This window comes from Paenarthrobacter sp. NPDC089988, from assembly GCF_044748465.1.
Taxonomy (GTDB): domain Bacteria; phylum Actinomycetota; class Actinomycetes; order Actinomycetales; family Micrococcaceae; genus Arthrobacter.
Map to the genome: position 1 here is coordinate 583,035 of NZ_JBIVGD010000001.1, position 90,931 is coordinate 673,965.

Below are 90,931 nucleotides of genomic sequence, written 5' to 3' on the forward strand. Positions count from 1 at the left end.
ACCCGTTCGCGCCGTTCCTGGCAGGTCTCCTTCGAGGCCTCCATCGAATTTTTCGGCTTGGAACAGGACGACCGTACACTCGCTCCCGGGCCGCTGTCGGCATCCCTGAACCTCTACGCATTGTCCGAGTGCCTTTACGCGGGAGCCTCGTTCCATACCCTGGACACCTTCGATGTTGGCGACGCCCACGCGGCCATCAGCCACGACGGCATCACCAGGCTCGTGTTGGCCCCCACCATGCTCCGCCTCCTCAGCGAACGCGGCCTGGCCGGCGATGTGGACGCCTCGGGGATCCGCAGCATCGTCTCCGCCGGTTCCAAGCTCGATGCCCGCACGTTGGAGGCGGCCCGCCGCTGGGCTCCGAACGCGGTGATTTTCGAGTACTACGGTGCATCTGAACTGAGCTTTGTGTCCGGCACCCGGCTGGCCGCGGGGGAGCCGTTGGACATTGGCGGGACCGGCATTGGGCGCCCGTTCCCTGGTGTGGACGTCCGGATCCTTGATGACGCCGGGAACGAGCTCGAGCCCGGACAGCATGGAAACATCAGCGTCCGCAGCGGCATGGTCAGCAACGGCTACCTGTGGGGCGATGACGGCCAGGCCCTTCGCTGCCTCGACGGTTGGTACACGGTGGGGGACCAAGGCTACGTGGATCATGGCACGTTGCACATCCTCGGCCGGCGGGCGGACATGATCATCACCGCAGGCAAGAACGTGTACCCGCACGAGGTGGAGCTCGCCCTCGCTTCAGTGCCGGGCATTGAATCCGCCGTTGCGGCCGGGGCTCCGGATGACATCAGGGGCCAGCGGGTGGTTGCGGGAATCGTGCCCGCGTATGGTGCTGTCACAGCTACACAGCTCCGCACGGGCCTGGATGGACTATTGCCACGGGACAAATGGCCGCTGCAGTACTTCGTCATGACCGAGCTGCCCATGACGGACCGGGGCAAGGTGAGCCGCAAGGTGCTTCTGGATTGGATCAAGAACCACGATCCTCGGGTCCAGCCCCTTGGCTAAGGCAGACAGCCGGGGCATGTCCGATCCGTCCCGGCAGGCCGTCATCATTGCGGCGTTGCGGACGCCCGTGTGCCGAGCCAACGGCCGGCTCCAACACCTGCGGGCCGGGGATCTGCTGGCTCCGGTGCTGGCGGCCCTGGTGGAGGACGCCCGCCTGGACCCGGCTGTGGTGGACGACGTCATCATTGGCAACGCAGTGGGGGGTGGCGGCAACGTGGCCCGGTTCGCTGCGCTCCAGGCAGGTTTCCCCGTCAGCGTTCCCGGCATGACCATCGACCGGCAATGTGGTTCGGGCCTTGATGCGATATCAGTGGCGGCTCGACTGGTTGCCGCCGGGGACAGCCCGCTCTTCATCGCAGGCGGAGTGGAAAGCGTCAGTACGGCGCCCGCACGCGCCAACCGGAACGACGACGGCGGCCTGGACTTCTACTCCAGGGCCAGCTTTGTGCCAAGCGAATTTGGCGACCCCGATATGGGGGTGGCCGCCGAGAATGTGGCCAGTCACTTCGGCATCGATCGGGAACGGCAGGATGCCTACGCGCTGGAAAGCCACCGCCGTGCCGTCGCATCTTCCGCGGCCGGCCGCTTCGAGGGCGAAATAGTGCCCCTGGCCAGCGCTGGAACGACTGTCGCCCAGGACGACGGACCCAGGAAGTCGCTCAACTCGTCCCTGATGGCGCGGTTCCCGGCGGCGTTCGTCCCTGGCGGAACGGTTACCGCGGCGAACTCGTGCTTTGACGCTGACGCGGCCTCCGCCGTCGTTGTTACTTCGCTTGACCGGGCACGGTCGATGGGGGCGCAGGACGCCCTGCTGGTCCTGGACTGCGATACCGCAGGGGTGGATCCGGAGTTACTGGGCATTGGCGCCGCCCATGCTGCCGAACGGCTCCTGGCCCGCGCGGACCTTTCGGCCGGGGACGTGGACCTCGTGGAATTCAACGAGGCGTTTGCCTCCCAGACCATCGCCTGCCTGGACCAGCTGGGGATCGACCCGGCGGCAGCCAACCTGGAGGGGGGAGCGCTGGCTCTGGGACATGCTTACGGCGCGTCCGGTGCCGTGCTGGTCACGCGGTTGATGGCCCAGGCCAGGGCTCGCTACCACTCCGACGGTGTTGAGTCCCTGGGGCTGGCGATGATCAGCATTGCCGGGGGTATGGGGACCTCAGCCCTGCTGCGATACGCGAGGTTCTAGCGGCGTTCTGGTTCCTCGTCAGGTTCGCCAAGACCCCTGGCAGCAAGTGCGTCTCCAGTTTGGCGGGCATAGGCCACAGTGGTGATGAAGACGGGAAGCACCAATGCGCGCGGGCTGCGCTCAAGTCCGCGGGCCCTCGCGGCGTCCCGGACATCGGCGAACGCGCCGGCAATGAAGGGGATGCTTCGGAGCATGATGGCGATGGTCAGCGCGAAGCGCTCGGGATCCGCGCCCCAGCGTTGGAAGGGCCGGGCCAGCGAAACCACACCGTCGAGCAACTTCTGTACCGGTGTTGTGGCCGTCAGAACAGAGGCAGCGACGACGCACACCAGGACATTCAGCACAATCCTGGCAGCAGTGGGGCCGCCAAGCTGCCACCATTGGAACAATCCGATGACTGCCACTATCGGCGTGACCATCCAGATCACGCGCACAAGGCGGCGGAGGCCGGCACCGCTTAGCAGGAACAGGGCGCACATGGCCCCGAAGACCGCCAGCGAAACAGCCCAGTCGACAATGAGGAAGGACGCGGCCCCGCAGGCCGCCACCACCAGGAACTTCAACCACAAGGGAGTCCTGTGGATCAGCGAGTCCCCTTGGACGTAGTTCGCGATGAGGAAGCCGTGGCCCCTCACGGCATGGTCCCGTTGATGCTGGCCGCACAAAGCTCCCGGTAATGGGCAATGGCCGCGGCGGGGACGCCGTCGAAGACGATCCGGCCCGACTCGACCACCAGGACACGGTCCATGTCCTGGGCGAGTTCCAGGTCATGGGTGGACATGACGACCTGCTGTTCGAGCCCGGCAATGGTGCGCCGAAGCAGCTCACGGTTCCGCAGGTCCAGCAAGGTTGACGGTTCGTCGAGGACCAACACTTTGGGATTGACTGCAAGGACGGCTGCCAGGGCCAACAATTGCCGCTCGCCGCCGGAGAGTTCATAGATGCTTTGGTCTGCCAAGTGCAGGATGCCGAACCGGTCCAGGACCGCCTCCGCCCGAAGGGCACGTTCGCGTCCGTTCTTCACCGAACGGCGCAAGGACAATTCCACGTCTTCGCGTCCGGTGGGCATCACCAACTGCGACAACGGATCGGTGAACACGAAGCCCACGTTGGCCCGGACCCGCCGCACGGCAGCCACGGTGTCCTCCCCATGGACCGTTACCGACCCGGCAGTCGGCTCCACCAGGCCGTTGACCAGGCGCAGCAAAGTGGACTTGCCGGAACCGTTGGCACCGATGACACCGATGCGCCGTTCGGGCAGGCCGAGGGACACATCCTGCAGCAGGGTCTTGTCCGTCGCCGCGCCGTCCACGGCAACGCGGACGGAGACCCCGCTGAAGTTGATGGAATTCATTAGCCTGCCTGTTTGACCCGGCGTACCAGCACGTCCGGAAATGCCTTATGGAGAGCCACCGCGATGAGGACCGCGAGGACGTTCTTCAGGATATCGCCCGGATAGTAGGGGAGGTCCGCGATGAATGCCTTGGTGAAGTCGAGCTTGCCGTTGACCATCATGCCCAGGACGCCGAGCCCGTGGATGATGACCACACTGCTGACCATGGAGGCGACGAACAACAGGAGCGCACGGAAGCGCACCGTCTTCCGGATGATCACGGCAGCCAGGGCGCCTGTCGCAGCGGCGGCCAGGGGAAAAGCGATGATGTAGCCCGCGGAGGGAGTTGCCAGGATGCCCAGTCCGCTGCGTCCGCCGCTGAAGATCGGCAGTCCTGCCAGCCCCAACAGGACATAAAGCCCGACGGCGGCAAAACCGCGCCCGGCGCCCAGCACCAGACCGCTGAGCATGACAGTCAGGGTCACCAGGGTGATCGGCACGCCCAGGGCGCCCACGGGGATGCCCGGGACAATCGATGAAGCGGCCACGAGGGCCGCGAAGACGGCGATGAGGCCGAGGTCCGTTGCTGTCCACCGCTTGCGGGCGACAGTGCGCGCAGGGGGAGCCGGATTGGTTTGAGTCATGGGGGTTCCTTGGTAGCTGCAGTGATGGTGGGTTGGGGCCCACCCTTCGAGAATACGGAGGCGTGGGAGCACCTATTTTGGAGTCTCTCCACAAAGGCACCCGGGCATTCTTTGGTGGGTGGCACAGTTTCTCCCGATGTCCGGTCCTGGCCGGCCTGCCGGTAGACTTGGACAGGCCCTTCTCATGGCCGTCCCCGCCGCAACCACCGGCCCACCGGCCCCGCAGGCGTTCCCCGTTGAAAGGCATCACCCGAATTGATTACCGTCCAGGAACTCGAACTCCGCGCCGGCGCACGCCTGCTGATGGACCAGGTCAACTTCAGGGTGGACAAAGGGGACAAGATCGGGCTTGTTGGCCGTAACGGAGCCGGCAAGACCACCCTGACCCGTGTCCTGGCGGGGGAGGGCCTTCCCGCAGGCGGCAAGGTGACGCGGAGCGGCGAGATTGGGTACCTTCCGCAGGATCCCCGTACCCCGGACATGGAGCAGTTGGCACGGGACCGCATCCTCTCTGCCCGTGGCCTGGATGTGGTCCTTGGCAAGCTGAAGAAGGCCCAGACGGAGATGTCCAGCGAGGACGCAGCTGTCCAGCGCAAGGCCATGAACCGCTACGACCGCCTGGAGGCCGAATTCCTTGCAGGCGGAGGGTACGCAGCAGAAGCGGAAGCGGCTGCTATTTCTTCCAACCTCGCCCTGCCCGAGCGCATCCTCAACCAGCCCCTGAAAACGCTGTCCGGCGGCCAGCGTCGTCGCGTGGAGCTGGCGAGGATCCTTTACTCGTCCGCAGAAACACTGCTGCTGGATGAACCCACCAACCACCTGGATGCTGATTCCATCACGTGGTTGCGCGACTTCCTGAAGAACCACCAGGGCGGACTGATCGTCATCAGCCACGATGTGGAGCTGCTCGAAGCAACGGTGAACAAGGTCTACCACCTTGATGCCAACCGTGCCCAGATCGACTACTACAACATGGGCTGGAAGCGGTACCTCCAGCAGCGGGAAACCGACGAGCGCGCGCGCCGCCGTGAACGCGCCAACGCCGAGAAGAAAGCCCAGGTCCTCCTGGACCAGGCAAACAAGATGCGGGCCAAGGCCACCAAGGCCGTGGCCGCGCAGAACATGGCCAAGCGTGCCGAGCGGCTCCTCAGCGGTCTCGAGGCTGTCCGTGAGCAGGACCGGGTGGCAGCGCTGCGCTTCCCGGAGCCGTCGCCCTGCGGCAAGACGCCGTTGACGGCGGAGGGCCTCAGCAAGTCCTACGGTTCCCTGGAGATCTTCACCGACGTCGACCTCGCGATCGATCGCGGCTCCAAGGTGGTCATCCTGGGCCTCAACGGTGCGGGCAAGACCACGCTCCTGCGGATGCTCGCAGGAGTGGACGCGCCGGATACCGGCGACATCATCCCGGGACATGGCCTCAAAGTCGGTTACTACGCCCAGGAACATGAAACCCTGGACCACGACCGCACAGTACTGGAGAACATGCGTTCCTCGGCGCCGGACATGAAGGATGCCGAGGTCCGCGGCATCCTGGGTTCGTTCCTGTTCTCCGGCGATGACGTGGATAAGCCCGCCGGTGTGCTTTCCGGTGGTGAAAAGACCCGCCTGGCCCTGGCAACCATCGTGGCTTCCAGTGCCAATGTGCTGCTCCTCGATGAACCCACCAACAACCTGGACCCCGCCAGCCGTGCGGAAATCCTTGGAGCCCTGAAGAACTACAGCGGTGCCGTGGTGATGGTGAGCCACGACGAGGGCGCAGTCGCCGCGCTGAACCCCGAGCGCGTAGTGCTGCTGCCCGACGGCGTCGAGGACCACTGGAACGAGGATTACCTGGACCTGATCACGCTGGCGTAAGGCCGGCCCTAACGGTTTGGGCGGGATCGTGAAAAATCTCAGTAGCCTTGGGCATCCAGGATCGCGTCTTCCTCTTCTTCGGACGTTCGGCGCTTGTTCTTCCGAGGCGCAGGTGCGGGACGCCTGCGGGGAGCGGCGGCGGACATCATTTCCTCGTCGTCCTCGTCTTCGGCATCAATCGCTGCGTTGCGCGCCTGCTGCCGGGCGGCGTAGCCAAACCCGATGAACATCAGGACGCCGAAGGCAAACCACTGCAGCGAGTAGGACAGATGGGTGCCCTCTTCCGTTGCCGGCTTCGGGAACGGCGTTGGCATGGGCTGCACGGCCGGTGTTTCACTCGCCAATTGGCCGTAGGCGCCTGTTTCGATCGCGTACGGCAACTCACCTGCGAACCCGGGCAAATCGATGGACGCCAGTTGCCCCTCCACGGCCCCGCGGTCCAGCTTCGGTTCCGATGGCTTGAGGCGGGCCACCACGGTGACCTCACCTGTGGGAGGCGACGGTACGACGTCGGGCCTTCCCGGGGTGTTGTTGCCGATCGGCAACCAGCCCCGGTCGATCACTACGGCTTCACCGGTGGTCAGGCGGAAAGGAACCACGACGTCGTAGCCCGGCTGGCCGTTCAACGGCCGGTTCCGGACCACTCGCTGCCCGTCGAGATCATAGGTTCCGCGCAGTTCCACCTGGGTCCACTCGCGCTCGGGATCGAGTTGGCGGAACTCGTCCTTGATGGTGGCGAAAGGTACCGGCGTGGCCGAATAGTTGCTGACCACGCGGTTGATTTCGGCGAGCGTTTCCGCGCGCCGGTCCATTTGCCACCGTCCGAGGAACACGCAAGCCGTAGCGAAGATGACGGCCAGGACAAAATAGCCCAGCCACTTGCTGGAGAACAGGAAGCGGTACATTCAGCGGGCCTCGCCTACGGGCGCCTCGTCCGACCCGAACGGCACGGTGTCCTTCCACAGTCCGCGCGTTTGCAAGTAGTCCTCGAGCCACGCCCGGTGTTCGCCACACGACAGCCACACTTTCCTGCGATCCGGGGTGTGGATGCGTGGGTTGTTCCACAAGAGTTGCCAATCCGCGCCCTCACGGCAGCCTTTGCGGGAGCACAGCGCCTTTTCCGGTACCGCTTCCTGGTCGCCTTGACCAAGGCCGCCGAGGGTGAAGATGTTCATGAAGCCGCCCGTTCGTCGCCGGCGTTCCCGGCCTTCGTAGATGGTGTGTGGTCGGTGGTGCCTTGGGGTGGAGTGCTGTCCTGGTCCGGATCCTCATCCACCAGCTCCCCTTGGAGGACGGTGACCGTCTCTTCGGGTTCTTCGTCGGCTGGTTGCTGCGACCCCTCGATTTCGGGCGTGGCAACATAGTCCAGCAAGGACTCACTGTGGTCCTCTGCCATGTCGCTGCCATTGGCGATGATCACCGCGATCCACGGCAGGAAGACTGCGCCGGCCACCGCGACGATCTTGAACCAGCCATCAACAACGAAGATCAGGATGATGCAGACCATGCGGATGCCCATGGCCAGCGAGTACTTGATCATCCTTTGACGCATGTCCTCGGAGTGTGCGGTGGCGGCGTCCGTGATGCTGTGCACTTCGGGGTCGCTGGAAACAGGGTCCGGATCCCCGGGCACCTGCTGCAGGGGACTGTTCTCTCGTGTCACAGCTGAATCATCACGCTCCAAAGGCTCCTATCAATTCTCTCACCATCGTGGTACTGACCCAAACCGCTGGCAGGGCCGGTTACCCGCGCGTTGCCAGGTGCGGCGGCTAAGATCGAGGCAGGAAAAACCCCTCTTCACCGTGGCAAACTCCTGCCGCAGAACCTGGAGCGAATGAATGTCTGAAGCAGTATCCACCGGCCGCAGCGTCCTGATCACGGGTGGCAACCGCGGGATCGGGCTCGCGATCGCCGAGTCCTTCCTGGCCAATGGCGACAAGGTTGCGGTGACCTACCGTAGCGAATCAGAACTCCCTGAAGGCATTCTGGGAGTGAAGGCCGACGTCACCGACGAAGCGTCGATCGACGCCGCGTTCAAGGCGGTCGAGGAAGCCCACGGCCCCGTTGAGGTGCTGGTTGCGAATGCAGGGATCACCAAGGACACTTTGTTGCTCCGGATGAGCGAAGACGACTTCACCTCGGTCCTGGACACGAACCTCACGGGTGCGTTCCGCGTCATCAAGCGGGCTTCCAAAGGCATGATCCGTCTCCGGAAGGGCCGCGTCGTCCTGATCTCTTCAGTGTCCGGCCTTTACGGCGCACCGGGGCAGATCAACTACTCAGCCTCGAAGGCGGGCATGGTTGGCATCGCGCGGTCGCTCACCCGTGAACTCGGCAGCCGGGGCATCACCGCGAATGTGGTGGCGCCGGGATTCATCAACACAGACATGACAGCCGAGCTCCCCGAGGAAACGCAAAAGTCCTACCTTGCAAATGTCCCGGCCGGCCGCTTTGCCGAGGCGTCCGAGGTAGCCAACGTGGTGCGGTGGGTTGCCAGCGACGAAGCCGCCTACATCTCCGGTGCCGTCATCCCTGTCGACGGCGGACTGGGCATGGGCCACTAGCAGTTGCCGAACTAGACGATCAGGCAGTTTTTGTTGGCGCTCCACAAGCATCTTTCCGGCATGCGCTGGCAAGATGGAATCCGAGCCCACAGTTTTTGGATGAAGTGAACAAAAGGAGCACGTATGGGAACGCTGGATAACAAGACTGCCATCGTCACGGGATCATCCCGCGGCATCGGAGCCGAAGTTGCCAAGATCCTCGCGGGCGAGGGTGCCGCCGTCGTCGTCAACTACCGCCAGAAGGCCCCACGGGCCAACAAGGTGGTGGCCGGGATCCAGGCCGCCGGTGGACGCGCAGCCGCCGTCGGCGCGGACCTCACCACGGATGAAGGCGTACACGCGCTGGCCAGTGCCGCCATGGAGGAGTTCGGGTCGCTCGACGTGCTGGTGCTGAACGCTTCCGGTGGAATGGAATCGGGCATGGAGGAGGGTTACGCGCTGAAGCTCAACCGCGATGCCCAGATCAATATGCTGAACGCGGCCGTACCGCTGATGCCGGAAGGTTCGCGGGTTGTCTTTGTCACCAGCCACCAGGCCCACTTTGTGGAGACAGTACCCACCATGCCTGAGTACGAGCCCGTCGCCAAGAGCAAGAGGGCCGGTGAGGATGCGCTCCGCGCCCTGTTGCCCGATCTTGCCAACAAGGGCATTTCATTGGTGGTCGTTTCCGGCGACATGATCGAAGGCACGGTCACTGCCACCTTGCTTGACCGTTCCAACCCTGGAGCCATCGAGGCACGCCGTGCAGAGGCCGGAAAGCTGTACTCCGTGGAAGAGTTTGCCGCCGAGGTGGCCAAGATGGTCACGGCCGACGTCGAATCGGGCCACACCGAATACGTTGGTGGCGCCGATTACTTCGGTAAGAGCGAGCAGTAGCGACACGCGCGAAAGAGGCCCGGGACGGCGTCCCGGGCCTCTTTCGCGTTAACCGGACCAACGTCCGCCGCTCATCACTCAATGACAATTTTATAAATTATTGCCATTCTTTCGTCACGAATTTCATTAACTTGTTTCGTGATTCTAATTTTGCATTAAAGTTCGGCATCTGATTGACTCTGCAATGCGCCTGCGTCCGTGGTTGCGTGCAGTATTGTGCCCTGGGCAGTGCGCATCAACGGGCTTTTCCTGCCAGTCCCTCCGCGATTCTGCGAACAAGGAGCTTTTTTGGACCTGCTATTGCACGCCGACGATATCCGTGCGTCCTATGACCAGCGGCGCATCCTCAAAGGCGTCAGCTTTTCATTGCACCGGGGCGAAATCCTGGGGTTGATCGGAACCAACGGCGCCGGCAAAACCACACTCATGGGCGTACTTGCCGGAGCTCACAAACATGACGGTGGCCGTATGAACCTCGCCGGCGAAAAGTTCGCACCCGATTCCCTGGATGAGGCCCAAGCCTGCGGCGTTGGACTCATTCCGCAAAACTTTCGGGTGGATCCCGAATTGACGGTTGCTGAGGCGATATTCCGCGGGACGTTCCAAGCTGGGAAAGCGCACGGGGAATTAAGGGAACAGGCGGCAAAATTGATTCTGGACGCCGGGATTGACCTTAATCCGGACATGAAAGTCGGAGCCTTGATCCGTGCCGAGCAAACCCTGGTGGAGGTTCTTCGGATGGTTGCCGAAGAAGCCCAGCTTGTCATCATGGACGAAGTCGCGGCCTCTTTGCCGGACCACGACGTTGCCGTCCTGCACAAAGTCCTGCGAATGCTGAACCATCAGGGCAGGGCGATCATCTATATCACCCACCGGCTCGACGAAGTGCGGTCCATAGCCCACCGCATCGCAATTCTGCGTGATGGGCGTGTCCATCGCGTGGTGGACGCGAATCAGACAGACATCGCCGAACTCGCTTTCCTGCTGTTGCAGCAGAAACTGGAGCCCAACGCCCGGCCCGTGGAACTGGCTACCGGTGAAGAGGCACTGCGCGTGGTGAACCTGGGTGTGGGTGATCTGGTCCGCGACGTCACATTCAATGTGGCCAAGGGCGAGATCTTTGGCCTCGTGGGGACGCACCGCTCCGGGATCTACCCCTTGATTGGCGCCCTGGTAGGGACCACCCCGAGCACCTCAGGCGGGATCTTCATGCACGGCAACCAAGTGGAGATCAGGGAACAGCAGGATGCCAAGCGCCTGAAGATCGGGTTCCTGTCCGAGACCGACGACAACTTCGAAGCAAGTGCCACTGTTGCCGACGGGCTTCAGCAGGTGGCAGAGGACCACGAGATAAGCCTCCATGACGAGGTGATGCAGCTCCGGGGTGTCATTGAACTTGTGAGACGCATGCGGATCAACACGACGAACATCCACGGAACCATTGCGACGTTGTCCGGTGGTGACCGGCAGAAGGTGCAGCTTGCCAAATGGATGACCACCGATTGCGACATCCTGATCCTCAGCCACCCCAGCCGGGGCATCGACATCGGCGCCAAGGAAATCGTCTACAAGATGCTCCACGAACTCAGCCAAACGGGAGTGGCCATCATCCTGCTGTCTTCGGACTTGTCCGAACTAGTTGGCTGGTGCCACAGGATCGGAGTGATGCGGGATGGCGAAATGGTTTCCATAGAAGCGAACGCGAATACCAACGAGGATGTCTTGGTCCACCACATGTTGGGCGAGAAGTTCGAGGCAGCGTCTCGCGAGCCCCGGCGTCAAAAGAGTTAGTTCGTTGTGAGATGAAGAAGGGGTGGTCCCAGGCGGGACCACCCCTTTTTCATTGGCGAACGCTAGATGGTGATGCCCTTGGCCAGGTTCTTGAGCTTGTGTCGGGCCAAGGCAAGGTTCGCGTAGGTGCGGTCCAATACAAGGTAGACAAACAAGCCCTTGGAGCCGGCCGAATTCAGCACGTTGATCAAGTGGTACTGGCTATCCAGCGTTATGAGAACGTCTTCGATATCGCTCTCCAGGTTGAGATCGGACATGGTGCGCAGTTTTGCGCTGACCACGTTCGAATTGCCCGCCGCCGCGACGCCGAGATCGAAGCCGGGGCTTCCGCCCTGCGCCAAGGCCATACCGCTGGTGTAGTCAACCACGGCGGCGCCGGTGGCACCTTCGATGGACAGTAGTTGCTTTACGGCTTCGTCGAGTGAACTCATATTCCGATTTTCCTGTTCTGTTACCTTGGAGGAGGGTTGCGGGAAGTAACCGGTGGTGGATTCGCGGAACGGGAACTCCAGGAAACCCGGCTCCCCAACCACCGCCTTCCCATGAGGCGTGCCCGTGCCAGGGTCTACTTCCTGGAGGACCTCGTCCAGGAAGGAGGCAGAACCTGTTGTTGAGTCAGGGGACCCGTCGGCCGGTGGACCTTCAGTGAGGCGTCTCCACCATTTCCAGGTGCGCTGCGAACCTTCCACTTACCGTCCCGTCGTCCATGTGGTCCTGACGGGCACATGGGGCGTTGCGGTCGTGAAGATATGGTTCATGATGCTCCTGGGTTATCGATGGGACGCCAGGCAGCGCCTCATCGAAGGAACCTCTGTCAACGAGCCGCCGGACCATGGCGGCCGGACACAACAGTTAAGTGTCGGGAACCGCAGTTCGTGACGACGATTCATCCACGGAGAATCGGGACACGGGCATTGCTGTATCCTCGCAATCGTTTTCCTCGACCACAGCGGCGAGGAAGTCCGGCTCAGACGTTGGCGATATGCCTTACCGCGTCGAGGTACGGCATATTGATGGCCGCGTCCGCCACGGCGCGTACAGCCGGTTTCGCGTTGAAGGCTACGCCGATCCCCGCGGCCCCCAGCATGTCGAGATCGTTGGCGCCGTCGCCCACGGCGATGGTGTGCTCGATGTCGATGCCTTCGGCTGCAGCCCATTCACGCAGGTACTTCTCCTTTGCGGCGCGATCAATGACAGCGCCCAGCACCTTGCCTGTCAGCGCGCCGTCGACGATTTCAAGCTCGTTGGCAATCCAGTAATCGAGGCCGAGATCCCCGGCAAGCGGACCCAGAATCTGGTTGAAGCCGCCGGAAACAACAGCCACCACATGGCCGGCCGCCTTGAACGCGGCCACGAGCTCTGCCGCGCCCAGGCTGAGGCGCACCTCCGCACGCACGGAATTTACGACGTCGACCGGCAAGCCTGCCAGTACTGCGACACGGGCGTGGAGGCTTTGGGCAAAGTCCAGTTCGCCGCGCATCGCCGCTTCGGTGACGGCTGCGACTTCCTCCCGCTTGCCGGCGTAGGCAGCGAGCAGTTCGATGACTTCCTGTTGGATGAGCGTGGAGTCGACGTCCATGATGAGCAGTTTCCGCGACGCCTTCCTGAGGCTTGCGGGCACCAGTGCCGTGTCCACACCTGGAGCATCCACCGCGGCAACGGTGCGGCGCAACGCGGCCACGTCTTCTGCCCTGACTGAGGCGACGTTGAGTTCGGCGGTATGCACTGCGTAGCGCTCGTCACCGGACTGTGATTCTGCTGACACTGTGACGCCGGCGCCCGTGAGTGCCTTCCGCACGTCATCAAGGGATTCGGGGGACAATGTCGTGCCATAGCTGACCGCAGCCAAGTTGGAAGTCATGGCCTCAATCCTAGCGAGGCGGCTATATGTACCCGAATTGGTTTCACTTGGTAACGGGCTCCAGTGCCGGTTATCAGTCATGTTCAATTTTGTCCTAGTGTCTACTGCTATGAGTGATGTTCTGGAATTGGCTTCCGTCAGCGTTGTCCGAGGCAAAAAGACCCTGCTGGACAAAGTGGACTGGCAGGTCAACGAGGGCGAACGCTGGGTCATCCTGGGACCCAACGGCGCGGGGAAGACCACGCTTTTGCAGATTGCTGCCGCACGGCTTCATCCCAGCAGTGGCAAGGCCGGCATCCTCGACGAAACCCTGGGCCGCGTGGACGTCTTCGAACTCCGCCCCAGGATCGGCCTCTCTTCGGCTGCCCTCGCCACCCAGATCCCCGAGCACGAGAACGTCCTCAACGTCGTTGTCACCGCGGCCTACGGTGTCACGGGCCGCTGGCGCGAAGGGTACGAGCGCGACGACGAACGCCGCGCCTTTGGTCTCTTGAACGACTGGGGGATGGGTCCGCTCCTTAACAGGACCTTCGCCACGCTGTCCGAGGGAGAGCGCAAGCGCGTCCAGATCGCCCGGGCACTCATGACCGACCCCGAACTCCTGCTCCTCGACGAGCCCGCGGCCGGGCTGGACCTTGGCGGACGCGAGGAACTGGTCCACAAGCTGGGCGAACTTGCCCGGGACGAAGCCTCCCCGGCAATGGTCCTCGTGACACACCACCTTGAGGAAGTGCCGCCGGGCTTTACCCATGCCATGTTGCTGCGCGAAGGCGAAGTTGTGGCCGCGGGGCCGATCAACGACGTCCTGACCAATGAACACCTCAGCAGCACCTTCGGCCTTGAGTTGGACGTCACCGAAAACGCTGGCCGCTACACGGCCACTGCCCGCCGCTAGGCCGGAAACGCACATTCACCATGGAAATTCTTAGCAGCATCCTGGTCTTTTTCGCTGGCCTCTGGGCGGGCACCATCAACGCCGTCGTTGGATCCGGCACCCTGGTCACCTTCCCGGTACTTATTGCACTCGGTGTGGTTCCCGTGGTCGCCTCCATGAGCAATGCCATGGGCCTCGTCGCAGGCACCGCAGCCGGAGCCTGGGGCTACCGGCGCGAACTGAAGGGCCGCGGCAGGCAACTGATGAAGTTGATGCCGGCCTCCCTCCTCGGCGGCATTACCGGCGCCTGGCTCCTCCTTCATTTACCGGAGAAAGTCTTTGGCTATGTCGCACCGGTGCTGCTGGTGGCGGCCTTGCTGATGGTGCTGTTCCAGCCGAAGCTGCAGGCGTGGATAAAAAACCGCGAGCAGAACCCGGAGCACGCCCTCAAGGACAAGAGCCACGGCATCCTCCTGGTGGTCCTCATCTACCTCGCCGGCGTTTACGGCGGCTACTTCGTGGCAGCCCAGGGAATCCTCCTGGTAGGCATCCTTGGCGTGTTCATGTCCGGTACCATGCAAAACGCCAATGCCATGAAGAATATCCTGACGCTGACGGTCAACATGGTGGCGGCCATCTCTTACCTGATCTTCGCCTTCGACCGGATCGACTGGTTGGTGGTCCTCCTCATTGCCGTGAGCTCCACCATTGGCGGCCTGGTTGGCTCGAAGGTGGGCCGCAAACTCTCCCCGAAAGTCCTCCGCAGCGTCATTTTCACCCTTGGCATCGTGGCCCTCGGTTTCATGATCGCCAATCTCTTTAAGTAAGACCGCCGTGACCTTCCATTACCTCGAATCCGCCAGTGACCCCCGTGTTTCCGACTACACCACGCTGACGGATGTCCACCTGCGCAAGCTGCGTGAGCCGGAAGAGGGAATGTATATCGCAGAGTCGTCCCGTGTGCTTCGCCGTGCACTGGCCGCCGGGCACCAACCACGGTCCTTCTTCCTCGCGGAGAAGTGGCTTGAGGATCTGACGGACGTCTTTGAGGCCTACCCCGACGTTCCGGTCTTCATTGGCAAGGCCGCCCTGCTCGAAGAGATCACCGGCTTCCACCTGCACCGCGGCGCCATGGCTGCCATGCACCGGCCTGCCCCGGTACCACTGCCGGAACTGCTGGCCAACGCCCAACGCGTGGCAGTGCTCGAGGACATCGTTGACCACACCAACGTCGGCGCCATCTTCCGTTCCGCAGCGGCCCTCGGCGTGGATGCAGTCCTTGTTTCGCCGCGCTGCGGTGACCCGCTGTACCGGCGCAGCGTCCGTGTCAGCATGGGGACCGTTTTCCAGGTCCCGTGGGCACGGTTGGAAAGCTGGCCCGGGGACCTGGCACTGCTGCAGGAGCAAGGGTTCACTGTCGCGGCGATGGAACTCACGGACGACGCCCTGGACCTTGACGAACTGGCCGCCCGGGAGATCCCCAAGCTTGCGCTGGTGCTCGGCACCGAAGGCGCGGGCATGAGCGCCGGGACGCTTGCCGCCGTCGACCTTGCGGTGAAGATTCCCATGCGCGCCGGCGTCGACTCCCTCAACGTCGCCGCTGCTTCGGCCGTGGCGTTCTGGGAGCTCCGCCCACACGGCTGAGGCGGGTTCGCTGCCTGGTTCGTGCAGGCGGCAACCATCAGGTAGGATTGTTTGTTGGTCCGGACGTTGAAATGAGTTATGGCATCTACGGACCACCACCATTCATACCTGGCAGCTGGCAAAATCCAGCTGCGCGAACAAAGGTCCAATTATGAAGTCTGATATCCACCCGAAGTACGAAGCTGTTGTCTTCAACGACCTGGCTTCCGGCGTCAAGTTCCTGACCAAGTCCACCGTGTCTTCCTCGAAGACCATCGAGTGGGAAGACGGCAACACCTACCCGGTCATCGACGTCGAAATCTCCTCGGAGTCCCACCCGTTCTACACGGGCAAGCAGCGCATCATGGACTCCGCTGGCCGCGTCGAGCGCTTCAACGCTCGCTTCAAGGGCTTCGGCGGCAAGAAGTAACCCACTTCACCCCAAGTCTTCTCGTAGGCCCGCATCACCGGTTTCCGGCGATGCGGGCCTTTGCGTTTTCCGGCAAGATGGAAACCATGACTTCCCTCCCCGCACAGGAAATGAACGACGACGGCACGCACCTTCACGGGGAGTACAAAGTTCCCGGCGGGAAGCTGGTGGTGGTCGATCTGGACGTCGCCGAGGGCCGGTTCGCGAATGTCTCCGTGAGCGGAGACTTCTTCCTTGAACCCGACGAAGCACTCCTGGAGATCAACTCGGCTCTCACCGGGCTCCCCGCTGAATCTTCGGCGGCGGAGATCGCGTCAGCCGTCAAGGCACGGCTTCCCGAAGGTGCGGTGTTGTTTGGCTTCTCGGTCGACGCCGTTGCGGTCACCGTCCGAAGGGCCTTGTCCAAGGCCACGGGATGGGCGGACCATCAATGGGACGTTATCCCTCCGTCAGTCCTCCCGACGCCCGTGAACGTGGCCCTCGATGAAGTCCTGACGGAGGAGGTGGGCGCCGGACGCCGGAACCCCACCTTGCGTTTTTGGGACTGGGCGGAACCCTCGGTGGTGATCGGGAGCTTCCAGTCCGTCCGCAATGAGGTGGATCCGGAGGGTGTCGCGAGGCACGGGGTGACAGTGGTCCGCCGCATCAGCGGGGGAGGGGCCATGTTCATGGAGGCGGGCAACTGCATCACCTACTCCCTCTACCTGCCGCAGACCCTGGTTGACGGGATCAGCTTCGCCGACTCCTACGCCTTCCTTGACTCCTGGGTCATGGCCGCCCTGGAGAAGCTCGGCATCAGTGCTTTCTATGTGCCGCTCAACGACATTGCCACGGACCAAGGCAAGATTGGTGGCGCGGCCCAGAAGCGGCTGGCGAACGGCGGCATGCTCCACCACGTGACCATGAGCTATGACATCGATGCGGACAAGATGGTGGACGTCCTGCGGATCGGCAAGGAGAAGCTCTCCGACAAGGGAACCCGCAGTGCGAAGAAACGCGTGGACCCTTTGAGGAGGCAAACAGGCCTTGCCCGGGCGGCGATTATCGACGCCATGCAGGAGGTCTTTACCGAGCGCTACGGTGCCGTCGTGTCGCGCCTGACGGAAGACGAGTTGGCCGAGGCCAGGAAACGGGTGGACACCAAGTTCGGCACCGCCGAATGGCTCAACCGCGTTCCCTGACCCCGGCTGCCTCCTCTGCAAGGGTGGATGTCAGCCCGCTGCCTGCGCTGTCAGGGCGCGCAGCAGGTGGCTGCGCTGCTCGATGACGATCCGACGCAGGGCGCGGGGCGCGTCTGCGTGCTCATGCAACCACTGGTCGGTCCGTTGCACTACGGGATGCGCTGCGGGAGCGGTTCCCTCGGGGAGATCTTGGGAAGCGGGGAACAGGCCCCGGACAATCCGGCCGGCGATCTCGATGGAACGTTCCGCCCACACTGTCTCAAGAGCCTCGAAGTACGGTTCGATATAGGGGTCGAGCAACGCGGCAGGCGCCACCATGAAGCCGTTGATGGTGGCCGACAAAATCTCGTTGGAGAGTTCCGAGCCAAGAACGGCGGCTTTCCAGGCGGCGGCCTTGACGGCGGCGTCCGGCCGGGCTGCCATGGCCAGCGCGTGCCCTTCATGGCCCGAAGCCGTTCGGTCACCGGCCAGCTCAGCGTCCAATTGCTCCTGGGAAGCCTGCCCATGCGCCGAAAGCGCCTGCCAGAGGCTCCAGCGAAGCTCGGCGTCCACCGTCAGGCCATCGATCACCACCCTGCCCTCCAGCATGCCCTTCACCAGCGGGAGTTCCTGGTCTGAGTGCCGTGACACATCCGCCAGGGTGCGAGCCCACGCCAGTTGCTGGTCCGATCCAGGCAGAGCGGCGCGAAGTTGGCGCGCTGCCACGGACAGGAACCCGGACCTGACCTTGTCCCGCCGGGGAGCCGGAACGTATCGCCCGGCGGCAAAGGACGCGTTGGCCAGCACGTTGAGGAGTACGCCGATGCCGTTCTCCGCAGGAGCGAACTGTTCCACGGCCGAAACGTATTGCGCCGACGGCGTCACGCCGTCCCGTGCAGCGTCCCACAGGGCGGTCCAGCACAAGGCCCGCGCCATAGGGTCCTGGATGCGGTGCAGGGACGTATGGACGGTCTGCTCTGAAACGCTGTCCAGCCTGACCTTGGCATAGCTGAGGTCGTCATCATTGACCAGGAGCAGGGCCGGGCGGGGTTTACCGGACAGCTCGCCCACCAGTGTCCGCGGGCCGGCTACATCCACCTCGATACTGTCCGTACGGACCAAGGCGCCGTCCTTGTCCGGGTTGTACAGCCCGATCCGCATCCGGTGGGGACGCAACTCCTGGTCTCCGGTCAGCGGGTCCACCGCATCCTGTGTCAGCGTAACGGCCCCCAGGATCCCGTTGTCCTCGACGATCTCGGCGCCGACCGTGGAGATACCGGATGTCTGGAGCCATTGGCGGGCCCACACGGCAAGGTCCCGCCCGGATGCGTCGCTGAGCGCGCGCAGGAGGTCCTGAAGGGAGGTGTTGCCATATTCGTGATCGCGGAAGTACTGCCTGGAACCGGCAATGAAGGCGTCGAATCCAACGTAGGCAACCAATTGCTTGAGCACGGATGCGCCCTTGGCATAGGTGATGCCGTCGAAATTCTGTTTGGCCGCCTCAAGGTCGGGGATGTCGGCAACGATGGGGTGCGTACTGGGAAGTTGGTCCTGGACATAGGCCCACGCTTTGCGCTTGCTGGCGAAGTTCACCCAGGCGGTGTCCCAGTCCGTGGCCTTGTCCACGCCCAAGGTGCCCATGTAGTCGGCGAAGGACTCCTTCAACCACAAATCGTCCCACCAGGTCATGGTCACGAGGTCGCCAAACCACATGTGGGCCATCTCGTGCATGAGCGTGTTGGCACGTGCCTGGTACTGGGCATCCGTTGCCCGTGAGGCGTAGACGTACTTTTCGGTGAACGTCACCAGACCGGGGTTCTCCATGGCTCCAAGGTTGTACTCGGGCACGAAGGCTTGGTCGTACTTCCCCCACGGGTAGGGGTAATCGAAGAGTTCATTGAAGAACGCGAGGCCGTTCTTGGTGAGCTTGAAGAGCTCACCGGCATCGAAGGACCCAGCCAAAGACGCGCGGCAGTAAAGGGCCAGTGGAACATCAAGGCGGGTTCCGCCGTCGAGCGTTGCTCCCCAGTGGTCCGTCGCTTTGAAGTAGGGGCCAGCCAATACGGTGGTGATGTAGGTGGACATCCGGGCCGTTGTGGCGAAGTCCCAAAGGGACGCCGACGGATCGTCGCTGAGCGGCGTATGCGCCACCTCAACTCCGTTGGAGGCGACTTCCCATCCGGTGGGGGCGATCACGTGGAAGGTGAATTCGGCCTTCAGGTCAGGCTGTTCAAAGTTGGCGAAGACGCGCCTGCTGTCCGCCGGTTCATACTGCGTGTAGAGGTAGCACTTGACGTCCGCGGGATCCACGAAGCGGTGCATGCCCTCGCCGGAACGGCTGTAGAGGGCCGTCGCGGAGACCGTAACCACGTTCTCTGCCGCAAGGCTTTCAAGGATGATCCGGTCCTGGTCTACTGCCAGTGCGACGTCCAATGCCTGGCCGTTGAGGACGACGGACTCCACGGGGCCGCCAACGAAATCAAGGAAAGTGGCCGAGCCGGGTTCGGCCGAAAAGGCGATGGTGCTGGTGCTCGGGTATCCGTTTACTGCGGGATCTGCCGCGTTGCGGACATCGAGGGTGACGTCGTAGGAATGGGTAGTGATCAGGGCTGAGCGGGTAGCGGCTTCTTCGCGCGACAAATTGTGATTCGACACACAGCCATCTAATCATGCGTCACGTGGCGGCCCGACGCGGGAGGCCCGCGAAACCGCGACACAATCAGCGCGAAATGCGCTCGACCCAAAAAGGTGATTGTCTATTTCCCATGTCTGACCTCTTCCAGGATTACTCAAAGGCCGCCGCGCGCAGCGGTGCCTATGACGAAATGTTTGCCAACGGCCACGTCGCCAGAAAATCCTACGGTCAGGTTGCCGGCGCACTGCAGGAGCTCTCCTTGGCGGATGTCACCGCCCGGGCCGACTCCATGGCCCGCAGCTTCCTCGACCGTGGTGTCACTTTTGACTATGCGGGCGAGGAGCGGCCGTTCCCGCTGGACATTGTTCCCAGGGTCATCCCGGCTGACGAATGGGATGTGCTGGAGCGCGGGGTCGCGCAGCGGGTCAAGGCCCTCGAAGCCTTTCTCAACGACGTCTACGGGCGCATGGCGGTGGTGGTGGACGGCGTCATTCCGCGCCAACTGGTGACCACAAGTGCGCACTTCCACCGTGCCGTGCATGGCTTCGAACCGTCCGGCGGTGTCCGCGTCCATGTTTCGGGCATCGATGTGGTCCGGGATGCGGCGGGCACGTTCCGCGTCCTCGAGGACAACGTCCGCGTCCCCTCGGGCGTCAGCTATGTCCTGGAGAACCGCCAGGCGATGGCCAAGGGCCTTCCCGAGGCGTTTGGTCAGCAGCACATCCGTCCCGTGGAGGAGTACCCCCGCAGGCTTCTCTCGGCACTTCGCAAGACAGCTCCGGCGGGCGTGGACGACCCCACGGTGGTTGTCCTGACGCCCGGGGTCTTCAACAGCGCCTACTTCGAGCACACGCTCCTCGCCGGCCTGATGGGTGTGGAACTGGTGGAGGGCCGCGACCTGATCTGCCGCGGCAACCGCGTCTATATGCGGACCACCGCCGGTGAGCAGCGCGTGGACGTCATCTACAAGCGGATCGACGACGACTTCCTTGATCCGCTGCAGTTCCGTTCCGACTCCATGCTGGGTTGCCCCGGACTGGTCAATGCAGCGCGGGCCGGTGGCGTGACGATCGCCAACGCCGTGGGCAACGGCGTCGCAGACGACAAGCTCGTGTACAGTTACGTCCCTGACCTGATCCGCTACTACCTTCACGAAGAGCCGATCATCGCCAACGTCGACACTTTCCGGCTTGAGGAAAAGGAAGCCAGGGAGCATGTTTTGGACCGACTCGAGGAGTTGGTGGTCAAGCCCGTGGACGGGTCCGGCGGAAAGGGCCTGGTCATTGGCCCGGACGCTTCCAAGGACGAACTCGATGCTTTGCGCAAGCGCGTGATCGCGGATCCCCGCGGCTGGATCGCACAGCCCGTGCTGCAGCTGTCCACGGTTCCTACGTTGTCCGGGGACAAGTTCGGCCCCCGGCATGTGGACTTGCGTCCGTTCGCAGTGAACGACGGCGACGACGTCTGGGTCCTGCCCGGCGGACTCACCCGTGTGGCGCTCAAGGAGGGGTCGCTGATTGTGAACTCCAGCCAGGGTGGCGGTTCCAAGGACACCTGGGTACTGGCCAATTCGCCGCAGATGCCGTCCGAATTCATTCCACGGCAATCAGTGACCGTTCGCGAACAGGTTTCCGTGTGGCCCGTGGAAAGCAACTGGCGGGACCGGCAGACGGAACAACAGCAGTGAGCGCCGTTCCGTTCTTCCCATACCTTGAACTTCGACAAGCACCACGCGAAGGAGGCACAGCCGCATGCTGAGCCGTATTGCCGAGTCACTCTTCTGGATTGGCCGCTACGTTGAGCGCGCCGATGGCACCGCCCGCATCCTTGACGTCCACTTGGAACGACTGAACCACTTGCCCCTCGAGGAACAGCGCACTGTGGCCAGGGACCTGTTGGCCGTGATGGGAGCCAAGCCGCAGAACGAGGACTTCGGCCTGCCCGAATTGCTGCACGCCCTGGCGTACGACAAGCAAAGTGCGTCCTCGATTGCCGGTTCCCTGGGGGCTGCGCGTGAAAACGCCCGCCGTGCCCGCGAGACCGTCTCCCAATCCCTGTGGGAAAGCCTCAACACCACCTACTACGGCCTTAACCAGCACCGCAAGGACGTGGTGGGCACCTACCGGTTCTGCAACTGGGTCCTGGAACGGACCGCCATGGTCCGCGGCTTAGCAGACACTACGGTTAGCCACGACGAAAGCTGGCTGTTCATGGTGCTTGGCCGCTCGCTGGAACGGGCCGACATGACCGCACGCATGCTCTCTACCCGCGACGTCCAGTCGGCAGGCATGTCCTGGGTCAACATGCTTCGCTGCGCCGGTGCATACGAGTCGTTCATCCGGACCCGCAGGGCCGCCTTCGGCGACCAGCACGCTGCGGAGTTCCTGCTCCTGGACCGGCTCTTCCCACGGTCCATCGTCTACGCGCTGCGCGATGCCGACGACTCCTTGGCCAAACTGGATCCCTCGGCCCAACGCGTTGGCTTCATCAACGACGCCCGCAGGATTGTGGGCCAAGCCCGCACCTTCCTTGAATTCCACCGGACCGATGACCTGATGTCCGAGCTTCCCGAGCACATGGAACGTGTGCAGAAGGCAGTGACGCAGGCCTCGGACGCAATTTCCCGTAAGTACTTCAATCAGGCTGATGAACACGCCTGGGTGGGAGAAGTTTCATGACCCGGTTGAGCATCGTCCACAAGACTGCCTACAAATACAACCGCCGTGTCACCCTCAGCTACAACGAGGCGCGGATGACTCCGTTGACTGACGGACAGCAAGTGGTCCTTGAGTCCTCGCTGAAGGTGAGCCCCAGCCAGGCCTCGGTGAGTACCTACCGCGATTATTGGGGTACACGCGTTACCGCCTTCGACATGCAGATGCCGCATGAGAACCTCGAGGTCCTGGCGACTGCCACAGTGGAGGTGCACCGCACTGAACGGGTGGCAAACGACGACGATATTGTTGGCTGGGACGTCATCCGTTCCGCGAAGATCCAGGACGAGTTCAGCGACTGGCTGCCGCAGTCACGGCTTAGCGGTCCGGGCGAAGAAGTCCTCAGCCTGGTTCCCGGAGTCGTCGACGGCAAGAACCCGCATGAGGCGGCCCTGGCAGTCTTCTCCTGGATGGCCGGTGAGATGACGTACATGAAGGGCACCACAGGTGTCACCACCAACGCCGAACAGGCCTGGACCCAGCGCCAAGGTGTTTGCCAGGACCTCGCGCACCTGGCCATCGGCTCGCTGCGCAGCTGCGGCATCCCGGCCCGGTACGTCTCCGGCTACATCCACCCGAGGTCCTCGGCGGACATTGGCGAAACCGTGGCGGGCCAGTCCCACGCATGGTTGGAGTGGTGGGACGGCGAATGGCGCAGCTGGGACCCCACCAACCACAAGCCGGCGGGGGACTACCACGTGACAGTTGCCAAGGGCCGCGACTACCGGGATGTGCCGCCGCTGAAGGGCATCCTTTCCGGCGGTGGCGGCTCCGGCCTGTCGGTGTCTGTGGAGATCACCCGCCTGGCGTAGTGCTTACCAGGGCGAGGGCTTGTAATCCTTGAGGAAGACGCCGTATTGGTCCTCGCCCTGTTCGCCCATCACGATCGGATCGTAAACGCGGGCGGCGCCGTCCACCAGGTCCAGTGGCGCGTGGAAACCTTCCTCCATGAGCCGGATCTTGGTGTAGTGCGGCCGTTCGTCCGTGATCCATCCGGTATCGACGGCGGTCATGAGGATGCCGTCGGAGTCCAGCATTTCCTGGGCGCTGGTCCGGGTCATCATGTTCAAGGCGGCCTTGGCCATGTTGGTGTGCGGATGGCCCGGCCCCTTGTAGGCGCGGGAGAACTGCCCTTCCATGGCGGATACATTCACGATGTACTTCCGCCGTGCCGTGGAGCGCTTCATGGCGCCGCGAAGACGGCTGACCAGGAGGAACGGTGCCGTGACGTTGCACAGCTGCACCTCGAGCATCTCGAGTGGGTCCACCTCATCCACCACCTGCGTCCAGCTATTGATCGTGGCGAGGTCCGGGACCAGGCCACCGGCATCGATCGCGGTTCCGGATTCGATCCGTTCCAGGGATGCCGAGCCTGTGGAGAGTGCCAACGAGGTGATGGCGTCGCCGGCGAGGACCGGGTGCTCGGTCACGCTGCTCGCCAGGGCCAGCGGGTGCTTGTCGTGGGCATGGCCGAACGTGACCAGCTCAGGCCCGCCGTTGGCAGTTTCGAGGGCGGCGGGCAAGGGTTCGTCCTCCGCGTCCACCAATGGCTTGTAAGCATTGCCCGATCGACGCACCGTCTGTGCCGCGTTGTTGATGATGATGTCCAGGGGCCCGGCCTCGTTCAGCGAGTCGGTCAGGGCCATGACCTGTGCCGGGTCGCGGAGGTCGATTCCCACGATCTTCAGCCGGTGCAGCCAGTCGGAACTGTCCTCCATGGCCGCGAAGCGGCGTGCAGCATCCTTGGGGAAGCGCGTTGTGATGGTGGTGTGGGCGCCGTCACGGAGCAGTCGAAGAGCAATATACATGCCGATCTTGGCTCGTCCGCCGGTCAGCAGCGCCCTGCGCCCGGTGAGGTCCGTGCGGGCATCCCGCTTGCTGTGGCTGAACGCTGCGCACTCCGGGCACAACTGGTGGTAGAAGGCGTCCACCTGTGTGTAGTGCTGTTTGCAGATGTAGCAGGGCCGGGACCGGATGAGGTGACCGGCCACCTCGCCTGTTGTCGAAGGGGCCAGCTTGTTGCCCCGGGTTTCGTCGTCAATCCGGTCGGGGGCCGCCGTCGCGGTAAGTGCGATCACCGCGCGGTCCGCCTCGGCGATCAGGTCACGCTTGGTCACCCTCCGGTGGCGCTTGACTGCCTTGAACATCTTGCCCGTTGCACGGCGGACGGCAATGTAGTCCGGATGCTCTTCGTCGTAGGCATGGATGGTGGTTAAAACCTTGAGGCAGGCCTGGATCTCCTCAGGCGTCAGGTCCGTGGAACTCATTGACCTGATTTTACAGCCTTGGGACCCCGGGACCTGCCTCGGGTTTGGAGGTGCGGACTCCGTTAGTGCGCGGCGCCTTGGGAAGCGGCGTCCACCACGCGCGCCTGGATTCCGGCGGCTACCTTCTCGGCAGAGTCGCGCATGGCGGGGTCGTCCTGGGTTGCTGCCTTGAGCGCTTCAGGAAGGCTGCGGCGGTACTCGGCGGAAAGTGCCAGCTCCTCTTCACCGGGTTCAGGGACCACTTGGCCCTTGGCCAGCACCGTGATGCCGGATTCGGTGACCTTGTACCCCCTGGCCTTGTCCAAGGCCGCATCCACGCCAATGGCAGCACCGGCAGGCACTTTGACGTTCTTGTCCAGGATGGCCCGTTTGATCACGGCCCCCTCTCCAACACGAACCTTGTCCATGAGTACGGAATCCTGGACCCGGCTGCCGGCTTCGACGAAGACATCGTTGGCCAGGACCGAACCCTCAACAATGCCACCGGAGATCACTACGCCACTGGCAACGATCGAATCCAGTGCGGTTCCAACCGTGCTGTTTTCGCCGCGGACGAACTTGGCCGGCGGGGAAATGCTCTGCCGGGTGTAGATCGGCCATTCGGAGTTGTACAGGTTGAAGACCGGGACGGGGGAGATCAGGTCCATGTGTGCGTCGTAGAAGGAATCGATGGTCCCTACGTCGCGCCAGTACGTGCGGTCCCGCTCCGTGGCGCCCGGGATGTCATTGAGCGTGAAGTCATAGACCCCTGCCTCACCTTTGTCCACGAAATACGGGATGATGTCGCCACCCATGTCGTGCTTGGTGTCCAGTCGTTCGGCGTCTACGTGCAAAGCCTCCACCAGGGCGTCGGCGTTGAAGACGTAGTTGCCCATGGAAGCCAGGAACTGGCTGGGGTCGGCTGCGAGTCCAGGCGTGCTGGCGGGCTTCTCGACGAAGGCTGCGATCTTCTGGGGATCGTTCTGGTCTACCTCGATGACGCCGAACTGGTTGGCCATGTTCAGGGGCTGGCGCACGGCTGCAACGGTGGCCTTTGCGCCGCTGGCAATGTGCTGCTCGACCATTTGCGAGAAGTCCATGCGATAGACGTGGTCAGCGCCGACAACAACCACGATGTCCGGAGCGTCGTCGTGGATCAGGTTCAAGGATTGGTAAATGGCGTTGGCGCTGCCCAGGAACCAGCTCTTGCCCACCCGCTGCTGTGCCGGAACGGAAGCGACGTAGCGCCCCAGCTGGGTGGACATGCGCCAGGTCTCGGAGATATGGCGGTCCAGGCTGTGCGATTTGTATTGGGTCAACACAACAATTCGCAAATATCCCGAATTGACCAGATTCGATAGTGCAAAGTCAATAAGCCGGTAACCGCCGGCAAACGGTACAGCTGGCTTGGCACGGTCTGCTGTCAGCGGCATCAGGCGGTTGCCCTCTCCACCGGCCAACACGATTGCCAAAACTTTCTTCAACGCCATGGTCACAGCTCCCCGTACGTCTTCGTAGCCCCCAAAAGTCCGATTTTCCGGACTCTTTCACACTAGAACACATACGGCTGAACGACTACGTTGGTTAGCGTGCGAATAGACATTGTGACTAAAGAATTCCCTCCGGAAATTTATGGCGGTGCCGGGGTCCACGTTGCCGAGCTCAGCCGGGTGCTGGCGAAGCACGTTGACCTCCATGTGCGCGCCTTCGGCGCGGCACGCGAAGCCGACTACCACGGCGCAACGGTTGACTCCTATGCGACACCCGGGGATCTGGACGGAGCCAACGCTGCCGTGCAGACCCTCGGCGTCGATCTGAGGATCGTTCCGGACGTCGCGGGAGCGGACCTCGTCCACTCGCACACCTGGTACGCGAACATGGCAGGCCACTTGGCGTCGCTGCTGCACGGTATTCCCCACGTGCTCAGTGCCCACAGCCTTGAACCGTTGCGGCCATGGAAAGCCGAGCAACTTGGTGGCGGCTACGCGCTCTCGTCGTGGGTGGAAAAGACCGCCTACGAGGCCGCTGCCGCGATCATCGCAGTGTCGGAGGGGATGCGCCAGGATATCCTCCGCAGCTATCCCAACGTAGATCCGGCCAAGGTTCGCGTGGTCCACAACGGGATCGACGTGTCCTTGTGGGAGCGTGACGAGGAAGAAGACGCAGTCCGTGCACTCGGCATCGATCCGGCCAAGCCCAGCGTGGTCTTCGTGGGCCGCAATACGCGCCAGAAGGGTGTTCCCTACCTGCTGCGCGCTGCCTCGAGCCTTCCTGAGGACGTGCAGCTGGTCCTTTGCCTTGGCGCTGCCGACACTCCGGAGCTTGCCGCCGAAACAGCAAGGCTCATCGAGGAACTGCAAAGCAAGCGCGAAGGCGTCGTCCTGATCGAGCGGATGCTTCCCCGGCGCGAGCTCATCCAGGTCCTGAGCCATGCCACCGCGTTCGCCTGTCCCTCGATTTACGAGCCCCTTGGCATCGTGAACCTTGAGGCCATGGCCTGCGGGGCAGCGGTGGTGGCCAGTGCCACCGGCGGCATCCCGGAGGTGGTGGACCACGGGAACACCGGGCTCCTGGTGGAGTTGGAACAGGTCACCGACGGGACGGGTACGCCGCTTGACCCGGAGAAGTTCGTCCGTGACTTCGCCGCTGCGCTCAACGAGGTGGTGACCGATCCGGACCGTGCACGCGCCATGGGTGTGGCAGGACGGCGACGGGCCGAGGAACATTTCTCGTGGGAATCCATCACAGAGACCACCCTTGAGGTCTACCGCTCGGTGCTCGCCTAAGCGTCGCTGAAGCAGCCGAAACCACGACGGCGCCGCCCCCTCACGTGGGGACGGCGCCGTCGTGGTTTCCAAGCTTCCGCAAGTGTTCACCAAGTGGCCAGCCCGGACTGCTAGCCCCTGAAGATCACTGCTGCCTGCCCGCTTTCAGCGCCAGAAGCGACTTTTCGTCCGCAGGGGCGCGGCCGCTGGCCCGCTGGTGCCGGAAGTAGGTGCGGGCCTCATCCTGGCGCGTGGCCTCGGCGCCCGTGGCTACCGCAGCCCGCAAGTGCTCCGGGCCGTAACCGAAGGCATCCACAAGGTCCAGGGCATGCGGGCGGATCTTCACCAGCAGCCGGTTGATGTAGGTGCCTACCGTGCGGCCACGCTGCATGGAGAGCCGGCCGTTCATGAGGTACCAGGAGAGGTGCTTCTCAATCAGGGAGAGTCCAAAGAGATCGCGCAGCCAGGTCAGCACCTGCTTGGTTCCGGCATCGGATACTGATTCCAGGGCTTCGGTGAAAGCCTCCCACTGCAGGAGTTCCGCGTGGGCCTGTGCAGCCTCGATGAGCTCATGCTGGTGCTGGTTGAACAGTGCTGCCGCCTGGTGCTGGGGAAGCTTGTTGGCGCCCTTCAACGCGGCCCCGACCTCCGCCACCATTGACTGGACCCTGTCCGTCAGCAGGGTGCGCTGGCCTGCCTCGTCCCGCAGTGCCAGTGCGGCTTTCTGGACGGATCCGGAATCGGCCACGAATTGCGCCACTTGGCGCAGGCCGGTCCGGTGGAACGCCACATCCGCCGCCTGGTCCACGACGTAGCGGGCCAGCACTCCGAAGTCGGCACTGCGGAATTCCTTGGCGTAATCGGCAAGCAGCCGCTTGGCCACCAACTGCAGGAGGACCGTATTGTCGCCTTCGAAGGTCACGTACACATCGAGGTCGGCCCGCAGCGAGGCGAATCGGTTCTCGATGAGGAATCCCGCACCACCACAGGCTTCACGGCACTCCTGCAACGTGTCCAGGGCGTGCCAGGTGCTGAGCGGCTTCAAGGCCGCGGCGAGGGTTTCCAGATCCTGGCGGTCGGCGTCGGTGTCGTGGGCTCCGGAGAAGACGTCGTCGAACTTCGTGAGCAACTGTTCGTGCGCGAAGCTTGCCGCGTAGGTGGTGGCCAACCGCGTGAACAGGCGGCGCTGGTGGCGCTGGTAATCCAGCAACACTTCCTCGTCCGTGGGCGATGACGCGTTGAACTGGCGGCGCTCTGCCGCGTAGTGGATGGCGGCCTTCAGCGCCACCTTGCTGGCCGCCACTGCGGCGCCGTCAAGGGAAACCCGACCCTGGACCAAGGTGCCCAGCATGGTGAAGAACCGGCGGCCGGGGCTTTCAATGGTGGAGGTGTAGGTGCCGTCGGCGGCGACGTCACCATAGCGGTTCAGCAGGTTGGTTCGCGGAACCCTGACGTCGGTGAAGTGCAGGCGTCCGTTATCGATGCCGTTAAGCCCACCCTTGATGCCATCGTCCTCGCCCCCGACGCCCGGAAGGAATTCCTTGGTGTCCGGATCGCGCAACTCAACGTAGAACGCATGGACGCCGTGGTTGACGTTGCGTGTGACGAGTTGGGCGAAGACCACCGCCGCCAGGCCGTCGTTGGCGGCGTTGCCGATGTAATCCTTCCAAGCCGCCCGGAACGGAGTGTTGATGACGAATTCCTGGCTGGCGGCGTCATAAGTGGCTGTGGTGGCGATGCTTGCCACATCGGAGCCGTGACCGGTTTCCGTCATGGCAAAGCACCCGGGGATGTCCAGGCTCATGATCCCTGGAAGCCATTTGTCGTGATGTTCCTGGGTGCCCAGGTGCATCACTGCGGAGCCGAAGAGACCCCACTGCACGCCGGCCTTGATCTGAAGCGAGGGGTCCGCAGTGACCAGTTCCTCGAAGCCGGCAATATTTCCGCCGTGATCGTCCGATCCGCCCAGGCGGACGGGAAAAGCACGGTGGACGGCGTTGTTGTCCACGAGGTACTTCAGTTGGTCGAAGACGCGGTGGCGGTGGTCTGTATGCGTGAGGCCCTCGATCTTCCGGACCTCGGGGCGGCCGGCGAGTTCGCGGGCCTGGCGCCGGACGTCCGCCCACGTGCCGAGGAGTTGCCCGCCCAATGCCGCTACGTCCACGGCGGGCTCGGCTTGTCCGCCCGTTGCAGGGTTGCCCGCGGTCGCCTGCCGGGCTGATGATTCGCGATCCACTACGTCGGTCATGCTTCTTCTTTCTCTGGTTCCGGACAACTGCTGCGTCTTTGCTGGTGTCAGGTGGTCTTGAGCTGTGGGGCGATGCCCAGGCACAGCCAGTCGGTGATGTTCGCGGCCATGGTGGCCTGGTCCGGCTTGGCGGCCGCGGCACTTCCGAGCCACATTTCGCCTGCGTTCCGGACGAGGCCGATCGCAGCCGTAGGCCAATATTCGATGAGGGCCTCGTTGTCCGGGCCCAGGTATTGGCGCATGGGAGTAGCGATCATGCCGGTGATCTGCTCGAAAAAGTGACCGAGGGCGCCGGACGCGGCGATGGCATCCTGCGCTGAGGCCTCGCCCGGTGTCAGCCTGGTGATGAAGGCATAGACATTCGGGCTGGATTCGGCCATCTGGAGGTAGGCGGAAACCATGGCGTAGAGCCCCTCCCGCGGAGTCTGCGCAGACTGGGCCGCATCCTTCATGCGGCGTTGCATTTGCCCCAGAACCACTTCACCCATGGCCTGTTGCAGTCCTGCTTTGTCTCCGAAGTACCGGTAGAAGACCGACTTGGAGGTTCCGGCCGCGCCCGCAATGTCCTCCATGGACGCGTCGCTGCCCAGCGCGTGGACGGCTTTCCTCGCTGTCTTTATCAGTGCCCGCCGCCTCTCCTCGCGGTGGGATTGCCAGCGGGCCGCGCGGCCGTCCACGGCTCCTTCGGGACCAACGACGGCGGCAGGGGGGTACTCGACGTCGGTTCGGCCGGGGCCCAGGGGGGCTGGAGAGAAATCTGCGGGACCACTGTTCACGATACCCAGCGTATCAGGTACGCTGGGTATCAGTAACCGGCAACTTTTCCGAAGGAGACACACATGGCTTCAGCAGGTGCAACCACGGGCGCAGCCCAGGAATCCCGGCAGGTCCGGTCAGCGGTGATCGTGGGCGGAAACCGGATTCCGTTTGCGCGTACGGGCGGTGCATACGTGAAGTCGTCCAACCAGGACATGCTCACCGCAGCACTCGATGGCTTGATCGCACGCTTCGGGTTGCAGGACGAACGGATCGGAGAAGTCGCGGCAGGAGCCGTGCTGAAGCATTCCCGGGATTTCAACCTCACACGTGAGGCGGTGCTGGGCTCGGCGTTGTCTCCGGAGACTCCGGCGTACGACCTTCAGCAGGCGTGCGCCACCGGCCTTGAAACGGTCCTTGGCCTGGCCAACAAAATCAAGCTGGGCCAGATTGATTCCGCCATCGCCGGCGGCGTGGACTCCGCATCGGATGCTCCCATTGCCGTCAGTGAGGGATTGCGCGAGATCCTCCTGGACCTGAACCGCGCCAAGACTCCGGTCCAGAAACTACGCATCCTGGGAAAGATCAGGCCCAAGGACCTCGCCCCGGATGCACCCAACACCGGCGAACCGCGTACCGGACTCTCCATGGGAGAACACCAGGCCCTGACAACGGCACAGTGGAAGATTACCCGCGAAGCCCAGGACGAAATCGCCGTCAACAGCCACCACAATCTCGCCTCCGCCTACGACCACGGCTTCTTCGATGACCTCATCACCCCCTACCGTGGCCTCAACCGCGACTCGAACCTTCGTCCGGATACATCCTTGGAGAAGCTCGCCGCGCTCAAGCCGGTGTTCGGCAAGAACCTTGGATCCCAGGCAACCATGACCGCAGGCAACTCGACGCCGCTCACGGACGGTGCTTCAACAGTGCTTCTCGCCAGCGCGGAGTGGGCGGAAAGCCGCGGCCTGCCCAAGCTGGCCACCGTTGTGGACGGTGAGGCTGCCGCCGTCGATTTTGTCCATGGCAAAGACGGGCTGCTCATGGCTCCGGTATTTGCCGTCCCGCGGCTTCTGGCCCGTCAAGGACTCACCTTGGAGGACATCGACTACTTCGAAATCCACGAGGCGTTCGCCGGGACCGTGCTCAGCACCCTGGCGGCATGGGAGGACGAAGACTTTGGCCGTACCCGCCTGGGCCTGGACGGTGCCCTGGGCAAGGTGGACCGTGCCAAGCTCAACGTGAACGGATCGTCCCTCGCAGCAGGCCATCCCTTCGCGGCCACCGGGGGCAGGATTGTTGCTTCGCTGGCCAAAATGCTGCATGGGAAGGGCACGGTGGACGGTCGTCCTGCCCGCGGCCTCATCTCCGTTTGCGCCGCCGGTGGGCAGGGCGTCGTGGCCATCCTGGAAGCTGCATAGGGGGCCCGATGACGGACAAATACACCCAAATCGTCAGCCGCGGACTGGGGCGGGACGTGGCCAGGAAGCTTGGCCTGCCCCAGCCCGTCCTGTTGCGTCGCTACCAGCCGGGTGACCCGTTGATTTCCGGTCCGGTGTTGGTCAACGGGGACAGCGTGGGCGCCGACGATCTCGCCACCACCTTGCTGGGGTGGGGCCTGGACGTCCGCCGGAATGCTTTGCCCAAGGAAAAGTTGGGCGCCATCATTCTGGTCCTCGATTCAGTGCAGCACCCTGAGGACCTGGGAAAGCCTGTCCTCACCGTGGGTGCTTCCCTCCGGGACCTTGCACCCAACGGCCGGGTCATCACGGTGTCCCGGGCGCCCCAGGGAACCTCGTCCCCGGCAACCGCCGCCGCCCGCCAAGGCATCGACGGCCTGCTGCGTTCCCTGGCGAAGGAGCTCCGATCCGGGGCGACGGCCAACGGTGTCCTGCTTGCGGAGGACCTGGCCACCACCAGCCCCTCTGCCCTCGGGGCAGTCCGGTTCTTCCTGTCCGGTCGCTCTGCCTACGTGGACGGACAATTCCTTTCGGTGACCTCGGCGGCCGGTAGGCTGCCGGCCGTTGCGGACAAGCCCCTTGCAGGCAAAGTTGCCGTGGTCACCGGAGCTGCGCGGGGGATCGGTGCCGCGATCGCCCGCACTCTGCACCGGGATGGCGCGAAAGTGGTGTTGGTGGACATCCCTGCGGCCGGAGACCACCTGGCCGAGGTGGCCAACCAGGTGCACGGGACGGCGTTGCAGCTGGACATCAGCCGCAGCGATGCGGGGCAGCGGATCATTGAGCACGCCGTGGAGCGCCATGGCAGGCTGGACATTGTTGTGCATAATGCCGGCATCACCCGGGACCGCCTCCTCGCCAACATGGACCAGGGCCGGTGGCAGTCGGTGATTGCCGTGAACATCGCCGCGCAACTGAGGATCAATGAAGCACTCCTGGCGTCCGGGCATTTCAAGGATGCCCCGCGCATTGTCTCGGTGGCTTCTACCAGCGGCATCGCCGGCAACCGGGGCCAGACGAACTACGGTGCCTCCAAGGGCGGCGTGATCGGCATGGTGCGTTCAACCGCGCCGTTGATGGCATCCTTTGGCGGGACCATCAACGCGGTTGCCCCGGGCTTCATCGAAACGGAGATGACCGCCCGGATGCCCCTGGCCATCAGGGAGGCGGCCCGCCGGCTGAACTCCCTCAAGCAGGGCGGCCAGCCGACGGACGTGGCCGAAGCCATTGCCTTCCTCGCGGGCGACTCCGCCGGGGGCATTTCCGGGGAGGTCCTTCGCGTCTGCGGACAGCAACTGGTGGGCGCATGATCCAGGCCCAGCCCGTCATCCTTGGGGAGTTGCCGTCGCTGTCCAAGCTGTACGTCAATGCCGCTGCCAGCGCCGCCAGGAGGCGTGTCCTGGGGACCCCGCCGCGCAGGAAACTTCCGGCCGTGAGCCATGAGGTCCGGGACGTGACGCCGGACGTGGAAAACCTCACGTCCTATCAGCACCTCCTCGGAGAAACGGCAAGTGACATCCTTCCTGCCGGGTTCGTCCACGCGTTGGCTTTCCCGGTGACCATGAGCGTCATGAACCGTGACGACTTTCCGTTGCCGCTGCTGGGGATGATCCATCTCAGGAACCATGTGGAGCAGTACAGCCCCATTCAGTTCACCCATGCGCTGGATATCAGGGCATGGGCGGAAAACCTCACCGGTCATCGCGCCGGTACCCAAGTGGACGTGGTGGCCGAGGTCCGTTCCCACGCATCGGGAGTGTTGCTGTGGCGTGGGGTTTCCACCTACCTGGCCAAAGGTGTCTTCCTGCCCGGAATCGACAAGGCAGGAACGTCCAACAGTGCTGCAAAGCCGGACTTCAAGCCGCCCTTTCCTACCGCTGTCTGGCAACTCGGGGTGGATACTGGACGCAGCTATGCGGTGGTGTCCGGTGACTTCAACCCGATCCATTTGAGCGGTCTTTCCGCCAAGGCCCTGGGGCTGCGCGGATCGATTGCCCACGGCATGTACCTGGCGTCCAGGGCGTTGGCCGATGTGGGCGCTGTCAAGGCCGAGGCGTTCACCTGGGACGTAGCCTTCGAGGCCCCCGTGTTCCTGCCGGCGCGGGTGGCCTTGGATATCTCCACTACCCAGGCCGCATCCGGGGCTTGGGAGAGATCGGAGTACGTTGCCTGGAATCCGCGCAGCGGACGCCGGCATTTCATCGGCAGCGTTGCGGCGCTGGGCTAGGCTCCAGAACACGACGACGGCGGCAGTCAGCTATGGTGACTGCCGCCGTCGTCGTTAATATGGCAATGCGGGATTTCGGCACATGACGCCGGCGGCAATAAATGTGAGCAAGCTCGCAAGCGGGTAGTTTTGCGACCGTCGGATTAAACAATCAAGGCCCGGAATTCGAAAATTCCAGGCCTTGAGTTGGTGCGCGGAGGGGGACTTGAACCCCCACCCCCTTTCGAGGACTAGCACCTCAAGCTAGCGCGTCTGCCATTCCGCCACCCGCGCAGGTGGTGTCCGAAGTATCTGTTTGTGCCGTGCGGCACTTCACTTTGCTCCGAAGCAGCGAGAAAAACTCTAACACGCTTTGGGGGAACACAAAAATCGGGTAGCCGGTGCGGCGTGGTCCGGCAATGCGCGCTCCGGTGGGTGGTTCGAATGTCTGCACCCTGGCCCATCCGGTGAGTAGGCTGAAGGGACACGGGACGGCACAGCAGCGGAATCCGCGCTGCGCGTCACCGGAACCTGCAGCCCAGCCACGCAAGGAGAACTTCCATGTCTGTCATCCGTCCCGAGGACGAAGTAGTCCGGATCTGCCAGGAGCTCATTCGCATAGACTCGTCCAACTTCGGCGATGGCACCGGACCGGGGGAGCGTGCTGCCGCAGAATACACCGCAGGCCTCATCAGCGAAGTCGGCCTCGATGTCGAGATCTTCGAGTCCGAGCCCGGCCGGGCAAGCGTGGTTACCCGCATGACCGGCGAGAATCCATCGGCGGACGCGCTGGTGGTCCATGGCCACCTGGACGTGGTTCCGGCGCTGAAGGACCAGTGGAGCGTGGATCCTTTCAGCGGTGAACTGAAGGACGGCCTGATCTGGGGCCGTGGAGCAGTGGACATGAAGGACATGGACGCCATGATCCTGTCCGTGTTGCGTGATTTCGCCAGGACCGGCCGCAAGCCCAAGAGGGACATCATTTTCGCCTTTTTCGCCGACGAGGAAGCCGGCGGAACGTACGGAGCACGCTATGCCGTGGAGCACCGCCGCGAATTGTTCGACGGTGCAACAGAGGCCATCTCCGAAGTGGGCGGCTTTTCGGCAACCATCGGTGGCCAGCGGACCTACCTCCTGCAAACGGCCGAGAAGGGTATCTCCTGGCTGCGGCTGGTAGCCCACGGGCGTGCCGGCCATGGCTCCCAGATCAACACGGACAACGCAGTGACCCGTCTCGCGGCCGCCGTCACCAGGATCGGCGAGTACAAGTGGCCCATCGAGCTGACTCCCACCACACGGCAGTTCCTGGACGGAGTCACCGAACTCACCGGAGTGGAGTTCGACGCCGACAACCCGGACATCCTCCTCAAGGAGCTGGGGACCGTGGCGCGGTTCGTTGGTGCGACCCTGCAGAACACTTCCAACCCCACGTACTTGCGCTCGGGCTACAAGCACAATGTCATCCCGGAGTCCGCCGAAGCTTTCGTCGATTGCCGCACGCTGCCAGGGCAGCAGGAGTTGGTGTTCCAGACCATCAAGGAGCTCGCCGGTGAAGGCATCGACATCAGCTACGTGAACAAGGATGTGTCCTTGGAAGTCCCGTTTGCGGGGAACCTGGTGGATTCCATGATCGATGCCCTCCACTCGGAGGACCCCGGAGCGAAAGTGCTGCCCTATACGCTTTCCGGTGGAACGGACAACAAGTCCTTGAGCAAGATCGGCATCACCGGTTACGGCTTTGCCCCGCTCATGCTGCCGGACGAGCTTGATTTCACCGGTATGTTCCATGGCGTCGATGAGAGGGTTCCTGCCGAATCGTTGAAGTTCGGAGCCCGTGTCCTGAACAGGCTGCTCACCAACTACTAGGAAGGCTGAGGCAATGGTTCCCGAGGATTTCCTGCCCGACGAACTGCTGGAGCGGCTCCGGGGGCGGGCTGCAGGCTACGACCGGGACAATGCGTTCTTCCACGAAGACCTCGCGGACCTTGCCGGCGCAGGTTACCTCAAGGCTTTTGTTCCGGCGTCCGACGGCGGCCTGGGCCTTGGCCTCGAAGCGGTAGCTGCGCTTCAGCGCAGGCTCGCCACGGCCGCGCCGGCCACAGCGTTGGGCGTCAACATGCACCTGGTCTGGACCGGCGTCGCGCATGTCATGAACGCACGGGGAGACGATTCCCTGTCCTTTGTCCTCAAAGAGGCCGGAGAAGGGGAGGTCTTCGCGTTCGGAATTTCCGAAGCAGGCAATGATTCCATGCTCTTCGATTCCGGAACAGTGGCCGAACCGTTGCCGGACGGCGCCTACCGGTTCACCGGCCGCAAGGTCTTCACCAGCCTGTCCCGCGGATGGACGCGGCTGGGTACCTTCGGCAAGGACTCCGATGCCCGCAATGGCGAGGCCGAACTGGTATTCGGATTCCTGCGCCGCGAGGATCCCGGCCACCGGACCCTTGACGATTGGAACACCTTGGGCATGCGAGCCAGTGCGTCCAACAGCACTTTGCTGGAGGGTGCCGTGGTGCCGCCGGAACGGATCTTCCGGAAGCTTCCGGTAGGCCCTAACCGGGATCTGCTGATTTTCGCGATTTTCGCCTGTTTCGAAACGTTGCTGGCCGCCGTCTACACCGGGCTGGCGGAGCGTGCCTTCGTCCTGGGCGTGGAAGCCGTGAAACGGCGTGTCTCCTCGAAGTACGGGGGACGCAGTTTTGCCCAGGATCCGGACATCCGCTGGAAGATCGCCGACGCCGCCATGGCCCTGGACGGCATCTACCCACAGTTGGCCAGCACGGCCCGGGACGTGGACGGACTGGTGGACCACGGTCCGCAATGGTTCCCGAAGCTGGTGGGCCTTAAATCACGCGCAACAGAAAATGCCCGCTACGTGGTTGATTTGGCCATCAGGGTTTCCGGGGGAGGGAGCTATTTCCGTGGCTCGGAGCTTGAGCGGCTGTACCGCGACGTGCTGGCCGGCATCTTCCACCCATCCAACGACGAATCGGCGCACAATACAGTGGCCAGCGCCTGGTTGGGGCCTTTGGAAAATTAGCCGGGAGACTACACCGTTCGTTGGACGGAGTACACCTTTCGGCGAAGCCAGAAACGGCGTCCGCCGCCCATGTACAGCCGGCTGCGCTCCAGCTCCCACTTGCCGTACTCGGAATGCTCGGCCAGCCGACGGCGGGCCTCCGGCAGTGAATCCTCAGGTCCAACCGTCAGGACGAGGTACTCGTACTGACGTGCATAGTCTCGTTGGCGCTCAACCGAGCCGCCTTGAAATTGTTCCTTCATCCCTCTCCATTTTGGTCCTTTTCCGGCTAACGTGAAGGCATGAGCATCGATCCGCGTGTCGCGCTTCAGTCATTGACTGCTGCCTTCGAAGAGCATCTGGCCGCTGCCTCCGCCCGGCGCGGGGAGGGTGATCCCACGGTGGAGGCGGCCTTCTTCGCCGTCGCCGATGCGTTCGAGGTTTACGAAGACGCACTTTACGAGGCCTATTCCGAGGTTACTCCCCTTCAAGTGTTCGACGAGGATGACGAGGACGGTGACGAGGTCCTCGACGAGGACCTCGAAAGCCTGGAGGACTGACCAACTGTTGACCCGGCCACCCCTGGGGGTGGCCGGTTTTTTTGTGTCGTTTTCCCCCTGTTTTGTGCTGCATCGGCTGCGGATTCACGGGGATTTCAGCGATGCATCAGGGTGCCCGGGCACGTAGTGCCAAGAAGCCGGGCTAGGTACTCGCGAGTATGCGCAAGGGGTAAACCTGCGCAAAGTTGAGTACCGACTACTGGTGCGCCCCCATTTCCCCCCGGCTTCACTGGGTTGTAGGCAATGGCAGGTCTGCAAAAGAAGGCTGACATGGTACGAGTTCCGCTCTTGCGCCAAGGCAAGGCAACAGCACCCAAGCGTGCAAACCACACCGTGACGGCATTCCCCCTGCAACCGGCCGTTGCCACCGTCAATCCGCCGGTGTCTCCCTGGATTGACAAGTCCGTTGCTGCACAACGGACTGAAAAGGCGGGACTGGCGGCACTGGGGGCAGATGTCACCCTGGACCTCATGCCGCCAGTCACCCGCCGGGCCGCCCACGCAGTGCTGCCGCGGCCCGACCGTACCACGTGGATCCGGTTCCTGAGGAATGCCCTCCGCCTTTCCGACAGTGTCTTGGTGGCGGTCGCGGTCTTTGCCGGCTACCTGTTGAATACCGATGGCATCGTTACGGCCCCCATGGGAAGCGGACACACAAGGCAAGCCATCCTCGGTCTGGTCATCGGGCTGGCGTGGATCGGCGCGCTGGAGGTCTACCGCACGCGGGATTCGAAGGTCCTTGGCGTCGGCCCCGAGGAGTATAAGCGCGTCCTCTCGGCCAGCCTGCGTGTCTTCGGCTTCATGGGTGTTGCCGCGGTGGTGTTCAGGATCGAGTCCGTCAGCACCTTCGTCCTTGTGTCACTGCCCCTCGGCGTGGCTGCCCTTGCCATCAACCGGTGGGGTTTCCGACGCTGGCTGGGCCGGCAAAAGGCGCACGGCCTCTGCCTTTCCCGGGCCATCGTGGTGGGTGAACCGGAAGACGTCAGGTACGTCATCAAGCAGATCAACAGGAAGTCCGGAGCCCCGTACGACATTGTGGGAGCCTGCCTTCCGGGCGCGCGCCGGGGAACCACCCTCGTGGTCGACGAACGCCGTGTCCCTGTCCTCTCCTCGATCTACGGGGTTGCCCGTACCGTCCGGCAGACCGGAGCCAACGCAGTAATCGTGGCAGGCCCTGTTCCGGGCGGCAACCAGTTCATCCGCGAGCTGGGGTGGCGGCTTGAGGAAGACGCAGCCGAACTGGTGCTTGCGGCAACACTGACCAACGTCGCCGGTCCCCGCATCCATTGGCGCCCAGTCGAGGGTCTCCCGCTGATGCACGTCGACATTCCGCACTATTCCGGCGGAAAGCACACCCTCAAGCGGGTCATGGACATCGCCGTCGCGGGCGCAGCGCTCCTGGTCCTGGCGCCCGTGCTTCTGGCACTTGCCCTCATCGTGCGCGCCGACAGCCCCGGTCCTGTCCTGTTCAAGCAGGAGCGGATCGGAAAGCGCGGAACCACCTTCCAGATGCTCAAGTTCCGGTCCATGGTGGTGGACGCCGAGGCCAGGCTGGCAGAACTCAGCACCAAGGACGAAGGAGCCGGTGTGCTGTTCAAGATCAAGGGAGATCCCAGGATCACCAAGTGCGGACGCTGGATGCGGAAGTATTCCCTGGATGAACTGCCGCAGTTCTGGAACGTCCTGATGGGCACCATGAGCCTGGTGGGCCCCCGGCCGCCCCTGCTCCGCGAAGTGAACGGCTACGAGCAGCACACCCACCGCAGGCTCCTGATCAAGCCGGGCATCACCGGCCTCTGGCAAGTCAATGGACGCTCCGACCTCCCGTGGGACGAAGCGGTCCGCCTGGACCTGTACTACGTCGAAAACTGGTCCATCGCGGGGGACCTCATGATCATGTGGCGGACCTTCCGGGCCATGACCCGGCCCGCCGGAGCCTACTAGACCGTTTCAACCCAGTCACCCTCACAGAATCCGAGTGGAAAATGAGCATAGGAACCATTCCATCAGGCCAACTGAACGGCCACGGGCTGCGCCCCAAACTGCGGATCGCCGTTGTGGGCGCGGGCTACTGGGGACCCAACCTGGCGAGGAACCTCAAAGCGAGCCCGGACTGGGAACTCGTGGCGATCTGCGACCTTGACGTCGAACGGGGACTGCGCCTGGCGGAAACGGTAGGTGGGGTGGCCGTCGTCGAATCCCTCGACGAACTGTTGGACACCTACAACCTTGACGCCGTAGCCGTGGCGACGCCGGCCCACACGCACCACGGCGTGGTGATGACCGCCCTGCGGGCAGGCAAGCATGTCCTGGTGGAGAAACCACTGGCGGACAGCAGGGCCAAAGGCCTGGAGATGGTCGAGGAGGCCAAAGCCCGCGGCCTGGTCCTCATGGCCGACCACACCTACTGCTTTACCCCGGCGGTCCTGAAAATCCAGGAACTGGTCAGCAGCGGCGCCTTGGGCGACATCCTTTACGTCGATTCCGTACGCATCAACCTTGGCCTGGTCCAGCCCGATGTGAACGTGTTCTGGGACCTCGCCCCGCACGATCTGTCCATCCTGGATTTCATCCTCCCCGGCGGACTGCACCCGACGGAGATCTCCGCGCACGGGGCCGATCCACTCGGGACCGGGCGCGACTGCGTAGGCCATCTCACCTTCGGGTTGCCCAACGACGCCATGGTCCACATCCATGTGAACTGGCTGAGTCCCACCAAGATCAGGCAAATGATCATCGGTGGCTCCAAGAGGACGCTGGTCTGGGATGACCTGAATCCCCAGCAGCGGCTGAGCGTCTACGACCGCGGTGTCAGCCTGGAACACCAGCCCCGCTCCGCCGCGGACAAGAAAGCGATCGCGATTTCCTACCGCCTGGGAGACACATGGTCCCCGGCACTCCAGGAACGTGAGCCCTTGACCCAGGTGGTGGCCGAGCTGGCCGCGTCCATCCGCAACCACTCGATTCCACGGACCAGCGGCGAGTCCGGACTGCGTGTCCTGTCAGTCCTGGAAGCCGTCACCCAGAGCCTCGGTACCGACGGACACGCAGCCGTTGTGGCGGGGAACGAAGTTTCCCTCCAGGTTGCCCAGTGAACGCCCTCCTCGGCGCCACTGCCCTGGTCACGGGCGGGGCGGGAACCATCGGATCCACCCTGGTGGACCAACTGCTCGACGCCGGAGTGGCCCACGTGGACATCCTGGACAACCTGGTACGCGGCCGCAAAGCCAACCTCGACGATGCCATGGCCTCAGGACGTGTCCGTTTGGTCGAGGGGGACATCCGCGAGCGCGACCTGGTCCACGATATGACGATCGGCAAGGACCTGGTGTTTCACCAAGCGGCCATCCGCATCACCCAATGCGCGGAGGAACCACGGCTTGCGTTGGAAGTACTGGTGGACGGGACGTTCACTGTCCTTGAAGCGGCCGTCGAGCACAAAGTAGGAAAGCTCATCGCAGCTTCCAGTGCGTCGGTCTACGGCATGGCAGAGGAATTTCCCACGACGGAACGTCACCACCATCACAACAACGACACCTTCTACGGCGCCGCCAAGTCGTTCAACGAAGGCATGGCCAGGAGTTTCCGGGCCATGTCCGGCCTGGACTACGTGCTGCTGCGCTACTTCAACGTTTATGGGCCGCGCATGGACGTCCACGGACTCTATACCGAGGTGCTGGTCCGCTGGATGGAGAGGATCGTTGATGGACTTCCTCCATTGATCTTCGGAAACGGCGAGCAGACCATGGACTTCGTGCACACGGCAGACGTGGCGCGGGCCAATGTCCTTGCAGCTGCGAGCAGTGTGAATGAGGGCGTGTACAACGTGGCCAGCGGTACGGAGACCAGCCTTGCCGACCTCGCCCGTACCCTGCTGCACGTCATGGGGTCGCCTTTGCACTTGAAGCATGGGCCGGAACGGGCAGTGAACGGAGTGGTCCGCCGGCTGGCTGATACCACCCTTGCCCGGCGTGACCTGGGCTTTGAGGCCGCGGTGGGCCTGGAGGACGGATTGCGTTCCCTGGTTGACTGGTGGAGGCCCCTCCGGGAGGAAATCGCCGCAGCCAGGCTCGCCACCCGCCCGGCAGTGCCGGCAGCAGGTGCACGATGACCATGTCCGGGACCTCGCTGGCGCGTATCGACGTCATGAAGCCGTGGCTTGGAGCCGAAGAGGCCCAGGCCGTGGCGGAGGTCATAGCATCGGGCTGGGTTGCCCAGGGACCAAAGGTACGCCAGTTCGAGGAAGCCTTCGCTGTGGAACAGCAGGCGGTTCATGCCGTTGCGGTCTCGAGTTGCACCTCCGCCTTGCACTTGGCATTGGCCGTCGCCGGTGTTGGTCCCGGCGATGACGTGGTTGTGCCGTCCCTTTCCTTCATTGCCACTGCGAACGCGCCCACGTACGTGGGCGCACGGCCGGTGTTCGCCGACGTCGATCGCGTCACCGGCTGCGTGACGGCCGAAACCGTGGCCGCCGCGCTCACTCCCGGGACCCGGGCCGTCATCGCCGTGGACCAGGGCGGTGTTCCGGTGGACCTGGATCCCCTCCGCGCACTTTGCGATCCCCTGGGCATCGTGGTTGTGGAAGATGCTGCGTGCGCCATCGGGTCGCGGTACCGCGGGCGGCCTGTGGGTGCAGGCGCGGAAGTGGCTGCGTGGTCCTTCCACCCCCGCAAGATCCTGACCACAGGGGAGGGTGGCATGCTCTCGACCTCCCGGAACGACTTTGGCGCCCGTGCCCGCAGGCTCCGCGAACACGCCATGAGCGTTTCCGCGGCCGACCGTCATGCGAGCATTCTGGCCCCGGCCGAGGAGTACCTCGAAGTTGGCTTCAATTACCGCATGACAGACCTTCAAGCCGCCGTCGGACTCGTGCAGCTGGGCCGGTTGGCCCAAGCCGTGCGCCGGCGTCGTGAACTGGCCGCCAACTACGCTGACGCCTTTGCCGGTGTGGAAGGCCTGCGGCTTGTGGACGATCCCGTGTACGGGGCGGGCAATTACCAGTCGTGCTGGCTGGAAATCGGTGAGGCCTTTCCGCTGGGACGCGACCAGCTGATGGTGCGCCTGGCGGAAGACGGAATCTCTGCCCGGCGCGGCATCATGGCCGCGCACCGCCAGCCCGCCTATTCCGGCAGGGACACCGGCAGCGCAGCCCTCGACGCCACGGAATGGCTGACGGACCACACGTTGATCCTGCCCCTGTACCATCAGCTCACGCTCGCCGACCAGGTCCGCGTCATTGATTCCGTGCTTCGGGCGGCAGGGCGGGGACGATGAGCGAACTGCTCCTGATCGCTGCAAGCGGCCTGGCCCGGGAAGTCCTGGCCATGGTCCGCAGCAGCGGGCCGTTCGACGTCATCGGCATACTGGACGACGACGAGGACAAGCTCGGGCGCGTTGTGGATGGAGCCCACGTACTTGGTCCCATCCGCGACGCCCTGAAATTCCCGCATGCGATGCTGCTGGTCTGCATCGGATCGGGCAGCGGCAGGGAAAGCGTCGTCATGCGGCTGCGGGCGCTCGGACTGTCCGAGGACCGTTACGCGACCGCCGTCGATCCCTCCGCCCATGTTCCGGAAGGGTGCCGCATTGGCCCCGGCAGCATCATCCTGGCGCACGTGACCATGACTGCTTCGGTGACCCTCGGCAGCCACGTCGTGGCCATGCCTGGAGTGACGTTCACGCACGATGATGTGGTCAGCGACTTCGCGACCTTCGCCGCAGGGGTGTCCCTGGGCGGGAACGTCCACATCGGCAGGTCCGCGTATATCGGGATGAACGCCAGCGTCCGCGAGCGCCGCACGGTTGGCGCAGGTGCCACCATCGGCATGGGTGCCGCCGTTTTGAGCGATGTTCCCGAGGATGAGACGTGGGCGGGTGTCCCTGCCCGGATCATCCGGCGCGGCAACTACCCCGCGTTGGAGGGCATTCTGTGACTCTCCAGAAGCACGTGGCGACCCAACGCCGGCCAACGCCCTCAAAGGCCTTTGCGCTGAGCGTCATCAATGCGTTCGTCACGCGCCTGGGGACCATTGGGATTGGCATAGCCCTTGCCCGTTTGCTGGGACCGGAGGAGTTCGGTACGTATGCGGTGGCGTTCGTCGCCCTGATCGCCGTGTTGAGCTTCAACGAGTTGGGGGTGAGCCTGGCCATTGTCCGTTGGCCGGGGGACCCGAAGCATATCGCTGCTACGGTTACCACGATTTCCACTGTGTGCAGTGTTGTTCTCTTCGCTGGTTCCTATGTGGTTGCCCCGTATTTTGCTGCTGCGATGGGCAACGAGGCCGCCACGGATGTTGTGCGGCTCCTTGCCACGTGCATCGTCTTCAACGGCCTCGTGGCCACCCCTGCTGCCCTCCTCCAAAGGAACTTCCGTCAAGGGCAGCGGATGGCCATAGACCAGGTGAACGTGTGGCTCGGGGCGGGTGTTTCGCTGGTCCTGGTCATAGCCGGCATGGGGGCCATGAGCCTTGCCGTCGGCCGGGTGGCAGCAAGCATTGTGTCTGCCGTGCTCTTCGTGGCTTTTTCTCCGTTGCCTTACCGCTTCGGTTTTTCCCGGAAGGCGGCCCGCGAGCTGTTGTCGTTCGGGCTGCCGCTGGCCGGGGCGAGCCTGGTGGTGTTCAGCGTCGGCTATGTGGACCAGTTGGTGGCAGGCAAGATGCTGGGACCCGTGACGTTGGGACTCTACGTGATGGCGTTCAACATGGCCGGTTGGCCCGCGGCGCTGTTGTCGCAGCCCCTCAGGAGTGTCGCCCCGGCCATGTTTGCCCGGCTGCAGGACAATCCGGAAGACATGCGGGCTGCGCTGCTTTCCTTGCTGGGTGCATTGTCCGCGGTGCTCCTGCCGGTCTGCGCGGTGATGATGGGCTGCGCTGTTGCGTTGGTGACCCTGGTCTACGGGGATGCCTGGTCCTTGGCGGGCCTGGCCCTGGTGTGGTTGGCGCCGCTGACGGCACTGCGCATCCTGCACGAACTGCTCTACGACTACCTGGTGGTGGTTGGCCTGTCCATGTCGATTTTCAGTGTCCAACTGGTGGCGTTGGTGGCGTTGGTTCCAGGGCTGATTGCCGGGGCCGCGCTTGGCGGGATGCCAGGCCTGGCCATGGCTCCGGCAGCGGTGGCCCTGCTGGTGACAACTCCCATGTATCTCAGGACCCTGCGCCGGGCGAACGTCGCCATGCGGGACCTGGCGGCGCGCGTGGCTGTTCCGCTCGCCCTGGCCGCCGTCACCGGCTACGCATCATGGCTGGTTTCGCATGCCCTGCACTCACCCCTGCCGGCTGTCCTTGCCTCCACCGGCATTGGGCTCGTGGCCATGGGTGCCGCCCTCGCCCTGAAGCGCTCCGACGTCGCCGAAATCCGGCGCTGGGGCCGTGGCCGCGAGGAGGTGGCCGCATGAGGATAGTTGTCTACCCCCACGACCTTGGCCTCGGCGGAAGCCAACTGAACGCGATCGAACTGGGCGCCGCCGTCCAGGCCCTGGGACACGAGGTGATCCTGTTCGGACAGCCCGGCCCCTTGGTTCGCAGGGCCAAGGAACTGGGCCTTGACTACGTCCAGGCTCCCGTACCGGGGAAACGTCCCTCGCCGGCTGTGATCCGGGCACTGGGACGCCTGGCCCGCGAGCGCGGCGTGGACATCATCCACGGCTACGAATGGCCCCCCGTCTTGGAATGCCTCGCCGCCAGCAAAATCGCGGGCAGCACCGCCGTCGCCACGGTCATGTCCATGGCGGTGGCACCTTTCATTCCCTATTCCATGCCCCTGATGGTGGGCACCGAGCAGATCCGCCGGTATGAAGAGAAAGCCGGCCGGGGAACGGTCCGCCTGATGGAACCGCCTGTGGATACCGCGGCCAACAGTCCGGACGCAGATCCTGCCACACGCGCTTTCCGCGAACGATGGGGCCTGGCGGATGCAGCCATGCACGTTGTCTGTGTTTCGCGGCTTGCCCATGAATTGAAGCTGGAGGGAATTCTCGCGGCCATGGACGCCGTGATGGACCTTTCCCGCGCAGGGGAGGTGCGCCTGGTGGTTGTGGGATCCGGTCCGGCCGAGGCAACCGTCCGCGACCGGGCCAAGCAGATCAATGCCGAGGCCGGACGAACTGTGGTTGTCCTGACAGGGGAAATCGCGGACCCACGTCCCGCCTACGAGGTGGCCGATGTGGTGTTGGGAATGGGCGGCTCCGCGCTACGCGGAATGGCGTTTGCCAAGCCCCTGGTGGTCCAAGGCGAAGAGGGTTTCTGGGAGCTCCTCACGCCGGAATCCCTGCCAACCTTCCTTTGGCAGGGCTGGTACGGCACAGGGCCCGGGAGCTCCGGGCGGGGAAGCCGGGCGCTCGCCGCCATCCTGGCCCGCCTGCTCGACGACCAGGGTCTGCGCAACGCCCTGGGAAGCTACGGGCGGCGCCTGGTCGTGGAACGTTTCTCCCTGCAACACTCCGCCCAACGGCAACTGGACCTCTATAAGGAAGTGTCCGGGGCACCGAAACGGCAGGTGGCGCTCGCACAAGCCGAGGCAACGGCCCTGGCACGGTATGCCGCCTACGTTGCCCGACGGCGTTGGCTTCGGCTCCGCGGCAAAGCCGCCCTGGATGATTTCAACTCCCGCCCCCTGGCGTCATCGCCGGTTCCGGCCTGGAACCCCGCTGAGGTCCGGCCATGACGCAGACCATCATGTACATTTCCGGAGGTCGCTGGGACGGCATCCCCGGCACGGACCGGCTCCTCACCGAAGCGCTCGCAGCACACGGTGACGTGTTGTGGGTGGACCAACCCGTCTCCGTCCACCGGTACGCCGACGTCCGGCGCCACGCCTTCCGCAGCCTCACGGGCAATCCCGAAGAGGTGACGCCGTCGATCAGCCGGCTCCGCCTCCCAGCACTTCCCGGCTTCAGTCGCCCCGTGGTCCGGCGAAGCACCGAAGCACTGGCCAAAAGGGCCCTGGTGTCCAGCGCGCAGAAGACGGACATCGCCGTCGTCGTCAATTCCTCCCCGGTGGTGCCGTTCCCGGCAACCATCAGGGCTCCCCGGCTTCTCCACCTCACAGACGACTGGCTGGCGGCTTCGGATCTCCTGGGGTTGTCGCGGCGCCATGTGGAACGGGTCCTGGAAGCCAACTGCGCCATGGCAGACGTAATCACCGCGGTCTCGCCCGGCCTGGCCGAAAAGATGACCGCGCTCGCAGGCCGCACGGTGGAGTTGCTGCCCAATGGCTGCCGAACTCCGCGGGCAATGGGCCCGGCACCCGTGGGCCGGCCCGTTGCCGCACTGGTGGGGCAACTGAACGAACGACTGGATGAGCACATCCTCACCGAACTGGGCAACGCCGCAGTGCCCCTGGTGGTGGTGGGACCCCGGACCGAACGCGATCCGGGGATGGCACGGTTCCTGGACGGTTTCCTTGCCCTGCCGTCGGTGGACTGGCGCGGTGAAGTCCCCGCCGATGAGGTGGCGCGGATCCTCCAAACAGTTGCGGTGGGCCTGACCCCGTACAGCGTTTCGGAGTTCAATACTTCAAGTTTTCCCCTGAAGACCCTCGAATACCTCGCATGTGGTGTTCCCGTGGTTGCGACGGACCTGCCCGCCACACGGTGGGTAGGGGGAGTGTCCGTCTCCATCGCCGGGACACCAAAGGAATTCGTGGATCTTGTGCGTTCCAGGATCGTTGACCCGCCCGGCCCTGTGCGGCGGCTGGCGATTCAGGACTCGGCTCTCGCGCATACGTGGGATGTCAGGGCAGAACATCTGCTTTCCCTGGTGGGCAAGCATCAAACCAAGGAGCCTGGCAGCACACGCGGACCCCGTCATGTTGGGAGCAAATGATGCAAATTCGTACCGTCATAGCGAGCATAATCCGGCGGTGGTACGTGCTGGTCGCCGGCATCCTGGTCACCGGCCTGTTGTGCGTGGCCATCCAGATGAACGCCCCGGACAAGTTCAAAGCCCAAGCCAGCCTGGTCCTGATGCCGTCCAGCCAAAGCATCGGCGCCGCGGGCAACCCGTACCTCTACCTGGGAGGCATGAGCGAGGCACTGGACATCCTGATCCGCAAACTCTCCTCCCAGCCGGTCAAGGAGCGCGTCCTGGCGAATTTCGGCACCGCCACGTACACGGCCGAACCGGACCGCGGCACCAACGGCGCCATCCTGGTCATCACCGCCACCGCTGACTCACCGGAACAAACCATGTCCCTGCTGAAGGCCGTGATGGAGGAAACCCCGCGCTCCCTCAACGAGATGCAGGAAGCCCTCAATGTCGCCGTCCCTGCCAGGATCACCACCATGAACCTGTTGGTGGACCGGCAGGCCGTGCCAGAGGTGAAAGCCCGGACCCAGCTGGTGTTGGTGGCAGGCGCCGGCGGCGTCGCCGTGACCTTGGTGATCGCTGTCCTGCTGGACGGGCTGCTCCTGACACGGCGACGCCGCAAGCTGGCGGCAGAACAGGAAATCACCGTGGATCCCTTGGCCGCCTCGCCTGTGCGATCCCGCAACCGGAACAAGACCCAGGCCACCGCAGAACCTGAAACCGACGGCGTCTTGCCGCTTTCTTCCGGACCAAATTAGCCATGACGGCGGCTACATTCCTTGGGATCCTCCTGCGCCGTTGGTACCTGGTAGCCATGGGCCTGGTTCTTGGCCTGGCTGCCTTGGGCGCCGTCAGGTCCTCCGAGCCCGTCTTCTGGACCGAGGCAGACGTCACGTTCCTTGCCCCGGAACGGGAACCTGCCTACTGGATCTCAGGGGGCAGCGCCATGACGTTGGTGGAGTTCGCGGACATGGTCAAGCGCCGGGTCAACCAGGATTCTGCCGCCGTGGACCTGGTCCTGACGAGCGGAACACTGTACGGCGCAGGAGTACAGCAGGGCTACTCCGTCACCTTGCCCAGCAATGGTGGCCAGTGGAACAGGACCTTCAGCCAGCCCGTGCTCAAAGTGCAGGTAGTGGATTCGAGCGCAGAGAAAGTGAACCAGGTGCTGGCAAACGTCCTGGACAGGATCAACGACGCTACCATCAAGCTCCAATCCGAAGCCCAGGTCAAAGGGGACCTCATCTCCACCCAGACCACTCCGTCCAAATCGGAGGTGGTCTTCGGCGGTGGAACTCCGGTCACCCGGTTCAAAGGAGCCGTGGTGCTCGAGGCGCTCTGCCTTGCGCTCACGTCCGTTGCCACCATCTACATTGACCGCATCCTGGTCCGCCGCCGCCAGAACAAGATGCAACCAAGGGAGGTGTCCGATGACATGGCCCGGGTCTGAGCGGAACACGCTGCTTGCCAACCCCACATCCCTCGAACCCGCTGAACGCAGGGACGTCTCATCGTTCGTCATTGTCTACTTGCTTCTCGCCTGTGCCATCCCCTCCAACCTGACACTCACCGCCTTGGGGTCAGTGGGCAGGCCCAGCACCCTCTGCGGGCTCCTGGCCTTCGCCTGGTGGCTGCTGTACCAACTGCAGCGCACCACCCCAAGCCGTGCAGGAACGCAAATGGTCCGCAACGCCATGGCGGTTTTCCTGGCCATGGCGTTGGCCAGCTACGCCCTGGCCATGCTCCATGGAGTCCCTGAACCCGAAACCAGCCCGGCTGACAGCGGCATCATCCGCCTCACGAGCTGGGCCGGCATTTTCCTGCTGATCAACGATGGCCTGGCCAGTCGCCGGACCCTGATGAAAGTCCTCCGCGCCCTGGTCCTGGTAGGAACAGGAACAGCACTCCTGGGACTCCTGCAGTTTGCCACGGGCCAGTCATTGGTGGATTGGATCAGCTTTCCCGGATTCAGCGCCGCCTCGGAGCTCACCGGCGTACAGTCCAGGGGTGGCTTCGTCCGCGCCGCCGGCATGGCAAGCCACCCCCTGGAGTACGGCGTCGTCCTGGTGGCCTCCCTCCCAGTAGCCATCGCTTTCGCTGTGACGGACAGGCACCGGGGATGGCTCCTGAGATGGTCACCGGCAGCGATCATCTCCGCCGCAGCCGCCCTCTCGGTCTCCCGCTCAGCTCTCACGGCCTTCGCCATCGCGATCGTCGCCCTGGTTCCGTCGTGGCCCAAGAAGATCCGACGCCGGGCAATGCTCCTGGCCGTCGCCCTGGCCGGCGCCCTGTACGTCCTGACCCCCGGCATGCTGGGTACCCTTCGCGGACTCTTCACGGTGGGAACAGAGGACCCCAGCATCAGCTCCCGCACCAGCGCCTACAGCACGGCTTTCGGCATGCTCGCCAACAACCCGGTAGTGGGCCGCGGGTTCGGAACATTCCTGCCCGACTATGTGATCGTGGATAACCAGTACCTGGGGACCCTCGTGGAACTTGGAGTCCTTGGCCTGCTGGCCTTCCTGGGCGTCGTCGTCTGCGCGCTCGCCGCCGCCTGGCGGGCCAGGAAACTCGCCACTGATCCCGCCGCCCAACAGCTCTCCCAAGCGGTCCTGGCATCAGTTGCAGCAATTGCCGTCACCTTCGCCTTCTTCGATGGATTGTCCTTCGCCATGTCCGCCAGCGTCCTGTTCTTCATGCTCGGAATTTCCGGAGCGCTGTGGCGGCTGGCCCGCACGGACGCTGCCCTCGAACCCACGCCGCTTTGACCACCTGGAATCGGAGAGCCATGAACCGCAGGTCCGCGGCAATACTCGGAGTACTGGCACTGCTCTGTCTCCTCGCCGCTGCCACCATCAGCGGGGGTACACCCCTGGCAGGCACAGCGCAGCAACCCGAACCAATCCACCCGGCAGGCACTGCACTGCGCCCTGTGGACGGCGGACCGGGCTTCTACGGACAATTCAGCAATCCGCTGCCCACGGATCCGAACTATTTCCCTGTGGGGGTGTGGTTCGAAAGTGCCTTGGAAAAGGACTATGTTGCCAAGGACATCGCCGCGGGACTCAACACCTATGTCGTGCTGACCCAGGACTCGGACATGGAGCTCATCAAGTCCTCCGGAATGTACGCCATCCCCACTTACCCCGCCGGGACAGCCTCCGGCTTCGCTTTGGGCGATGAAGTGGACATGTGGGCCGGCGGAGGTGAGGCGGCGTGGAGCGGCAAATACCCCGGCGAGGGCCCTATCTGCGTCCCGGAACAAGCCAAATGCGGCTACACGGTCCAGGGCCAACTGCGCGCCGCCGCACCACAGGGCACCATGGTCTACGCCAACTATGGCAAGGGCGTGACTTTCTGGCTGTCCGATGAACAATCCCAAAGGTTCATCCAGGAGTATCAGGACCTCGTCTCGGCGGACAACTACTGGTTCACGGACCCCAACATCTGCGCCAAGACCGAGGGCGGCGCCATCAACGGCTATTCCCGGGACCTCACAACCGCAGAATGCCGGCTCGCTGCCAATTACGGGTGGACGGTGGACCGCATCCGCAAACTCACGGGAGGCAACAAACCCGTATGGGCCTTTGTGGAGGCAGGCCATCCGTTCGAGGACTCACCTGCCGCTGCCACCATCACCGGTACGCAACTGCGTGCCGCCGTGTGGAGCAGCCTCATCCACGGTGCCCGCGGAATCGTGTATTTCAACCACAGTTTTGGCGGGGACTGCGTCACCCAGCACGTGCTTCGTGACTGCCCCGGCGATGTCCGGCCCGCCGTCACGGCAGTCAACCACCAGATCAAGCAACTCGCCCCCGTGCTTAACGCCCCGTTCCTGGACGGGGCCGTCAACGCCTCCGGCCCCGTGGATGTCGCCACGAAACTCCACAACGGGCAGGTCTACGTCTTCTCCGGTGCCAACACCCAGGCCGGAGGCCAGGCCACCTTCCACCTCGCCTGCGGCGGCAGCACCGCCGTCGTGATCGACGAAAACCGCACCATCCCCGTCACTGACGGAACGTTCACCGACAACTTCGCCGACGGCAACGCAGTCCACCTCTACCGTATTGAAGGAGGCACCAGCTGCGGCTGGTGACCTACCGGCTGCTGTTGTCCCTCTCCCAGGCTACCGCCGGGGTACCCGGGCGTACGGCACGACGGCGGCCCGCACCTGCGAAGGCGGCATACACCAGCGCGTCGAAGGCCGTCAGAGGGCCACGCACCGATTCCACCAACTGCCGCACCGTCCTGGAAACCGAGGCATCACCGGAGACTGCATCCTGCTGGGCGTTGCCGCGACTGGTCCGCCGCAGGACTGTCAGCAGGGCAGACGGGGAACGGGGTGTCCGCACCACCACCGGTTCGGTGTCCAGGACAGCCTTCTCATCCGCCGTGAACAAGCTGTCAACGTAGTAGTCGTCGCCGGTCAGCGGTGGAAAGGTCCCCAGACGGGCGTGTCCCCGCTCGCTGAGCGCATAGGCCCCGGCACCCCACATGCCCTGCGAGTTACCGGGGATCCTGGTCCTGGCCCGGTAATAGGCGCGGACAAGGAACGATGCACCTGCAGTGTCATACCTGTAGGCCGGACGCCCGGCAAGGATCGTGCCGTCCGTGAGCGCCGAGAACACCGCAGCAAGGGCCCCGGGCGTCACCTCGATATCGGCATCCAGATACAACCGCGGCCACAAATGAGCTGCCTCATCAGCGGCGTTCAAAGCCGCCACTTTCGAGGCCGCCTCCACGTTGATGACACGCACGCCGTCGTACGCCGCCGCTATGGCCTCCGTGCTGTCCGAACACCCATTGCAGGCAACAATCACCTCTACGGTGCCCCAGGCCAGGATTTCCCGCAACGAATCCAGCGTCCGCCCAATCACGGCGGCCTCATTGTGCGCCGGGATAATCACCGAACCCACCGGGTGGACCGTCGGGGCATGCTCCGGGTAGGTTCCCGCATGGGGCAATGAGGCCCAACGCTTGCGGCTCAGCAACGCCACAGCGGCCTCCCGGTGACCGGGTTTCCCCAGACGCGCAATCTCCGAGCCCAGGACAGCCAGCCGGAAAGCCCCCGAACGCCCACGGCCCAGGTGCTTCTCGGCATACCGCACGCGGTTGACCGACATCAGGGCCGACAACTGCGCTGACGAACCCGAGCCGCCGCGCTCGTGCCACATCCTGGCTGCCGGCTCAAACCAAATCGGGAAGCCCAGTTCCCGGACGCGCCGGCAAAAGTCGGTTTCTTCCGAGTAGAGAAAGAACTGTTCGTCCCAGTCGCCCACGGCCTCCGCCACCCGGGAATCGATCAGCAAGGCCGCACCCGTAGCCCACTCCACGGCGTGGGCATACTTGTAGCTCTCTGCATCAAAGTCCATCTCGGACAACCAGCCGGGCCGCCCGGACAAGCGGCTTCCCATGGCCGCGTCGCCCAGCGCCCGCAGGATGCTGGGTTCGCGCCGCAAAGAGGGATAGACGGTACCGTCGTCGTCGAGGAGAACAGGTACCACCGCTCCGGCGCCCCATGCCGCCATGCGGCGCCGCAGTGCAGCCACCGCGCCAGGTTCGACGCGCAGGTCCGGATTGAGGATGAGGAAGGCATCAGCCGGACCAGCGGCCCGGAGCCCCACGTTGATTCCACCGGCGTACCCCAGGTTGCCGCCTGTGCTCTTGGCAATCACATCGGGGTGGTCAGCGAGGGCCGCCATGGTGTCGCCATTGGGTGAGTTGTCCGCCACCACTACCTTGAGCGTCTGGCCCGCCGTTTCGGCCCGGAGGCTTTCGATGAGCGGGCCAATATCATCGGCGTTGTTGTAGGCCACCACCACGACGGCGATGTCGGCTTGGTCTGCGGCCGAAGCGAAGGTGCCCGGAGCCTGGAGCGGCGTGTGCGAAGGCAGTCCCACGACGCGGGGAACCCCGTGGGCGGCGGAAAGTCCGCTGTCCCGCCGCAGGTGGAGGTAGGCCTCGGGGCCGTCCACAAGGTAGCGATGGGCGAGCCGGCGGGGCTCGAGCATGAGGCGCCACGCCCATTCGAAGCCGTGCCCGGCCACCCAGGCCGGTGCCCGCTTGATGTGGCCGGCAAGGAAGTCCACGACGGCGCCGAACGCCAGAAGGACCTTGGCTCCTGTCAGGTGGCCGTACTCGGTAATCCAGAGCTCCTGGCGGGGTTTGCCCAATCCCACCACCAGGAGGTCTGCGTGACTGGCGGCTATCTCTTCGGCCAGGCGCCTCGACGACACCGGATCACTGATCTCGGACCGCTCCGGCGCCCACCAGCCGACGACGGCCAGTCCCGGACGATCCTCGGCGAACCGTTGCCGGATCAGCTGCTGGGCTTGGGGGGATCCGCCGAGGAAGCCGACCCGCAATCCGCGTCTCTCTGCTTCGTCGAGGATGGGTCCAACCAGGTCGCTGCCCGCCAGCCGCGGCCAGGGCCTGCCGGTCAGGCGCTCCGCTTCCACGGCAAGGGGAGCACCATCAATCAGGGTGAGCCACTCAACTGCCGAGCCGTCCATGGTTCCTGCCCAACGGCTTCCCGTGCCAAAGTGCCGGATGTGGTCCAGGTTCGCTGAGCACACACCCAAGGGCGGTGTTCCCTGGTGCGTGGCGCGGTCCATGATGAAGCTGACGGCTTCAGGAAACTCCATGAGCCGGACCGCGGCGCCGCCCAGACTAAGAGCCTTGGTTTGCGCCGGCTGCGGAGCTGCCGGTGGGTGGTAGCTCAGCCGTCCGGCGAGGTCGTGGAAAAGGCCCCCGATGGGGAAGGTCTTTGGCTGCAGCATTATCGGCTCTCCAGACGCAAGGTCTCGCTCGGGTCCAACTCAAGGCATGGACAATGGACCGGCGATCCCTGGCCGCTGCACCGCCTTGGATCGCCGCGGGCAACTGGTGCTGCCCCGTACTTACTTGAGTTGTCTCCCGGCCCCGTCTGATCGAGGTTGCCGTACGGCCACTGTAGGACGTTTTGTGCTGCAGGGCTAGGGTTCAAGGCCCTGCACGTACTCCTTGAGCCGGACTTGTGCTTCCGGGGGCACGAATCCGGCGGCATTGATCCTGGCAAGATCCAGCACGCTTCGTCGCGGACGGGCCGACATGCCGGGTTTGGCGTACTCTTCGGTGCTCACCGGGCTCACCAGTCCCGGATCCACGCCGCGGAGGCGGTAGACGTCCCGAGCGATGTCCGCCCACGACTGCACCGGCCCGTCGTTGCTGACGTTGTACGTTCCATAGGGCGCACCGGTGCCCAGCAAGTGCCTGATGGCCGCCGCGATGTCCTCGGCAAACGTCAAGCGCCCCCACTGATCGTCCACGACGGACGGCGCTGCACCGCGCTCAGCCAGCGCGGCCATGGTGCGCACGAAGTTCTTTCCATCGCCTACCACCCAGCTGCTCCGGACGATGTAGTGCTTCGGTGCCACCGCCGCGGCCGCATCGCCTGCGGCCTTGCTCTGCCCGTAGACGCCCAGGGGACTGGGCTGCTCCTCCTCCCCGTGGATCTCCGCCGTGCCGTCGAAGACGTAGTCGCTGGAGACGTGCACCAAGGTCAGTGAATGGTCGACGGCGGTTATCGCCAGGTTCGATACCGCAGCGGCGTTGACCTGCCAGGCCGCAGCGCGCCCCTCCGCGGTCTCGGCGGCGTCGACGGCGGTGTACGCGGCGGCGTTGATGACCGTGGCGTACTTCCGCCAGTCGGCCCGGTCAAACGAGCGGCCATCGGTGATATCAAAGCCCGCCCGGTCAAAGAAGTCCACGGTGTCCAGGTCCGCGAAGACCTTCCGCAAAGCCGATCCCAGTTGGCCGTTGGCGCCCAGAACCATGGTCCGGAGTGGCTTCATGGGAGCAACCTCGGCCATGGATGGGTGTTGTTGGTCTTGAGCGGACATGGTGGCCTCGGCCAAGGGGATCGGCCACGGCACAGCCGCGGTGGCATCGGCCAGGTTCAGGAACGTGTATTCGGCCTGGGCTTCGGAGCTCCAGTGGTCATTGACCAAGTAGGTGTACGCCGTGTTGTCATCAAGGGTTTGGAAGGCGTTGCCCACTCCGCGGGGGACGAAGACGGCCTCGCCGGGAGTCATCTCGGTGTAAAACACCGTGCCGAATCCGGGACCGCTCCTGAGGTCCACCCACGCTCCGAAGATCCTGCCGAAAGCAACCGAAATGAACTTGTCCCACGGCTCGGCATGGATTCCGCGCGTCGTACCGCGGCGGGCGTTAAAGGAGATGTTGTTTTGCACGGGCCCGAAGTCGGGCAGGCCCAGGGCACCCATTGTCCTGCGGTTCCAGTTCTCCTTGAACCAGCCCCGTTCGTCCGCGTGCACCGGCAGGTCGAAGAGCAGTAAACCGCGGATCGGGGTGGACCTGGACGTCAACTTTTTGGGTGTCGGCATCGGCGCTAGTGACCTTGCCCTGCGTATTTCACTTCAGTTTCGGCTTTTTGCGGCCGCCACCAGTCCTCGTTCTCCTGGTACCACTGCACAGTAGCCGCCAGTCCGGCGTCGAAATCTTCGAACAGTGGCCGCCACCCGAGCTCGCGTCGCAACTTGGTGGAGTCGATGGCGTAGCGCAGGTCGTGGCCCGGGCGATCCGTGACGAGGTCGTACGCGTCGGATGGTTGGCCCATCAGGTGGAGCAGTTTCTCCACCACCGCGCGGTTGGACTGTTCCCCGTCGGCTCCGATCAAGTAGGTCTCACCAATGCGGCCGCGTTCCAGAATGGCCGCCACGGCCGAGGAATGGTCCTGCACGTGGATCCAGTCCCGGACGTTCAGGCCTTTTCCGTAGAGCCGTGGCCGGTGTCCGTCCAGGAGATTCGTGATCTGGCGGGGAATGAATTTCTCCACGTGCTGGTAGGGCCCGTAATTGTTGGAGCAATTGCTGATGGTGGCCTGCAGCCCAAAAGAACGCACCCAAGCCCGCACCAGCAAGTCCGACCCGGCTTTCGTTGCGGAGTAGGGGCTCGTGGGCCGGTACACCGAATCTTCGGTGAAACGGGCGGGCTCATCCAGGGCGAGGTCTCCATAGACCTCGTCGGTGGAGATGTGGTGGAAACGTGTACCGTGCTTTCGGGCAGCCTCTATGAGGGTGTAGGTCCCCAACAGATTGGTGTCCATAAACGGCCTGGGATCCTGCAGGGAATTGTCATTGTGGGATTCCGCCGCGAAATGCACCACGGCATCAACACTGGCTGTTAGCCCGTCAACCAGCACGGAGTCGCAAATATCGCCTTTGATGAATTCGAATCTCTCCGGTGGCAGTCCGGACAGGGAGGACTCATTGCCCGCATAGGTCAATTTGTCCAGGACAGTGACATGAACGCTGCCGTGTTCCATGATGTAGTGGACAAAGTTGCATCCGATGAATCCGGCCCCGCCGGTGACAAGGATTCTCTGCATGGCGATAGCGTAACCGCCAGCACCGGTCACGGGCAGGGGAGAGGAGCGCAAAATGCGCGGAATTATTCTGGCAGGTGGAACGGGTTCGCGGCTTCATCCCATCACGCTCGGAATCAGCAAACAATTGGTTCCGGTGTTCGACAAGCCCATGATCTACTACCCGCTCTGCACCCTCATGCTGGCGGGAATCCGCGACATCCTGGTGATCACCACCCCCAAGGACGCCCCGCAATTCGAGAACCTCCTTGGCGATGGCTCGCAATTCGGCATTTCACTCACGTACGCCCAGCAGCCCACTCCGGACGGCCTGGCACAGGCCTTCATCCTGGGCGAGGACCACATCGGTGGAGGCAAGGTGGCTCTCATCCTCGGGGACAACATCTTCAACGGTCCCGGCATGGGTGCCCAGCTCCGGCACTATAACAACGTCGACGGCGGCGCCATCTTCGGCTACTGGGTCAAGGACCCGACTGCTTACGGTGTGGTGGAGTTCGACGACGACGGCCTCGCCATCTCGATCGAGGAAAAGCCCACGCAGCCAAAGAGCAACTACGCCGTACCGGGTCTCTACTTCTACGACAATGACGTTGTTCCGATGGCCAAGGACCTGGAGCCCTCGCCCCGTGGCGAACTGGAGATCACGGACATCAACAGGAAGTACATGGAGCTCGGCAAACTCCACGTCCAGAAGTTCCCGCGCGGCACGGCGTGGCTGGATACCGGAACCTTCGGCGACCTGAATGACGCCTCGAACTACGTCCGCACCACGGAGAACCGGCAGGGACTGAAAATCGGTGCGCCGGAAGAAGTGGCGTGGCGCATGGGCTACCTGAGCGATGACGAACTGCGCCGGCAGGCGGCCAAACTGGCCAAGAGCGGTTACGGGAGCTACCTGCTGGACATCCTGGACAGACGCTAGGAAACGTCTTCCAAGGCGCGTGAAATTTCCGCCGGCAGGACACCCAGTTGCGCGTCAAGGAGTTCCTTGAGCTGGACCGCGTTGCGGGGTCCGACGATCGCGGTGGAGACGCCCGGCCGGGACAGCAGCCAGCTCAGTGACACATCCAGTGGCGAGCGTCCCAGTCCCCGCGCAGCCATGGCCACGGCCTCCACCACCCGGGAGGCCTGAGGTTCAAGGTACCGTTCCACGTACGCGGTCAACCGGCCCTGGGCTGCGCGCGAATCCGTGGGAATCTGCCCACGGTACTTGCCGCTCAACACTCCGCGGCCCAGCGGAGCCCATGCCATCAGTCCCAGGCCGGCATCTTCGATGGCGGGGACCAGTTCATCTTCCGGCCGGCGCTGGAGGAGCGAGTATTCGGACTGGTTGGCCACCATGGTGAAGCCCGCAATCGCCGCCGCCTTGGCCGTTTGCCAGCCGTTGTAGTTCGAAATACCCACGTAGCGCGCACGGCCGGTCCGCTGGGCCAGTTCGAGCGCGGACAGGGTCTCTTCGAGGGGTACGTTTGGATCCCACTCGTGGGCGAACCAGATGTCAATGTAATCGGTGCCGAGCCGCGCCAGGCTGGCGTCCAACGCGGCCAGCATGGCCCCCCGCGAGGCGTTGATGCTGCGACGGGATTCGGAACTGGACACGCCCGCTTTCGTGGAGAGGACCACTTCGGAACGGGCTACCACGTCTCCCAGCATGGAGCCGAGCATCGCTTCGGCCTGGCCCTGCGCATAGGACGCAGCGGTGTCGATCACGGTCCCTCCGCCGTCCACGAAGGCATGCAGGAGCGCCGCGGCTTCCTGTTCGTCCGTCTCTTGTGCCCAGGACATGGTTCCAAGCGACAAGGAGGACACCCGGAACCCACTGTTTCCGACATAACGCTGCTGCATGCTGATAGCTTACGGGGAGTTCCCATACTTCATGACGTAGGGTCTATTCACGTGAACTGGATAGAAGCTGCCTTGCTGGGCCTGGTGCAGGGCCTCACCGAATTCCTCCCGATCTCTTCGAGCGCGCACCTGCGGATTGTGGGCTCGTTCCTCCCGAACGCCTCCGATCCCGGCGCTGCGTTCACGGCGATTACGCAGCTCGGCACGGAAACCGCCGTCATCGTGTATTTCTGGCGGGACATCGTCAGGATCATCCGCGCCTGGTTCGGTTCCCTGACCGGCAAAGTCGCAAGGAACCACCCTGACGCGCGGATGGGCTGGCTGGTCATCCTCGGCAGCCTGCCCATCGTCATTTTGGGCCTTTTGTTCCAGGACCAGATCGAATCCGTGTTCCGCAGCATGTGGATCGTTGCCACCATGCTGATCGTCTTCGGCATGATCCTGGCGGTGGCGGATGCCATAGGCAAGCAGGAGAGGGACCTCTCCCAGCTCAGTTACAAGCACGGCATCCTGTACGGCTTCGCCCAGGCCATGGCGTTGATCCCAGGCGTCTCCCGCTCCGGTGGCACCATCACTGCCGGACTCCTGATGGGCTACACGCGTGAGGCGGCGGCCCGCTACTCCTTCCTCCTTGCGATCCCTGCGGTGTTCGGCAGTGGCTTTTACCAGTTGTACAAGACAGTCTCCAAGGAAGGGCTCGCAGGCCCCTACGGTCTCCCCGAGACTGCCCTGGCCACCGTGATCGCCTTCGTGGTGGGTTACGTCATCATTGGCTGGTTCCTGAAGTTCGTTTCGACCAGGAGCTACCGGCTCTTCGTTTGGTACCGGATCCTGTTGGGCTTGGCGTTGTATGTCCTGCTCGGTTTCGGTGTGATCAGCGCCTAGCACTAAGGTTGACTCGTGAAATCGTGGATCTCCCGCCCTGTTCCTGAGCTGCCCGGCAGCCTGGCGTCCCTGCGCCTTTTCGATACTGCCCTGGGGCAGGTGGTGGAGGTCGGCCACAAAGCGGATCAGTCCATGTACGTATGCGGCATCACCCCGTATGACGCTACGCACATGGGCCACGCCGCCAGCTATGTGGCTTTCGACCTCCTTAACCGTGCGTGGCGTGACGCCGGAACCACGGTGTCCTACGTCCAGAACGTGACGGACATTGACGATCCCCTGCTGGAGCGGGCCACTGCCACCGGCGTGGACTGGCGGGAGCTGGCGGCGAGCCAGATCGAGCTGTTCCACACTGACATGGATGCCCTCAACGTCCTTGCTCCCGACCACTACGTCGGTGCCGTGGAGGCTATCCCGGACATCGTGCCGGCGGTCGAGCGGCTGATCGCCGACGGCGTCGCGTACCGGGTCCAGGGTGCGGACGGCGAACCTGCCGGCGACGTCTATTACGACGTCGAAACGGCCGGCAAGCGCTCGGACGCCACCGATGCCTGGACCCTCGGGGACGTCTCCGGTCTGGGCGAAGCGGAAATGCTGGAGCTCTTCGCCGAGCGTGGTGGCGATCCTGCCCGCCCGGGAAAGCGCCAGGCCCTGGACCCACTACTGTGGCGTGTAGCCCGCGAGGGAGAGCCGAGCTGGCCGGGTGCCAGCCTCGGTGACGGCCGGCCCGGCTGGCACATCGAGTGTACGGTGATTGCCCAGAAGTACCTCCCGGCACCGTTCACCGTCCAGGGTGGTGGCTCCGACCTCATCTTCCCGCACCACGAAATGGGAGCCGGCCACGCCTACTCGTTGGCCCATGTTCCCCTCGCACGGCATTACGCCCACGCAGGCATGGTGGGCCTCGACGGCGAAAAGATGAGCAAGTCCAAGGGCAACCTCGTCCTCGTTTCCAAACTTCGCGCCGCCGGGGAAGAGCCTGCGGCCATCCGCCTGGCCATCCTTGCCCACCACTACCGTTCCGATTGGTCCTGGACTGCGGAGGGTTTTGGTGAGGCCAAGCAGCGGCTGGCCACGTGGCGCGAGGCAGCCCTCAAGGCACCGGCGGAATCGGCCATGCCGCTTATTGCCGCGATGCGCGCGGAACTGGCCAACGACCTGAACGCCCCAGGTGCGATCGCCGCCGTCGACCAGTGGGCACAATCGGCGCTCACCGCAGGCGCCGCCGCTGCCTCGCCCGTGGACGGCGCCTTGGTGACGGACGCCCTGAACGCCTTGCTCGGCGTCGAACTCTGACCCGAAGCGCAACATACAGACGCAACATAAAGAAGCGGCCCTGACGGATACCGTCAGGGCCGCTTCGTTGCCTGCCGGAGCAGCAGCGGACCGCTTAGGGACGTTCCTTGCCACGCCGTTTGAGATAGCGTTCGAATTCCCGGGCGATGGACTCTCCGGAGGCTTCGGGGAGGTCCGCTGTATCTTTGGCTTCTTCGAGTTGGCGAACGTAGGCCGCGATCTCCGGATCTTCCGTGGCGAGTTCGTCCACGCCGCGTTCCCACGCTTCGGATTCTTCTGCCAGCGCCCGGCTGTCCACGGGAACCTGCAGCAAGTCCTCAATCTTGTGGAGGATCGCCAACTGCGCTTTGGGCGACGGCGGCTGGGCCACGTAATGGGGGACTGCCGCCCACAGTGAAACGGTGGGCAGTCCTGCGAGCATGGCAAATTCTGCCAGCACGCCCACAATGCCCACGGGTCCTTCGTACTGGGAGGCTTCCAGGTTCAGGCGCTCCCGGAGCGGGTTGTCCTCGGTGGTGGTGCTCACGGGGATGGGCCGGCTGTGTGGCACGTCCGCCAGCAGTGCGCCCACCAGGATCACGGAGTCAACCTTCAAGGCCTCTGCGTGGACCAACAACTCGGTGGTGTAGGCGCGCCAGCGGTAGGACGGCTCGGTGCCGAGAACGAACACCACGTCCACATTGCTGTCAGGCACGGCAGCCTTGTAGATCCGGGTGGACGGCCATTTGACCTTGCGGACTCCCGACGACGAACGCCTTACCGTGGGGCGGGTGAACTGGAAGTCGTAATACTCCTCGGCATCGACCGTGCCCACCTTCTTGCCATCCCACAACTTGTTTAAATAGTGCAAGGCGTCGCTGGCGGCCTCTCCGGCGTCGTTCCAGCCTTCAAACGCGGCGATCATTACGGTGACACGTTGGCCTTCCGCGGGTTCCTTGAGGAAACGCTCGGGCTCCGCTGCGGTGTCCTGTCCTTCTGGGGTCCCGTCCACACTGTTCATCCACTCACCCTACGTCCAAGACCCTCGTGGATGCATGGCATTTCAACGGGGCGCGTCCCCGGTCTTCGCCCACAGCGCAAGCACGGCAAGGTGCACCCCATGTTCCACGTAGACTTGAAGCCATGCATTCCTCACCCAGCCAGCCCTTCCTCAAAGCCGTGCTCTGGGATATGGACGGCACCCTCGTGGACACCGAACCCTACTGGATCGCCGCTGAGCGAGCCCTCGTGGAGGCCCACGGCGGCACCTGGTCCTACCAGCAGGCCATGCAGCTGGTAGGCCAATCCCTGCTCCATTCGGCGGCGATACTGCAAGCTGCAGGTGTGCGGCTCGAGGCCCGCGAAATCATCGACACCCTCAGCTCCCAGGTGATCCAGCAGGTCCGCAACGAAGTTCCGTGGCGGCCCGGGGCGCGCGAGCTCCTGGAGGATCTCCACCAAGCCGGTATCCGCTGCGCCCTGGTCACCATGTCCGAGGGCCCGTTGGCCGGCGTAGTGGTGGATAGCCTGCCCAAGCCGTACTTCGAGTTCCTCGTCACCGGGGACACCGTGACCAACGGCAAGCCCCACCCCGAGGCCTACCTGACGGCAGTCGACCGCCTGCGGCTGGACGATCCAACACTGACCATCAACCATTGCGTTGCCCTGGAGGATTCAGTCCCGGGTGCCACCGCTGCCATGGCATCCGGTGTCATCACCATCGGCGTTCCCCACCAGGTTCCGCTTCCCGACGATGCCCGCATGGTCCTCTGGGACACCTTGGTGGGCAGGTCCGCCACGGACGTGGGAAACCTTGTCCTGGACCGCTTCGCAGGAGCAAACCTGCTTGAAGGGGCCAACTAAGTGAGCAGTCCCTCCGCGCCACACCATGCCGCCACCAAGCGGGACGGCATACCCCTGGGCAGAATCGCCGGGATCCCCGTGTACCTGGCCTACTCGTGGTTCGTGATCGCCGGGTTCACGGTGATCGTGTATGGGCCTGCGCTGATGCATGACGACTCTGACTTGGGGATCTGGGCCTACTTTGTAGCTTTCGGCTACGCTGTCCTGCTCGCCGTGTCGGTGCTGATCCACGAATTGGCCCATGCCCTGAGCGCCAAGGCCTTCAAGTGGCCAACAGAGAAGATTGTCCTCAACCTATGGGGCGGGCACACTCAATTCGAGAGCTTCACGGCGTCCCCTGGCAGGGCAGTCGTCGTAGCCATGGCAGGTCCGGCGGCGAATTTCCTGCTGGCGGGCGCCTTGGCACCTTTCGTCCTGACAAAGTCTTTCGATGGCATCGCCGACACCCTGGCCAACATCCTGATGTGGGCAAATTTCCTGATCGGCATCTTCAATGTGTTGCCCGGCACACCCTTGGACGGTGGGCGGCTGGTTGAATCAGCCGTATGGAAGGCAACCGGAAGCCAGGACAAGGGCACCATCGCCGCAGGCTGGTCGGGCCGCGTCATCGCGGTAGCCCTGTTTCTCTGGTTCATCGTGCGACCGTTCCTCATCGGAGCGCGGCTGGACATCAACCTCATGCTCATTACATTGCTGGTCTGCGGCTTCCTCTGGATGGGCGCATCCAGTTCCATCCAACATGGGCGACTCCGCAGCCGCCTCTACCTGGTGAGCGCCGGCGGACTGGCCGACCCCGCCGTCGGCATCCCGAACTCTGCCAGCGTCGCGGACGTGGTGGCCATGTCACCGGAAGGACGTCCCGCCGTCGTGATCTGCGGTCCGGACGGTAAGCCGCAGGGCGTCGTGGACACCAATGCGGCCGCCGCTGTGCCGCCTTATGCGTTGGCCACGACGCCGGTCACTGCGGTGGCGCACGCCCTCGCCGCCGGCGCCTACGTGCCGGAATGGTCGAAGGGCCAGGAGCTGATCCAGTACCTTGCCAGACTGGACGGCAACGAATATGCCGTGGTGGACCACAACGGCATGGTCACCGGTTTGCTCCGGCAGCAGGCGGTCGTGACCGCCATAACAGGCAAGGAAGCCCGCGGAGGCGGGCGGGCCTGAGGCCTTGGCCGGTAGAGTTACATGCCGGCCCGAAAAAGATCCAGACGAATTTTTGGCGCCCTCAGGGCAGCGATACACGGCGGCACAGCCGCACAGGAGCGAGGAACATCAGATGAGCAGCGAAACCGCCGCGGAAAAGGCCACCACTGCCACCGGCGCGAGCCCGGCGGCCCAACCAATTGGCGCTGCCCGGCGCCGTGGACCCTTCCGCGTCGGCGAACGCGTCCAGCTCACTGACGAGCGCGGCCGCATGAACACCATCACGCTCGAGGTGGGTGGCGCTTTCCACACGCACCGTGGGTTCCTGAACCACGATGAAATCATCGGCAAGGTGGACGGTTCGGTGGTCAGCAACAACATCGGACAGCAGTACCAGACGCTGCGCCCGCTGCTTTCGGACTTTGTGCTTTCCATGCCGCGCGGGGCTGCCGTTGTGTATCCCAAGGACGCAGGCCAGATCGTCACCATGGCGGACATCTTTCCTGGCGCCCGCGTGGTGGAAGCCGGCGTCGGGTCCGGCGCACTTTCGATCTCCCTGCTGCGGGCCGTTGGCGACGGCGGCTACCTCCACTCGTTTGAACGCCGCGAAGAATTCGCGGACATTGCCCGCGGAAACGTGGAGACCATCTTCGGCGGGCCGCACCCCGCGTGGCAGATTTCCCTGGGTGACTTCCAGGAAGAAGTGGTCAAGGCCGAGGCCCCCGGTTCTGTGGACCGAGTGGTCCTGGACATGCTGGCACCGTGGGAATGCCTCGATGCCGTGGCTACCGTCCTGGCGCCGGGCGGCGTCTGGATCAACTACGTGGCCACCGTGACCCAGTTGTCCCGCACCGCCGAGGCCATCAGGGCCGACGGCCGCTTCACCGAGCCGGACGCCTGGGAATCCATGGTCCGCGGCTGGCACCTCGAGGGACTGGCAGTCCGCCCGGACCACCGCATGGTGGCCCATACCGGTTTCCTCCTGGTGACCCGGCGCCTGGCCGAGGGCGTCCAAGGGATTTCCGTGAAACGCCGCCCGTCCAAGACCGAGTTCAGCGAAGAAGACTTGAACGCCTGGACGCCCGGTGCAGTGGGGGAGCGTTCCGTCTCGGACAAGAAGCTCCGCCGTGCGGCCCGTGACGCAATCGCCGGCACCAACGTCCAGGACGATCCCCCGGTCACAAACTGACAAAGGTCACAATAGGGTCCGCATTCCGGATGTCTCACAGCACCCTGAGCTTTTCGGGACTAAGGTCTTGTTAAGCGCAGGAAGGGGCTGATGAATCGTGGATACGTCGAACAACGACATTGGACGGCCGACGCCGGAAGAAGCAAACGCAGCAGCGGAAGAGGCTGCCCGCCGAAGGCTTGCCGCCATCCAACCCCCAGACCCTTCGAGTGAACTTACCGTCGCCGAACGGCAGATCAACATCCTTCGGGACAAACTCCGCCATATCGACCGCCAGTTGGCTGCTGCCACGCAGAACAACACCAAGCTCGTCACCATGCTGGAAACGGCCAAGGCCGAGATCCTTCGGCTGAAAGGCGCGTTGGAGCAGGAGGGGCAGCCCCCGTACAGCTTTGGCACTGTGGTCCAGATCAATCCGCGCAGGCAGCCCACGGCAGGCAACTCAGGCCAGGCCGCCACGGAGGAATCCGTGGATATCTTCAATGCCGGCCGCAAGATGCGGGTGGGCATCAGCCCCTTGGTTAACGTCAACCAGCTCGCCGTGGGCCAGGAAGTCCTCTTGAATGAGGCCCTCCTGGTGGTCGCGGGCCTGGGATATGAGCGCGCCGGGGAACTGGTGACACTGAAGGAACTCCTTGGCCGGGACCGGGCCTTGGTGGTGGGCCGCGCGGACGAAGAGCGTGTGGTCCGTCTCTCCGGCGCCCTGCAGAACGTGCACCTCAAGGTGGGCGACGCGCTTTCGCTGGATTCCCGGACCGGTTACGCCTTGGAGAAGGTGCCCCGCGCCGAGGTGGAAAACCTGGTCCTCGAGGAAGTTCCGGACATTACCTACCAGGACATCGGTGGCCTGGGGCCGCAGATCGAACAGATCCGCGACGCCGTGGAACTGCCGTTCCTGCACCCGGACCTGTACCGCGAACACGGTTTGAAGGCTCCGAAGGGCATCCTGCTCTACGGTCCTCCGGGTTGCGGTAAGACCCTCATTGCCAAGGCCGTTGCCAATTCCCTGGCCGCACGCGCTGCCGAGCGCGCCGGGAATACGGACCTCAAGAGCTACTTCCTGAACATCAAAGGTCCCGAACTGCTGGACAAGTACGTCGGCGAGACGGAGCGGCACATCCGCCTCATCTTCTCCCGGGCCCGCGAGAAAGCCTCGGATGGCAGCCCGGTAGTGGTGTTCTTCGATGAGATGGACTCGCTGTTCCGCACCCGCGGCACAGGGGTGTCCTCCGACGTCGAAACCACCATCGTCCCCCAGCTCCTGAGCGAGATCGACGGCGTGGAGCGGCTGGACAATGTGATCGTCATCGGTGCATCCAACCGTGAGGACATGATCGACCCCGCCATCCTGCGGCCAGGCCGCTTGGACGTCAAGGTCAAGATCCAGCGTCCGGACGCCGAAGCTGCGGCAGACATCTTCGGCAAGTACATCACCACCGACCTGCCGTTCCATGCCCAGGACCTCGCGGAGTACGGCGGTGACGTCCAGGCAACCGTGGATGCCATGATCCAGCGCACCGTGGAGGCCATGTACTCTACCGAAAAGTCCAACGAGTACCTCGAAGTCACGTACGCCAACGGCGATACGGAAATGCTCTACTTCAAGGATTTCAACTCCGGTGCCGTGGTCCAGAACGTGGTTGACCGGGCGAAGAAGTACGCCATCAAGGATCTCCTGACCAACCACCAGAAGGGCCTGCGGATCGACCATCTGCTCCGGGCCGTCGTCGACGAGTTCCGCGAGCACGAGGACATGCCCAACACCACCAATCCGGACGATTGGGCCAGGATTTCGGGCAAGAAGGGTGAAAGGATCACCTACATCCGCACCATCGTGCAGGGCAAAGCGGGCCAAGAGCCTGGCAAGTCCATCGAAACCACCGCCAACACGGGCCAGTACCTGTGACAGCTCGGCCCGAGGGACAAATCCAGGAGAAACTGCCTGTTGGTGGTGCCATGCGGGTGATGGGCTCGGAAACGGAATACGGCATCCACGCCCCGTCCGCCCCCGGCGCCAACGCCACCATGATGTCCGCGCGCATCATCCAGGCCTACGCGACCGTCACCCGGCAGCGTGCTGCCGGCGGCGCGGAAACGCGCTGGGACTACACGGACGAAGAACCGTTGCATGACGCCCGCGGTTGGACGCTGGAACGGTCGGCGGCCGATCCGAGCCAGCTCACGGACCAGCCGCCAGTGCTCGACGCCGAGGCAGTCGCCTTGGCGTACGGGCGGCAGGAGTTGGAACTTGATGGGGCTGATGAATCCGGATCACTCCTCATGAATATGGTGCTAGGAAACGGTGCCCGGCTCTACGTGGACCACGCACACCCTGAATATTCGAGCCCGGAAGTAACCAACCCCCGCGACGCAGTGACGTGGGATGCTGCCGGTGACCTGGTCGCCCTGGCCACTGTCCGGAAGGTTGCCGCGGACACCAGCCTTCCCCCGATCAACCTTTACAAGAACAACACGGACAACAAGGCAGTGTCCTATGGTTCGCACGAGAATTACCTCATGCCGAGGTCCGTGCCGTTCGGTGACATTATCCGCGGACTGACGCCGTTCTTCGTCTCCCGCCAAGTGGTGTGCGGCGCCGGGAGGGTGGGCCGCGGCCAAGACAGTTCCACCTCCGGCTACCAGATCAGCCAACGTGCCGACTTCTTCGAAGCCGAAGTGGGCCTGGAAACCACCATCCGGCGTCCCATCATCAACACCCGGGACGAGCCCCATGCCACGGCGGACAAGTACCGGCGCCTCCACGTCATCATCGGCGACGCGAACCTCAGCCAGGTGTCCAACTACCTGAAGTTTGGGACCACCGCCATGGTGCTGAGCCTGATCGAAGCAGGACAGGCACCCAGGATCGAGGTCCACGAGCCCGTCCAGGCGCTTCAGGCCATCAGCCATGACACAACGCTCACCACCTCCGTGAGGCTACTCGACGGCAGGCGCGTCACGGCGCTGGACATTCAGTGGATGTATTTCGAGGCCGCCGCGAAACTGGCACAGGAGACGGGCGTGGCCGACTCCGTGACCGGCGACGGCCATACCCACGAGGTCCTCGAGCGGTGGGAGGCAACACTCACCGCGCTGGGTACGGATCCTGCCTCCGCAGCGGCATCCGTGGAGTGGGTAGCCAAGAAATCCATCCTGGAGGGCTACCGGAACCGGGACAAGCTCGAATGGGGCGACGCCCGGCTGGGCCTGGTGGACCTTCAGTGGTCCGACATCCGGCCCGAAAAGGGCCTCTACTACCGGCTGCTCTCGCGGGACCGCATGGCACGGATCGTCGACGACGCCGCCATCACCAGGGCGGTGGGCGAACCGCCGTCGGACACCCGGGCCTATTTCCGGGGACGGTGCGTCTCGACGTTCGGCAAGGACGTGGTGGGGGCGAGCTGGGACTCTGTGATTTTCGATGTCCCGGGCCTTGGCAAACTGCGGGTCCCTACCCGGGAGCCTCTCCGTGGCACCCGTGCCCTCACGGGTGGGCTGTTCGACAGGCACACTGAGGCAGGTCCTTTCCTGGCCGAGTTGCTGGGGCAAACCCCCCTTCCACCCAAGGCTTAGGAAACCACCCGGCACGGCAGAAATGGTGGTCCGGCAAAGCCGGGCACGGCGGCCCACAGCGTGGCAATATGGCAGTAGGAAGTCCTCATATGGGGGACTGACAGTAGGGAGAAAGAAATGGCAGCTCAGGAGCAACAGCAACCGCAGTCGCGGGACACCGAGGCCGAGGTGGACGTCCCGGAGGCCCCTCCCGCGGCCCCCGAAGCCCAGGTTTCGGACGCTACCCAGGGCGTGGACGACCTCCTCGACGAGATTGACGGCGTGCTTGAATCGAACGCCGAAGAGTTCGTCAGGGCATTTGTCCAAAAGGGCGGCCAGTAACCGGTCCCGGACACAGGTTGTAGAGCCCGGTCGGCGAGAGGCCGCCGGGCATTGGAACGCGAGTCGAAGGAGTGCAGCAATGCAGGACCCATCAATCGGCCCCCTGGCCACCCAGGCAACGTCTTCATTCACGGATCATCTCCAACGGTCGCGTCCCGAACTGCTTCCCTTCAATCAATCCCTTCCTGCCGGCACGGTGCCCGCGGCGCCGCACGCCACAACCATCGTGGCCATGACGTACGCCGGGGGAGTCCTCATGGCCGGCGACCGTCGCGCGACCATGGGCAATGTCATCGCCAGCCGCCACATAGAGAAAGTCTTCCCGGCTGACGATTATTCGGTTCTGGGAATCGCGGGTACGGCAGGCCTCGCCATCGACATCACCCGCCTCTTCCAGGTGGAACTGGAACACTACGAGAAGATCGAGGGCACCCTCCTCAGCCTTGTGGGGAAGGCAAACCGCCTGGGCGCGATGATCCGGGGCAACCTGCCCATGGCAATGCAAGGCATGGCCGTCATACCGCTCTTCGCCGGCTTCGACCACGTCTCTTCTGCCGGACGGCTGTTCTCCTATGACCTGACAGGCGGCCGCTACGAGGAGTACGAACACCACTCTGTGGGCTCTGGTTCGGTCTTCGCCCGTGGGGCTTTGAAAAAACTCTGGAAGCCCAATCTCTCCGAGGAAGAAGCGGTCGCCGTGGCCGTCGAAGCCCTGTACGACGCCGCGGACGACGATTCCGCAACGGGTGGGCCGGATCCGGTCCGCCAGTTGTATCCCGTGATCTATGCCGTGAACCGGGCCGGCCACCGCCGGGTTCCGGAAAGGGACCTCGCCGTGATTTCCTCGGCCATCGTCGAATCGCGGGCCATCGCCGGACGGGAGGCCTGAGATGACGCAGCAATTCTACGTTTCGCCTGAACAGCTGATGAAGGACCGGGCGGATTTCGCCCGGAAAGGCATCGCCAGGGGCCGGTCGGTCATCGTGATCTCCTGCTCGGAAGGCATCGTACTGGTGGCCGAGAACCCCTCACCGTCCCTGCACAAGATTGGCGAAATCTACGACAAGATCGCCTTTGCGGCTGTGGGCAAGTACAACGAGTTCGAGAGCCTCCGGCAGGCTGGTGTGCGGTATGCCGATGTCCGGGGCTATTCGTACGACCGTGAAGACGTGACGGCCCGCGGGCTCGCCAGTGTCTATGCCCAAAGTCTGGGCGCCGTGTTCACCGCTGAACAGAAACCTTTCGAGGTTGAACTCGCAGTGGCCGAGGTAGGGCTGAGCCAGGACAAAGACCACCTGTACAGGCTGACGTTCGACGGGTCCATCGCGGACGAGAATGGCTTTGTGGTGATGGGTGGCGTGGCCGAGCAGATCTCGGATGTGGTGCGGGGTTCCTGGGATGCCGAACTGGACTTCGCCGGCGCCATGAGATTGGCGCTTCGGGCGCTGGCCGCGGACAAGGACGTTGAAAGTCTTCCGGCTACCGCCGTGGAGGCCGCTGTCCTGCACAGGGCCTCGGAGAGCAGCCGGGGAACGCGCAGATCTTTCCGCCGCCTTCTCCCTGAGGACATGGCCCAACTGATCACTGAGGAGGCCTGAGATGGACAAACGCATTTTCGGCATAGAAACGGAATTCGGAATCTCGTACTCGAGCCCGGACTCGCGTCCCCTGGCTCCTGAGGAAGTGGCCCGCTACCTGTTCCGCAAAGTGGTCAGCTGGGGCAGGTCGTCCAACGTCTTCCTGACCAACGGATCCCGGCTCTACCTGGACGTTGGTTCGCACCCTGAGTACGCCACTGCCGAGTGTGACGACCTCGCCCAGCTCATCGCCCACGACAGGGCGGGGGAGTTGATCCTCGACGACCTCGTCGATGAGGCACAGGCACGGCTCGCTGCGGAAGGGTTCAACGGAACGGTATACCTGTTCAAGAACAACACCGATTCCGCCGGTAATTCCTACGGCAGCCACGAGAACTACCTCATTCCCCGCAGGGGTGAGTTCTCCAGGCTCGCGGAAATCCTGATTCCGTTCCTGGTGACCAGGCAGTTGATCGCCGGTGCGGGCAAGGTCCTCAAGACACCGCACGGCGCTACCTTTGCCTTCTCCCAACGTGCAGACCACATCTGGGAAGGCGTTTCGTCCGCGACCACCCGTTCGCGTCCCATCATCAACACGCGCGACGAGCCCCATGCCGACGCCGAGTTCTACCGCCGCCTGCACGTGATCGTTGGCGACTCGAACATGTCCGAGACCACGGCCCTGCTCAAGGTGGGCACCGTGGACCTGATCCTTCGCATGATTGAGGCCGGAGTCATCATGCGGGACATGCGCATGGAGAACCCGATCCGGAGCATCCGCGAAATATCGCACGACCTGACTGGGCGGGCCCTGGTCCGTTTGGCCAACGGCAGGCAACTTTCTGCGCTGGACATCCAGCGTGAATACCTGGGCAAAGTGACGGAATTCGTGGCGGCCAATGGCGCGCACAATCCCCATGTTCCCTTGATCCTCGACCTCTGGACCCGCACGCTGGATGCCATCGAAAGCGGTGACACCAGTTCGATCGAAACCGAAGTTGACTGGGCCATCAAGAAGAAGCTCATGGACGGTTACATGCGCCGCCACGATCTCAGCCTGGATTCGCCCCGGATCGCCCAGTTGGACCTGACCTACCACGACATCTCCCGGCAACGCGGACTGTTCTTCCTCCTCCAGTCACGCGGTGCTGCCCGCCGCCTGGTCACGGAGACCGAGGTCAAGGACGCCGTGGACGCTCCGCCGCAGACCACGCGCGCCAAGCTGCGCGGGGATTTTGTCCGCCGGGCCCAGGAACTTGGGCGCGACTACACGGTTGACTGGGTTCACTTGAAGCTCAACGACCGTGCCCACCAGACCATCCTGTGCAAGGATCCCTTCCGCAGCGTGGACGAAAGGGTGGACGCCCTCCTGGACTCTATGAGCTGACTCCCAGCTTCGCCGGTTACTCTGGATGTTGGTCTCTTTCCAAAGAGGCACCTGATCGGACGCAGCGCGCCCCGCGATTGCCTGCGATTCCGAATGTCCTCTGTCCCGACGAAAGTGTCTTTTTTGTGCGACGACTCCTAGCAATACTGATTCCTGCCCTTCTGCTCATGACAGCCTGTGGGGGAGGAGGAAGCACCCCGGCTGCCGAGCCCACCAGCCAGTCAACGGGTGATGTCTCGAAGCTCTCTTCGCTGAAGGTGACCGACAACGGTGACGACAAAGCCCCCGGCCTCGATTTCACGAAGCCCCTGGCCGTCACCGAGCCCACCGTCAAGGTGGTGGACGAAGGCGGCGGAGAAACCATCAAGGCAGGCCAGACGGCTGAGCTGGCGTACATTGCCGTGGACGGCACTGATGGCAAGACCCTGGAGGACACCTATGCCCAGGGACCCCAGCCGATTGAACTCAACGACGACTTGAAGGCCGGCAATGCGGCGATCTACAACGCCATTGTCGGTGCAAAGATCGGTTCCCATGTTGCGTTCGCGGCTCCCGGAAACGCCTCTACCGGCGAGTCCACCACAACGCAACTGGTTGTCTTCAAGCTGCTCTCCGCCAAGGACACCCCGAAGGCCCTCGACAAGCCGGAAGGCGAAACCGTTACTCCTCCGGCAGGCCTGCCCACCGTCAAGGAAAATGACAATGGCATTCCCGAGATCTCCGTGGACGGCGTCGCGGCTCCCAAGGAGCTCATCGCCCAGGACCTGATCAAGGGCACCGGCGCGGCCGTCAAGGCCACGGACACGCTGACCGTGAACTACGTGGGCGTTAACCTCGTTGGCGGCGAGAAGTTTGATTCCAGCTTTGACAGCGGAAAGACGGCCAGCTTCCCGCTGTCCGGCGTGATCAAGGGCTGGACCCAGGGCCTGGCCGGCAAGACCGTTGGTTCCCGTGTACTCCTGGTCATCCCGCAGGACCTTGCGTACGGCGCGGAAGGATCCGGCAAGGCCAAGGGCGACCTCGTCTTCGTCGTGGATATTCTCGGCGTCAAGTAACAGGAGCCACCACGCCGGGCACTGGCTTAGGCTGGAACCTGACACCCGACTACTTCAAGGAGCAACCATGTCATTTGGACAGCGCGATTACGACCGCACCAAGCCGGAGATCGACTTCCCTGAGGGCGAGGTCCCCACGGAACTGCGCATCACCGACATCATCGAAGGCACCGGTGCCGAGGCCAAGGCCGGGGACACCGTTTCCACGCACTACGTTGGCGTAGCCTGGTCCACCGGCGAAGAGTTCGACGCTTCCTGGGGCCGTGGTGCACCGCTGGACTTCCGCGTCGGCGTAGGCCAGGTTATCCAGGGCTGGGACCAGGGATTGCTGGGCATGAAGGTAGGCGGCCGTCGCCGCCTCGAGATTCCCTCCGAGCTTGCCTACGGCTCGCGCGGTGCAGGCGGAGCCATCAAGCCCAACGAGGCCCTGATCTTCGTCGTGGACCTCGTAGCCGTCCGCTAGGCGAAGCAGAACACAAAGGCGCGTCACCTCCGGTTCAGCCGGAAGGTGACGCGCCTTGCTGCTTTTCGCCGGGTGTTTAGTAACGTAGCAAGCGTGTCCGCATCCCGCACTGAACGCCTCCTGAACCTGCTCCTGGCCCTCCTGAACACCAAAGTAGGGCTGAGCCGCGCAGTCCTGCGCGAGACGGTCTACCGTGGCTCCGCTGAGAATGACGCGGCTTTTGGGCGCATGTTCGAACGTGACAAGGTGGACTTGAAGCAGTTTGGCTTCGACATCGAGACGCTGATGGACACCGGGTTTGGTGAGGATGACCCCGCCTCAACGCGATACAGGATCGGCAAGGATTCGAACAGGCTTCCCGAGGTCAGCCTCACGCCAGCCGAAGGGACTGTCCTTCTCCTGGCCTCGCAGCTCTGGGAACGTGCGGCCCTCGGAAACGCCGCGGTGAACGCCGTGCGCAAGCTGCAGGCCGCCGGAGGATTCGCGGACACGGAGCTCCCCTCCGGAGTACAGCCCCGCGTCAAGCCCGCGGGTCAGGCATTCGATGACGTCGTGGCGGCGATGCATGGACGCAAGGCTGTCCGCTTCGGCTACCTTGCCGGGAGCACCGGCAAGGAAGAAACCCGTGAGGTTGAACCGTGGGGCCTCGGCAGCCGTTTTGGCCAGTGGTACCTCGTGGGGCTGGATCGCGGAAGGAAGGCCAAGCGGTTCTTCCGTTTGTCCAGGATGACCACCGCAGTCACGGTCATGGCTACCAGCCGGTTTGACCCTCCCGCTGGTTTCGACGCACGGGCAGAACTCAACTCCCTCACCGAACTCCCACTCCAGGAAGCGCACCTAGATGTGGACGCCGGTCGGCTGCTGGACCTTCGGAAGCGCGGCTCTGCCATGCCCGGCGCGAATGGGCGAGACACACTCCGGATCGCCTTCCGGGATACGGAGAAGTTGGCAGAGGAGCTGGCCTCCTACGGGCCGCACGTCATGGTGCGGGAGCCCGCAGAGTTGCGTGCCGCCGTCGTACGCCGCCTTCAGGGTGCGGCCGCCTTTGATGCCGCCCCACCAGTTGCCGTTGAATTTCCCGCCACCGCCCCGGCTGTCCGGGCGCGGAAGCGGACCTCGGAGGACCAGCTCACCCGGATGCTCCAGTTGGTGCCGTTCCTGGTACACCACCAAGGGCTGCATATCCAGGAGGTCGCAGACCACTTTGGGATCACCCGCAAAGCCCTCATCGATGACTTGAAGATCCTGATCTGTTCGGGGCTGCCGGAAGGCTATCCGGACGACCTGCTGGACATCCAGTGGGAAAACGACCACGTGTACATCACCGAACACCTGGACCTGAACCGTCCCGTGCGCTTCAGCGAGGAAGAAGCGGCGGCGCTGTTGACAGGATTGGCCATGCTGGGAGACCTGCCGGCCCTGGCCGGTGTTGAGGAAGACCATGCGGGAAGCGCCCTTGAATCGGTCACGCTCAAGTTGGCAGGTGCCGCAGGCGAGGCAGGAAGACTGGCGGGGGCAGTGGCCGGAGCCTCTGTGGAGCCGGAGCAGTCGGAGGCCTTCGCCACGGTGACCAAAGCCTTGCGGGACGGCCAACAACTCCGCCTGCGGTACCTGTCCTTGCAGCGGGACGAAGTCAGTGAACGGGACGTGGATCCACTCCGTCTCTTCTCCATGGACAGCACGTGGTATTTCGAGGCGTATTGCCACAGCAAATCCGGACTCCGCAACTTCCGGCTGGACAGGGTGGAGTCGGTGGAGCCCAACGGGCGGCCGGCGTCGCGGAAGGCGGTGCCGGATGCTGATGTGCCGGCACGTCTCTTCACTCCCAGTAACGACGACGCACTGGTGGTGTTGCAGCTGACCCGCCAGGGTGCCGGACTTGCCGACGATTACTACGCGGAGCGCACGGCCCAACTGCCCGACGGCGGTCTGCTTGCCGAAGTGCGCTTCGGCAGTCCGGAGTGGCTGCCCATGTTCATAGCCCAGCACGGCGGAACAGCCCGGATCCTGGATCCTGGACCTCTCAGGGAAGCCTCGCAGGCCTGGCTCGAGTCCGCCTTGGCGCAGTACGGCGCCACGACTTCCAGCCCGGCTGGCTAGACTACTCAGATGCCTTGGTGGTTTTGGATCCTGTTGTGGATCGCGCTCATAGCCCTGTCGCTGCTTTTGCATGTCACCTTGGGCTTCCGTTTGTTCCGGAAGTTCATGGCTACCGTGCGCGAATTGGGCGAGGCGGGTAAACGTTTCAGCAACATTGCGCCAACAACGGAAACCTCCGATGTGGACGGGACGTCTGAGAGGTCGGTGCCCGGTTCTGCCGTTTTTGCCTCGCCCGAGCAGATGCGTCATGATTACCTGACGGCCAAAGCCTTCCGCCAGGAAGTTCGTCGCCAACGGCGCGTCCAGCGCAAAGCCGAGCGGGGCCAACCCCAATCCCTGCACGACATAGAATTCAGATAGACGTAGGATGTATCCAAAAGGAAAGGACCTCCCACATGAGGCTTGAAGGCTGGCATCTCATCATCATCATCGTTCTGGCCCTGGTGCTGTTTGCCGCGCCGAAACTGCCGTCCATGGCGCGCAGCATTGGTCAGTCGATGCGTATTTTCAAGTCTGAGGTCCGGGAGATGAAGAAGGACGGATCTTCGGAGTCCAAGGATTCCAAGGACGCTTCGGACGCCGTCGAAGGCCGGGTTGTCGACCACCCGGACGTTAAGGCAAAGAACAACGGCGAGACAGACGTTCCGCCCTCAAACCGCGTCTAAAGAAGAGTGGTAGAAACGAAAGGACGCAAAGCCAATCCCGAAGCCCGGATGGCGTTGCTTGACCACCTCAAAGAGCTGAAGAACAGGCTCTTCAAGGCGGCGATTGGCGTCATTGTGGGCACGGTGGCGGGCTTCATCGTCTACCAGCCGCTCCTTGAGGCATTGATCAAACCGATCAAGGACCTCAACGAGAAGGAAGGCCGTGCCGCAACCCTGAATTTTGACGGGGTGGCCAGTTCCTTCGACCTCATGGTTCAAGTCTCGGTGTTCCTTGGCGTGCTCATTTCCAGCCCTGTCTGGATCTACCAGCTGTGGGCGTTCATTGTTCCCGGCCTTCACAAGAAGGAACGCAACCTGGCGTTGTCCTTCGTGGCCGCTGCCGTACCGCTGTTCATTGGCGGCGTGCTTCTGGCGTGGCTCGTCCTGCCGAACGCAGTCAGGGTCCTCACGGATTTCACGCCGAGTGGTGCGTCCAACTTCATCAGTGCCGAGATCTACCTTTCCTTCGTCCTGCGGCTCCTCCTGGCGTTCGGTATCGCCTTCCTGGTCCCCGTGGTGCTCGTGGGACTCAACCTCGCGGGGATTGTCAAGGGCAAGCAACTGATCAAGAGCTGGCGCATTACGATCTTCCTGGTGTGCCTGTTTGCGGCCATGGCGGCTCCCGGCGCGGACGCCATGAGCATGTTCTACCTGGCCGCGCCCATGCTCTTGCTGTTCTTTGCCGCTATCGGCATTTGCTTGTGGAACGACCGGCGGCGTGAACGGCGTGCCGTCAAGCGGGCTGCTGAGACGGAAGCCACGGCGGACATAGCCACCTCGGCATCGGATCTGGAGAATCTGTAGAGCTCAGGCCACTAGGCTTGATGCATGTCCTCCATCTCCGGGTCTCCGTCACCATCAGACCGCTACCAGGCGGCAGCCAACCGGACAGCCGAGGCCAAGACGTATCTTGGCGCTTTCGCACGCTCCCTCGATTTCGACCTGGACGACTTCCAACGTGAGGCGTGCCGGTCCCTCCAAGAGGGCCGGGGCGTCCTCGTAGCAGCACCAACCGGCGCCGGTAAGACGATCGTTGGCGAGTTTGCCATCTATCTGGCATTGCAACGGGGATTGAAGGCGTTCTACACCACTCCCATCAAAGCGCTGAGCAACCAGAAGTTTTCCGAACTTGCAGCCAAGTACGGGGCGGCCAACGTTGGCCTGCTGACCGGTGATACCACCATCAATGGAGAGGCGCCCGTGGTGGTCATGACCACCGAGGTGCTCCGGAACATGCTGTACGCCGATTCGGAAACCCTGGGCGACCTTGGCTTCGTGGTGATGGACGAGGTGCACTACCTCGCCGACCGGTTCCGTGGAGCCGTGTGGGAAGAAGTGATCATCCATCTGCCCAGCGAAGTCCAGGTGGCATCTCTGAGCGCCACAGTGTCCAATGCCGAGGAGTTTGGTGCCTGGTTGGACACCGTCCGTGGAGATACGGACGTCATTGTGTCCGAGCACCGGCCTGTTCCGCTCTGGCAGCATGTCATGGTGGGCCGGGAAATCGTCGACCTCTTTGCGGGCGACACGTCCTTTGACGAGATCGCCCCGCCCATTCCCGATTCCGAGGTTCCGGACCTGAGCGAGTCCGAAGACGCCGCTGAGGAACGGGCGGTAAGCTTCGCCAAACCGTCCAAGCAGGCAGGAAACAAAGTCCGGCAGGCCCTGTCGGGGCAGGAGTTCGAGGTAAACCCTGAACTCCTGGCCATGGCACGTTCGGAAAGCCGCATGAACTTCAGCGGCCGCTTTGGCCATGGCGGACGCAGCCGGCGCCGTCAGGACAGGCAACGGGAGGACCGCACCACAGAACAGCGCAGTCCTGTCCGGAAGGCCAGCAGGCCCCAGGTCATCGATAGCCTGAACCGGCAGGGCCTGCTGCCCGCCATCACCTTCATTTTCTCCAGGGCCGGCTGTGACGCAGCGGTCGCACAGTGCGCGGCCTCCGGATTGTGGTTGACCACCGAACGTGAACAGCAGATCATTGCCCAACGCGTGGATGAGGCCAGCCGGGAGATTCCGGCTGACGACCTTGACGTCCTGGGCTTCTGGGGCTGGCGCGACGGCCTGGTCAGGGGCTTCGCGGCCCACCATGCCGGGATGCTCCCCACGTTCAAGGAGGTGGTGGAGAAGCTCTTCGCGGTCGGTTTGGTCAAGGCTGTTTTCGCTACCGAAACCCTGGCGCTGGGCGTGAACATGCCGGCACGGTGCGTCGTCCTGGAAAAGCTTGAAAAGTTCAACGGGGAAGCCCACGTCAACATCACGGCAGGGGAGTACACCCAGCTGACGGGGCGGGCCGGGCGCCGCGGCATTGACGTCGAGGGACATGCCGTAGTCCTGTGGCAACCCGGTACCGATCCGGCAGCCGTGGCGGGCCTGGCTTCGCGCCGCACCTACCCCCTGAATTCGAGTTTCAGGCCGACCTATAACATGAGCATCAATTTGATTGCCCAGTTCGGGCGCACCAGGGCACGGGAAATCCTCGAATCCTCTTTTGCGCAGTTCCAGGCCGACCGCTCCGTAGTTGGCCTCGCCAGGCAAGTCCGCGGCAGGGAGGAATCGCTGGCCGGCTACGCCAAGTCCATGGAATGCCATCTCGGTGACTTCGGCGAATACTCCCGGTTGCGGCGGGAGTTGGGCGATGCTGAGCAGTTCGCGGCGCGGGACAACCAGCGGGCCCGCCGTTCCAGGGTGTCCGATTCCCTGACCCGTCTCATACCCGGGGACGTCATCAGTGTTTCGAGCGGCAGGCTGGCGGGGTTCGCCGTCGTGCTTGACGCCGACCCCAACGCGCGTGAACCGCGCCCCTCCATCCTGACCTCGGACAACCAGCTGCGGCGCATCGGCGTACATGACGTGGATGCGCCGGTGTCTCCGGTGACCCGGATCCGGATTCCCAAGTCTTTCAATGCGAAGCTGCCAAAGGCCCGCCGCGACCTCGCAGCGTCCATGCGCCATGCCGTCAGCGACGATGCCCCCAAGCGGCGCAACAGCAGGCATGAGGACTTCGGCCTGGGTTCCCGGACGCAGGAGCAGGAGAAACGGATCGCCGAGCTTCGCCGGACCCTCCGGGCGCATCCTTGCCACGGCTGCAGCGAGCGTGAGGATCACGCCCGCTGGTCCGAGCGCTGGTGGAAGCTGCGGAAGGAAACGGACGGGCTGGTCCGCCAGATCCAAGGCAGGACCAACACCATTGCCAAGACCTTCGACCGCGTGTGCGATGTCCTGTCCTCCTACGGCTACCTGGAAACGGACGACGCCGGAAAGGTCACCATCAGCGCGGATGGCCAGCGTCTCCGCAGGATCTATGGCGAGAAGGACCTGCTCATCTCACAAGCCATCAGGGAAGGCGCAATCAACGACCTCGACGCCGCGGAGATGGCGTGCTTCGCCACGACCTTGGTGTACCAGGCCAAGCGCGAAGACCGGGGCCTGCGGCCGAAAATGCCCTCCATCTCGCTGGAGACCGCCGTGGACATCGTGGTCCGTGAATGGTCACGCCTGGAGGACACCGAGGAACAAAACCGGCTCCCTCTGACGGCAGAACCCGAACTGGGCCTCATGTGGCCCATGTACAAGTGGGCCAAGGGCCGGCACCTTCAGGATGTACTCAGCGGGACGGACCTCGCGGCCGGCGATTTTGTCCGCTGGGCCAAGCAGGTGGTGGACCTGTTGGACCAGTTGGCGAAAATTCCGCAACTGGACCCACGGCTGGCCCGTATCTGCCGGGAGTCCATCGACCTGGTCCGCCGTGGCGTCGTGGCGTACTCCACGGTCGCCTGACGTCCTTTTTCGATTTCATTACCGTCTTTTCCCAAGGAGTTCAGCGAATGAACCAGCCAGGCGCGCCTGCCGGCAACCGTAAGGTCACCATGTACCGCAACGGATCCATCTACACGGCGGCGGATCCATTTGCCACGGCCATGGTAGTGGACGGTGACACTGTGGCATGGGTCGGTTCCGAGCAGGCTGCCGCATCCATCGCGGACGGCACCATGGAGATCATCGATCTCCGAGGTGCCCTTCTCACCCCGGGCTTCGTGGACTCGCATGCCCATCTGACCGAAACGGGCCTGGCTCTGGTCGGCCTGCAGTTGGGTAGCGCACGGTCAGCCCGCGACGTCCTCGACACCGTTGCCGCAGTGCCCGGCACGGCCGCCATCCTGGGCCACGGGTGGGATGAAACTACCTGGAACGATCCCACGCTGCCCACCTTGGAAGAGCTTGATCGGGCAGCCCCGGGCCGGACCGTCTACCTGTCGCGGATAGACGTCCATTCCTCGCTCGTTTCCTCCGCCCTGGTCGACGCCGCGGGCCTTGGCGGGCTTGATGGCTTCACGGGAACTGCCCATGTTGTCCGGGCGGCACACACCGCGGCCAGGAGCGCGGCCAGGAACTTCGACGATTCCACGCGCCGGGGCTTCCAGGAAGCGGCCCTCCGCGAAGCGGCCAGCAACGGGTACGTGGCACTGGCAGAAATGTCCGCTCCCCATATTTGCCGGCCGGACGATCTGCGGATGGCCAATTCCTGGAACGAGGAAGGCGGCAGCCCGCAGATCCTGCCCTACTGGGGTGAACTGGCCTCCTCGGAGGAGAAGGCCCGGCAGATCCTGGAAGGCCTGGGAACTCCGGTGCTGGGTCTGGCCGGCGACCTCAACATCGATGGTTCCCTTGGTTCCCGCACAGCGGCATTGGCCTCCGATTACGCCGACGCTCCCGGAAACCGTGGCAACCTCTACCTGTCCGTTGAGGAGGCCGCGAGCCACCTGGCGGCATGTTCCATGCTGGGCATCCAAGCCGGGTTCCACGTCATTGGCGACGCCGGACTGGTTTCCGGGCTGGACGCACTCGATGCGGCCGCAGCGGAAGTCGGAGAGCAGCGTATCCGTGCTGCCGGGCACCGCTTTGAGCACGTCGAACTGGCCCACCAGGAATCGGTGGACCGGCTCGCCAAGTACTCCATCACTGTCAGTGTGCAGCCTGGTTTCGATGCTGCCTGGGGGAGTCCGGGAGGGCTCTATGAGCAGCGGCTCGGTGACCGCAGCCGTGGCATGAATCCTTTCGCGTCGTTCTATGCCGGCGGCGTTCCCATTGCCTTTGGAAGTGACAGCCCTGTGACTCCGCTTCGACCATGGTCAAGCATCCGGGCCTGCCTGGAACACAGCAACCCTGAGCAGCGTATTTCGGCGCGCGCTGCCTTCCTGGGCCACACGCGTGCGGGATGGCGGGCCACCAAACACCGTAATCCGCTGATGGGCCAACTGGTTCCGGGCGCACCGGCGAGCTTCGCCGTCTGGGAGGTCGAGGAGCTGATGGTGCAGGTGGCAGACAGCCGGGTCCAGTCGTGGAGCACCGACCCACGGGCCCGCACGCCGCTGCTTCCGGCCCTGGATACCGGCAGTGACCCCGTATGTCTTCAAACGGTCCGCGAAGGCCAGGAGCTGTTCGCGCACGAGGCCTTGCGCAGCTGACTCCGGCAAGATTTTCCCGGGAGTGCCCGTCCGCGCTGAACTGGGGCAACGCTCGTCGGTGCAGGTCATCGGGCGGTTGACGGCGTTGCCTTGCCGGGTAGCATAAGCGGTACGCGTGTGGGCAGGTCCACGCGGTCTTGGAAAACGGTCCGTCCGGCAGGATATCTGCCGGGCATCGACTGGACTGTGGCCGCTGGACCTGTCCACAGCATCCGTCGCGTCGCCCGGGAATGTGGGCACTGACACATCCGCAAAATATCAGCGGCCGCCTCACCCTATAATGGAGAGTTGCGCCAGAACGCCAGCGTCCACGCTGGTCCGGCACACTGACCGCTCCATCAAGGAAAGGCCTCTTCTTGCGTGTCCTGACGATCATCCCCACCTACAACGAGCTGGAATCGCTCCCCAAGACACTGGGCCGGCTTCGGGCTGCCGTTCCCGAATCGGATGTCCTCGTGGTCGATGACAACAGCCCGGACGGTACGGGACAGCTCGCCGACGGGATCGCCGCGGAGGACAGCCAGGTTCACGTGCTGCACCGCAAAGGCAAGGAAGGCCTGGGGGCCGCGTACATCGCCGGTTTCAAATGGGGCCTGGCGGCCGGCTATGACGTCCTGGTTGAAATGGACGCAGACGGCTCGCACCAGCCGGAGCAGCTGCCCCTGCTCCTGGACGCCATCAAGGATGGCGCCGACCTCGCGATGGGTTCCCGGTGGGTTCCCGGCGGGAGCGTCGTCAACTGGCCGCTGTACCGCCAGGCGATCTCCCGCATTGGCAGCACGTATTCCCGGATCATGCTGGGCGTTAAAATCAAGGACGTAACCGGTGGATACCGGGCCTTCCGCCGGAGCACCCTGGAGGCCCTCAAACTGGATGAAGTAGCCTCGGTGGGCTACGGCTTCCAGGTGGACCTCGCCTGGCGCGTCGCCAAACTCGGACTGCGCATCGAAGAGCGTCCCATCACGTTCGTGGAGCGTGAACTCGGGGCATCCAAGATGAGCGGGAACATCGTGGTTGAAGCCATGATCAACGTCACCAAGTGGGGGCTCGCCGCGCGGTGGGCGAAGCTCACAGGAAAGCAGCCGGCCGCGGCCAAGTAATCCGAAGCCAGCAGGCCACAAGAAAAGGCCGGGCCCGGATCCCTTAAGGGATCCGGGCCCGGCCTTTGCTCTGAGGCTCCGTTACGCGGAGCGGCGCTCTCCACGGCGCTCACGGAGGATGTTCAAGCGATCCTCCAGGATTTGCTCCAGTTCCGGAAGCGTGCGGCGCTCAAGAAGCATGTCCCAGTGGGTACGTACAGCTTTTTCATTGGCGTCGACCGGACGCTCGCCGTCAACCAGCAGCGCCTCCTTGCCGGTCTTGGAAACCCAAACAGGGGGAATCTCGGCTTCGGCGGCAAAGGTCACGAAGACCTGCTCGCCATCCTCGCAACGGTACTCGACCCGCTGGCGCGGTGCCGGCTCAACACCGGATTCGGTTTCCATGCTCTGGGCGCCAAGACGCATGCCCCGCAGGCTGCGATCGCTCATGATTACTCCCTCTGTCTGTTCGCAGGGCTGGAAACCCTGCGCTAGCCGTAAGCCGTTGTCTCGCCGCTCACGGACTACTTCTGCACACCTTGCATCACTATTTGCAACGCCCGGCCAAGCTCTTATGTTCCATCCACGCTGAACCAGCCGGACAAATATCCTATTATACGCGGAAACGGGCCGGGTGCTCAAAAACCCTTAAACCCCAGGAGCGGCCAGCCTCCCGGATGACCGCTCCTGACGCGATTCGCTAGGTGCTACTCCGCAGGCCTCGCAGGCTCGGCTGCCGGCTCCGGGGACGATGCCTTGGCATCGTTCCTGCCGCCGAAAAGACCCTGGACGGGGGAGTCCCCGTTGGTCCCGCCAAGGGCACCGCCGATGCCTTTCAGGGCTTCGCCTACCTCGCTGGGAATGATCCACAGCTTGTTTGAGGTGCCCTCCGCAAGCTTGGGGAGAGTCTGCAGGTACTGGTAAGCCAGAAGCTTCTGGTCCGGATTTCCCTTGTGGATCGCGTCGAAGACCTTTTGGATGGCCTGGGCTTCGCCGTCTGCACGCAGGATGGCTGCCTTGGCATCACCTTCGGCCGCAAGGATCGCCGCCTGCCGCTGGCCCTCAGCCGTGAGGATCTGCGACTGCTTGGTGCCTTCGGCCGTGAGGATGGCTGCACGCCGGTCACGCTCGGCCCGCATCTGCTTCTCCATGGAGTCCTGGATGGAGTGGGGTGGGTCGATTGCCTTGAGCTCGACGCGGGACACCCGGATGCCCCAGCGGCCGGTGGCCTCGTCCAGCACGCCACGCAACTGGCCGTTGATCTGATCGCGCGAGGTCAGCGCCTCTTCGAGGTTGAGCCCGCCGACGACGTTACGGAGCGTGGTGGTGGTCAACTGCTCTACTGCCTGGATGTAGTTTGCGATCTCGTACGTGGCAGCCCGGGGGTCAGTGACCTGGAAGTAGACGACGGTATCGATGGACACCACCAGGTTGTCCTCGGTGATGACCGGCTGCGGCGGAAACGACACCACTTGTTCGCGAAGATCGAGCAGCGGCAGGAGCCGGTCCACGAACGGGATCAGGATGGTGAGTCCCGGGTTGAGCGTGCGCTGGTACTTGCCCAGGCGTTCAACGACGCCGGCACGTGCCTGCGGAATAATCCTGATCGAGCGGACCAGCACAATGATGACAAATATGACAAGAACAACCAGCACTATGGCTGCCGCTGTTCCTCCTAGGCCGTCCATACATCTCCTTCATTCCCCAATTGAGTGGTTGATGCGGCTCACAAGTGCGGGGCAACCCGCGCCCGTCAGCAGAAACTTTCGGTGTGCCCTAGAGCGGGCTGCTTTCGGCAGTCGAGGCGACAACCGCCGTCGCGCCGTCAATCCTGGTGACCTGGACCGTGGCGCCCGCGTCGATGACCCCGGACGTGCTGCGTGCCGTCCAGACGTCGCCCCCGATCTTAACCAGGCCACTTGTCCCGCTCACGGCTTCGATGACGAGGGCGGATTGTCCTATCAGGCGGTCGACGTTGGTGCGTTGTTCGGCCGGTCCCTTGCGGAGGTGCTTGAGGGCTACGGGCCGTACGAACGCAATCATCAGGAGGGAAACCACGCTGAAGATGACGATCTGGAGCCAGAAGTCGGCACCTGCGAAGTCGGCCACCAAGCCGGCGAGGGCGCCGCCACCCAGCATGATGAAGAAGAGGTCGAGGGTCAGCATCTCCACCACTGCGAACGCGAGGAAGACCGTGAGCCAGAGAGCCCACCAGTTTTCGCCGAGCCATTCAAACATCTGTTCCCCCTTGGTCCCGGACCCCGAGGACGGGATCACAGTCGCTGTCCTTCCATCCTAGCCCGGAGCGGAGGCCCACGTCAGGGCCGTGATTCCCGGCTCTTGAAGATCCCGATCTGGAACTTTGCCGTGGTGTGGAACGATTCCGTGCCACCAGCGGATTCCGGTGCCGTGCGTGAATCGAGATGGTGGCCCGCGGGGCCCATGTAGGCGAGGTCCGCAAGTTGTCCGGGGTCCAGTGTGAGCGGGATGTCGAGGCTTATGGTGCGTCCAGGCAGGAAGTGTTCCGAGAGGGTCTCTGCCAGCTTCTCCTCTTTGCCTTCCTGTATGGACAGCATGCCGGTGCGCTCGGCCGCTTCGGCCAGGTGTCCCGGGCGTGGGGTGACCACCAACAGGGTGCCGCCCGGACGCAGCACCCGGGCGAACTCCGGTGGATTCCGCGGAGCGAACACCACCAGGACCACGTCCATGGAATGGTCTGCGAGGGGCAGGGGACGCCAGATGTCCCAAACCAGGTTGGCGGCCTGGGGATTCAGTCGGGCAGCCCTGCGGAGGGCGAATTTGGAGATATCCAATCCCATAGCTGTTGCCGGCGTCTTGTGCAGGACGGCGTGCAGGTAATGGCCCGTCCCCGTCCCGGCATCAAGAACAGCAGGATCCGGGCCCTGCATGGCCCCTGCCGCCAGGGAGGCGATGGCGCAGGCCAGTTCGGCGTAATGGCCGCCGTCCAGAAAGCGCTGGCGGGCGGCCACCATGTCTGCGGTGTCCGCTTCGAAGACTGTGCCCTTCCCCGTCAAGAGGTTGAAGTAGCCCTGTTTGGCAGCATCAAAAACGTGGCCGGCGCTGCACAGGATTGCGCGGTGCGGGCCTTCGCCAAGGTGGCAGGTTCCCTGGCACACGGGACAGCGAAGGGCGGCGATGGCGTCGGACAGCATGGCTTCAATCCTACGGCCGACGGAGTGTCAGGCTCCGGCATCCGGGGTGTGCGGTTAGGCTCACCCACGTGAAACCCGAGCAACTGCCCCTGCTGAACACTGTCTCCGCTCCCGCCATCCACCCTGACGGGACCAGGGCCGTCGTCGCGGTTACCAGGCCGGACTTTGACACGGATTCCTATGTCGGCCAGCTCTGGACCGTGCCGTTGGACCCTGCCAAGCACTCCCGGCGTATTACGCGTGGGTTCAGGGACACCGCTCCCGCCTTCTCGCCAGACGGGTTGGTACTGGCTTTCCTGCGAAGCGACCAGGACGGCAAGCCGCAGCTTTTCGTGGTGGAGTCCGCGGGAGGGGAGCCGCAGCGGATTACCGGGCAGCATGCGGGTGTGGGAAGTTTTGAGTGGGCGCCGGACTCGCACCGGATCGTCTTTACGTCCCGCGTACCCGAACCCGGTCGCTATGGCACGGTGGACGACGTCACGTCCGGGCGCGAGGACCCGCGCCTCATCTCTTCCAAGCAGTATCGGATGAACGGTTTGGGCTATACCGCTGACCAGCGCCAGCAATTGTTCGTGGTGGAGGTGCCTGAGCTCGGCAGCGAGCCGGCCTTCCGTCCACGCGGACGGGCGGCCCACGAACAAAGCCAGGCCGCCTTCACGGACGTTCCGCAGGCCCGGCAGCTTACCTTTGGCGACGCCGACCATGAGTCTCCGGTCTTCGCTCCGGACGGCCGCCACCTTTACTTTGTGGCCGCCCTGCATGAAACGCACGACGACGACCTGGTCGCCTCTGTCTACCGGATGGACGTCCAAGGCGGCCAGCCGGAAGCAGTTCATCCCTCCAACCACAGTCCGCAAACGGTCAATGCCGTGAGGGTCTCGACCGACGGCAAGTGGCTCTTCTACACCGCCCAGGACCTGGGCGAATCGCGGATCGACTTCGTCGCCAAGAACACGGTCCTCTTTGTGATGCCCGCGGGTGGGGGAGAGGCGCGGCCATTGACCGATGCCGAGCACCTTGACGTTTCAGGCCCCCTGCAGCCGAGTGGAACAGACAGTGTCCTGGTCCTGAACACGGCCTTGGGCACTGTTGAACTCCTGCAGGTCGCAGCGGACGGCGGCATCACCCCGCTGGTACACGGCACCCGGGTGGTGCTGGGAGCAACCGTGGCGGCCAACGGCGAAATAGCAGTCAGCTTCTCTGACGCCTCCACTGTGGGTGATCTTGCCTACCTGGACAGGGGTGAACTGCGGCTGCTGACCGATTTCTCGGCAACCCTCCGCAACCATTCCCACCTCAGCGAGCCGCGGGACCTTGAAGCGGCAGCGGAGGACGGCCACCCCGTGCACGGCTGGGTGGTGATGCCGGACGGTCCGGGACCACACCCGGTGCTCCTCACCATCCACGGCGGCCCGTTCGCCCAGTACACGGGCGCGTTCTTCGACGAAGCCCAAGTCTATGCCGCGGCCGGATATGCGGTGGTGATGTGCAACCCCCGGGGTTCCGCCGGGTACAGCCAGACCCATGGGCGGGCCATCAAGGAACGCATGGGCACCGTGGACATGCAGGACGTCCTGGCTTTCCTCGATGCCGCGTTGGATGCTTTCACGGTGTTGGACCGGGACCGCGTGGGCATCATGGGAGGTTCCTACGGTGGGTACCTCACCGCCTGGACCATCGCCCATGATCATCGATTCAAGGGCGCCATTGTGGAGCGCGGCTTCCTGGACCCCGTCAGTTTCCACGGCTCGGCCGATATTGGCTGGTTCTTCGGAGGGGAGTACACAGGCGGAACCCCGGAACAACTGCAAGCCCAGAGCCCCATGGCCGTGGTTGGCAGCGTGAGGACTCCTACGCTGGTCATCCATAGCGAGAACGATCTCCGTTGCCCCATCGAGCAGGGCCAGCGGTACTACACCGAACTGAAGTCCCGCGGGGTGGAAACATCGCTGTTGGTGTTTCCAGGCGAAGACCACGAACTGTCGCGCTCGGGCACTCCACATCACCGCAAGGCGCGGTTCCAGCACATCCTGTCCTGGTGGGCGAAACACCTCCCGAGCGCAGTCAACCGCGGCGAGGATGGCGTGGCGTAGTTGCTGGCATGCCGGGCCGCCTACGGTCTGCGGGCGAGGCGGACTGGCGGCAAAGTACCCGCCGAAAAGGCTGCGAGAAGCACCAGGGCAGTAGTAACAGTCATCATGGCAACGTGAACAAACTACTGGCTCGTGAATCTCGTTGCCGGGACAGCCGCCAATCAATAAGCACCAAAGGTCTTTTGGTTTGATGGCGCGCCTTAGGACATTGGCAGGGATGTATGCATCTCGCGTTACGTGCCCGGACGCTCCATGCACTTAGAAATTGGGTCGAGGCTGGCAATGGGAAGCCACTATTGATTGGGGAAAGCCGTGAGCTATTCGATATCCAGTGCCGCAGAGCTGACAGGGCTAACGGAGCACACTCTGCGCTACTACGAAGGGGACGGCCTGCTGGTCTTTGATGTGCCGCGGGATTCGGCCGGGCGGCGGCGGTACATTGATCGGGATATTCGGTGGGTACGTATGCTGAAGCGGTTGCGTGAGACAGGGATGCCCATGCGGGATCTGCGCGCCTACATTGCGCTTATCCAAGACGGCGATGGCAATGAAGAACAGCGGGTCGGTCTCCTTGAAACGCACCGGAGCCGAGTCGAAGAGCAACTTCGTCGCACCGAACAACACCTCAAGGCGATAGACGCCAAAATTATGCTGTACCAGGGCCCAGGCCCGGCTACAGTCGACCGCAAGGCTGCCATTTGAGGTTCCGCTTGCGTTCGAGCGCGCTCTAAGTAGTTGACTCAAAGCATGACACGGGAAATCAATCGAAATTTGTCCACAAACGAGTCGCGGGTCGCTCTCATTGGTCTCGGAGCAATGGGCTCGGCCTTTGCCCGCAGGCTCGTTTCATCTGGCTGCGCTGTTACAGTGTGGAACCGGACCAAGGCGAAGGCCTCTGCTTTTACAAGGGGTGACAATTGCGGACACCGCCGCTGATGCCGTCCGGAATGCCGACGTCGTCTTGCTCATGCTCCGTGATGACAAGGCCGTGCTCGACGTCGTGGGGATCATTGCCAACGATGTGCTCCGCGGCGCTGTTCTTGTTGATCTGTCTACTGTCCACCCTGAGACCAGCTCAGAATTGCACAGCTTGGTGCCTCTTGGTGTGCACGTTATCGATGCCCCCGTCATGGGTAGCTCAGACGCCGCCCTCAAGGGCTCCCTGGGACTTTTGGTCGGCGCAGACGAGTCGGCCTTCGAGCTTGCCCGACCAGTGTTGTCGCTGTTGGGAACGCCGACGCTCGTCGGCGGGGCTGGAGCTGGATCAGCGGCCAAAGTCGCAGTGATGTCCGCCATCATTCCCGGCATTTTGGCAGTGGGTGAGGGAATCGCAGTGGGGCGTTCGTTTGGATTGGATGAGGACACCCTCAGGTCGGTCTTTTCGCATACACCTGTCGGAGGCCAGACCCAACGCGCCTTCGCTGCGGAGGCAAACTATGCCACGCGGTTGGCGGCTAAAGATCTTGAACTTGCTCGGCGTAGCAAGGCGACGGCGCTGGTATCCCAGTCGGTTGGCCTCCTGGAGTCCGCGGGCAACGGCGACGAAGACCTGGGCCGGACGGCTATCCGCGTGTCGGCCTAGTTAAGGCCTCGTAGGAGAGGAGTCCTGGATTCGGCATGCACTACCGCAGTGTGGCCGGCCGCCGCTAAGGACCGGCCACACTGCCGTCAACCAGGCGCCGTGGGATAGCAAAGCCTGGCCCACGAGGCACCCCAACAGACGGAGAAGATCGCCCTGCGGTGCAATGTGGCCTTCGTTGAGGGCCAGCCACACACTATTGGTGTCCAGGCGCTCTCGTCCGTGTCGATGATGCGCACGGATTGTGTTGTGATTGCACTCACGGCTCATGTCATTGGAAGGCGAGCGTGCCCCATGGGACGACAACGAGTTCGGTGCCGGACGAGGTTCCCGGATCAGGTTCTCGAGACGGTACGAATGGCGCGGGGCATGTCAGCCATGTCATCAATGACGATGCTGGCTCGATGCAACATCTTCGCTGGCGTCAGCCCGGCGAATCCAATGACCAGTATGCCCGCCGCCAAGGCGGCGGTGACCCCTGAGGGGCTGTCCTCGACCACGACACAATGACCTGGCCGATAACCCATGCTGCTTGCAGCGTGAAGGAACAGGTCCGGGGCGGGCTTGCCGTGGGCAACATCGTCCGCACTGAATATCCGGCCCTCGAACAAGGGTCGCAACGCTGTCTTACCCAAAGTCAGCCGCATTTTGGAGTGGCTGCCGGACGAGGCGACGCAAGTATCGTGGCCAATGGTCTGCAGCTCCACTACTGCTTGGCGCACGCCGGGAACGTCATCGAGACGTTCCTTGAAGTCCTGCTTATACGCTGAGCGGCGGCGTTTTGCAAAGTCGTCGGGGACAGGTCGCCCAATTCTGCGTTCAATGTTGGCCAGGACTGCATCCTCGGTTTGACCCATATGCTGCTCCAGAATCTCTTGTCGCGAAATGTTCCAGCCCAGGCTGCTGATCATCGCCATGTCGATGTCTTGGACCAACCGCTCGCTGTCAACGAGGACTCCATCGCAGTCGAATATCACGAGAGGCAAGGTGTTCATTTCAGGAGCCTAGCCTCGGTATTTCACGGGGTGGTGACGGTAGCACGGGGTTATAGGACAAAACGTGTGTATGAGTTGGGCCTGCTTCCCAGCGCTGGCGGGCGAATTCCGGGATAGCTAAGCTTTTGGAGCTTAGGGTGGC

82 protein-coding genes and 1 tRNA gene (1 of these 83 running past the window's edge) are annotated in these 90,931 nt (G+C 63.7%); 58 read left to right on the forward strand and 25 right to left on the reverse strand.

The genetic code is table 11. The annotated features are described in order from the left end of the window. Positions 1–1,017: the 3' portion of a class I adenylate-forming enzyme family protein gene (locus tag ACIPV6_RS02805; protein WP_400269426.1), read on the forward strand. Its footprint begins 372 nt before the window's first position; only the last 1,017 of its 1,389 coding nucleotides appear in the window; its start codon lies beyond the left edge, outside the window; its stop codon occupies positions 1,015–1,017. A gap of 16 nt (positions 1,018–1,033) precedes the next feature. Beyond that, on the forward strand, positions 1,034–2,209 hold the full coding sequence (locus ACIPV6_RS02810) for a thiolase family protein (protein ID WP_400269427.1): 1,176 nt from the start codon (positions 1,034–1,036) through the stop codon (positions 2,207–2,209). Here the strand turns inward: ACIPV6_RS02810 and ACIPV6_RS02815 are convergent. From ACIPV6_RS02815 to ACIPV6_RS02825, 3 genes are read right to left on the reverse strand one after another with little or no spacing between them, the layout of a single operon-like run. Next, positions 2,206–2,844 (reverse strand): energy-coupling factor transporter transmembrane component T family protein, encoded by a 639-nt coding sequence (locus tag ACIPV6_RS02815; RefSeq protein WP_400269428.1) that lies wholly within the window; start codon positions 2,842–2,844, stop codon positions 2,206–2,208. The two genes, ACIPV6_RS02810 and ACIPV6_RS02815, sit on opposite strands and share 4 nt — an antisense overlap. After that, positions 2,841–3,563: an energy-coupling factor ABC transporter ATP-binding protein gene (locus tag ACIPV6_RS02820; RefSeq protein WP_400269429.1), complete on the reverse strand. Its 723-nt coding sequence runs from the start codon at positions 3,561–3,563 to the stop codon at positions 2,841–2,843. The genes ACIPV6_RS02815 and ACIPV6_RS02820 overlap by 4 nt, the downstream gene beginning before the upstream one ends. Continuing rightward, positions 3,563–4,186: a biotin transporter BioY gene (locus ACIPV6_RS02825; RefSeq protein ID WP_400269430.1), complete on the reverse strand. Its 624-nt coding sequence runs from the start codon at positions 4,184–4,186 to the stop codon at positions 3,563–3,565. The genes ACIPV6_RS02820 and ACIPV6_RS02825 overlap by 1 nt, the downstream gene beginning before the upstream one ends. Positions 4,187–4,441: 255 nt before the next feature. Here ACIPV6_RS02825 and ACIPV6_RS02830 point away from each other — a divergent pair, with 255 nt between their 5' ends. Continuing rightward, entirely contained in the window at positions 4,442–6,040 is a 1,599-nt protein-coding gene (locus tag ACIPV6_RS02830) for an ABC-F family ATP-binding cassette domain-containing protein (RefSeq protein ID WP_400269431.1), read from the forward strand. A gap of 38 nt (positions 6,041–6,078) precedes the next feature. Here the strand turns inward: ACIPV6_RS02830 and ACIPV6_RS02835 are convergent, their stop codons facing one another. From ACIPV6_RS02835 to ACIPV6_RS02845, 3 genes are read right to left on the reverse strand one after another with little or no spacing between them, the layout of a single operon-like run. Beyond that, on the reverse strand, positions 6,079–6,945 hold the full coding sequence (locus ACIPV6_RS02835) for an SURF1 family protein (RefSeq protein WP_400269432.1): 867 nt from the start codon (positions 6,943–6,945) through the stop codon (positions 6,079–6,081). Then, on the reverse strand, positions 6,946–7,215 hold the full coding sequence (locus tag ACIPV6_RS02840) for a hypothetical protein (RefSeq protein ID WP_400269433.1): 270 nt from the start codon (positions 7,213–7,215) through the stop codon (positions 6,946–6,948). After that, positions 7,212–7,724, reverse strand: coding sequence for a DUF3099 domain-containing protein (locus ACIPV6_RS02845; RefSeq protein ID WP_400269434.1), 513 nt, complete (start codon positions 7,722–7,724; stop codon positions 7,212–7,214). Before ACIPV6_RS02845 ends, ACIPV6_RS02840 begins: the two co-directional genes overlap by 4 nt. A 154-nt stretch (positions 7,725–7,878) precedes the next feature. Here ACIPV6_RS02845 and ACIPV6_RS02850 point away from each other — a divergent pair, with 154 nt between their 5' ends. The 3 genes from ACIPV6_RS02850 to ACIPV6_RS02860 all read left to right on the forward strand — a co-directional run bounded on the left by ACIPV6_RS02850 (position 7,879) and on the right by ACIPV6_RS02860 (position 11,271). Beyond that, on the forward strand, positions 7,879–8,604 hold the full coding sequence (locus ACIPV6_RS02850) for a beta-ketoacyl-ACP reductase (protein WP_400269435.1): 726 nt from the start codon (positions 7,879–7,881) through the stop codon (positions 8,602–8,604). 123 nt (positions 8,605–8,727) lie between these two features. Continuing rightward, positions 8,728–9,480: an SDR family oxidoreductase gene (locus ACIPV6_RS02855; RefSeq protein WP_400269436.1), complete on the forward strand. Its 753-nt coding sequence runs from the start codon at positions 8,728–8,730 to the stop codon at positions 9,478–9,480. 288 nt (positions 9,481–9,768) lie between these two features. Beyond that, a complete protein-coding gene (locus ACIPV6_RS02860; protein ID WP_400269437.1) occupies positions 9,769–11,271 on the forward strand; it encodes an ATP-binding cassette domain-containing protein in 1,503 nt (500 codons plus the stop codon). Between the two features lie 62 nt (positions 11,272–11,333). Here ACIPV6_RS02860 and ACIPV6_RS02865 read toward each other — a convergent pair whose 3' ends face one another. After that, positions 11,334–11,702, reverse strand: coding sequence for a hypothetical protein (locus ACIPV6_RS02865; RefSeq protein ID WP_400269438.1), 369 nt, complete (start codon positions 11,700–11,702; stop codon positions 11,334–11,336). Positions 11,703–12,238: 536 nt separating this feature from the next. After that, positions 12,239–13,132 carry a phosphoserine phosphatase SerB gene (gene serB / locus ACIPV6_RS02870; protein ID WP_400269439.1) on the reverse strand — a complete coding sequence of 298 codons (894 nt, stop codon included), beginning with the start codon at positions 13,130–13,132 and terminating at the stop codon, positions 12,239–12,241. A 109-nt stretch (positions 13,133–13,241) separates the two neighbouring features. On the opposite strand from serB, the gene ACIPV6_RS02875 reads away from it, so the two are divergent. The 5 genes from ACIPV6_RS02875 to ACIPV6_RS02895 all read left to right on the forward strand — a co-directional run bounded on the left by ACIPV6_RS02875 (position 13,242) and on the right by ACIPV6_RS02895 (position 17,240). Next, positions 13,242–14,027, forward strand: coding sequence for an ABC transporter ATP-binding protein (locus tag ACIPV6_RS02875; RefSeq protein ID WP_400269440.1), 786 nt, complete (start codon positions 13,242–13,244; stop codon positions 14,025–14,027). 20 nt (positions 14,028–14,047) lie between these two features. After that, complete coding sequence (locus ACIPV6_RS02880; RefSeq protein WP_400269441.1) at positions 14,048–14,833, forward strand: sulfite exporter TauE/SafE family protein; 786 nt, start codon at positions 14,048–14,050, stop codon at positions 14,831–14,833. Between the two features lie 7 nt (positions 14,834–14,840). Next, entirely contained in the window at positions 14,841–15,650 is an 810-nt protein-coding gene (locus ACIPV6_RS02885) for a TrmH family RNA methyltransferase (RefSeq protein ID WP_397321813.1), read from the forward strand. 151 nt (positions 15,651–15,801) lie between these two features. After that, a complete protein-coding gene (locus tag ACIPV6_RS02890) occupies positions 15,802–16,059 on the forward strand; it encodes a type B 50S ribosomal protein L31 (protein ID WP_009358283.1) in 258 nt (85 codons plus the stop codon). Between the two features lie 86 nt (positions 16,060–16,145). Further along, positions 16,146–17,240 carry a biotin/lipoate A/B protein ligase family protein gene (locus ACIPV6_RS02895; protein WP_400269442.1) on the forward strand — a complete coding sequence of 365 codons (1,095 nt, stop codon included), beginning with the start codon at positions 16,146–16,148 and terminating at the stop codon, positions 17,238–17,240. 30 nt (positions 17,241–17,270) lie between these two features. Here ACIPV6_RS02895 and pepN read toward each other — a convergent pair whose 3' ends face one another. Then, the gene (gene pepN / locus ACIPV6_RS02900) at positions 17,271–19,874 is read right to left on the reverse strand and encodes an aminopeptidase N (RefSeq protein WP_400269443.1); all 2,604 of its coding nucleotides are present in this window, start codon (positions 19,872–19,874) and stop codon (positions 17,271–17,273) included. 110 nt (positions 19,875–19,984) lie between these two features. Here pepN and ACIPV6_RS02905 point away from each other — a divergent pair, with 110 nt between their 5' ends. From ACIPV6_RS02905 to ACIPV6_RS02915, 3 genes are all read left to right on the forward strand, one after another. Continuing rightward, positions 19,985–21,541, forward strand: coding sequence for a circularly permuted type 2 ATP-grasp protein (locus tag ACIPV6_RS02905; protein WP_400269444.1), 1,557 nt, complete (start codon positions 19,985–19,987; stop codon positions 21,539–21,541). Positions 21,542–21,605: 64 nt separating this feature from the next. Then, positions 21,606–22,532 (forward strand): alpha-E domain-containing protein, encoded by a 927-nt coding sequence (locus ACIPV6_RS02910; RefSeq protein WP_400269445.1) that lies wholly within the window; start codon positions 21,606–21,608, stop codon positions 22,530–22,532. Continuing rightward, complete coding sequence (locus ACIPV6_RS02915; RefSeq protein WP_400269446.1) at positions 22,529–23,380, forward strand: transglutaminase N-terminal domain-containing protein; 852 nt, start codon at positions 22,529–22,531, stop codon at positions 23,378–23,380. Before ACIPV6_RS02910 ends, ACIPV6_RS02915 begins: the two co-directional genes overlap by 4 nt. A gap of 3 nt (positions 23,381–23,383) precedes the next feature. Here ACIPV6_RS02915 and ACIPV6_RS02920 read toward each other — a convergent pair whose 3' ends face one another. Both ACIPV6_RS02920 and glgC read right to left on the reverse strand, forming a co-directional pair. Next, positions 23,384–24,835, reverse strand: coding sequence for an SDR family NAD(P)-dependent oxidoreductase (locus ACIPV6_RS02920; protein WP_400269447.1), 1,452 nt, complete (start codon positions 24,833–24,835; stop codon positions 23,384–23,386). A 62-nt stretch (positions 24,836–24,897) separates the two neighbouring features. Next, a complete protein-coding gene (gene glgC / locus ACIPV6_RS02925) occupies positions 24,898–26,310 on the reverse strand; it encodes a glucose-1-phosphate adenylyltransferase (RefSeq protein ID WP_400269448.1) in 1,413 nt (470 codons plus the stop codon). 93 nt (positions 26,311–26,403) lie between these two features. On the opposite strand from glgC, the gene glgA reads away from it, so the two are divergent. Further along, positions 26,404–27,600: a glycogen synthase gene (gene glgA / locus ACIPV6_RS02930; RefSeq protein WP_400269449.1), complete on the forward strand. Its 1,197-nt coding sequence runs from the start codon at positions 26,404–26,406 to the stop codon at positions 27,598–27,600. A gap of 124 nt (positions 27,601–27,724) precedes the next feature. Here the strand turns inward: glgA and ACIPV6_RS02935 are convergent, their stop codons facing one another. Then, positions 27,725–29,827: an acyl-CoA dehydrogenase gene (locus tag ACIPV6_RS02935; protein WP_400269450.1), complete on the reverse strand. Its 2,103-nt coding sequence runs from the start codon at positions 29,825–29,827 to the stop codon at positions 27,725–27,727. 47 nt (positions 29,828–29,874) lie between these two features. Then, entirely contained in the window at positions 29,875–30,567 is a 693-nt protein-coding gene (locus tag ACIPV6_RS02940) for a TetR family transcriptional regulator (protein WP_400269521.1), read from the reverse strand. 99 nt (positions 30,568–30,666) lie between these two features. Between ACIPV6_RS02940 and ACIPV6_RS02945 the strand changes: the two genes are divergently transcribed. Genes ACIPV6_RS02945 through ACIPV6_RS02955 form a run of 3 tightly spaced genes read left to right on the forward strand, consistent with a single transcriptional unit; the run spans position 30,667 to position 34,273 of the window. Then, on the forward strand, positions 30,667–32,007 hold the full coding sequence (locus ACIPV6_RS02945; protein ID WP_400269451.1) for an acetyl-CoA C-acetyltransferase: 1,341 nt from the start codon (positions 30,667–30,669) through the stop codon (positions 32,005–32,007). Between the two features lie 8 nt (positions 32,008–32,015). Further along, entirely contained in the window at positions 32,016–33,356 is a 1,341-nt protein-coding gene (locus ACIPV6_RS02950) for a 3-oxoacyl-ACP reductase (protein WP_400269452.1), read from the forward strand. Next, on the forward strand, positions 33,353–34,273 hold the full coding sequence (locus ACIPV6_RS02955) for a MaoC/PaaZ C-terminal domain-containing protein (protein WP_400269453.1): 921 nt from the start codon (positions 33,353–33,355) through the stop codon (positions 34,271–34,273). The genes ACIPV6_RS02950 and ACIPV6_RS02955 overlap by 4 nt, the downstream gene beginning before the upstream one ends. Positions 34,274–34,460: 187 nt before the next feature. On the opposite strand, the gene ACIPV6_RS02960 is transcribed toward ACIPV6_RS02955, so the two are convergent. Continuing rightward, positions 34,461–34,546, reverse strand: a tRNA-Leu gene (locus ACIPV6_RS02960). 267 nt (positions 34,547–34,813) lie between these two features. Here ACIPV6_RS02960 and ACIPV6_RS02965 point away from each other — a divergent pair. Both ACIPV6_RS02965 and ACIPV6_RS02970 read left to right on the forward strand, forming a co-directional pair. Continuing rightward, a complete protein-coding gene (locus ACIPV6_RS02965) occupies positions 34,814–36,118 on the forward strand; it encodes a M20/M25/M40 family metallo-hydrolase (RefSeq protein WP_400269454.1) in 1,305 nt (434 codons plus the stop codon). A gap of 13 nt (positions 36,119–36,131) precedes the next feature. Continuing rightward, positions 36,132–37,292 (forward strand): acyl-CoA dehydrogenase family protein, encoded by a 1,161-nt coding sequence (locus ACIPV6_RS02970; protein ID WP_400269455.1) that lies wholly within the window; start codon positions 36,132–36,134, stop codon positions 37,290–37,292. A gap of 8 nt (positions 37,293–37,300) precedes the next feature. Here the strand turns inward: ACIPV6_RS02970 and ACIPV6_RS02975 are convergent, their stop codons facing one another. Further along, positions 37,301–37,534, reverse strand: coding sequence for a DUF5703 family protein (locus ACIPV6_RS02975; RefSeq protein ID WP_387438396.1), 234 nt, complete (start codon positions 37,532–37,534; stop codon positions 37,301–37,303). Positions 37,535–37,573: 39 nt separating this feature from the next. Between ACIPV6_RS02975 and ACIPV6_RS02980 the strand changes: the two genes are divergently transcribed. The 13 genes from ACIPV6_RS02980 to ACIPV6_RS03040 all read left to right on the forward strand — a co-directional run bounded on the left by ACIPV6_RS02980 (position 37,574) and on the right by ACIPV6_RS03040 (position 51,733). Further along, positions 37,574–37,831: a hypothetical protein gene (locus ACIPV6_RS02980; RefSeq protein WP_400269456.1), complete on the forward strand. Its 258-nt coding sequence runs from the start codon at positions 37,574–37,576 to the stop codon at positions 37,829–37,831. Positions 37,832–38,101: 270 nt separating this feature from the next. Further along, positions 38,102–39,775 carry a sugar transferase gene (locus ACIPV6_RS02985; RefSeq protein WP_400269457.1) on the forward strand — a complete coding sequence of 558 codons (1,674 nt, stop codon included), beginning with the start codon at positions 38,102–38,104 and terminating at the stop codon, positions 39,773–39,775. A gap of 41 nt (positions 39,776–39,816) precedes the next feature. Then, complete coding sequence (locus ACIPV6_RS02990) at positions 39,817–40,926, forward strand: Gfo/Idh/MocA family protein (protein WP_400269458.1); 1,110 nt, start codon at positions 39,817–39,819, stop codon at positions 40,924–40,926. Next, positions 40,923–41,942 carry an NAD-dependent epimerase/dehydratase family protein gene (locus ACIPV6_RS02995; RefSeq protein ID WP_400269459.1) on the forward strand — a complete coding sequence of 340 codons (1,020 nt, stop codon included), beginning with the start codon at positions 40,923–40,925 and terminating at the stop codon, positions 41,940–41,942. Before ACIPV6_RS02990 ends, ACIPV6_RS02995 begins: the two co-directional genes overlap by 4 nt. Next, complete coding sequence (locus tag ACIPV6_RS03000) at positions 41,939–43,105, forward strand: DegT/DnrJ/EryC1/StrS family aminotransferase (RefSeq protein ID WP_400269460.1); 1,167 nt, start codon at positions 41,939–41,941, stop codon at positions 43,103–43,105. Before ACIPV6_RS02995 ends, ACIPV6_RS03000 begins: the two co-directional genes overlap by 4 nt. Beyond that, complete coding sequence (locus tag ACIPV6_RS03005) at positions 43,102–43,764, forward strand: acetyltransferase (RefSeq protein ID WP_400269461.1); 663 nt, start codon at positions 43,102–43,104, stop codon at positions 43,762–43,764. The genes ACIPV6_RS03000 and ACIPV6_RS03005 overlap by 4 nt, the downstream gene beginning before the upstream one ends. Then, the gene (locus tag ACIPV6_RS03010; RefSeq protein ID WP_400269462.1) at positions 43,761–45,227 is read left to right on the forward strand and encodes an oligosaccharide flippase family protein; all 1,467 of its coding nucleotides are present in this window, start codon (positions 43,761–43,763) and stop codon (positions 45,225–45,227) included. Before ACIPV6_RS03005 ends, ACIPV6_RS03010 begins: the two co-directional genes overlap by 4 nt. Continuing rightward, entirely contained in the window at positions 45,224–46,495 is a 1,272-nt protein-coding gene (locus tag ACIPV6_RS03015) for a glycosyltransferase (RefSeq protein ID WP_400269463.1), read from the forward strand. Before ACIPV6_RS03010 ends, ACIPV6_RS03015 begins: the two co-directional genes overlap by 4 nt. Then, positions 46,492–47,655 carry a glycosyltransferase gene (locus ACIPV6_RS03020; protein ID WP_400269464.1) on the forward strand — a complete coding sequence of 388 codons (1,164 nt, stop codon included), beginning with the start codon at positions 46,492–46,494 and terminating at the stop codon, positions 47,653–47,655. The genes ACIPV6_RS03015 and ACIPV6_RS03020 overlap by 4 nt, the downstream gene beginning before the upstream one ends. After that, positions 47,655–48,395, forward strand: coding sequence for a hypothetical protein (locus ACIPV6_RS03025; RefSeq protein WP_400269465.1), 741 nt, complete (start codon positions 47,655–47,657; stop codon positions 48,393–48,395). The genes ACIPV6_RS03020 and ACIPV6_RS03025 overlap by 1 nt, the downstream gene beginning before the upstream one ends. Before the next feature lie 2 nt (positions 48,396–48,397). Then, positions 48,398–49,087, forward strand: a complete 690-nt coding sequence (locus ACIPV6_RS03030) for a hypothetical protein (RefSeq protein WP_400269466.1) — start codon at positions 48,398–48,400, stop codon at positions 49,085–49,087. Further along, positions 49,068–50,405, forward strand: coding sequence for an O-antigen ligase family protein (locus ACIPV6_RS03035; protein WP_400269467.1), 1,338 nt, complete (start codon positions 49,068–49,070; stop codon positions 50,403–50,405). The genes ACIPV6_RS03030 and ACIPV6_RS03035 overlap by 20 nt, the downstream gene beginning before the upstream one ends. A gap of 20 nt (positions 50,406–50,425) precedes the next feature. After that, complete coding sequence (locus ACIPV6_RS03040; RefSeq protein ID WP_400269468.1) at positions 50,426–51,733, forward strand: hypothetical protein; 1,308 nt, start codon at positions 50,426–50,428, stop codon at positions 51,731–51,733. A gap of 1 nt (position 51,734) precedes the next feature. Here ACIPV6_RS03040 and ACIPV6_RS03045 read toward each other — a convergent pair whose 3' ends face one another. From ACIPV6_RS03045 to rfbB, 3 genes are all read right to left on the reverse strand, one after another. Continuing rightward, on the reverse strand, positions 51,735–54,416 hold the full coding sequence (locus ACIPV6_RS03045) for a WecB/TagA/CpsF family glycosyltransferase (protein WP_400269469.1): 2,682 nt from the start codon (positions 54,414–54,416) through the stop codon (positions 51,735–51,737). Positions 54,417–54,611: 195 nt separating this feature from the next. Then, the gene (locus ACIPV6_RS03050; RefSeq protein WP_400269470.1) at positions 54,612–56,021 is read right to left on the reverse strand and encodes a sugar nucleotide-binding protein; all 1,410 of its coding nucleotides are present in this window, start codon (positions 56,019–56,021) and stop codon (positions 54,612–54,614) included. 5 nt (positions 56,022–56,026) lie between these two features. Beyond that, complete coding sequence (gene rfbB / locus ACIPV6_RS03055; protein ID WP_400269471.1) at positions 56,027–57,025, reverse strand: dTDP-glucose 4,6-dehydratase; 999 nt, start codon at positions 57,023–57,025, stop codon at positions 56,027–56,029. A gap of 52 nt (positions 57,026–57,077) precedes the next feature. Between rfbB and rfbA the strand changes: the two genes are divergently transcribed. Continuing rightward, positions 57,078–57,944 (forward strand): glucose-1-phosphate thymidylyltransferase RfbA, encoded by an 867-nt coding sequence (gene rfbA / locus ACIPV6_RS03060; RefSeq protein ID WP_400269472.1) that lies wholly within the window; start codon positions 57,078–57,080, stop codon positions 57,942–57,944. On the opposite strand, the gene ACIPV6_RS03065 is transcribed toward rfbA, so the two are convergent. Continuing rightward, positions 57,941–58,867 carry an aldo/keto reductase gene (locus tag ACIPV6_RS03065; protein WP_400269473.1) on the reverse strand — a complete coding sequence of 309 codons (927 nt, stop codon included), beginning with the start codon at positions 58,865–58,867 and terminating at the stop codon, positions 57,941–57,943. The two genes, rfbA and ACIPV6_RS03065, sit on opposite strands and share 4 nt — an antisense overlap. 51 nt (positions 58,868–58,918) lie before the next feature. Here ACIPV6_RS03065 and ACIPV6_RS03070 point away from each other — a divergent pair, with 51 nt between their 5' ends. Further along, a complete protein-coding gene (locus ACIPV6_RS03070) occupies positions 58,919–59,752 on the forward strand; it encodes an undecaprenyl-diphosphate phosphatase (protein ID WP_400269474.1) in 834 nt (277 codons plus the stop codon). Between the two features lie 15 nt (positions 59,753–59,767). Continuing rightward, on the forward strand, positions 59,768–61,048 hold the full coding sequence (mshC, locus tag ACIPV6_RS03075) for a cysteine--1-D-myo-inosityl 2-amino-2-deoxy-alpha-D-glucopyranoside ligase (RefSeq protein ID WP_400269475.1): 1,281 nt from the start codon (positions 59,768–59,770) through the stop codon (positions 61,046–61,048). A gap of 94 nt (positions 61,049–61,142) precedes the next feature. Here mshC and ACIPV6_RS03080 read toward each other — a convergent pair whose 3' ends face one another. Continuing rightward, positions 61,143–62,048 (reverse strand): PAC2 family protein, encoded by a 906-nt coding sequence (locus ACIPV6_RS03080; protein ID WP_400269476.1) that lies wholly within the window; start codon positions 62,046–62,048, stop codon positions 61,143–61,145. 122 nt (positions 62,049–62,170) lie between these two features. Here ACIPV6_RS03080 and ACIPV6_RS03085 point away from each other — a divergent pair, with 122 nt between their 5' ends. The 18 genes from ACIPV6_RS03085 (at position 62,171) to ACIPV6_RS03170 (ending at position 82,970) form a co-directional block, all read left to right on the forward strand. Then, complete coding sequence (locus ACIPV6_RS03085; RefSeq protein ID WP_400269477.1) at positions 62,171–62,890, forward strand: HAD family hydrolase; 720 nt, start codon at positions 62,171–62,173, stop codon at positions 62,888–62,890. After that, positions 62,891–64,054, forward strand: coding sequence for a site-2 protease family protein (locus ACIPV6_RS03090; protein ID WP_400269478.1), 1,164 nt, complete (start codon positions 62,891–62,893; stop codon positions 64,052–64,054). Positions 64,055–64,166: 112 nt separating this feature from the next. Beyond that, on the forward strand, positions 64,167–65,222 hold the full coding sequence (locus tag ACIPV6_RS03095) for a tRNA (adenine-N1)-methyltransferase (protein WP_400269479.1): 1,056 nt from the start codon (positions 64,167–64,169) through the stop codon (positions 65,220–65,222). Between the two features lie 97 nt (positions 65,223–65,319). After that, a complete protein-coding gene (gene arc / locus ACIPV6_RS03100) occupies positions 65,320–67,128 on the forward strand; it encodes a proteasome ATPase (protein WP_397321858.1) in 1,809 nt (602 codons plus the stop codon). Continuing rightward, on the forward strand, positions 67,125–68,795 hold the full coding sequence (gene dop / locus ACIPV6_RS03105; protein ID WP_400269480.1) for a depupylase/deamidase Dop: 1,671 nt from the start codon (positions 67,125–67,127) through the stop codon (positions 68,793–68,795). The genes arc and dop overlap by 4 nt, the downstream gene beginning before the upstream one ends. 117 nt (positions 68,796–68,912) lie before the next feature. Beyond that, entirely contained in the window at positions 68,913–69,116 is a 204-nt protein-coding gene (locus ACIPV6_RS03110) for a ubiquitin-like protein Pup (RefSeq protein ID WP_400269481.1), read from the forward strand. A 79-nt stretch (positions 69,117–69,195) separates the two neighbouring features. Beyond that, positions 69,196–70,005, forward strand: a complete 810-nt coding sequence (gene prcB, locus ACIPV6_RS03115) for a proteasome subunit beta (RefSeq protein WP_400269482.1) — start codon at positions 69,196–69,198, stop codon at positions 70,003–70,005. Position 70,006: 1 nt separating this feature from the next. After that, on the forward strand, positions 70,007–70,714 hold the full coding sequence (gene prcA / locus ACIPV6_RS03120; protein WP_400269483.1) for a proteasome subunit alpha: 708 nt from the start codon (positions 70,007–70,009) through the stop codon (positions 70,712–70,714). Position 70,715: 1 nt separating this feature from the next. Further along, positions 70,716–72,080, forward strand: coding sequence for a Pup--protein ligase (pafA, locus tag ACIPV6_RS03125; protein WP_400269484.1), 1,365 nt, complete (start codon positions 70,716–70,718; stop codon positions 72,078–72,080). A 125-nt stretch (positions 72,081–72,205) separates the two neighbouring features. After that, positions 72,206–73,135 (forward strand): FKBP-type peptidyl-prolyl cis-trans isomerase, encoded by a 930-nt coding sequence (locus ACIPV6_RS03130; RefSeq protein WP_400269485.1) that lies wholly within the window; start codon positions 72,206–72,208, stop codon positions 73,133–73,135. Positions 73,136–73,202: 67 nt separating this feature from the next. Beyond that, positions 73,203–73,598, forward strand: coding sequence for an FKBP-type peptidyl-prolyl cis-trans isomerase (locus tag ACIPV6_RS03135; protein ID WP_397321868.1), 396 nt, complete (start codon positions 73,203–73,205; stop codon positions 73,596–73,598). A 93-nt stretch (positions 73,599–73,691) separates the two neighbouring features. Further along, positions 73,692–75,698, forward strand: coding sequence for a helix-turn-helix transcriptional regulator (locus ACIPV6_RS03140; RefSeq protein WP_400269486.1), 2,007 nt, complete (start codon positions 73,692–73,694; stop codon positions 75,696–75,698). A 9-nt stretch (positions 75,699–75,707) separates the two neighbouring features. Continuing rightward, on the forward strand, positions 75,708–76,058 hold the full coding sequence (locus ACIPV6_RS03145) for a hypothetical protein (protein ID WP_400269487.1): 351 nt from the start codon (positions 75,708–75,710) through the stop codon (positions 76,056–76,058). Positions 76,059–76,093: 35 nt separating this feature from the next. After that, on the forward strand, positions 76,094–76,363 hold the full coding sequence (gene tatA, locus ACIPV6_RS03150) for a Sec-independent protein translocase subunit TatA (RefSeq protein WP_397321873.1): 270 nt from the start codon (positions 76,094–76,096) through the stop codon (positions 76,361–76,363). Between the two features lie 6 nt (positions 76,364–76,369). Further along, positions 76,370–77,206, forward strand: coding sequence for a twin-arginine translocase subunit TatC (tatC, locus tag ACIPV6_RS03155; protein WP_397321874.1), 837 nt, complete (start codon positions 76,370–76,372; stop codon positions 77,204–77,206). Positions 77,207–77,230: 24 nt separating this feature from the next. Next, positions 77,231–80,182 (forward strand): DEAD/DEAH box helicase, encoded by a 2,952-nt coding sequence (locus ACIPV6_RS03160; protein ID WP_400269488.1) that lies wholly within the window; start codon positions 77,231–77,233, stop codon positions 80,180–80,182. A 47-nt stretch (positions 80,183–80,229) separates the two neighbouring features. Then, complete coding sequence (locus tag ACIPV6_RS03165) at positions 80,230–81,870, forward strand: amidohydrolase (protein WP_400269489.1); 1,641 nt, start codon at positions 80,230–80,232, stop codon at positions 81,868–81,870. A 356-nt stretch (positions 81,871–82,226) separates the two neighbouring features. After that, entirely contained in the window at positions 82,227–82,970 is a 744-nt protein-coding gene (locus ACIPV6_RS03170) for a polyprenol monophosphomannose synthase (RefSeq protein WP_400269490.1), read from the forward strand. Positions 82,971–83,051: 81 nt separating this feature from the next. On the opposite strand, the gene ACIPV6_RS03175 is transcribed toward ACIPV6_RS03170, so the two are convergent. The 4 genes from ACIPV6_RS03175 to ACIPV6_RS03190 all read right to left on the reverse strand — a co-directional run bounded on the left by ACIPV6_RS03175 (position 83,052) and on the right by ACIPV6_RS03190 (position 86,122). Then, positions 83,052–83,399, reverse strand: a complete 348-nt coding sequence (locus ACIPV6_RS03175) for an RNA polymerase-binding protein RbpA (RefSeq protein WP_397321881.1) — start codon at positions 83,397–83,399, stop codon at positions 83,052–83,054. Positions 83,400–83,656: 257 nt separating this feature from the next. Next, positions 83,657–84,637 carry an SPFH domain-containing protein gene (locus ACIPV6_RS03180; RefSeq protein ID WP_400269491.1) on the reverse strand — a complete coding sequence of 327 codons (981 nt, stop codon included), beginning with the start codon at positions 84,635–84,637 and terminating at the stop codon, positions 83,657–83,659. Positions 84,638–84,725: 88 nt separating this feature from the next. Further along, a complete protein-coding gene (locus ACIPV6_RS03185; protein WP_400269492.1) occupies positions 84,726–85,187 on the reverse strand; it encodes an NfeD family protein in 462 nt (153 codons plus the stop codon). A gap of 80 nt (positions 85,188–85,267) precedes the next feature. Beyond that, complete coding sequence (locus ACIPV6_RS03190) at positions 85,268–86,122, reverse strand: methyltransferase domain-containing protein (protein ID WP_400269493.1); 855 nt, start codon at positions 86,120–86,122, stop codon at positions 85,268–85,270. A gap of 68 nt (positions 86,123–86,190) precedes the next feature. Here ACIPV6_RS03190 and ACIPV6_RS03195 point away from each other — a divergent pair, with 68 nt between their 5' ends. The 4 genes from ACIPV6_RS03195 to ACIPV6_RS03210 all read left to right on the forward strand — a co-directional run bounded on the left by ACIPV6_RS03195 (position 86,191) and on the right by ACIPV6_RS03210 (position 89,797). After that, on the forward strand, positions 86,191–88,215 hold the full coding sequence (locus tag ACIPV6_RS03195) for a S9 family peptidase (protein ID WP_400269494.1): 2,025 nt from the start codon (positions 86,191–86,193) through the stop codon (positions 88,213–88,215). Between the two features lie 312 nt (positions 88,216–88,527). Next, positions 88,528–88,917: a MerR family transcriptional regulator gene (locus tag ACIPV6_RS03200; protein WP_400269495.1), complete on the forward strand. Its 390-nt coding sequence runs from the start codon at positions 88,528–88,530 to the stop codon at positions 88,915–88,917. 45 nt (positions 88,918–88,962) lie between these two features. Continuing rightward, a complete protein-coding gene (locus ACIPV6_RS03205) occupies positions 88,963–89,151 on the forward strand; it encodes an NAD(P)-binding domain-containing protein (RefSeq protein WP_400269496.1) in 189 nt (62 codons plus the stop codon). Next, positions 89,126–89,797, forward strand: coding sequence for an NAD(P)-dependent oxidoreductase (locus ACIPV6_RS03210; RefSeq protein ID WP_400269497.1), 672 nt, complete (start codon positions 89,126–89,128; stop codon positions 89,795–89,797). Before ACIPV6_RS03205 ends, ACIPV6_RS03210 begins: the two co-directional genes overlap by 26 nt. A 332-nt stretch (positions 89,798–90,129) precedes the next feature. Here ACIPV6_RS03210 and ACIPV6_RS03215 read toward each other — a convergent pair whose 3' ends face one another. Then, entirely contained in the window at positions 90,130–90,789 is a 660-nt protein-coding gene (locus ACIPV6_RS03215; RefSeq protein ID WP_400269498.1) for an HAD family hydrolase, read from the reverse strand. Positions 90,790–90,931: the final 142 nt, after the last annotated feature.

Excerpts from the sequence above, each read along its gene's own strand:
- ACIPV6_RS03190 (WP_400269493.1), bottom strand. The coding sequence starts at position 86,122 with ATGCTGTCCGACGCCATCGCCGCCCTTCGCTGTCCCGTGTGCCAGGGA.
- ACIPV6_RS02875 (WP_400269440.1), top strand. The coding sequence starts at position 13,242 with ATGAGTGATGTTCTGGAATTGGCTTCCGTCAGCGTTGTCCGAGGCAAA.
- ACIPV6_RS03025 (WP_400269465.1), top strand. The coding sequence starts at position 47,655 with ATGCAAATTCGTACCGTCATAGCGAGCATAATCCGGCGGTGGTACGTG.
- ACIPV6_RS02865 (WP_400269438.1), bottom strand. The coding sequence starts at position 11,702 with ATGAGTTCACTCGACGAAGCCGTAAAGCAACTACTGTCCATCGAAGGT.
- ACIPV6_RS02955 (WP_400269453.1), top strand. The coding sequence starts at position 33,353 with ATGATCCAGGCCCAGCCCGTCATCCTTGGGGAGTTGCCGTCGCTGTCC.
- ACIPV6_RS03065 (WP_400269473.1), bottom strand. The coding sequence starts at position 58,867 with ATGCAGCAGCGTTATGTCGGAAACAGTGGGTTCCGGGTGTCCTCCTTG.
- ACIPV6_RS03205 (WP_400269496.1), top strand. The coding sequence starts at position 88,963 with ATGACACGGGAAATCAATCGAAATTTGTCCACAAACGAGTCGCGGGTC.
- ACIPV6_RS02945 (WP_400269451.1), top strand. The coding sequence starts at position 30,667 with ATGGCTTCAGCAGGTGCAACCACGGGCGCAGCCCAGGAATCCCGGCAG.
- ACIPV6_RS03080 (WP_400269476.1), bottom strand. The coding sequence starts at position 62,048 with ATGAACAGTGTGGACGGGACCCCAGAAGGACAGGACACCGCAGCGGAG.
- rfbA (WP_400269472.1), top strand. The coding sequence starts at position 57,078 with ATGCGCGGAATTATTCTGGCAGGTGGAACGGGTTCGCGGCTTCATCCC.
- ACIPV6_RS03185 (WP_400269492.1), bottom strand. The coding sequence starts at position 85,187 with ATGTTTGAATGGCTCGGCGAAAACTGGTGGGCTCTCTGGCTCACGGTC.
- ACIPV6_RS02985 (WP_400269457.1), top strand. The coding sequence starts at position 38,102 with ATGGTACGAGTTCCGCTCTTGCGCCAAGGCAAGGCAACAGCACCCAAG.
- ACIPV6_RS03040 (WP_400269468.1), top strand. The coding sequence starts at position 50,426 with ATGAACCGCAGGTCCGCGGCAATACTCGGAGTACTGGCACTGCTCTGT.
- ACIPV6_RS03095 (WP_400269479.1), top strand. The coding sequence starts at position 64,167 with ATGAGCAGCGAAACCGCCGCGGAAAAGGCCACCACTGCCACCGGCGCG.
- ACIPV6_RS02855 (WP_400269436.1), top strand. The coding sequence starts at position 8,728 with ATGGGAACGCTGGATAACAAGACTGCCATCGTCACGGGATCATCCCGC.
- ACIPV6_RS03005 (WP_400269461.1), top strand. The coding sequence starts at position 43,102 with ATGAGCGAACTGCTCCTGATCGCTGCAAGCGGCCTGGCCCGGGAAGTC.
- ACIPV6_RS03015 (WP_400269463.1), top strand. The coding sequence starts at position 45,224 with ATGAGGATAGTTGTCTACCCCCACGACCTTGGCCTCGGCGGAAGCCAA.
- ACIPV6_RS02820 (WP_400269429.1), bottom strand. The coding sequence starts at position 3,563 with ATGAATTCCATCAACTTCAGCGGGGTCTCCGTCCGCGTTGCCGTGGAC.
- ACIPV6_RS03020 (WP_400269464.1), top strand. The coding sequence starts at position 46,492 with ATGACGCAGACCATCATGTACATTTCCGGAGGTCGCTGGGACGGCATC.
- ACIPV6_RS02905 (WP_400269444.1), top strand. The coding sequence starts at position 19,985 with ATGTCTGACCTCTTCCAGGATTACTCAAAGGCCGCCGCGCGCAGCGGT.
- ACIPV6_RS02850 (WP_400269435.1), top strand. The coding sequence starts at position 7,879 with ATGTCTGAAGCAGTATCCACCGGCCGCAGCGTCCTGATCACGGGTGGC.
- pafA (WP_400269484.1), top strand. The coding sequence starts at position 70,716 with ATGGACAAACGCATTTTCGGCATAGAAACGGAATTCGGAATCTCGTAC.
- ACIPV6_RS02950 (WP_400269452.1), top strand. The coding sequence starts at position 32,016 with ATGACGGACAAATACACCCAAATCGTCAGCCGCGGACTGGGGCGGGAC.
- ACIPV6_RS03110 (WP_400269481.1), top strand. The coding sequence starts at position 68,913 with ATGGCAGCTCAGGAGCAACAGCAACCGCAGTCGCGGGACACCGAGGCC.
- tatA (WP_397321873.1), top strand. The coding sequence starts at position 76,094 with ATGAGGCTTGAAGGCTGGCATCTCATCATCATCATCGTTCTGGCCCTG.
- ACIPV6_RS03165 (WP_400269489.1), top strand. The coding sequence starts at position 80,230 with ATGAACCAGCCAGGCGCGCCTGCCGGCAACCGTAAGGTCACCATGTAC.
- ACIPV6_RS02810 (WP_400269427.1), top strand. The coding sequence starts at position 1,034 with ATGTCCGATCCGTCCCGGCAGGCCGTCATCATTGCGGCGTTGCGGACG.
- ACIPV6_RS03045 (WP_400269469.1), bottom strand. The coding sequence starts at position 54,416 with ATGCTGCAGCCAAAGACCTTCCCCATCGGGGGCCTTTTCCACGACCTC.
- ACIPV6_RS02970 (WP_400269455.1), top strand. The coding sequence starts at position 36,132 with ATGGTTCCCGAGGATTTCCTGCCCGACGAACTGCTGGAGCGGCTCCGG.
- prcB (WP_400269482.1), top strand. The coding sequence starts at position 69,196 with ATGCAGGACCCATCAATCGGCCCCCTGGCCACCCAGGCAACGTCTTCA.
- ACIPV6_RS02990 (WP_400269458.1), top strand. The coding sequence starts at position 39,817 with ATGAGCATAGGAACCATTCCATCAGGCCAACTGAACGGCCACGGGCTG.
- ACIPV6_RS03160 (WP_400269488.1), top strand. The coding sequence starts at position 77,231 with ATGTCCTCCATCTCCGGGTCTCCGTCACCATCAGACCGCTACCAGGCG.
- ACIPV6_RS03030 (WP_400269466.1), top strand. The coding sequence starts at position 48,398 with ATGACGGCGGCTACATTCCTTGGGATCCTCCTGCGCCGTTGGTACCTG.
- ACIPV6_RS03175 (WP_397321881.1), bottom strand. The coding sequence starts at position 83,399 with ATGAGCGATCGCAGCCTGCGGGGCATGCGTCTTGGCGCCCAGAGCATG.
- ACIPV6_RS03135 (WP_397321868.1), top strand. The coding sequence starts at position 73,203 with ATGTCATTTGGACAGCGCGATTACGACCGCACCAAGCCGGAGATCGAC.
- ACIPV6_RS02840 (WP_400269433.1), bottom strand. The coding sequence starts at position 7,215 with ATGAACATCTTCACCCTCGGCGGCCTTGGTCAAGGCGACCAGGAAGCG.
- rfbB (WP_400269471.1), bottom strand. The coding sequence starts at position 57,025 with ATGCAGAGAATCCTTGTCACCGGCGGGGCCGGATTCATCGGATGCAAC.
- prcA (WP_400269483.1), top strand. The coding sequence starts at position 70,007 with ATGACGCAGCAATTCTACGTTTCGCCTGAACAGCTGATGAAGGACCGG.
- ACIPV6_RS02890 (WP_009358283.1), top strand. The coding sequence starts at position 15,802 with ATGAAGTCTGATATCCACCCGAAGTACGAAGCTGTTGTCTTCAACGAC.
- ACIPV6_RS02915 (WP_400269446.1), top strand. The coding sequence starts at position 22,529 with ATGACCCGGTTGAGCATCGTCCACAAGACTGCCTACAAATACAACCGC.
- ACIPV6_RS02835 (WP_400269432.1), bottom strand. The coding sequence starts at position 6,945 with ATGTACCGCTTCCTGTTCTCCAGCAAGTGGCTGGGCTATTTTGTCCTG.
- ACIPV6_RS03085 (WP_400269477.1), top strand. The coding sequence starts at position 62,171 with ATGCATTCCTCACCCAGCCAGCCCTTCCTCAAAGCCGTGCTCTGGGAT.
- ACIPV6_RS03000 (WP_400269460.1), top strand. The coding sequence starts at position 41,939 with ATGACCATGTCCGGGACCTCGCTGGCGCGTATCGACGTCATGAAGCCG.
- ACIPV6_RS03035 (WP_400269467.1), top strand. The coding sequence starts at position 49,068 with ATGACATGGCCCGGGTCTGAGCGGAACACGCTGCTTGCCAACCCCACA.
- ACIPV6_RS03050 (WP_400269470.1), bottom strand. The coding sequence starts at position 56,021 with ATGCCGACACCCAAAAAGTTGACGTCCAGGTCCACCCCGATCCGCGGT.
- ACIPV6_RS02935 (WP_400269450.1), bottom strand. The coding sequence starts at position 29,827 with ATGACCGACGTAGTGGATCGCGAATCATCAGCCCGGCAGGCGACCGCG.
- ACIPV6_RS03145 (WP_400269487.1), top strand. The coding sequence starts at position 75,708 with ATGCCTTGGTGGTTTTGGATCCTGTTGTGGATCGCGCTCATAGCCCTG.
- ACIPV6_RS02920 (WP_400269447.1), bottom strand. The coding sequence starts at position 24,835 with ATGAGTTCCACGGACCTGACGCCTGAGGAGATCCAGGCCTGCCTCAAG.
- ACIPV6_RS02980 (WP_400269456.1), top strand. The coding sequence starts at position 37,574 with ATGAGCATCGATCCGCGTGTCGCGCTTCAGTCATTGACTGCTGCCTTC.
- ACIPV6_RS02965 (WP_400269454.1), top strand. The coding sequence starts at position 34,814 with ATGTCTGTCATCCGTCCCGAGGACGAAGTAGTCCGGATCTGCCAGGAG.
- ACIPV6_RS02895 (WP_400269442.1), top strand. The coding sequence starts at position 16,146 with ATGACTTCCCTCCCCGCACAGGAAATGAACGACGACGGCACGCACCTT.
- ACIPV6_RS02825 (WP_400269430.1), bottom strand. The coding sequence starts at position 4,186 with ATGACTCAAACCAATCCGGCTCCCCCTGCGCGCACTGTCGCCCGCAAG.
- ACIPV6_RS02910 (WP_400269445.1), top strand. The coding sequence starts at position 21,606 with ATGCTGAGCCGTATTGCCGAGTCACTCTTCTGGATTGGCCGCTACGTT.
- serB (WP_400269439.1), bottom strand. The coding sequence starts at position 13,132 with ATGACTTCCAACTTGGCTGCGGTCAGCTATGGCACGACATTGTCCCCC.
- ACIPV6_RS02975 (WP_387438396.1), bottom strand. The coding sequence starts at position 37,534 with ATGAAGGAACAATTTCAAGGCGGCTCGGTTGAGCGCCAACGAGACTAT.
- ACIPV6_RS02880 (WP_400269441.1), top strand. The coding sequence starts at position 14,048 with ATGGAAATTCTTAGCAGCATCCTGGTCTTTTTCGCTGGCCTCTGGGCG.
- ACIPV6_RS03215 (WP_400269498.1), bottom strand. The coding sequence starts at position 90,789 with ATGAACACCTTGCCTCTCGTGATATTCGACTGCGATGGAGTCCTCGTT.
- ACIPV6_RS03180 (WP_400269491.1), bottom strand. The coding sequence starts at position 84,637 with ATGGACGGCCTAGGAGGAACAGCGGCAGCCATAGTGCTGGTTGTTCTT.